This is a genomic window from Pseudacidovorax sp. DMC4, from assembly GCF_056314265.1.
Genome location: NZ_JBQUYR010000002.1, coordinates 149,825 through 263,099, shown reverse-complemented (window position 1 = coordinate 263,099; position 113,275 = coordinate 149,825). Strand labels below are relative to the sequence as shown.

The window sequence follows — 113,275 nt, the reverse complement described above, 5'->3', positions numbered from 1 at the left end:
GGCCTTCACCGGCATGGCGGCCAGCCGGCGGGCCAGTTGCTGCGCCTCCTCCGCCAAAGCGGCATCGTCGACCACGCGCCAGATCAGGCCGATACGCTCGGCTTCCTCGGCCGGCAGCTTGTCGCCCAGCAGGCCCAGGCCCAGCGCGCGCGCACGGCCCACCAGCCTCGGCAGCAGCCAGGTGCCACCCGCGTCGGGCACCAGGCCGATCTTGGCAAAGGCCTGGATGAAGCTGGCCGAGCGCCCCGCCAGGACAAGGTCCGCACACAGCGCGAGGTTGGCGCCGGCGCCCGCGGCCACGCCGTTGACGGCCGCCACCACCGGCACCGGCATGCTGCGCAGGCGCAGCACCAGCGGACGGTAGAAGCGGTCGATGACCTCGCCCAGGTCCTTGGGCGCGCCGCCAGGCTCGGGGGCCACGGCGGGATCGGCCAGATCCTGGCCGGCGCAGAAGCCGCGGCCGGCGCCGGTGAGCACCAGCGCGCGCACGCCGACATCCGCCGCAGCGCGCTCCAGCGCGTCCATGAGCGCGTGGTGCATGGCCTGGGTGAAGCTGTTGAGCGCAGAGGGGCGGTTGAGCGTCAGGGTGCGCACGGCATCGGCCGTGCTCTCGATCACCAGGGCGTCGGACATGGGGCGTCTCCGGGATTGTTCGGGGGTCGCTTCGCCGAATTACTTTCGACCGACCGGTCGGCTTATCTTAAGATTGCTACGCTGTTTGACGCAAGTCAGCACACCCCGAGAAAACCCGTGTCAGCGCCGTGCCGTTCGGTGCTGCGCCCGAAGGAGACCTTGCGCAATGCCCTGCTATGCCATCGAAGGCGTGGTGCCCGTCGTGGACCCGAGCGCCTATGTGCATCCCACCGCCGTGCTGATCGGCGACGTCCACGTCGGCCCGGGCTGCTATGTCGGGCCCGCGGCCTGCCTGCGTGGCGACTTCGGCCGTGTGGTGCTGGAGGCCGGCTCCAACGTGCAGGACACCTGCGTGATCCACGGCTTTCCCGAGCGCGACACGGTGGTGCGCGAGAACGGCCACATCGGCCACGGCGCCGTGCTGCACAGCTGCGTGGTCGGCCGCGATGCGCTGGTGGGCATGAATGCCGTGGTGATGGACGAGGCCGTGGTCGGCGAGCGCACCATCGTGGCCGCCTGCGCATTCGTGCCCGCGGGCATGCAGATCCCCGATGCCAGCCTGGTGGCCGGCGTGCCCGCACGCGTCAAGCGACCGCTGACCGAGCAGGAGATCGCGTGGAAGCGCGAAGGTACCCTCACCTACCAGGACCTCACCCGCCGCTGCCTGGCCACGATGGAAGAGGTCGCGCCGCTGGCCCGGGCCGAGGCCGACCGGCCCCGCCTGAAAGCACCCGACGTGCAGCCGCTCATCGCCACCCGCCGCGGCTGAAGCGCAGCATCCATCCACCCGTTCGCAACCACTCCAGGAGACCCCCCATGATCCGTGTCAGCGTCCTCTACCCCTTCACCGAAGGCGCCCGCTTCGACCACGACTACTACCGCGACAAGCACATGCCCATGATCCAGGCCCGCATGGGTGCGGCCTGCCTGGGCTACCGCATCGACCGCGGCCTGTCGGGGCCGGCGCCCGGCTCCAAGCCGGCCTTCGAGGCCATGTGCCACATCGACTGCGAATCGATCGAAGCCTTCCAGGCCGCCTTCGGCCCGCATGCCAAGGAGATCAACGGCGACGTGAAGAACTACACCGACATCCGGCCGACGATGCAGATCAGCCAGGCGGGCTGAACGCCATCGCCCCACCGGATTCAAGGCATTCCTGGGATTTCGGCTTTTCCTGAAATGCCAGCACGCACAATCGGCGAATGCCCCACAGCCGCCCTGCCGACCCGCGCCCTGCCCTGCCCGAACTCCACCGCCAGTTCGTCGACCACTTCGGCGAGATGGGCAGCCGCTGGGGCATCAACCGCACGGTGGGCCAGATCTATGCCCTGCTCTTCCTGTCGCAGCGGCCCCTCAATGCCGAGGAGATCAGCGAGACGCTGTCCTTCTCGCGCTCCAACGTGAGCATGGGGCTCAAGGAACTCCAGGCCTGGCGGCTGGTGCAGCTGCGGCATCTGGCAGGCGACCGGCGCGAGTATTTCGAGACGCCGGGCGAGGTGTGGGACATCTTCCGCGTGCTGGCCGAGGAACGCCGCCGCCGCGAGATCGAGCCCACGCTCTCGATGCTGCGCAACGCCCTGTTGCAGGAGCCGGCCACCGAGGAGGAGCGCCATGCCCAGCAGCGCATGCGCGAGATGCACGACCTGATCGACCGGCTGGTGCGCTGGTTCGACGACGTGCAGCGCCTGTCGCCCGACACGGCCATGCGGCTCATGGGCATGGGCGCCGCGGTGACGCGGGTGCTGGACCTCACCGGGCGGCTGACCAGCGGCGGCCGAGGGCGCAAGGACGCCGACGGCGAATAGGCGAGACCACCGGTCGCAAGCAGAAAGGGCTGCATCGCTGCAGCCCTTTTGCTCGGTTGGCCAGATGCCGCCGCGTGTCGCCGCGGGCGGCCCTTGTGGTTGGACTCAGTCCTTGCCCTTGAGCGCGTCCTTGGCCTTGTCGGCCGAGTTCTTGGAGCGGTTCTTGTGGTACTCCGACTTGACGTTGTTGACCGCCTTGCCCACCGGCCCGCTCTTCTTGGCGTCGCTCTCGGCGCGCTTCTGGTCGATCTTGTGCTCGGCGGCGTCCGACGCCTCCGATGCGGCCTTGCCGAGCTGGGCATGGCTGGCGCCGGCAAAGGCGATCAGGGACAGGGCGGTGGCTATACCGAAAAAGGTTTGACGCATGGTGTTCTCCGAATCTGTGAGCGATGCACCAAGCGTGCCTGCCGCGGGCCAGGCCGGGCTGTCGGCCATCGCGCCATCGTCGTGACCGAAGCGGCAGTGCGCGCTCGCAGGCCATCGGGCGATCACGGGGCGCGCCATCCGTCTATGTGAACGGACTCCATGCGCGAGCCAGCGCGTCCTGGCTGGCCGGGGGCAGCACACCCAGTCGCACCCAGCCCGGCATGCCGAAGCTGCCGCAGTCGCGCAGCTTCATGCCCTGCGCACGCAGGTCCCGCAACGCCTCGTCGAGGGACGGCGCGCCTGGCCTGGCACAGAAGAAGTTGGCGACGCCGGGCGCCACCTGCCAGCCCATCGCTTCGCAGTGCGCGATCTGGCGCTGCTTCCATTGCCGAAGGCGCGGCAGGCATTGCGTCGAAAGCCAGTCCTGGACGGCCGGCTCGGTCCAGGCCCGGAGCATGGCCTCGGCATGGGCGCCCAGAGGCCACGACGGTGCCAGGGCGTGCAGGTCCTGGACCAGCCGGTCGGGCGCCTCGGCCGGTGCGATGGCATAGGCGCCACGCACCCCCGTCAGCCCCAGGGCCTTGTTGGGCGTCCACAGCTGCCAGCACCGGTCGCGCTGCGCCGCGCTCAACGCCGAGGCGCCCTCCAGCCGCAGAGGGACGTAGGCGCAGTCCAGGACCAACGCCGTGCCCGGTGGCAGGGCATCGAGCCGGGCTGGCAGATCCGCCACGGCGTCGCCGCGCGGGGAGGACGGCTCGCAGGCCCAGGCCAGGACCGGCGGCCGATCGTCACCGAGCGCCAGCGACTCGCCGACAACCTGTACCGGCAGTCCATGGGCTTCGGCCGCCCGCCGGTAGTCGCCATAGGCGGCCGCTGGCACCTGCACCGGCCCTTCGCCCCGACGGCGCAGGGCCACGGCCGCCGTGATGCGCACGATGAACTCGCTCGCGCTGGCGGCCACCAGCACCCGTTCGGGAGCGACGCCGTGCCACGCGGCCAGCCGGGCGCGCAGTGCCGTGGCCGCCGGGTCCGGATAGCGCGTGGGATCGGCCTGCCGCAGCGCCTGCATCACCGCCGCGCAGGGTCCGCAGGCGTTGGCGTTGGTGGAGAAGTCGTGCACCGGCACGCCCTGCGCGTCCGGCCCCCCGTGGACCATGGGCCTCATCGCGCCTGCCCCAGCCAGACGAGCGCCAGCGTGGCCAGCGCGCCTGCCATCGGCACGGCACGCCCTGCCAGGAGGAGTGCCCGCTGCGTGTCCCGCGCCTGCGGCGCGCGGCCGCCCGCGTGGAGCACGTAGACCCCGGGCTTGCGCAGATGCACGCCCAGCAGCAGCGCCATTGCGCCCATGGGCCAGCCCCCATTGGGCGACGGCGTGCGCGCCGCTTCCCGCCGCAGCCCGGCGAGCCAGCGCCCGGCGGCCAGCATCAGCAGCAGGGCCGTGAGCCGGGCCGGCAGCCAGGACAGGGCGTCGTCCGCCCGCGCCGCCCATGTGCCGGCCCAGGTCCAGTCCCGGCCGCCGCGCTCGCCGCGGTAGCCCCACATGGCGTCCGCCGTGTTGGCGAAGCGGTAGAGCGCGGCGCCCGGCAGGCCGGCGATGGCGAACCAGAACAGCGGCGCCACCACCGAATCGTTGAGGTTCTCGGCCAGCGACTCGATGGCGCTCTCGCGCACCTCGCCGGCATCCAGCCGCTGCACATCGCGGCTCACCAGGCGGGCGAGGCGTTCACGGCCTTCGGGGAGCGAACGCCCCAGCGCCGCCTCCACCGCCGCCACCTCGTCACGCAGCATGCGCCAGGCCAGCAGCGGCTTGAGGCACAGCGCGAGCGCCACCGTGGCCAGCACCGCGGGCAAGGCGCCGGCGGCCCGTTGCAGGGCCCAGCCCAGCACCGTCGCCACGAAGGCGCCCACGAGCCACGCCAGCGCGCCGCGCACCAAGGGCCCGGCACGCCGCGCGTCGCCCGGCAGCGGCGCCACATGGCGTCCGGCCCAGCCCAGCCAGCGGCCCATGCCCACCACCGGATGCATGCGCGCCGGCGGCTCGCCCAGCCAGCGGTCGACGGCGAGCGCCAGCCAGAGCGCGGCGGCGAGCACGACCAGGCCGTCCGTCACGGGGGACTAATCCTCGATGCCGCGCTGCGCCGGGATGCCCGCATCGAAGGCATGCTTGACCTTGCGCATTTCGGTCACGGTGTCGGCGATGTCGATCAGCTCCTGCGGGCAGCGCCGGCCGGTGAGCACCACGCTCACCGACGAGGGCCGCTGCGTCAGTACCTCGATCACCGGCTCCAGCGGCAGCCAGCCGTAGATCAGCGGATAGGTGATCTCGTCCAGCACCACCAGGAAGTGCTCGCCCGAGCTGATGGCCGCCGCCGCCCGGCTCCAGCCATCGCGCGCCAGCTGGGCGGAGCGCTCCAGGTCCTGGCTCTTCCAGCTGAAGCCGTCGCCCAGGCCTTCGATGGGCAGGCCCAGTTGCTCGAACACGCGGTGCTCGCCGAAGCGCGCGCTGGGCACCTTCATGAACTGGAAGATGCGCACCGGCTTGCCGCGGCCGTGGGCCCGGATGGCCAGGCCGAAGGCGGCGGTGCTCTTGCCCTTCCCATCGCCGGTGTTGACGATCAGCAGCCCGCGGCGCTCGCCTTCGGGCTTCTCGTAGGGCTTGGACTGGGGCGGGGTTTCGGTCTGCATGATGGGTTCTCGGATGAAGGTTCAGCGGTGCAGCGCCACCCACTGGTCGTCGACGCGGCGGATGCGGATGCGGTGGTCGAACACGGCCTCGACCGCCGCATGGGTCGCGCTGTCGCCACAGGGGCCGTGGTGGATCAGCCGGCCACCGGCCATCACGGCCAGGTCGTCGGCGGCCAAGGCGGCATGCAACTCGTGCAGCACGGTGACCACGGTGCGGCCGGCATCGGCCAGGGTGCGGGCCAGCGCCAGGCAGTCGGCCTGGTGCGGCGGGTCGAGGTTGGCCAGCGGCTCGTCCATCAGCAGCACGCCCGCCTCGACGGCCAGCGCGCGGGCCAGCAGCACCCGCTGCCGCTCGCCGCCGGAAAGCTGCGACAGCGCGCGGGCTCGCCAGTCCCAGGCCTGCGTCCGGCGCAGGGCCTGCTCCACGGCGGCATGGTCGGCATCGGACGGCGCGGCCAGCCAGCGTTGATGCGGCAGCCGGCCGAGCATGGCGACGTCGTAGGCCGTGAGGTCGTCGGCGGCCGGATCGGCCGCGCCGCCCTGCGCCAGCCAGGCGAGGCGGCGGGCGCGCGCCCGGTGAGGCCAGGTCGAAAGCACCTCGCCATCGAGCAGAACCTCGCCGCCCGAGGGTGCAAGCAGTCCGGCCATGGCCTTGAGCAGCGTGGACTTGCCCGCGCCGTTGGGGCCGACGATGCTGGTCCAGCGGCCGGCGTTCAGGGCCAGCGTCACGCCGTGCAGCACGGGCGCACCGCCCAGGCGCGCATGGAGGCCATCGACCTGCAGTACCGGCGCCGCGTCGAATGCGGCGCGGCCGGCCTGCCCTGCGTCGGCTTCCTGGCCTGGGAGGGGTTCACCGCGGCCCTGTCTGCCGCGCGTCATGGTGCCGCTCATCGGCCGCTCCCGCGCGAGCGTCGGTGCATCAGGAAGAGCAGGTAGCCGCCGCCGAGCACGGCGGTGAGCACGCCCACCGGCAGCTCCTGCGGCGCGATCAGCCAGCGCGCCAGCAGGTCGGCCGCCATCAGCAGCGCGCCGCCCATGAAGGCCGACAGCATCAGCAGCCCCGCATGCGTGGTCTTGATGATCGAGCGCACCAGGTGCGGCGCCGCCAGGCCGACGAAGGCGATCAGCCCCGTCTGCGCCACGGCGGCGCCGGTGGCCAGCGACAGCACCGCCACCAGCGCGGCCCGCATGGCCGGCAGCGGCAGGCCCAGGCTGGCGGCCGTGGCCTCGCCCAGGGCCAGGCCATCGAGCACAGGCGCCAGCAGCCGCGCCGCGATCAGGCATCCCACCAGGGCGACCGCCATGATGGCGCAGGCATTCCAGCCCACCAGCGCGGTGTTGCCCAGCATGAAGACCACCAGCGCCTGCAGGATGTCGGCCGAGGACAGCGTGAACAGGTCCTTGATGGCGCCCAGCACCATGCCCACGATCACGCCGGCCAGCAGCAGGCGCAGCGTGTGCTGGGCGCCGCGGGCCAGGGTCAGCGTGAGCAGCACGGCCGCCACGGCGCCCGCGAAGGCCGCCCCGGTGAGACCCAGCCGCACGCCCCAGGCCGCCGCGGCGGGCGATCCGCCGATGGCGCCCAGCGCCAGCGCCACGCCCAGGCCGGCGCCCGAGGCGCTGCCCAGCAGCCAGGGATCGGCCAGCGGGTTGCGGAACAGGCCCTGTGCCACGGCACCCGCCAGGCCCAGCAGCGCGCCCGCCAGCCAGGCGCCGGTGGTGCGCGGCAGGCGGATGTCGCGCACGATCTGCCAGGCGATGGGATCTTCGGCCAGTTGCCACAGGCGCTCGACACCGGTGCTGCCCACGGCCGCGCCCAGCGCACCCAGCAGCAGGGCCGCCAGCAGCAAGGCCAGGGTCAGCACCCGGGCGCGGCGGCCCTGCTGCAGGTGGAGGGCCATCACTCGGCCAGGGGCCGACCGGCCAGGCAGTCGGCCATCAGGCGCGCGGCCTCGCCCATGCGTGGGCCGGGGCGCACCAGCACGTCGGCCTGCGCGGCACTGAAGCGGCAGATGCGTCCGTCGCGCACGGCGCGGATTCCGGCCCAGCCAGGGCGCTGCTCCATGCCAGTGGCACTGCGCACGCCGACCATGATCAGCTCCGGATCGGCCCGCACCACGAACTCGGGGTTGAGCTTGGGAAAAGGCCCCATCGCCGCCGGTACGATGTTGCGCGCGCCCAGGCGAGTCAGCGTCTCGCCCATGAAGGAGCTCTCGCCCGCCGCATAGGGGCCGTTGTTGACCTCGAAGTAGACACGCTGGGCGCGGCGCGCGGGCGGCACGGACTGCGCGGCGGCGTCCAACTCTCCCTGCAGGCGCTGCCACAGCGCGGGCGCGCCCGGCTGGCCCAGCAGCGTGCCGACCTTGGCCATCACGCGCTCGACGTCGGCCTGGGTCTTGGGCTCCAGCACCGCGACCTTCAGGCCCAGGGCCTCCAGCCGTTCGACCACGCGCGAGGACTTGGCCAGCAGCACGAGGTCGGGCTTCAGGGCCACGACCGCCTCGACATTGGGATCGATGCCGCCGCCGACCTGCGGCAGGTTGCGCACCGGCGCCGGCCAGTTGGAATAGCGGTCCACGCCCACCAGGCGCTCGCAGGCGCCAAGCACGCAGACGGTTTCGGTGAGCGAGGGCAGCAGCGTCACGATGCGCTGCGGCGGCTGGGCGAGGCGCACGGTGGCGCCGCGTTCGTCCACCACCTCCACCGGGGCGGCGAGCAGGGCGGGCGCGGCGGCGGCGAGCAGCAACGCGGCAAAGGCCGCGCGCAGGGCGCGGCCGGTGCGCAGGAGGGGCCAGGTCGTCATCCGTTGTCCTTCACGGTCAGGGGCAGGCCGGCCACCATCAGGGTGACGCGGCGGCAGGCGGCGGCCACATGCTGGTTGAGCTGGCCCAGCGCGTCGACGAAAGCCCGGGTTTCTTCGCCCAACGGGATCACGCCCAGGCCGATCTCGTTGCCGACCAGCACCACGGGCCCGGGCGCCCGCGACAGCGCCTCCACCAGCAGCAGGGCCTCGGTGCGCCAGTCGGGCAGCGCGGCGCGCTGCGGGTCCAGCTCAGGCGGCATCAGCAGGTTGGTCAGCCACAACGTGAGGCAGTCGACCACCAGCAGCGTGTCCGGGCGGCTCAGCGCGCCGATCAGCTCGGGCAGGCGCAGCGGCTCTTCCACGGTCTCGAGGCCGGGCACGCGCTCGGCCCGCTCCTGGCGATGGCGGGCGATGCGCTGCGTCATCTCGGCGTCCCAGGCCTGGGCGGTGGCGATGAGCACGGCCCGCCGCCCGGGCGCGCCGGCCAGCCAGTCGCCGGCCGCGGATTCGGCGCGGCGCGACTTGCCGCTCTTCTGGCCGCCGAGGATGAATTCGTGGGCGTTGTCGGTCATCGGGAGGCCGATGTTCGCAGCAGGGGCCGGCCGTCGAAGAGGCGGGCCGCAGCCACGGGGTCGGAGGGAAACCAGGCGTGGAAGTAGCTGGCCCGCACCGGCCCCTGCGCATACAGCGCCTCGCCAGCATAGGCCTTGGGCTCGGCACCGGGCCGCGCGCTGCGCGCCAGGGGCGCCAGCGCCGTCTCGCAGCGCGAGTAATGGAAGGTGTGGCCGCGCAGCAGCCCGCCGTCGATGGCGAGCCATTGCGAGCCCAGGCCCGCCAGACGCGGCTGCATCACGGTGCGGCCGGGCAGCAGGCCCCACAGGCGATGACTGCGGCCTTCCTTGTCCACCAGTTCGTCGAACAGGCTCATCATGCCGCCGCATTCGGCCCAGATCGCACGGCCCTGCGCCACATGCGCGTGCAGGGCTTCGCGCAGGTCGGTGCGCGCGGCCAGGCGCTGGGCATGCAACTCGGGATAGCCGCCCGGCAGCCACAGCGCATCGCAGTCGGGCAAGGCGTCGCCCGCCAGCGGCGAGAAGAAGGCCAGCCGCGCGCCGAGCTGCGCCAGCAGGTCGAGGTTGGCGGCGTACAGGAAGCAGAAGGCCGCATCGCGGGCGACGGCGATGGTGCGACCCGCCAGCAGCGCCGGCACGGGCGCGGCTGCAGGCGGCGCCGCGAAGTCGACCTGCGGCAAGGCCGCGAGGCCGCCCTGCCCCATCGGCGTGGCGGCCAGTGCGTCCGCTGCGGCATCAAGCCGGGCCAGGCCGTCGTCCAGCTCGGCGCTGGCCACCAGGCCCAGGTGCCGCTCGGGCAGGCCGAAGTCGGCGCTGCGCGGCAGCCCACCCAGCCAGTGCGCCGGATCGCGCAATGAGCCACGCAGCATCTCGCCGTGGCGCTCGCCGGCCACGCGGTTGGCCAGCACGCCGGCCCAGGGCAGGCCCGGGTGGTAGCTCTGCAGCCCATGCGCCAGCGCGCCGAAGGTGCCGGCCATGGCGCCAACATCGATCACGGCCAGCACCGGCAGGCCCAGGCGCTGGGCCAGGTCGGCCGCGCTGGGTTCGCCATCGAACAGACCCATCACGCCCTCGACCACGATCAGGTCGGCCTCGCACGCCGCGGCGTGCAGCCGGGCGCGGGCATCGGCCTCGCCCGTGATCCACAGGTCCAGCGAATGCACGGGCGCGCCGCTGGCCAGTGCCAGCCATTGCGGATCGAGGAAATCGGGCCCGCACTTGAAGGCCCGCACGCGCCGGCCCTGCCGCGCGTGGAGCCGCGCCAGGGCCGAGGCCACGGTGGTCTTGCCCTGGCCCGAGGCCGGGGCCGCCACCAGCACCGCGGCGCAGGTGGCGGGCCCACGGGCGCCGTCGGTCAGCGCGGCGTCCACTTCAGGCCCACGTAGGCCGTGCGGCCGGCCGTCGCGTAGTTGTTGGCCAGCACGTAGTTCTTGTCGGTGGCGTTGTCCAGCCGCGCGACCAGGCGCAGGTCGGGGCGCAGTTGCACGCTGCCGTACAGGTTGAGCAGGCCGTAGCCGGCCAGCACGATCTTGTTGGCCGTGTCGTCGAAGCGGCGCGAGGCCAGTTGCACCTCGGCCCCCACGGTCCAGATGCCCTGCGTCCAGTCGCCGCCGAAGGTGGCATAGCGCTTGGCACGGCGGGGCAGTTGGCGGCCGGTCTCGGAATCCTTCGGGTCCTGCACGTCGATGGAGCCGCGCAGGGTGAAGTGGTCGCCGAAGCGGTGGTCGGCGGCCAGCGTGGCGCCCTGGTACACCGCGCGTCCCACGCTGGCGTAGCAGCCGAAGAGCGAGGCGCAGCTCGTGCTGGTGCTGCTGAACACGATCAGGTTGCGCACCCGGTTCTCGTAGACCACCAGGCTGGCGTTGGTGCGGCCATCGCCGTAGCGCAGGCCCACCTCGGCATTGCGGCCGGTCTCGGGCTTGAGGCTGGCGTCGCCGTATTCGCTGAAGCGCTGGTACAGCGTGGGCGCACGGAAGGCCGTGCCGGCCGCCGCCGTGACGCGCCAGTTGCGCACGAACTCGTAGCCATAGGACGCGCTGCCGGTGGTCTTGCCGCCGAACTCGCTGTCGTCGTCGTGGCGCACGTTCAGTTGAACCGTGTGCGCACCCTGGTGGAAGCCGTAGCCCAGGGCCACGGCGTCCTGCGCGCGGTCGCGGTTCAGGGTCTTGCGCCAGTCGGTGAGCGAGGGATTGAGCAGTTCGTCCTCGCGGCGCTCCAGCGCGGCCGTGAAGCGGTGCGGGCCGTACTTGCCCTCGGCCTGCAGCAGGTAGCCGCGTAGCTGGGTGTCGGTGATGTAGGTGGTGCTCGGGTAGCCGGCATAGCCCGCCGCGATGCGGGCCGAGGTGGTCTCGTAGCGGCTGTTGCTGTCGGTCACCTGCAGCAGCGTCTTCCAGTGCTCGGTCCACTGGGCCGTCCAGCTGAGGCCCGCCGTGCGCAGGTGGTAGAGGTTGCGGTCGTCGGTGGCCGTGGCCAGGCGGTAGCCGGTGCCGGAGGTGGCGTCGTAGCCCGACGTGGTCTCGCTCTCCAATACAGTGGCCTCGATGCGGTGCTGCGCGTTGATCTGCCAGCCCAGCCGCACATTGCCCGAGGTCGCACGGTAGAGGTCGTCGTCGGGGTTGTGGTTGATGTTGGGCGTGCGCACGTCGAAGCCGCGCGTGGTCGTGTAGCCGGCGCCCAGCGAGTAATCGAAGGCGCCGGACTTGCCCGACAGGCCCACCTGCGCATCGCGCAGGCCGCGGCTGCCCGCACCCACGCTCACGCTGGGCGAGAAGCCGTCTTCGCCGCGGCGGGTGAACAGCTGCACCACACCGCCGATGGCGTCCGAGCCGTAGACGGCCGCGGCCGGGCCGCGCAGCACTTCGATGCGGTCGATCTGTCCGAGCGGCAGCGACTCCCAGGCGGCGCCGCCGGTGGATTGGGAGTCGATGCGCACGCCATCGAGGTAGACGGCGGTGAAGCGCGTCTCGGCGCCACGCAGGAACACGCTGGTGGTGTTGCCGATGCCGCCGTTGCGCGAGATCTGCACGCCGGGCAGGCGTGCCAGCAGGTCGGCCACGCCGGTGGCGCCGCTGTTCTCGATGGCCTGGCGATCGATCACCGACACATCGGAGACCAGCTCGGACAGCGGCTGCTCGACACGGGTGGCGGTGACCACGGTTTCCTGGAGGGTTGCCGTCTGGGCCAGCGCGCCCAGCGGCGCGAGAAGGGTCATGGCTGCAGCCACGGAAGACAGGGGACAGGTGCGCGACAAGGCGCGCGCGGAAGAACCAACGCGGACGATCATGGTGTGGAAGCCGAAGCTCCGTGAAGCATGTCCCTGGCCGGCCTCCCCGCCGGCGATGGGACGTCATGGCGGCCGCGCTCCTGTGGAGGGCGCGCGGCCGCCGCCTGTGTTGGCCGGTATCCGGGCTGGCAGCACGCGCCGGCCGCCTTCCCAGGGATCGCGTGTCGACGATCTCCAGTGGCTTGCTTGGACGACGTGGCGCATGGACGAGACATGCGCCGGCTGCTTCACCGTTGCGGGGGCAGCGCAGGCTTGCCGGTGGCCGGCGTCGGTCCGATCCTGCTTCCTGCCGAGGGGCGAAAGGGTTCGATCCCGGTGCCGGCCTTGCGCGCTGGCATGCGCGCGGGCTCCTGCTTCCCGTTGAACTGCGACGCGCGAACCGCGTCGCGAGCACCAACAACGGCGCGCATTGTAGGCAGACGCCGACAGGCCGGCCCCTACAATCGCCGACCATGTCTGCACCGAGCCCCATCGATCAGATCGCCGAGCGCGTGGAACGGCTGCTCGTCCGCCACGAGGAAATGCGGCGCACCAATGCGCTGCTTGTGCAGCAGGTCGATGCACTCACACGCGAGCGCGACGCGCTGCGGGCCCGGCTGACAACGGCCCGCACCCGCATCGACGCCATGCTGGAACGGCTGCCGGCCGAGCCGGCCTCCGACGCCGACGCATCCACATCCACCTCCGCCGCGCCATGAATCAGATCGAAGTCCGGATCATGGGCCAGAGCTACCTGCTGGCCAACCCCGACGATGGCGAGCACGCCCTGCGCGAGGCCGTGGCGCGGGTGGACGAGGCGATGTGCAGCATCCGCGACGCCGGCAAGGTGAAGGCGCGCGAGCGCATCGCCGTGCTGGTCGCCCTCAACCTGGCGTACGACCTGATCCAGCACGAATCGGCGCCTGCGCCTACACCCGCACCGGCTGCGATGGACGAAGGCGATCCCGAGCGCGCAGCGCAGCTCATCCGCCGCCTCGACCAGGCCCTGGCCGGCGACGGATTGCTGCTGTAGCGCGGCGGCGTTTACGCACGTCTCGGGCTGCCTTGCAAGCCCCGCGCAACAAGGCCAACACGGCGCATGGGACACTGCAGACCGGTCGCAACCGACGCATAGAATGGCCTCGTCTGCGGTGCCGCCGGGCTTTATATTTCCTTGAACCAATGCTCTATGGAGCCCGGGCTTGGTACATCGCCTGGCAAGCGTGATCATCTCGCGTCAGATGAACCCAATGCCTTGCTGCCCTCGCCCACCTGAACCCTGCGTTCAGGATGACGGTCCGGTCGCATTCGCAGACACCTATTCCTTCAACGGCCCCTCCACGGGGCCGTTGTCATGTGTGCCCTTCCCCGAAGCACACGCGGGCCCTGCACCGCACGCATCACGACACCCGGAGACTCCATGAGCATCGAACCCCTGCTGATCGTCGAACTCGGCCTGCTCGGGCTGGGCGCCGGCTTCCTGGCCGGCCTGCTGGGCATTGGCGGCGGCATGCTGATGGTGCCCTTCCTCACCTACATCATGAGCACGCGCGGCGCCTCGGCCGACCTGGCGGTCAAGATGGCCATCGCCACCTCGATGGCGACCATCATGTTCACCTCCATCAGCAGCGTGCGCGCGCACCACAAGCGCGGCGCGGTGCGCTGGGACATCGTGCGGCACTTGGCGCCCGGCATCGTCATCGGCAGCCTGGTGGGCAGCCTCGGTGTGTTCGCGCTGCTCAAGGGCTCGGTGCTGGCCATCTTCTTCGCGCTCTTCGTCGGCTTCTCGGCCACGCAGATGTTCCTGGACAAGAAGCCGGCCCCCAGCCGGCAGATGCCCGGCACTGGCGGCCAGCTGGCGGCGGGCGGGCTGATCGGCTTCATCTCGGGCCTGGTCGGCGCGGGCGGCGGCTTCATCAGCGTGCCTTTCATGACCTGGTGCAACGTGGCGATCCATGCGGCGGTGGCGACGAGCGCGGCGCTGGGCTTTCCCATCGCCGTGGCCAACGTGGTGGGCTACATCGCCAGCGGCTGGTCGGTGCAGGGACTGCCGCAGGGCGCCTTCGGCTACATCTGGCTGCCGGCGCTGGTGGTCATTGCCGTGTGCAGCGTGCTGATGGCACCCCTGGGCGCGCGCGCCGCCCATGCACTGCCCGTGAGGAAGCTCAAGCGCGTCTTCGCCAGCGTGCTGTATGTGCTGGCGGCCTACATGCTGTGGAAGGGGCTGAGCGCCTGAGGCCGCGCCTCAGGGAACGCTGGCGGTGAACCCGAGCTGTCCGCTGTAGGTGCCGGCGGCCGGCATGCCCGGCATGCCCAGACTGAAGGTCCAGTTGGCGCTGCGCTGCGTGACGAGGTTGCCGAATGCCGTGCCCGCCACCGTGACGGCCGCACCCGATCCCGACGCGGGGACAGGCGGTGCCGGCAATCCGGCATTGTCGGAAGCGATGGCGATCCCGTTCATGCTGATGCTGGCGCTGCCGCTGCTCAGCGCCGAGATGACGGAGGCCTGCAGGCTCACCGTGCCGGCATTGCTGGCCACCTCGACCGGCAGCACGTTGTTGCTGGCCGTCACGCCGTAGCCGGGCGCCGCCCCGCTCCACGACACGCTCTTGTTGTTGCCGTTGGTGGCGGCCGCGGAACCCGCCGGGATCGTCGCGCCGAGGCTGAAGGCCACCGTCGCCAATCCCGCGCCGGCCGGGCCGACGCGCAGGTAGACGAACTTGCCGACGTCGATGCGGAAATCCAGGCGCGCGGACGCGCTGTAGGGGCTCGTGGCATCGCTGACCTGCTCGGCGCGGGCGGCACCCGCGCCAGCCGCGCAGGCGGCCAGCAGCACAAGGCAGGCCGCGCCGCGTCGCGGACTCACCGGAACTCCGCCTCCACGCGGAAGCTCCCCTCCTCCCAATCGAGCAGGCCGGTGGTCCTGACCGGCAAGGGAAGCGACTTGGGCACGAGGCCTTCCTCCGGCCGCGGGCTCAGCAGCAACTGCCGCGTCTGGCCGGGCATCACCGGCGTGCCCTCGGCCAGCCATTCCTGCTGGCGCCCGTCCGCGCCGCGCGCGTCGAGCGAGCCGCTCAGGCGACCATGGGCATCGCCGTCGTTGCGCACCACCACCACCGGCTGACGCCGGCCCTGCTGCTCTCGCATGCCAGCGCTCTCCAGCACCAGCCGGGGCGCGGCCCCGCCCACTGCGACATAGACGGCCACGGCGATCCGCCCGCTCACGGGCAGGCGCAGGTTCAGGCCCTGTTCGCGCACGAGGGCCTGGTAGGCGGGCTCGACGCCCTCGATGGCGATCATGAAGCGGCACTCCTGGCGCGGCGCGTCCGGCGGCACGTCGATCTGGAAGCGGAACCTGCGCTTTTCCATCGGCCCGAGCTTCAGACTCCGGCGCTCCAGCGTGACCCAGGGCCGGCAACTGCCGGGCAGCAGTTCGTCGTGGTAGCCGATCTGGCCTTCGGCCGTGTAGGTCCAGTCGAGCGTGCGCAACGTGAGGTCGGTCGTCGCATTGCCCATGTTCTGCAGGTCGAGGACCTGGCCCACGCGGTCGCCGGGCTTGGACGCCAGCTCGTAGCGGGAGGGCGCCGCACCCAGCTCGAAGGGCGCGGCAAACACGGGCATGGCCACGGCGCCCGCGACCAGCAGCGCGGCACGAAGCAGGGTCCGCACGGCGGCCACCGGCGCCATCCGCGGCGCGGCGGGGCGTGCGCGCGCCCTGGAAAGACTTGTCATGGCATCACCTCGATGTCGAAATAACTCTCCACGTCGAAGGGCCGTCCCGCGACGGGCCGCCATTCGCGCAGGTCCAGCCTCAGCCGGAGGTCGAGCCGCTCGACCATCCATGGGCCCGGCACCACCCCCGCCCAGACCAGTCGCCGGTCGCCGGCCATTGCCGAGCCGCTGGCGAAGGCGCCACCACCCGACCATTCGACGAGCAGGCCGGCGGGCGAACGCAGTCCGCTGACGAACGCCGGGATCACGTGGTGGATCCGTGCGCGCCGGCCGACGTAGGCGGCAGTCGCCAGGCGGTACTCGACACCGCGGAACGTGACCCAGGTATAGGGTGCGCCGGGCTCGCGGGCGCCCAGGTCCAGCGTGGCCTGCACGCGCGCACGGGGCGAACTCGAATCGTCCAGACGCTCCGCCCGGACCGGCGAAGTCCCAGCCAGCAACAGGCACGTCAGCAGCAGAAGCCGGCCCGCTCGGCCGAAGGGTGCACGCCCCATGGTCAGTTCATCGTCGCCGTGAACGTGACGCGACCGCGGTAGCTGCCCGCCGGATACAGGGTGCCGTTGACATAGCTGAAGCTCAGCGTATTGGTCATCTGCGTGCGGCTGCTTCCCAGGAACAGGGTCTGCAACAGGCCCGGCAGCGCGAACTGCGCCAGTTGCTGGCTCGCGGAGCCGTCGAAGCTTCCGTTCTGGATGTCGTTGCCCGCATTGGTGCCGGTGTCGAGGTTGGCCGACACCCAGCTGATGGCGGAGAACGGGATCACCGTCGATCCGCAGCTTGCCGGCGTGATGCAGGGCAGCCCCGCCGACGAGGACGCGGTGAGCGTCGCCACGGTGGGGCCGAAAAGGCTGCCCTTGTCCGCCGACACCGTGATGGCGATGGCCCCCGCGCCTGCGCCGGCAATGACGCCGGGGCTGGGCGCCACGTTGGCATTGCTGACATCGAATCGGACCTCGTCGATCGTCCCGCCCGCCGAGCCCACCCTCAGCGTGATGCCCTCCGAGACCGAGAGGTAGGTCGTCAGCACCACGGCGCCCGCCGGCGACGGGCAAGCCACCAGCGCAAGCCATCCCAGCAGGACGGCGCCGATGCGCACGCGCACCGGCCCGCCTGCCCTGCTCTGCCGCACGAGCCGCACCGCGGGGCCCTCAGACGCCGGAGGCGGTATAGGTCACGGTCGCGCTGTAGCTGCCCGCATTCCAGCTGGCCGGCGTGCCGCCCAGCACATAGGCCCAGGTGCCGCTGGCCAGTGCATTGCTGCCGAAGGAGGTCGAGGCGCAGGCGCCCAGGTTGGCCCCCGGGTGCGACAGCGAGCCGGTCGCCGTGACCGTGAAGCTCGAATTGGGTGGCCCGCCCGTCGCCGGCACCCACGTGCTGACGGCGCAGTTGATGGTGCCGGCGCCAGCGTTGGTCCAGGCCGCCACGGTCAAGCTACCCGGTTGGTTGCCGGCCGCGACCGTCGGCGCGGCGCCATCCCAGGGCACGGCCGTGTTGTTGCCGGTGGCGGGCGTGGTCGGCGCCGCGGGAATGCTGATCGACGGCGTCCAGCCCAGGTTGGCCTGCACGGTACTGGCGGCGCCGACGCGCAGCAGGATGAGCTTGGGCACGGTCACCGAGAGGTTGACCCGGCCCGTGGCCGTGAGCGTGCCCGTGCCGGCGCTGTTGTAGCCATAGGTCGATTCGGCCGCCGCCGGGAAGGCGGTGGCGACCGTGGCAGCCAGGACGGCGCAGAGCCGGACGGCAGGAAGAAGGACGCCGTCGCGGGCCTTCTGCGTGCCCGATGAGCGGATCGGGAGGTCCTGTGGGCAACGCGCGTGGCGCGTGGTGCGGTGGTGCGTGGAGATTCGCATGCTGGTCACACCCCCGTGGCGGTGTACGTCACCGTGGTGGTGTACGCGCCAGCCGTCCAACTGGACGCCGTGCCGCCCAGCGCATAGGCCCAGGTGCCCGTGGCCAGCGTGTTGCTCGTGAAGCTGGTCGACGCGCAGGCGCCCAGCGTCGCGCCGGGATGCGGCAGGGTCCCCGTGGCCGTGACGGCGAAGTTGGCATTGGCCGGCCCGCCCGTGGCGGGGCTCCAGGCGGCGACGGAGCAGTTGATGGTGCCGGCCCCGGCATTGGTCCAGGCGCTGACCGTGAGCGCGCCGGGGTTGGTGCCTGCCGTGACCGTCGGCGCATTGGCGTCCCAGGCCACGGCCGTGTTGTTGCCTGCCACAGGGACCGTGGGCGTCGCCGGAATGCTGTAGGTCGACGTCCATGACAGGGTGTCGACCGTCGTGTTGGCGCTGCCGATGCGCAGCAGGATCAACTTGGGCACGGTCACCGACAGGTTGACGCGCGCCGTGGCCGTGACGGTGCCGCTGCCCGCCGCGTTGTAGCCATAGGTGGACTCGGCCAGCGCCGTGCCGCTCACCAGCGCCAGGCCGGCGAGCGCGCCGACCAGCAGGTGGCGCAAGGACAAATGCTTCGATGTCATGGGGATCCTCTCTGTTGTGGTGAAGGGGCTGCCGGGCCGGCGCTCATGGCGCCTCCCTGGCCAGGGGAATACGGAGATGGGCCGTGCCCCGCAAGGGCACGTCCACGGCCTGGGCGGCACCCGCGTCCGACCAGGGCAGCGGCACGCTCTCGGTCGCCACGCTGATCTGGTGCCGACCGACGGCGACCGTGGGAAAGGCGAAGCGGCCGTCGCCATCGGTGGTGGTCCGGTAGCGTCCATCGAGGACGACCTCCACGCCGCGGGCGCCCCGTTCGCCCGCGCCCGGCAGGCCGTCGCCATCGGCATCGAGGAACACGCGGCCCTCGATGTCGCCGCTGCCGGCGCCCCCGGGGCCGCGCTCGCCCAAAGGCGCATAGGCCTGTCCGGCCTGACCTTGCCAGCGGACATAGAGGTAGACCGACTTGTCGTTGCTGCGATAGACCTGCGGTGCATCGAATGCCGCGGGCACCAGCGCCGAACGCGCCTGGTTGAGGCTCAGCATCGCGCCGATGCGCCAGCCGGCGGCCAGGGCCTTGTCGAGCGACACGCTGCCCGACAGCCCGCGGCTGGCCGACAGGTTGCTGCTGCGGGAGGTGTAGCGCAGGCTTCCCTGCAGATCGAGTGTGCCGCCCAGGCTCTGCCGGAACTGGACACCGGCCGTGGGATAGCGCTGGGTGGCCGCCCGGCCCTCGTCGCGGGCGTAGCCCAGCGTCGTGGTCAGTTGCATCGCACGGCCGGCGTTGCGGGCGTCGAACCAGTCCTGCTCCCAGGACAGCTCCTGCCCAGTGGCGGCATCGCTCTGCGCCGCCACATAGCGGTTGCGCTGCACCGTCAGGGCGAGGCGACTGCGCGGCAGGTTGGCGAAGCGTGTCTGGGCGAAGACCGTGGCCGCCATGCTGCGCTGGGTGAGGGCCGGGTCGGAAGCGCCAGCCAGGCCTACGCCCGACGGGTCGGCCTCGCTCAGGCTGCGGACCCGGGTGGCCTGGATGTTGCCGCCGAGCAGCGTGTCCCGGGCCGCCACGTATTGCGCGTTGGCGGTGTAGGCCCATCGTGAGCGGTCTGCACCGGCGCGCGTTGGGTCGAGCGGCGAGCGGTCGGCATCGACGCCCGCGCCCCAGCTCAGCCTGGCGCTGCTGCTGTCGATCCGCCAGTGACCGCCGCGGGTGCCGGTCCACAGCAGCGCATCGCCGAAATGCAGGTTGGGCTGTGCCGCATAGGCGCTGAAGCTGTGCCGGACGCCGCCGAGCCGCACGGCACCCTCGCCGAAGAGGCCAGCCGCGCTGCCCTGTGCGACGCCGGCCGTGCGCGTGCCGACGCTGCTGGCGACCAGGGTGGCGCGCAATCGCAGGTCGCCCTCGCGCAGTGGCCACGGATTGCGCCCGACCGATGCGGCCATGCTGCGCACATCCTTGCTGCCCGTGCCCTGGCCGGTCAGCCTGTCGGTGTAGTAGGCAGGAACATCGCTGGCCTGCTCGACCTGCAGGGCGGCGAAGAGGTCGCCATCGAGCTTGCGGGTCGTCCCCAGCCAGCTGCGGCTGCCCTGGCTGCGCTCGAAGGCGGGGTAAGGTCCGCCCACCATCCAGCCGCGCTGGCCGCTGCCCATGCGCCACTCGCCCCCGTCGTCGATGAGCCGCACGGACGCGCCCCGCAACGGGGTGGTGCCGAAGGCCAGCCGATCGTGACGGAGCAGGCCGTCGGTGCGTTCGGCATGGAAGTCGCCCACCGTGACATCGGCGAAGCGCCGGGGCGTCAGCGGCAGTCCCAGCACCCGCAGGGTGAACCGGCCGCCGCTGGGCTCGCTCGACATGCCCAGCGTGCCGGCGCCGTACAGGCTCGCCTCGGGATCGCCGCGGTAGGCGCGGCCGTCGAACTGCAGGGACCAATCCCCCAGATTGAGGGTCTCGCGCCGGTATTCGGCGCGGATGCCAGCCTCGGCGCCCCGCGAGGTGCCCGACCCCGTGGCCGCCGACCGGCCCCAGCCCGCGCGGGATTCCAGCAACCAGGCGCGCACGCCCTCGGGTGCCTCGGCGGCCGACGAGTTCTCCGCGTCGCCGGCCCCCGGCGGGGTGTCGTCCATGACCCGGTCGATGTAGGTGGGTGGCCCCTGCTCCAGTTGGCTGCGCAGCCGCGCCTGTTCCGCCTCGAAGCGGCTCATCGGCTGCACCCGGAGCTCTCCGCCCGCGATCGTCTGGGCAGCGCTCGGCACGAGGCCCGCGACGTAGACGCATGCCACAGCGGCCAGATGGATGGGGAGAAGGCGCAGCTGCACATGGAAGGGCTTCAACCCAGAACGCCCGGGTTGTGCGGACCGGCGCGGCGGCCCACGTCACGCGCTCGCAGCCAGCCGTGTGCGAGCGGATCGGAGGAGATGGAAGGGGTTGTCGAAGGAGGCGTCGACATGGCGGGCGCGTGGACTCCTGAAGCCTGGATGGTGGGGTGGCAGGGCGGGTCCCGCGCTGCACCAGCACCGGCCACCCCTGACTTGAAAACTCCTTCCGAAGGTATTCCGAAGTGCTTTGGCGCCCAAGAAACTTCTTGACAGGCGGTCTCGTCAGCAGCCCATAGCCGACAAAAGGTGATGAACCGTGAAGATTTGACTCAGCGTCCGGACCACGGCGGCTGGCCGATGCCGGTTGGCCGGTTCAGGCGCACCAGCGCGCGATGTCGTGCTGGAGGTCTGTCCACAGCGCGTAGGCCGCGACGGCCATGAGCAGGACCCCGGCGATGCGGCTGGCCCAGGCGGGCTGGGCGCCATCCGGTCCGCGCCGCAGCAGATGCCAGAGCCAGGGCACGCCGCTGAGTGCCGCCGCGCCCCCCAGCGCGAACAGGCCCATCACGAGGGCGCCCTGCAGCGGCTGCGACGCCAAGGCGGCGAGCATGAGGGCCGAATAGAGCATGCCGCAGGGCATGAGGACCCAGGCCGCGCCGAGCAGCAATCGGCGCGCCGGGCTGGCCGCGAGCGGCCGCAGCCGGCGCAACGTGGCCGCCCCGACCCGCGATGCCCACAGCGGTTGCCGCCCGGCGATGGCCAGCACCATGCCCCAGGCCAGGATGCCCGCGTGCAGCAGCACCCAGACCGGCCGCAACAGAGAGATGCCATCCCGGAGCCATGCCAACGTGTCGAACGCCGCGGCCACGACCGCGCCGGCGGCGGCATAGCCGAGCAGCCGCCCCAGCTGAAACGCCACGGATGGCGCGGCCGGGCGATGCGCCGCAGCAAGGCCTGGCCCGGAGGCATCCACGCGCACCAGCGGCACAGCCTCGCGCTGCACGGGACGCGGCGGCACGAGCGCAGCGCAGGCCGGCCCGCACATGACGGCGCAGTGGGGCGCGCCCGTCAAGCCCAGCAACAGGGCCGACACCGCGAGCGCACCGGAGGCGTCCATCACCCGCGTCAGATGATGCGCGAGAAGCGCGTGCGTGCGCGGTCGGCCTGCAGGTAGCGGTCGAACACCATGGCGATGGCGCGCACCACGTACCAGCCGGCCGGCGTGACCTCGAGTTCGCGCGCATCCAGGCGCACCAGCCCCTGTTCCGCCAGGGGCTGCAACGCCTGCAGCTCGGCCGCGAAGTACTGGCGGAAGTCCACCAGATTGGCGGCGCCCATGGCCTCGAAGTCGATGCGGCCCTGGCACATGATGGCCATGATGACCGCGCGGCGCACCACGTCGTCGCGGCCCAGGGCCAGGCCGCGCACCACGGGCAGTTGGCCCTGCTGCAGGCGGTCGCGGTAGTCCTCCAGCGTCTTGGCGTTCTGGCTGTAGCTGGCACCGACGCGGCCGATGGCCGAGACGCCCAGGCCGATGATGTCGCAGTCGGGCTGGGTGCTGTAGCCCTGGAAGTTGCGGTGCAGCCGGCCCTGGCGCTTGGCGATGGCCAGGGCATCCTCGGGCACCGCGAAATGGTCCATGCCGATGTAGACATAGCCCGCCTCGCCGAACACGCCGATGGCACGCGACAGCATGTCGATCTTCGTGGCAGCGTCGGGCAGCTCCTGCGACAGGATCCGCCGCTGCGGCTTGAAGCGCTCGGGCAGATGGGCGTAGGCGTACAGGGCGATGCGGTCGGGCCGCAGCTCCACCACCTGCGCCAGCGTGCGCTCGAAGGACGTGCTGTTCTGCCGCGGCAGACCGTAGATCAGGTCGGCGTTGATCGAGGTGAAACCCAGCCGTCGTGCCGCTGCCATCAGCGCGAAGACCTCGGACGCGGGCTGGATGCGGTGCACCGCCTTCTGGACCTGCGCATCGAAGTCCTGGATACCGAAGCTCAGGCGGTTGAAGCCCAGCGCCGCCAGGTGCGCAAGCCGGGCCTCATCGACCGTGCGCGGGTCGACCTCGATGGAGCATTCGGCGCCGGGCAGGAAGTCGAAGGACTCGCGCAGCGCCGTCATCAGGGTGGACAGCTCCTCGTCGCTGAAGAAGGTGGGCGTGCCACCACCCAGGTGCAGCTGGCTCACCGGCTCGCCCCGGCCGAGTTCGGCCACCTGCAGCCGCAGCTCGCACAACAGGTCCTGCAGGTATTCCGCCGCGCGCTCGTGGTGGCGCGTGATGATCTTGTTGCAGGCGCAGTAGTAGCAGAGCGACTCGCAGAACGGGATGTGCACGTACAGCGACAGCGGCAGCGCACGGGCGCCGGCCGCTTCGCGGCGCTGGACCAGGGCCTGGGCATACTCAGCGGGGCCGAAGGCCTCCACGAAGCGGTCGGCGGTCGGGTAGGAGGTGTAGCGCGGGCCCGGCACGTCGAAACGGCGCAGCAGCGACGTCGACAGCACCGCGGGCTCGGCCGCGCAGGAGGACGGGATGGGCAGGGAACTCATCGCAGCAGGAGGGCACAGCAGCGCCAGGGTTGTTGCCTCTAATGTGCGTTCGAAGCCATGATCGGCGCTTGATCCACATCAAACAGAAAGTTGATCGCTGTCGGAGAATGACTGACACGGGAGCTTTCGGACGCCACAGACCCCACGAGCGAGGCGTCGGGCCGTCCCCCACCCTACAGAGTCGGACACACCATGACCCCAGAATCCATCAAAGTCGCTTGTTCCAACTGCAACCTGCGCGAGTTGTGCATGCCCGTGGGCCTGTCGCCGGAGGAACTGCAGCGACTGGATTCGCTGGTCGCCACGCGCCGCAAGGTGCGCCGCAAGGAACTGCTGTTCCACAACGGCGAGCAGTTCGTCTCGCTCTACGCCATCCGCACCGGCGTGTTCAAGACCCGCATCACCTCGGAGGACGGCCGCGACCAGGTCACCGGTTTCCAGATGGCCGGCGAGATCATCGGCCTGGACGGCATCGTCAACGACCGCCACACCTGCGACGCCGTGGCGCTGGAGGATTCCGAGGTCTGCGTGATGCCCTTCGACCGCATCGAGGAACTGTCGCGCGAGGTGTCGGCGCTGCAGCGCCATGTGCACCAGATCATGAGCCGCGAGATCGTGCGCGAGCATGGCGTGATGCTGCTGCTGGGCAGCATGCGGGCCGAGGAGCGCCTGGCCGCCTTCCTGCTGAACCTGGTGCAGCGCCTGCATGCGCGCGGCTTCTCGGCCTCCGAGCTGGTGCTGCGCATGACCCGCGAGGAAATCGGCAGCTACCTGGGCCTCAAGCTCGAGACGGTGAGCCGCACCCTGTCCAAGTTCGTCGACGACGGCATCGTGGAGGTGAACCAGCGGCATGTGCGCATCCTCGATGCGGAGGCGCTACGGCGGATGGTGAACCCCACGGTCTGCGCCTGAGGCGCGAACGGCGGCCGGCTCGCGCAAGTCGACCGCCGCATCGGCAGACGAGAGGGACGCCACGGCGTCCCTTTTTCATTGCTGGGATCTTCAGGCCGGCCCGCCCGGCCCCGGCTGCGCATTGACCTGGGCCGGCGTGCGCATCAGCAGTGCCGTGGTCGCGCTGCACACCATGGTCACGACCCAGAAGCCGAAAAAGCCCAGCGCGTAGATGGCCTGCCGCGGCATCTCCAGCACATGGCCGAACCAGCGCAATTCCGCCGGATCGACGAAGCCGAAGACCAGGAACTCCATCAGGCAGGCGGCCAGGAAGGCCGGCCAGGCGATGGCCATCAGGCAGTGAGGCTGGCGCAGCATGCGAGGAGTCTCCGTCTTCTGGTTTGCGGGGCGCCGACGTCCCCGCGGGCGGCCGCGCAACGGGGCCTGCCTGGGCGTGGAGGGCCGTGCCGGTGAGCGACGCGCCATGTCAAGGCTGCGCGGGAGGCAGGTTCCGCGTGGGGGTCGTCACGTGGTTGCGGGCCTGCTGCGCCGGCGTCAGCGCACGCTGGGCCTCCAGGGTGCGGTTGATCTCGATGCCCCGGCGGTAGTAGTCCGCCTCGATCACCGGATCGGGGCTGTGCACCGCCAGCCACAGCGTGGCAAAGCCGGCCACCACCACCACCGCCGGACCGCCCACCACCATCCACATCAGCGGATGGCGCCACCAGGGACCGCTGGAGGGCTCGACCAGGGAGGCGGAAGCAAGCGTCGTCGGGTTCGTCATGGGGTCCTCGTCGTGATGGATGCGAAGTCGATGCGTCGGGCAGTCAGCGCGGCACCAGGAAGGCGGCCTTCTCGGCCACATGGGCGCCGCCGCCCTCCTCGCCCACCTCGATGCGCACGCTGTGCGAACCGGGGGCGGCACTGCCGTAGGGAATGCTCAGCCGCACGGCCACCCAGCGGGCCTCGGCCGGGCCGACTTCCACCGGCGTGTCGGGCGAGACGGCGATGCCATCGAGCCCCTGCGCCGCCAGGCGGTACTTCTGTGGGCGCTCGGTGGCATTCATGATCTGCAGGCGGTAGACGTTCTCCAGCCGGCCGCCTTCGGCGATGCGGGCCAGCGACGCCCGGTCGCGCACCACGTCCACCTTCAGCGGCGTGCGGGCCACCAGGCTGACGAGCATGCCCACCACCAGCAGCATCAGCACCGAGGCATAGATGAGCACGCGCGGCCGCAGCACGCGGCGCCACAGCTGCGCGCGGCTCCAGTGGCCGGCCATGCCGTTGACCGTGTCGTAGCGGATGAGGCCCTTCGGGTAGTTCATTTTCTCCATCACGGTGTTGCAGGCGTCCACGCACTGGCCGCAGCCGATGCATTCGTACTGCAGGCCCTGGCGGATGTCGATGCCCGTGGGGCAGACCTGCACGCACAGGTCGCAGTCGATGCATTCGCCCAGGCCGCGGGCCTTGTAGTCCACGCTGCGGCCCCGCGGCGCCCGCGGCTCGCCGCGGCCAGGGTCGTAGGTGACGATCAGCGTGTCGCGGTCGAACATGGCGCTCTGGAAGCGCGCATAGGGGCACATGTACTTGCACACCTGCTCGCGCATGAAGCCGGCGTTGCCGTAGGTGGCGAAGGCATAGAAGAAGACCCAGAACACCTCCCAGGAGCCCATCTGCGTCTGCAGGAAGGCCAGGCCCAGCTCACGCACCGGCGTGAAGTAGCCCACGAAGGTGAAGCCGGTCCACATGGCGATGGCGATCCACACGATGTGCTTGTAGGCCTTCTTGACCAGCTTCTCCATCGAGAGCGATTCGCCGTCCAGCCGCATGCGCGCCGTGCGGCTGCCTTCGATCTTCTGCTCCACCCACATGAAGATCTCGGAGTACACCGTCTGCGGGCAGGCATAGCCGCACCACAGCCGCCCCGCCACTGCGGTGAAAAGGAAAAGCGACAGCGCCGAGATGACCAGCAGGCCCGACAGGTAGATCAGGTCCTGCGGATACAGCACCAGCCCGAACAGGTAGAAGCGCCGCGATGCCAGGTCGAACAGCACCGCCTGCCGCTCGCCCCAACTCAGCCACGGCAGGCCGTAGAACACCAGCTGCGTGGCGAACACCATGGCCCAGCGCCAGCGCGCGAACAGGCCCTGCACCGCGCGCGGGTAGATCTTCTTGCTCGCGGCGTACAGCGACACGGCCTCCTCGGCCGGCGGCTCGGCGGCAATGGGGATGACGCGCCGAGGGTTGGGCGTGGGCGCGTTGGAGGATGCGGACATGGCGTTGGGGCGCCCGCGGGCGCCTTCGTTCGTGGGGATCAGGCTCGGAGGGTCATGAAGCCACTCAAGGCTTGGCCGACGCCGTGGTGGCGTTGTGGGACAGGCCCCAGACGTAACTCGCGAGCACGCGGATTTGCGCCTCGGTCAGCCGCTCGTTCTGCGCCGGCATCACGTTCTGCTTGCCGTTGTTGACCATGGCCATGATGGCGGCCTCGCCGTAGCCGTGCAGCCAGATGTTGTCGTTGAGCCGCGGGGCGCCCAGCGCCTGGTTGCCGCCGCCGTCGGCGCCATGGCAGGCCGCACAGACCGCGAACTTGGCCTTGCCCAGGCCGGCGCGCACCGAGTCGTGCGGGCTGCCCGACAGGCTGAGCACGTAGTTGGCCACGTTCTTCACGTCGTCCGCGCTGCCCACGGCCGCGGCCATGGGCGGCATGACGCCGACGCGGCCCATCGTGATGGTCTCGATGATCTTGTCGGGCGTGCCGCCGTGCAGCCAGTCGTTGTCGGTCAGGTTGGGAAAGCCCTTGCTGCCCCGCGCGTCCGAGCCGTGGCACTGGGCGCAGTTGTTCATGAACAGCCGCTCGCCGATGGCGCGCGCTGCGGGGTCGGCGGCCACCTGCTCCACCGGCGCACTGGCGAAGCGCGCATAGACGGGGGCCAGCTCCGCATTGGCCTTCTCGACCTCGGCCTTGTACTCGCCGGCCGAGCTCCAGCCCAGCTTGCCCTGCACACTGCCCAGGCCGGGGAAGAAGGCCAGGTAGCCCACCGCGAAGACGATGGTGATGATGAACAGGCCCACCCACCACAGCGGCAGCGGGTTGTTGGCCTCGCGCAGGTCCTCGTCCCAGACGTGGCCGGTGGTGTTGTCCTTGTCGGCGACGACGCGCTTGCGCGCCGTCATCCACAGCAGGATCGCGCAGCCCAGGATGCTCAGCACCGTGGCGGCGATGACGTAGTTCGACCAGAAGTTGTTGATGAAGTCGCTCATCGTGATCTCTCTCGTTCGATGCGTTGGCGCGGTGCGCTCAGTCCTGCTCGAAGGGCAGGCGTGCTGCCTCCTCGAAGCCGGCACGGTTGCGCCGCGCATAGGCCCAGGCCACGATGCCCAGGAAGAGCACGAAGCACACGACAGTGGCGATGGAACGCAGGGTGGTCAGGTCCATGATGTGGGTACTCCTCGTTCGCTTACTTCAGGGCACGGCCCAGCGACTGCAGGTAGGCGATGGTGGCTTCCATTTCGGTCTTGCCTTCGACGGCAGCCTGCGCGCCGGCGATGTCCTCGTCGGTGTAGGGCACGCCCACCTTGCGCAGGGCCCGCATGTGGGACGGCAGGGCCGCGGCGTCCACGGTGTTCTTCTCCAGCCAGCTGTAGGCGGGCATGTTGGACTCGGGCACCACGTCACGCGGGTTGTTCAGGTGGATGCGGTGCCACTCGTCGCTGTACTTGCCGCCCACGCGCTGCAGGTCGGGGCCGGTGCGCTTGCTGCCCCACTGGAAGGGGTGGTCGTACACGAACTCGCCGGCCACCGAGTAGTGGCCATAGCGCAGCGTCTCGGCGCGGAAGGGGCGGATCATCTGCGAGTGGCAGTTGTAGCAACCCTCGCGCAGGTAGATGTCGCGGCCGGCCAGCTGCAGCGCCGTGTAGGGCTTGAGGCCGGCGATGGGCTCGGTGGTGGACTTCTGGAAGAACAGCGGCACGATCTCCACCAGGCCGCCGACGGCGACGACCAGCAGGATCAGCACGATCATCAGGAAGTTGTTCGTCTCGACCTTCTCATGCGAGAAGCCGGTGGACGTGGAGGGCGTCGTCTGGCTCATGTTCTTGTGCTCCGTTCGTTCAGGCATGCGCCGCTTGCGGGGCCGGGATGGTGGCGCGCACCGCACGGCCCGAGATCACGGTCATCCACACGTTCCAGGCCATGACCAGCATGCCGCCCAGGTACAGCAGGCCGCCCAGCAGGCGCACCACGTAGAAGGGGAAGGTGGCCTTCACGCCTTCGGCGAAGGTGTAGGTGAGCGTGCCGTCGGGGTTGATCGCGCGCCACATCAGGCCCTGCATCACGCCGGCGATCCACATGGCGGCGATGTAGAGCACGATGCCGATGGTGGCCATCCAGAAGTGCAGCTCGATGGCCTTGATGCTGTGCATCGTGGTGCGGCCCCACATGCGCGGGATCAGGTAGTAGAGCGAGCCCATCGAGATCAGGCCCACCCAGCCGAGGGCGCCGGAGTGCACGTGGCCGATGGTCCAGTCGGTGTAGTGGCTGAGGGCGTTGACCGTCTTGATGGACATCATCGGGCCCTCGAAGGTGGACATGCCGTAGAAGGACAGGGCCACGATCAGGAAGCGCAGGATCGGATCGGTGCGCAGCTTGTGCCAGGCACCCGACAGGGTCATGATGCCGTTGATCATCCCGCCCCAGCTGGGCGCCAGCAGGATCAGCGAGAACAGCATGCCCAGCGACTGCGTCCAGTCCGGCAGCGCGGTGTAGTGCAGGTGGTGCGGACCCGCCCACATGTAGGTGAAGATCAGCGCCCAGAAGTGCACGATCGACAGGCGGTAGCTGTAGACCGGGCGCTCGGCCTGCTTGGGGATGTAGTAGTACATCATCCCCAGGAAGCCGGCGGTGAGAAAGAAGCCCACCGCGTTATGGCCGTACCACCACTGCACCATGGCGTCCTGCACGCCGGCATAGGCCGAGTAGCTCTTCATCCAGCCCGCGGGCACCTCGGCGCTGTTGACCACATGCAGCAGGGCCACCGCGATGATGAAGGCACCGTAGAACCAGTTGGCCACATAGATGTGCTTGACCTTGCGCGTGCCCACCGTGCCGAAGAACACGATGGCATACGACACCCAGACCAGCGTGATCAGGATGTCGATGGGCCATTCGAGCTCGGCGTATTCCTTGCCGGTGGTGTAGCCCAGCGGCAGGCTGATGGCCGCAGCCACGATGACGGCCTGCCAGCCCCAGAAGGTGAAGGCCGCCAGGCCAGGCGCGAACAGCCGCGTCTGGCAGGTGCGCTGCACCACGTGGTAGCTGGTGGCAAAGAGCGCGCAACCGCCGAAGGCGAAGATGACCGCGTTGGTGTGCAGCGGCCGCAGGCGTCCGTAGCTCAGCCAGGGAATGCCGAGGTTGAGATCGGGCCAGGTCAGCTGGGCGGCGATGATCACGCCGACGAGCATGCCGACCACGCCCCAGGCCACGGCCATCAGCGAGAACTGGCGCACGACCGTGTCGTTGTAGAGCGCCGCAGGTGAGTGGGAGGACTGCATCTTGGGAACCAGGTTGAGGAACTTGTAGGCAGTGTCCGACTCGGTTCCCGCCGGTCGATTGACGGAGATCAATCGCTTTGCAGAATGCGCGCGCCTTCCTGTTCCACGTCATCGAACTGGCCGCGCTCCACGGCCCACCACAGGCCCGCGATGATCAGCAGCACCAGCAGCACCGACAGCGGCACGAGCACGAAGAGGATGTCCATGGCCCTTCCCCCTCAGCCTTGCGGCACCAGCGTGGCATCCGCAGGCATGCGCTCCGCCGAGGCCACTGTCGGTTGGATTCCGCCGGCATCCATGCGCGACAGGCGTGCACTGTTGAGCACCACCACCAGCGAGCTGAGCGCCATGCCCAGGCCAGCCAGCCAGGCCGGCAGCCAGCCTGCCAGCGCCAGGGGCACGCACAGCGCGTTGTAGGCCGCGGACCCGACCAGGTTCTGTCGCACGATGCGCAACGTGCGCCGCGCCTGTGCCACGGTGTCGGGCACCGCCTGCAGCGAATCGGCCAGCACCACGAAGTCGGCGCGCGCCTGCGTGAGCGGCACGGCATTGCCGAAGGCGAAGGAGGCGTCGGCCTGCGCGATCACCGGCCCGTCGTTGAGACCGTCGCCCACCATGGCGACCGCCCTGCCCTGCGCCTGCAGGCGGCGCACCTCGTGCAGCTTGTCCTCGGGGCTGCAGCCGCCGCGTGCCGTGTCGATGCCGGCGCTGGCCGCCAGCCGCTGCGCGGCGGCCTCGCGGTCGCCGGAAAGCAGGCGTGGCACCAAGCCCTGGGCCTTGAGCCGCGCGATCGCCTCCGGCGCTTCGGGCCGCAGGTCTTCGGCGAGCGCGAAGCTGGCCACCCACCCCTCGTCGTCGCGCAGGTGGACCTGCATGGCGTCGGTCTGCAGCGCACGGGCCTCGCAGAAGGCCGCACTGCCCAGCCGCACATGGCGCGCGGGCGCATCGCCCTGCTGCGGCCGCAGGAGGCCCTGCACGCCCTGCCCGTGCAGTTCCTGCATTGCCTCGGCACGCCACGCGGGCGGAACGCGACGCTGCGCGTCCCAGGCCTGGCGCAACGCCCGTGCGGCCGGGTGCAGCGAACCTTCGGCCAGTGCCACCGCGAGTTCGAGTGCGTCGCCGGGCAGCGTGCCGCGGCGGCTGTAGACCCGGTCCAGCCGCGGCGTGCCGCGCGTGAGTGTTCCGGTCTTGTCGAAGACCACCGTCTGCGCCGTGGCCAGCGATTCCAGCGCCTGCATGTGGGCCACCAGCACGCCACGCCGTGCCAGCGCGCCTGCGCTGGCCAGCATGGCCGCGGGCGTCGCCAGCGAGAGCGCGCAGGGACAGGTCACGATCAGCACCGAGACCGCGACCATCAGCGCATGACCCGGGTCCACCGGCCACCACCACAGCGCCGCACCGCCCGCCGCGAGCACCACCGCCAGCAGGAAGGGCCGCGCGATGCGGTCGGCCATCGCGGCCAGCCGCGGGCGCTGCATGGCTGCGCTTTCCATGAGCGCCACGATCTGCGCGAAGCGCGTGCCGCTGCCCACCTGCCGCACGAGCACCAGCACGGGCGCCGACAGGTTGTGGCTGCCGGCATGCACCGTCTCGCCATAGGGCTTGGCCACGGGGCGCGACTCGCCGGTCAGCAGCGCCTCGTCGGCCAGCGTGTCGCCGTCGACCACGATGCCGTCGACGGGAAAGGCCTCGCCCGGCCGCACGCGCAGCACGTCGCCCACCTGCACGCGGCGCAACGGCACGCGCTCGAAGCCGCCGTGGATCTGCCGCCGCTCGGCCGTCTCCGGCAGGCGGCCGGCCAGCGCATCGAGCGCACCCGCCGTGCGGTCGCGCAGCCGAGACTCCAGCCAGCGGCCGGTGAGCAGGAAGAACACGAACATGGTGAGCGAGTCGAAGTACACCTCGTGGCCCAGCGCACCGTCGGGGTCGAAGGTGCCCGCCGTGCTGACCACGAAGGCGATGGCCATGCCCAGCGCCACGGGCACGTCCATGCCGATGCGGCCGTGGCGCAGATCGCGCCAGGCGCTGCCGAAGAAGGGACCGCAGGCGAAGGCCATGACGGGCAGCGTGAGCACCCACGAGGCCCAGCGCAGCAGGCGCTCGATGTCGGGCGTCATCTCGCCCGGGCCGGCCACGTAGGCCGGCAGCGCATACATCATCACCTGCATCATGCACAGGCCGGCCACCAGCCAGCGGAAGAGCGCGCGCCTTGCTTCCTTCTGCCGTGCAATGCGCAGCGAGGCATCGGCGGCGGGCGCGAAGCGGTAGCCCGCCTCGGCCACCGCGGCGAACCAGCGCGAGGGCTGCACCTGCGAGGGTGACCACACCACGCGCGCACGGCGGCTCGCGGCATTGACCGTCACCTTGCGCACGCCGGGCAGGCGCAGCAGGGCGTCCTCGATGGTGAAGGCGCAGGCTGCGCAGTGGATGCCTTCCACGCAGACCTGCGACTCCCAGTCACCGCCCGCGCGCAGTTCGTGGCCGAAGGCCGGCCATTCGGCCGGGTCGTCGAGGGCCGTGCGGGCCTGAACGTCGGCTTCCGTCGGTGCGCTGGCGGAGCCTAGAGGAAGGGCAGGTTGCATGGTCCGATGCTGCGCGCACGCACCCTCGCAGGCCTTGACCCTGGTCAAGTTTCGGCAGTGCCGGGCTGCCTATGCTGGAGCCACATCAACACGGAGCCTCAGACCATGTACCAGCGCATCCTCGTCCCCACCGACAGCTCGAGCCTGTCGAAGAAAGCCGTCCAGCACGCCACCGCGCTCGCCCAGACCTGCGGCGCCGAGATCGTGGTGCTGAACGTGGTGCCGCGCTACCCGGTGAGCTATCTCGAAGGCGCCGTGGTGTTCGAGACGCAGGACGTCGCGCGCATCGAGAAGCAATGGTCCGAGCAGGCCCGCGAGCTGGTGGACAAGGTGGTGGCCCAGGTGCAGGCCAAGGGCGTGAAGGCGCGGGCCGCGGTGGTCAAGTCCGACCTGGTGGCCGAGTCGATCATCAGCGCCGCGCGCAAGCACAAGGCCGATCTGATCGTGATGGCCTCGCACGGCCGCAAGGGCATCAAGCGGCTGCTGCTGGGCAGCGAGACCCAGCACGTGCTCACCCATTCCACATTGCCCGTGCTGGTATTGCGCTGAGCGCGGTCCCCAACAGCCACACTGGGCTGCGCCCTCGTGGCGCATGTCCTCACCCCAGAAAAGGAGCAAGAGCAATGAAGATCGTCGTCGCCGTGGATGGCAGTGAGTTCACCCGCAAGGCACTGGACTACATCGCCGCCCAGCGAAGCATGTTCGTCGATGGCCATGAGCTGGTGCTGGTGCATGTGTGCCCGGCCATCCCGCCGCATGCCAGCCGCCACATCGCGAAGGACACCCTGGCCGAGTACTACAAGGAAGAAGGCGCCAAGGTGATCGATCCGGTGAAGCAGCAGCTGCAGGGCCTGGGCATCGCCAACGCCTCGGTGCAGACCCGCCATGGGCAGGCCGCCGAGGAGATCGTGCGTGCCGCAGAGGAATGCGGCGCGGGCCTGGTCGTCATGGGCACGCACGGCCATGGCACCCTGGGCCGCGCGCTGATGGGCTCGGTGGCCACCAAGGTGATCGCCGAGAGCGACCTGCCGGTGCTGCTCGTGCAGTGAACCTGCGCCACCCCCCATGCCGCTTCGCGGCTCCCCCCTCTCTGGCGCCTTCGGCTTGGAGGGGGGCGCACCCGGAGGCCTGGCAAAGCCAGTTCCTCGGGTGCTCTCGCATGGCCTGCTCCGCGGCCCTTCGATCAATCGGGCTGCGCCGGTTTCATGCTGGGCGGGCCGCTTGCCGAATCAGGTGAATAGTGTCTTGTGCTGGTCGCGAAGCAAGGCCTTCTGCACCTTGCCCATCTGGTTGCGCGGCAGTTCGTCGACGACGAAGCAGCGCTTGGGGATCTTGAAGTTGGCCAGCTTGGACTTGAGCTCGGCCACGATGGCGTCGGCGTCGGGCGAGGCGCCCGGCTTGCCCACCACCACCGCCACGCCCACCTCGCCGAAGTCGGGATGCGGCACCCCCACCACCGCGCTCTCGGCCACGCCGGGCATCTCGTTGATGTAGCCCTCGATCTCGGCCGGGTACACGTTGTAGCCGCCGCTGATGATCAGGTCCTTGCTGCGGCCCACGATGGTCACATAGCCCAGCGTGTCGACCTTGCCCACGTCGCCGGTCTTGAAGAAGCCGTCGGGCGTGAACTCTTCCTTGGTCTTCTCGGGCATGCGCCAGTAGCCGGCGAACACATTCGGGCCGGCCACCTCGATGTTGCCGATCTCGTCGCGATCGCAGTCGCGCGGCGGCTTGCCGTCTTCATAGGCCCGCACCCGCAGCTTGACGCCCGGCAGCGGAAAGCCCACCGTGCCGCCGCGCCGCGCGCCCTGCACCGAGGTGTAGGGATTGGAGGTCAGCATGATGGTTTCGCTCATGCCGTAGCGCTCCAGGATGGTGTGGCCGGTGCGGGTCTGCCAGTCATTGAAGGTCTCGATGAGCAGCGGCGCCGAGCCGCTGATGAACAGGCGCATGTTGTCGCAGGCCGCCAGGCTCAGCGTGGGCTCGGCCAGCATGCGCACATAGAGCGTGGGTACGCCCATGAAGACGGTCGCCTCGGGCAGCTTGGCGATGACGCGCTTGGGGTCGAACTTGCCGAACCAGAGCATCTTGCTGCCATTGAGCAGCGCGCCATGGATGGCCACGAACAGCCCGTGGACGTGGAAGATGGGCAGCGCGTGCAGCAACACGTCGCCGTGCGTCCAGCCCCAGTAGGTCTTGAGCACCTCGGCATTGCTGCGCAGGTTGCGGTGCGACAGCATCGCGCCCTTGCTGCGGCCGGTGGTGCCGCTGGTGTAGAGGATGGCCGCCAGATCGTCGTCGGCCTTGCGCACGATCTCGTGCTCGGCACTGCAGGTGGCGGCGTGGCCCAGCAGGGTGCCGGTGCGGTTGTCGTCCAGCGTGAACACCCAGCGCGTGCCGGCCGCCTTGGCGACGGGCTCCACCCAGCCGAGGTTGGCGCTGGTGCACACCACCACCTCGGGCTCGGCATTGCCGATGAAGTACTCCATCTCGGCGCGCTGATAGGCGGTGTTCAGCGGCAGGAAGACGTAGCCGGCCCGCAGCGTGGCCAGGTACAGCAGCATGGCCTCCACCGACTTCTCGACCTGCACCGCCACCCGCGCCCCCGGCTCCAGGCCCAGGCTGCCCAGCAGATTGGCGATCATGGCGCTGGCCCGCTCCAGGTCGCGCCAGGAATAGGCCAGGCCGTCGTCGGTCTCGACGGCGATCTCGTCCAGGTCGTGCGGGAAGGCGGCGCGCAGCGCGGCAAAGAGGTTGGCGTTGGGCGTGGAGCTCATGAAGGGCGGAAGACGAAGGGGCGGTTGGATGGGGAGGGGTTCTTGGACAGGGGCCGAGTATTCACGGATTCAGCCGAAGCGGGGCGGCCTTTTCGCGAGAAAGGCATCGATGCCCTCGCGGTGCTCGGCCGTGTCTGCGTAGTCGTAGGCGCCCGACAGCAGTTGCTGCATCTCGCCCGCGGCCAGGGCGCGGAAGGTGGCCTTGTGCAGCCGGGCGGCCTGCGGCGCCAGGCTGGCGATGCGCTGGGCATGGCGCCAGGCCGCATCGGCCACCTCCGCGTCGGGCAGCACGTCGAGCAGGAAGCCCGCCGCCAGCAGCCTCGGCGCCGGATGCAGGCCGGCGGCCAGCAGCATGTCGCGCGCCAGGGCGTCACCGATCTGGCTGCGCACCAGCGCGGCCTCGCGCGGCGCCATCGGGAAGCCCAGCTTGGCGATGGGCGCGCCGAAGCGGGCCGAGGCGCCGGCCAGGCGGATGTCGCAGCAGCTGGCAATCTCCAGCCCGGCCCCCATGCAGGCACCCTCGATCTGCGCCACCAGCGGCACCGGGCAGGCCAGCAGCGCCGCCAGGGCGCCCCAAACCTCCTCCTCGTGGAAGTGCCGCAGGCTCGCCACGTCGTAGCGGAAGGCCGGGTATTCGGAGATGTCGCCGCCGGCGCAGAAGGCACCGCCCTCCCCGCGCACGACCACACAGCGAAGGCTGGCATCGGCCGCCAACCCCTCGGCAGCGGCCCGCAGGCCGTGCCACATGCCGCGGGTCATGGCGTTGAGCCGGCCGGGGTTGCGCAGCGTCAGGGTGGCGATGGCGCCGTCGCGCGCCAGGTCGATCGCATCGTTCTTGTCGCTCATGGAAGCCAAATCTATTCGAGTTTGGCTCCCGAGGCCTTGACCACCGCCGCCCAGCGCTTGACCTCGGCCGAGACGAACTGGCCATAGGCCGCGCCGGTCAGGTTCGGGATCTCGGAGCCGTTGTTGGCCCAGATGGTCTTGAGCTCGTCGGCGGCCAGCGTCCGGCGCATGTCCTCGGTGATGCGCGCCGCCAGCTCGGGCGGCGTGCCCTTGGGCGCCCACAGGCCGTACCAGGTGGTGACGGTGTAGTCGGGCAGGCCCGACTCGCTGGCGCTGGGCACATCGGGAAAGGCGGCGTTGCGCTGCGCGCCCGAGACCATCAGCGCCTTGATGCGGCCGGCCTTGATGTGCTGCGCCGACGAGCCCAGCCCGTCGAAGCCACAGTCCACGTTGCCGGCGATCAGGTCCTGCAGCATGGGGCCGGCGCCGCGGTAGGGGATGTGCGTGATGAAGGTGCCGGTCTGCAGCTTGAAGAGTTCGCCCGCCAGGTGGTGCGAGGTTCCCGCCCCGGCCGAGGCGTAGTTGAGCTTGCCGGGGTTCTGCCTGGCAAAGGCGATGAATTCCTTGATGCCGGGCTGGGTGACGCGCCGCGGGTTGACCACCACCACCTGCGGCACGTTGGCCAGCAGCATCAACGGCACGAAGTCACGCTCGATGTCGTAGTCCAGCTTGGGGTAGATGGCCGGCGCGATGGCATGGTGCACGGCCCCCATGAACAGCGTGTGGCCGTCGGGCGCGCCTTTGGCCGCGATGCTGGCGCCCACGGTGCCGCCCGCGCCCCCGCGGTTGTCAATCACCAGCGTGTGGCCGGTCGCCTTGGTGAACTGCGCCGCCAGCGGCCGCGCGAAGGCGTCGGTGCCGCCGCCGGCGGGAAAGGGCACGACCAGCGTCACGGGCCGGCTGGGCCAGGTGCTCTGCGCGCGCACGCCGGCGCAGGCGGCAGCGGCGCCGGCCGCGGCCAGGCGCAGCAGGCTGCGCCGATGGATCGGTGGGGGGGTCATGGCTTGTCTCCGTCTCTCGTCTTGGATGCGCCGGGGCCGGCGGCGCTTGTGGGATGGAATCGGCCCGGGGATTCAGCAGGGGCTCAGAGCAGCAGCCCCTCGATGTCGCCCGACACCGGCACCTTGCCGTCGGCGAGCAGGGCGCGGTGCTTGTCCAGGCGCTTGAGGTCGTACAGGTAGTTGACCATCAGGCCCCAGGACTGCTTGATGCCCTTGGGCGACAGGTCGGCGGCCCAGTTGAGCCGCTCGACCCGCGCGCCGTTGCCGAGGTGGAAGCGTGCCACCGGGTCGGCGGGCTTGCCATCCTGGCCGACCCGACCCAGGTACTCGGCCGCCAGGTGCAGCAGCGTCTGACGCAGCGGCGAGCGCTCGCCCAGCGAAGGCGCATCGTCCAGCGCCGCCAGCAGCCGGTCGGCCGTGGGCGGCAGGCTGCCCAAGTGACGGCCCAGCGCCTGGGCCTGCTTGTCGGGCAGGCGTGGCAGCAGGGCCGCGGCCTGGCCGCCCAGCCACTGGCGCAGCCCGGGGATGGGCGAGAGCGTCGCGAAGTTCTTGAGCTTGGGGAATTCCTCGCGCAGCGTCTCCACCACCCGCTTGATCAGCGAATCGCCGAAGCTCACGCCCCGCAGGCCGGTCTGGGTGTTGCTGATGGAGTAGAAGATCGCGGTCGAAGCCTTGTGCGCCGGGGTGGCGGTGGCCGCCTCGTCCAGCAGCGGCGCGATGGCATCGCTGATGGCGTCGGTCAGCGCCACCTCCACGAAGATCAGCGGCACGCCGGGCAGGCGGGGATGGAAGAAGCCGTAGCAGCGGCGGTCGGTGTCGTCCAGCCGGTTCTTGACGTCGGACCAGCTCTTGATGTCGTGCACGGCCTCGTACTCGATCAGCTTCTCGATCAGCGAGGCGGGCGAATCCCAGCTGATGCGCTTGAGGTCGAGGAAGGCAACGTCGAACCAGGTCGAGAACAGCTGCTCCAGCTCGGCGTCCAGCGCGGCGAGGCGACGGTCCTTGCGCACCACCGGCAGCAGCTCGGCCCGCAGGCCGACCAGGAAGCGCAGCCCTTCCTCGGGGATGGCGAAACGTTGCAGCAGACGAGCCCGGGGCGAGGCCGAGGCGCGACGCAACTTGGCCTCGGCCTGGGCCTGCTCGGGCGAGCCGGGTTCGGCGGCTTCGTATTGCTCGCGCGCGGTCTTCAGCTTGGCGCCGTCGGGGGCGAAGCATTCGGCCATCAGGAGCCAGACGTCACGGCGCTCGTCGGCGGTCAGCGCCTGGTAGGCCGTCATCACGGCATGGGCGCGGCGGCCGGCCTCGACCTCGCTGGTGCGGCTGTCGGTCACGCCCTGCAGGTCTTCGAGCATGCGGCGCAGCGCGCGGGGCGGCAGGGCCTCGCCATGGCGGCGCAGCGTGGCGGCCATGCGTTCGGTCAGGGTGCGGGTCGGGCGCGCATCGCCGGTGGCGGCGGGGGCCGGCCTGGCGGCGCCCGCGGCGTCTGCCGGCGCGCCCGGGCGCAGCAGCGAGACGCCCTTGGACAACCAGTCGGGGGGAGTTTTGCTCATGGAATCAACAAAATTTCGGGACCGGGCCAACGCGGCGGCCGGGCCCTGCGTTGTGGCTTGAGGCCGTCGGCGCATGCCGGCAGGCCCCCTCTTTGTACACCGTGACCGAGCTTTCCCACCCTTCCCCCGACTCCGCCTCGACGGGGACGCGCCCTGTTCCTACAGAAGCCGTCGCCCTCGGCTGGCAGCGCCTCAAACCCTGGCTGATCGCCGCCGCAGCACTGCTGCTGTGCCTGCTGCTCGCCGCCGCCCTGCACGGCCTGGCCGGCGAGGTGCGCTACGACGACGTGATGCGGGCCATCGCCGGCACGCACGAGATGGACATCGTGCTGGCGCTGATGGCCACCGCCGCCAGCTACCTGATCCTCTCGGGCTACGACTTCTCCGCCCTCGCCTACGCCCACGCCCGGGTGAACCGGGGCACGGTGCTGCTGACCTCCTTCACGGCCTATGCGCTGTCCAACACCATCGGCCTCGGCCCGCTGACCGGCGGCGCGGTGCGCACCCGGCTGTACACGGCGGCCGGGCTCAAGGCGCACCAGGTGGCGCAGGTGGTGGTGTTCAATGCGGCGGCCTTCGGCCTGGGCATCACGGCCTTCGGCGCGGTGGCACTGTTGTGGGGCGCGCCCGACGTGGCGGGGCTGGTCGGCCTGCCGCCAGAACTGCTCCAGTTGGGCTCGGGCCTGCTGCTGATGGGCGTGGGCGTGTTCCTGGCGCTGTGCCGGCGCCAGCGCAACCTGCAGATCGCCGGCCGCTGGCGCCTGCGGCTGCCGCCGGCGGGCCTGGCGGTACGGCAGCTGGTCATCTCGGCCTTCGAGCTGACGGCCTCGGCCGCAGCCCTGTGGTTCCTGCTGCCGGGCGAGCGCATCGACCTGCCGGCCTTCACCGCCTTCTATGCCATCGCCATCGTGGCCGGCATCATCAGCCATGTGCCCGGCGGCGTGGGCGTGTTCGAGGCGGTGATGCTGATGGCCACCCGCAACGACGTGCCGGCCGACTCGATGCTGGCCGCGCTGGTGCTCTACCGCGGCATCTACTACATCGTGCCGCTGGTGGCGGCCACCGCCCTGGTGCTGGGCTGGGAGCTGAAGAGCGGCGTGGGCACGCCCATCGCCCGGGCCGCCACGCGCCTCAGCCCGCGGCTGCTGGCGGCGCTGACGCTGGTGGCGGGGCTGTGGCTCATCGCCTCGGGCGTCACGCCCTTCACCGAGGACGCCCGCGAGATGCTGGCCACGCTCAACGTGCCGCTGCCGCTGGTGGAGGCCTCGCACTTCCTGGGCAGCGTGGCCGGGCTGGGCCTGCTGCTGGTGGCGCGCGGGCTGTTCCACCGGCTCGATGCGGCCTGGTGGGCGGCGCTGGTGCTGGCCGTGGTCTCGGCCGTGCTGGCCCTGCCCAAGGGCATCGCGCTGCACGAGGCCGGCCTGCTGGCCACGCTGGCGGTGCTGCTGGTCGTCTCGCGCAAGCAGTTCGACCGCCGCTCCTCGCTGCTGTCGATGCGGCTGGAGCCCGGCTGGCTGATCGGCCTGGGCGCGGTGCTGGCGGGCTCGCTGTGGCTGCTGTTCTTCGCCTACCAGGAAGTGGCCTACACCCACCGGCTGTGGTGGCAGTTCGAGTTGGACGCGCAGGCACCGCGCTCGCTGCGCGCGCTGCTGGGCGTGGCGCTGGCCGGCATGGCCTACGGCCTGTGGCAGCTGCTGCGCCCGCCTGTGGGCCAGGCGGCGGCGCCCACCACCGAGGACCTGGACCGCGCCGCCGCCATCGTGGCCGCCAACCCGCGTGCCGACGCCTGCTTCGCGCTCACCGGCGACAAGCACCTGCTGTTCTCGCCCTCGGGCCGCAGCTTCCTCATGTACGGCAAGCAGAACCGCTCCTGGATCGCGCTGTACGGCCCCGCGGGCGACAAGGCCGAATGGGCCGAGCTGGCGTGGCGCTTCGTCGAGATGGCACGCACCCATGGCGGCCGGCCGGCCTTCTACCAGGTGCGCCCGGCCAGCCTGCCGCTGTACCTGGACTGCGGCCTGCAGGCCTTCAAGCTGGGCGAGCATGCGCACATCGAGCTGCCCGGGTTCGACCTCAAGGGCGCCAAGCGGGCCAACCTGCGCTCGGGCATGAACCGCGGCGAGCGCGAGGGCCTGGTGTTCGAGGTGATCGAGGGCGAGGCGCTGGAAGCCGCCCTGCCCGAGCTGCACGCCGTGTCGGACGCCTGGCTTTCGCGTCAGAAGACGCGCGAGAAAGGCTTCTCGGTCGGCCGCTTCGACGAGGACTACCTGCGCCGCCTGCCGGTGGCCGTGGCCCGGCGCGAGGGCCGCATCCTGGCCTTCGCCAACCTGCTGGTCACCGCGCCGGCCGAAGAGGCGGCCGTCGACCTGATGCGCCACCTGCCCGATGCGCCGCCCGGCACCATGGACTTCCTCTTTGCCAAGGTGCTGCTGCACCTGAAGGACCGCGGCTTCCAGCGCTTTGCGCTGGGCATGGCGCCCATGGCCGGCATGGCCGAGCGCCGCCATGCGCCGCGCTGGCAGCGGCTGGGCCGTCTGCTCTACGAGCATGGCGAACGCTTCTACAACTTCCGCGGGCTGCGCAGCTTCAAGGACAAGTTCGAGCCCGTCTGGGAGCCGCGCTATCTGGCCGCGCCCGGCGGCGTGGCACCGCTGTGGGTGCTGCTGGACCTGGCCGCGCTGATCGGCGGCGGCACCAAGGGCGTGATCGGCAAGTGACGCCGCGCTGCCCGCTTTCGATTTCCCTCGCATGACATTGCCGACTTCCTTCCTGCGCCGCACCCTGGCTGCCGGCGCCTCGGGCCTGCTGCTCGCCTGCGCCGCCCTTGCCCAGTCGCCGGCACCTGCGGGCGCCGGCCTGCCCCAACCCGCCAAGCGCATCACCCGCGAGATCTTCAAGGACGTGCCGCTGTACCGCCCTGCCGGCGCGGTGCAGCAGTTCGTGGTGCTGCTGACCGGCAGCGACGCGCCCACACCGCGCGACCTGCATCTGGTGCAGGCCATGACCGCCCAGGGCGCCATGGTGATCGCCGTGCCGGGCCTCGGCTTCTACCGCAGCCTGGCGGCGGTCAGCCAGCAATGCGTGCACGGCCCGGGCGCGCTGGAGAACTTCGCCCGCTTCGTGCAGGCGGGCGAGAAGCTGCCCACCTACATCGAGCCGATCCTGGTCGGCACAGGCCCAGCCGGTGCGCTGGCCTACGGACTGCTCGCCCAGTCGCCTGCCGACACCTACACCGGCGCCCTGTCGCTGGACTTCTGTCCGCGGCTCGCCCTGCCGCTGCCGATGTGCGGCGACGAGAACTTCCGCAGCAAACCCGTGGCCGGCGAGCCTGCGCGGCCCGGCCCGGCCGCGCAGACCTTGCGGCCGCTGGAGCCCGCCTTCGACCTGCAACCCGCCAAGCGCCTGGCCGGCGCCTGGACGGCCATGGGCGCCGATCCGCGCGCGGCCGCCTGCAGTGCAGGCCCGACCGCACCGGCCGCCTTCGCGACCCAGGTCCCGAACGCGCGCTGGGTGCCACCCGCCGCCGCCGAGGCGACCGACGCGCCACCGCCCGGCTTCGACGCCGCCTTCGCGCAGATGGCCGCGAAGCGTGCCGGACTGGCCCTGCCGCCCAGCCAGCTGTCGGACCTGCCCGTGACCGAGGTGCCCGTGCAGGGCGCCGGCAAGCGCTTCGCCGTGCTGGTGTCGGGCGACGGCGGCTGGGCCAGCATCGACAAGCGCCTGGCCGCGGCCCTGGCCAAGGACGGCATTCCCGTCGCCGGCCTGGATTCGCTGCGCTACTTCTGGACCCGCCGCACGCCCGAGGGCGTCGCCGCGGACCTGGACCGGCTGATCCGCTACTACGCCGCCCGCTGGGGCCGCAGCGAGGTGCTGCTGCTGGGCTACTCGCAGGGCGCCGACGTGCTGCCCTTCGCCTACAACCGCCTGCCCGAGCGCACCCGCGCCAGCGTCAAGCTGCTGGGCCTGCTGGGCCCCGGCGAAAAGGCGGCCTTCGAATTCCACGTCAGCAACTGGATCGGCAAGAGCGGCGACCAGCCGATCGCGCCCGAGGCCAAGCGCCTGCCAGCGGGCCTCACGCTGTGCGTGTACGGGACCGAGGAGAAGGCCGACTCGCTCTGCCCGCGCCTGGATGCGACACAGGCGAAGGTGCTGCCGATGCCGGGCGGCCACCATCTGGGCGAGAACTACGAGGACCTGGCGGCCAAGGTGCTGCAGGCGGCCCCGCCCTTGCGCTGACAGCGGCCAGTCCAGGCCCTGAGGGCCGCTGCCAGGCCGCATGCGCCTCGGCCGCGGCGACGGGGGGCGCTTCGGCCGTCTGGTCGTCGCGACGCCGGACCGGCCTGCATCACGACAATCGCCGCCCATGTCCGACCGCCCCGCCCGCAAATCCGGCAGCGCCCGCCGAGCCGCCCAGCCCCGCCCGCTGCCGGTGGACGGCGGCCTGGGCCCGAGCTGCGTGGCGCTGCCGCCCGGCGGCTGGGCCACGGTGCTGGACTTCCTGGCCGAGCGCTTTCCGATGGTGTCGTGCGGCGACTGGCAGGCCCGCATGGCCGCCGGCCGCGTGGTGGCGGGCGACGGCAGCCGGCTCGACGCGCACACGGCCTACCGCAAGGACCTGCGTGTCTGGTATTACCGCGAATGGGCCGACGAGGCGCCCGTGCCCTTCCAGGAGACGGTGCTCTTCCAGGACGAGCAGTTGGTGGTGGCCGACAAGCCGCACTTCCTGCCCGTGATGCCCAGCGGCCGCCATGTGCGCGAGACGCTGCTGGTGCGCCTGAAGCAGCGCCTGGGCCTGGAGACGCTGGTGCCCATCCACCGCATCGACCGCGAGACCGCCGGCCTGGTCGTCTTCAGCGTGCAGCCGGCCACGCGCGGTGCCTATCAGCGGCTGTTCGCCGAACGGGCCGTGCGCAAGCAGTATGAAGCCATGGTGCACTGGCCGCCGCCCCATCCGCTGCCGGCGGTGTACCGCAGCCGGCTGGCAGACGTGTTCATGCGCAGCGAGACGGTGCCCGGCGAACCCAATTCGGAGACGGCCATCGCCGTGCGCGAGGTGCGCGGCGATGTCGCGCTGCTCGACCTGGCACCGCACACCGGCCGCAAGCATCAGCTGCGCGCGCACTGCGAGGCGCTGGGCGTGCCGATCGTGGGAGACGGCATCTATCCCGTGCTGCGGCCGCAAGGGGCGGACGACTGGCAGGACCCGCTGAGGCTGCTGGCGCGCGGTATCGCCTTCGATGATCCGGTGACGGGGCAGCCAAGGCAGTTCCGAAGTACGCTGGCGCTGGCCTGGCCGACCGGCGCCGATTGAAGATCGCACGCGCCTGTTGCGCCAAGTGGCCAGATCCGTGGGCCAATTGTCCTTGTGGCCATTCGCGTCACGGCCCACACTCCCGCCATGCCCGCCGCCGCCCCGCCCCGCACCATCGCCTGCCTGCTCTACGCCGACTGCATGAGCCTGGACGTCACCGGGCCGATGCAGGTCTTCGCCACCGCCAACGACGTGGCGCAGCATGGCCATCGGAGGGCGGCGCCGTACCGGCTGCGGTTGCTCGCCGAGACGTTTGCGCCCGTCGCCACGTCCGCCGGAATGCGCCTTGTGCCCGATGACGCCTGGCCCGCTGTTGCGGCGGGCGCCATCGACACCCTGCTCGTGCCCGGCGGCGATGGCGTGATTGCCCAACGCGTCAGCGCGGCGCTGCTGGATTGGCTGCGCCGCGCCGAGCCCGAGGTGCGACGCCTGGGCTCGGTGTGCTCCGGCGCCCTGCTACTGGCCGAGGCCGGCCTGCTCGACGGCCGCCGCGCCACCTCGCACTGGTCGCGGCTGGACCAGCTGCGCGAGCGGCATCCGGCCGTGCAGGTGGAGCCCGACTGCCTGCACACCTTCGACCCCGGCAGCGCGCAGGACGGCCATGTCTTCACCTCGGCCGGTGTCACGGCGGGCATCGACCTTGCGCTGGCGCTGGTGGAGGCCGACCTGGGCCGGCCGATGGCGCTGGCCGTGGCGCGTCAACTGGTGATGTTCCTGCGCCGGCCGGGCGGGCAGGCGCAGTTCAGCGCCCTGCTCGCGCCCGAGCCGCGCCGCACGCCCCGGCTGGCCGCGCTGCTCGACTGGCTGCCGGGCCAGCTCGGCGGCGACCTGTCGCTGGAGCGGCTCGCGGCCCAGGCCTGCCTGCCGCCCCGCACGCTCACCCGCGCCTTCCAGAAGGAGCTGGGCACCTCGCCCGCCCGCTACATCGAGCGGCTGCGGGTGGAGACGGCCAGCGCCCTGATGGCCCAGGGCCAGGCCTCGGTCGCCACCGTGGCCCGGCTGTGTGGCTTCGGCCATCCGGAGAACCTGCGGCGCAGCTTCCACAAGCACTACGGCGTGGGGCCGCAGGCCTGGGCGGAGCGCTTCGGCGGCGGCGCCATCGATCCGGCGCAATCCAGCGCCTGACCCGCCTCTCGGCCTTGCCGGCTGTGTCCCCTCCCCCTCTGGGGGAGGCTGGGTGGGGGCCGCGCGCGCTCGCGACGGTCTGCAGCCAAGCAAGCGCCCAGGCCCTCACCCCAGCCCTCTCCCAGAGGAGGGGACCAGACACCCGCCACGCACCTTGCATCGCTCCCGCAGTCCACTACCCACCACCCACTGCCCACCATGCTCATCCTCCTCCGCACCCACGCCAGCCTGCGCCTGCTCTTCCTCGGTCAGGCGCTGTACTGGTCCTGCTCCATCATCGGCATCGCCCTGACCGCGCTGGTCGGCGCCAGGCTGGCGCCGCTGCCCTGGCTGGCGACGCTGCCGCTGGCGCTGCTGGTGGCCGGCAACCTGGTCGCTGTGCGACCGTTGGCGGCGGCCATGCAGCGCCACGGCCGGCGGCGGGTGCTGGTGGCCGGTGCGCTGGTCGGCGTGGCGGGCGGCCTCACGGCCTGCCTGGCCATCGTGGCGGACAGCTTCGCGCTCTTCGGCCTGGGCATTGCGGGCGTGGGCGTGTACCAGGCATCGTCGGCCTACTACCGCTATGTGGCGCTGGAGGCCGTCGAGGCCCAATGGCGCGGCCGTGCCGCCGCCTGCGTGCTGGCCGGCGGCGTGTGCGCGGCGCTGTTCGCGCCCTCGCTGGCGCTGGCCGCGCGGCAGTGGCTGATCACGCCCTTCGCCGGCGCCTACCTGGCCATCGCCGGCCTGGCCGCCGTCGCCGCCCTGCTGCTGACCCGGCTGCCCGAAGGCGCATCGGCCACCCCCGCGGCTGGCCATGCGCCCACCACCCGCTGGCGCACGCTGCTGTCACGACCCGCGCTGCGCGCCGCCATCGTCATGACCGGCGTCGGCCACGGGCTGATGATCCTGGTGATGAATGCCACGCCGCTGGCCATGGCGGACTGCGGCTTCGCCATCGAATCGTCGGCGCGGGTGATCCAGTGGCATGTGCTGGGCATGTTCCTGCCCGCCTTCTTTGCCGGCGGCCTGGTGGACCGGCATGGCAGCCGCCGGGTGGCGGCCGTGGGCATCGGCGTGCTGGTGGCCAGTGCGGCGCTGGCCCTGTCGGGCGTGGCCCTGGCGCAGTTCGCGGCCAGCTCGCTGCTGCTGGGCATCGGCTGGAGCCTGATGATCGTGGCCGGCACCACGCTGTTGACCGAGGCGCATGCGCCGGCAGAGCGGGCCGGCGCCCAGTCGCTGATGGAATTCGCCAACGGCGGCACGGCGGCGGCGATGTCCTTCGCCTCAGGTGCGCTGCAGGCGGGCATCGGCTGGACGGCGATCAACGCCGCGATGCTGCCGATGCTGGTGCTGGCGGCCTGGCTGCTGTGGACGACGCAGGCGCCGCGGATGCGCCCCGCCTGACCGTGCTCAGGCTGTCGCCACGCGCGGCTGCTTCGGTGCCGTGGCGTACAGCACGATGCCGGCCAGGATCATCGGCACGCACAGCCACTGGCCCATGCTCATGTTGAGCGCCAGCAGGCCCAGGAAGTCGTCCGGCTCGCGGAAGTACTCGGCCACGAAGCGCATCACGCCATAGCCCATGAGGAAGACGGCCGACACGCGCCGCTCCAGCCGCGGCTTGCGCGCATACAGCCACAGGATGACGAACAGCAGCAGCCCTTCGAGCAGGAACTGGTAGACCTGCGACGGGTGTCGCGGCAGCATCGAGCCGCTCTGCGGAAACACCATGCCCCAGGGCAGATCCGGCGACGCGAAGCGGCCCCACAGCTCGCCGTTGATGAAATTGCCCACACGGCCCGCCGCCAGGCCCGTCGGCACGCAGGGCGCCACGAAGTCCATCAGTTGCCAGAAGCGCCGTCCGCGCGCCCGCGCGAACCAGGCCATGGCCGCGATCACGCCGATCAGCCCGCCATGGAAGCTCATGCCGCCGCGCCAGACCATGAAGATCTCCAGCGGGTTCGACAGGTAGTAGCCCGGCTTGTAGAACAGGCAGTAGCCCAGCCGGCCGCCCACGATCACGCCCAGCACGCCGAAGAAGAGGATGTCCTCCACGTCCTTGCGCGTCCAGGCCGCGCTGCCCGTCATCGAGGCGAAGGGCTCATGCCGCAGCCGGCGCGTGCCCAGGAAGAAGAACAGGCCGAATGCCGCGAGGTAGGTCAGGCCGTACCAGTGCACGGCAAGCGGGCCGATCTGCAGGGCCACTGGGTCGATATGGGGGTACATCAGCATGGCGCGCATTGTGCCCGCCGCCCCATGGCGAGGCGGTGACGCGCCGTTGCGAATGCGTCTGATCGGCTGCCGCATCCGCATGCAGAACGCGGCGTGGGGGGCATTGCCCGCGGGCGTTTCGCCAAAGCGGGGGCCGGGCGGATACTCGCGGCGTTTTTGTCTTCGAAGAATCACACATCATGCAGGGCAACCCCCAAGTCATCGACTACCTGAAGGACCTGCTGCGCGGCGAGCTCGCCGCCCGCGACCAGTACTTCATCCACTCCCGCAACTACGAAGACCAGGGGTTCGGCCGCCTCTACGAGCGCATCGACCACGAGATGCAGGAAGAGACCGAGCATGCCGACGCGCTGATGCGCCGCATCCTGATGCTCGGCGGCAAGCCCGACATGAGCCCCAAGGCCTTCACCCCCGGTCTGACCGTCGAGGAAATGCTGCGCAAGGACCTCGACACCGAGTACGAGGTGCGCGACGCGCTGCGCAAGGGCGCGGCCCTGTGCGAGAGCGTGGGCGACTACGTGAGCCGCGACATCCTGGTCTCGCAGCTGCACGACACCGAGGAAGACCATGCGTACTGGCTCGAAAAGCAGCTGGGCCTGATCGCCAAGATCGGCCTGCCCAACTACCTGCAATCGCAGATGGGCGAAGGCGACTCCGCCACCTCGGCCGGCTGATCAGCCCGCCCCGCCGGCCTCGGCCCGCGTCCGCAGGAAGCGGACGAAGCGCGCCAGGGCCGGCGGCTGCCGCTCCGCCAGCCACACCAGGCTGGTTTCGCAGGACGGCAGCCTCACCTTCTTCCCACCCCGTTCCTTCAGTTCCTCCGCCCGCCGGTAGACCACGCCGGCGCGGCTGAAGGCCGTCACGCTGGCCGGCACCCAGGCCACGCCCAGGCCGCCGGAGACCAGGTTGACGATGGTCTGCATCTGGATCGCCTCCTGCGCCACGCGCGGGCGGCGGCCATGGGCGGCGTAGAGCTGCATCACCGCGTCGTGCACGCCGGGCAGGATGCGGCGTGGGTACAGCACCAGCGGCTCGTCCATCACCTCGGCCAGGGCCGGGCGCACCTGCTGCGCCAGCGCATGCACGGCTGGCAGCGCCAGCACCAGCGGCTCCTGCGCCACCGCCAGCCGCGCGAGGCCGGCCGGTGCCGCACCCGGCGGATGCAGCAGCAGGCCGGCATCGATGTCGCCACGAGCCAGCGCCTCCAGCTGCACGTCGCCGGTGGCCTCGACCAGTTCCAGCGCCACCTGCGGGCTGTGCTCGCGAAAGTCGCGCACCCAGCCGGGCAGCCGGTCGAAACCGATGGTGGAGACAAAGGCCAGGCGCACCCGTCCAGCCTCGCCCGAGTCCGCCGCACGCGCCCGTGCGGGCAACGACCGCGCCTGGGCCAGCAGGGCCCGCACCTCGGGCACCAGCGCCTCGCCCGCGGACGTGAGCGCCACGCGCCGACGCGTGCGGTCGAAGAGCTGCACGCCCAGCGTGCGCTCCAGCTGGGCGATGGCCTGGGTGACGGGGGGCTGGGTCATGTGCAGCCGCTGCGCCGCGCGGCCGAAGTGCAGTTCGTCGGCCACGGCCAGGAACTGCCGCCAGGCGCGCAACTCGATCGGAGCCTCTTCCTTCATTCGGCCAGCATATCAATCTGCTCGCCAAATAGGATTGGAAGCAATCAGACGCCCGGTCGAGAATCGCCGCCACCCACGAACCGCGGAGACACGCCCCATGGCCACCCAACCGATCAAGATCAACCGTCGCAGCGCCAACATCACCGAAGGCAAGAGCCGCGCGCCCAACCGCTCGATGTACTACGCCATCGGCTACGAGGCCGACGACTTCGCCAAGCCCATGGTCGGCGTGGCCAACGGCCACAGCACCATCACGCCCTGCAATGCCGGCCTGCAGAAGCTGGCCGACGCGGCGGTGGCCGGCATCGAGGAAGCCGGCGGCAACGCCCAGATCTTCGGCACGCCCACCATCTCCGACGGCATGGCCATGGGCACCGAGGGCATGAAGTACTCGCTGGTCAGCCGCGAGGTCATCAGCGACTGCATCGAGACCTGCGTGCAGGGCCAGTGGATGGACGGTGTGCTGGTGGTCGGCGGCTGCGACAAGAACATGCCCGGCGGCATGATGGGCATGCTGCGCGCCAACGTGCCGGCGATCTATGTGTATGGCGGCACCATCCTGCCCGGCCACTACAAGGGCCAGGACCTGAACATCGTCAGCGTGTTCGAGGCCGTCGGCCAGAACGCCGCCGGCAACCTGAGCGACGAAGACCTTCTGCAGATCGAGCGCCGCGCCATCCCCGGCACCGGCTCCTGCGGCGGCATGTACACGGCCAACACCATGAGCTCGTCCTTCGAGGCGCTGGGCATGAGCCTGCCCTATTCCTCGACCATGGCCAACCCGCACGACGAGACGCAGAACTCGGCCAAGGAATCGGCCAAGGTGCTGATCGAGGCCATCAAGCGCGACCTCAAGCCGCGCGACATCGTCACCCGCAAGGCCATCGAGAACGCCGTGTCGGTCATCATGGCCACGGGCGGCTCGACCAACGCGGTGCTGCACTTCCTGGCCATCGCGCATGCGGCCGGCGTGGAATGGACCATCGACGACTTCGAGCGCATCCGCCAGCGCGTGCCGGTCATCTGCGACCTCAAGCCCAGCGGCCGCTGGCTGGCCGTCGACCTGCACCGCGCGGGCGGCATTCCGCAGGTCATGAAGCTGCTGCTCAACGCCGGCCTGCTGCATGGCGACTGCATCACCATCACCGGCAAGACCATCGCCGAGACCCTCAAGGACGTGCCCGATGTGCCGCCCAACCCCGAGGTGATCCGGCCCATCGACCAGCCGCTGTATGCGCAGGGCCACCTGGCCATCCTGAAGGGCAACCTGAGCCCCGAGGGCGCTGTCGCCAAGATCACCGGCCTCAAGAACCCCGCCATCACCGGCCCGGCCCGCGTATTCGAGGACGAGCAGTCGGCGCTGCAGGCCATCCTGGCCGGCAAGATCCAGGCCGGCGACGTGATGGTGCTGCGCTACCTGGGCCCCAAGGGCGGCCCCGGCATGCCCGAGATGCTGGCGCCCACGGGCGCGCTGATCGGCGCCGGCCTGGGCGAGAGCGTGGGCCTGATCACCGACGGCCGCTTCTCCGGCGGCACCTGGGGCATGGTGGTGGGCCACGTGGCGCCCGAGGCGGCCGCGGGCGGCACCATCGCGCTGGTGCACGAGGGCGACTCGATCACCATCGACGCCACCACGCTGAGCCTGGAACTGAACGTGCCGGAAGAAGAGATCGCCCGCCGCCGCGCGGCCTGGAAAGCGCCCGCCCCGCGCTACACCCGCGGCGTGCAGGCCAAGTTCGCCTTCAACGCGTCTAGCGCGAGCCTGGGCGCGGTGCTCGACCGGTTCTGACCACGCCCCTGCGCCCGCGCCGGAGAGGCGCCGCGGGACGGGCATCCTCCATATGAGGGATGGCACCGCATGGGATGGCTGCAAAGCTTCGGGCACCTCGAAGCACCGCGCGGCCCACTCCCATGCCAGCCTCCGCCACCCATTGCCCCGACACCGGCACGGCCGATGCGCTGTCGCCTGCGGCCCAGATCGAACTGATCGCCCTGCTCTACGAGGGCGCCATCTCGGCCAGGGGCTGGACCGACGCGCTGCGGCGGCTCGCCCAGCTCACGGGCTCGGCCCAGTCGCACCTGCTGGTCTGGGACCACCGGGACAACCGCTTCCGCATCTGCGAGGGCTTCTGCGACGACCCCGATGCCCGGCTGCGGTTCCTGACGGAATACAACGCCGAGTTCCAGACCATCGACCCGTCCAAGCTGGTGGCGGACCGCGTCGCGCAAGGCACGGTCTACCAGGACCACCGCAACCTCGGCCGCTTCGTCATCGACAAATCACCCTTCTACGGCGACTTCTTCCACCGCTATGGCCTGCACGCAAACATGGCGTCGCGGCTGGCCAAGCATGACGACATCGAATACGTGCTCTCGTTCCAGCGGGAACGCCTGCACGGCCACTACCGGCCGCGCGACGAGGCCGTGCTGCTCGAGGTGATGCCGCACCTGATCCGCGCGGCCCGGCTGCGGCTGGAGTTCAGCCGCCTGGACGACCAGGCCCGCCTGAGCGCCGCCGCGCTGGACCGGCTGAGCTTTCCGGTACTGGTGGTGGACGCGGCCGGCGCACCGGCGCTGTGCAACAGCCTGGGCCGAACCTGGCTGGAGACGCCGGAGTGCGCACTGCGAAAGAGCACCCAGTCACCCGACCGACAGCGCCTGGTCAAGGTGCTGCGCAGCGCCTGCGGGGTGGAGGGGCGGCGGCGCCCATCGGGCGTCGTGCTGGGCCGGCGCGGACCCGATGGCACCGGACCCGACCATGCGCTGGCCATTCCGCTGCAGGAGCGCGATGGCGCGGGCACCACGCCGCTGTGCCTGCTGGTCATCCAGGGACCGCGCTGGGCGACGGTCCACCTCGACGGCGTGCTGCGCGACCTCTTCGGCCTCTCGCCGGCGGAAAGCCGGCTGGCGCGACTGCTGTTCGAGGAGCATTCGATGCAGGACGCCGCGGAGCGCGTGTGCATCTCCATCGCCACGGCCCGCACCCAGCTCAAGTCGATCTTCGCCAAGACCCAGTTGCGGCGGCAGACCGAACTGATCCGGCTGCTCTCCCGCCTGTCGGTGGTGGGCCAGGGCGACCCCGCGGGACGGTGATGGCGCCGCGGCGCGCGTGCACCCCGCGGCAGGCCTGTGCCCCATCCTTTCACGGCGTGTGGACAAACCCGACGTAGCCCGGCAGCCAGGATCGGGCCATCAAGGCCTCCTCAGGGCTTGCGGCGCGCGGCGCTCCGGGCGCGCGTCGTGAGACCCAGCACATCGCGCTGGCGGTCGATCCGCGCCTGCTTGCGCGCGTCGTCACGTTCCATCGCCCGGCGTGCGGTGTAGCCCGACCAATCCGCGAAAGCCCACCACAGCATCGCGGCCGGAAAGGGCAACAGTACGATCCACCACGCGAGCCCGGCGAAGAAGCCGACCGCGAAGTACTTCAACCCGATTGCCACCAATCCCACGACCAACAGCCACATGTTCCGCTCCTCGTTCCAACAGCCCGCCGCGCGACGCACGAGCCACATTGCAAACGACTGTAACGCCGTCACTGGGCGAATGGCAGCTTCCGCGTCCGCGCTGCGCGCCGGGCTGATCGCCACCGCGGCGCTGGCCGGCCTGCTGCCTGCGGCCCATGCCGACCTGGCCCTGGCCACCAGCAAGGCCTGCATGGCCTGCCACACGGTGGACCGCAAGGTGATCGGCCCCGCCTTCAAGGACGTGGCCGCCCGCTACAAGGACCAGAAGGGCGCCGCGGACATGCTGGCCGCCAAGATCCTCAAGGGCGGCTCGGGCGCCTGGGGGCCGGTGCCCATGCCGGCCAACACGCAGGTCAGCGAGGCCGATGCGAAGAAGCTGGCCGCCTGGGTGCTGACGCTGAAGTAAGCCGCTCCCAGCCACACCGGCCGAGCGTGCTCAGCCCAGCGGCCGCGTGAGGTAGACCGCCTCGCGCCCCACGATGGCGTCGCGCGTGGGCATGAAGACGGTGCAGCCGTCGCAGGGCGAGACGATGCGCCGCTCGCCGTCGGTGGCGATCAGCTCGTCCTTGGCGAAGGTCTCGAAGCCGACCAGGGGCCGCTCGAAGCGGAATTCCGGCGTGTGCACCATGTGCGTCTGCAGCAACTCGAAGCGGCGCTGCGGCGCAGGCGGCTGGCGCCCCTCGCGGGGCGCGATCAGGCCGAAATGGGCGATGAAGTCGTGCGCCACCTTCGTGGCCAGGTCCGCCGCGGACTGCGCGAAGTGCTGGCCGCACTCCACCACCAGCGCCGTCTGCGGCCCGTCACCGTCCACGCCATGGCGGCCGTACTGGATCAGCGGCGTGCCCGACCCCAGGCCCTGCGGCATGACCAGGTGCACCGGCGGCAGGCCCAGCGCCACGGCCACGGCCGCATTGCGCGCATAGGCCGGGTAGACCCAGAAGGGCTGCACGTCCTGGCTGGTGGAGTGGATGTCCAGCACATGGTCTGCCGCGTCGACCACGGCGCGCAGTTCGCGGGCGCGGCGCAGCTCGGGGCTGTCCTCGCTGCCGTCGAGCATCTCCGCGGACCAGATGCGGTTCATGTTGTGCACCAGCTGGCGACTGTCGAAGGGCCGCTCGATGTCGAAGCTCTCGTAGGCCGCGACGTTGGAGAAGCTGATGGTCAGCGTGCCCTTGACGGGCCGCACGCCGCTGTCGAGCAGATGGGTGGCGGCCACCATGCCGCAGATCTCGTTGCCGTGGGTCAGGGCATTGACCAGCACATGCGGCCCGGGCTGGCCCGAGTCGAAGCGGTGCACATAGTCGATGCCGGTGTTGCCCTGCCGATAGGCGGAGAGGTCGCGCGGCAGGACCTCGAAGGTGGGATGTGGGGCGGTCATCGGGGCATTGTGGGCGAGCCGGCCGAAGCCTGCTCGGCGCCGCGGGGCCCGTGGCCGCTCACTCGATGGCCAGATCCATCCGCGAGACCAGGGCGCGGGTCTGCGCGTTCATGCCCACCACCTCCACCGCGCTGCCATGCTTGCGCAGGCGCTGGCAGACCTTGTCCAGGGCGTTGACGGCGGTGATGTCCCAGAAATGCGCGCCAGTCAGGTCGACGCGCACCGGCCGGCCCTCGATGTCGCGGATGTCGAAGGCCTCCACCAGCATGTCGGCCGAGGCGAAGAAGACCTGGCCCGAGACGCGGTAAACCAGCGCCCCGCCCTCCTCCGCCGGCTCGACCGCGATCAGCCGCGCCACCTTGAAGGTGAAGAACACGCCGCTCAGCAGCACGCCCACCGCCACGCCCGCGGCCAGGTTGTCGGTGAGCACCGTGACCACCACCGTCGCCAGCATCACGACACTGGAGAGCTTGGGATGCCGCCACAGCGCCCGGGCCGAGCCCCAGTCGAAGGTAGAGGCCGACACCATCACCATCACGGCCACCAGCGCCGCCACCGGCACCTTGGACACCCAGGGCTTGAGCAACACCATCAGCACCAGCAGGAAGGCGCCCGCGAACAGCGTCGACAGCCGGCCGCGCCCGCCGTAACGCACGTTGCTGACGGTCTGGCCGATCATCCCGCAGCCGGCGATGCCGCCGAAGAAACTGGCCGCGACGTTGGCCAGGCCCAGGCCGGTGGCCTCGCGGTTCTTGGCGCTGGGCGTGTCGGTCAGCTCGTCCACCACGCTGGCGGTCATGAGCGACTCCAGCAGGCCCACCATGGCGATGGCCAGCGCCGGCAGCGCGATCAGCTGCAGCGTCTGCCACGACAGCGGCACCTGCGGCACGCCGAAGCTCGGCAGGCCGTCGGGCAGCAGGCCCAGGTCGGCCACGGTCTTGAGCGGCAGGTTCAGCCACTGGGCCGCCAGCGTGAGCACCACGATGCTCACCAGCGGCGAGGGCACCACCGTCGTGAGCCGCGGCAGGCCGTAGATGATGACCAGGCCTGCGCCCACCGCGGCCCAGGTCGGCAGGTTGGCGCCCACCAGGTGCGGCATCTGTGCCGAGAAGATCAGGATGGCCAGTGCATTGACGAAGCCGGTGCGCACCGAGCCCGACACGTAGCGCATCAGCGTGCCCAGCCGCAGCCAGCCGAAGAGCATCTGAACCAGCCCCGCCAGCACGCCAGCCGCGAACAGGTACTGCACGCCGTGCGAATGCACCAGCGGCGCGGCCACCAGCGCCACCGAGCCGGCAGCCGCCGACACCATGGCCGGCCGCCCGCCGGCGAAGGCGATCACGATGCTGATGACGAAGGAGGCGAACAGGCCCACGGCCGGATCGACGCCCGCCACGAAGGAGAAGGCGATGACCTCCGGGATCAGCGCGAAGGTGGCCACGGCACCGGCCATGAGCTCGCGCGGAATGCTGGGCGCCCATTCGGCGCGGAAGGGATGGGGGTGTCGGGACATGGGGTATCTGGCGAGGAAAGGCGGGGCGCCGCTGGCATCGAACGGCGAGGGCCGCGGCGGAGGGACAGGCGTTCAGCCCTCTTCTTCGGAAGGACCGCCCCAGTTCTCGTCCTGCTCGATGGCATCCGCATCGCGCCCGCGGCCCCGTGCGCGCAGGGCCGCGGCGCGCTGGCGCTTGAGTTCGGCCTCGGCCTTGCGGCCCGCCGCCAGCCAGCCCAGGAACTGGTTGACCGTCTCCAGCGTGATGCGGCCGATCACGCCGCCTCGCAGGTCGGTGAGCACCGCCTCGGCGGCCTTCTGCATGTCGATGCGACCGCCTCCCAGGAGCGCGCCGCGCTTGCGGCCGATGGCGCCCAGGATGTCCTCGTCGGGCTGGGTGCACAGCGCCAGCTGGGCGTTGTCGGCCGGCAGCTTGTAGCGGGCCCGCAGCAGCTCGGTGTACTGGGCCTTGAGGTAGGCCAGCACGTCCAGCGCCACCGATTCATCGTCGTAGGCATTGCGGCCCACGGCGCCGGTGGCGGCCAGGCGCACGCCGCTCTCGGGCACGATGATCTTGGGCCACAGCATGCCGGGCGTGTCGTACAGGTAGAAGTCGTCGGCCAGCAGGATGCGCTGCTCCTGCTTGGTCACGCCGGCCTCGTCGGCGGCCTTGGCCTGCCGCTTGAGGCTCAGGGTGTTGATCAGCGTGGACTTGCCGACGTTGGGCACGCCGCAGATCAGCACCCGCATCGGCTTGGCCAGCCCGCCTCGGTTGGGCGACAGGCGGTGGCAGGCCTCGATGATGGCCGCGCGCTGGGCCGGCGGCGTCTGGCTGGCGTCCAGCGCGATGGCGCCGGTGGCCTCCTGCGCCTGGTAGTGGGCCAGCCATTCGGCGGTGCGGGCCGGGTCGGCCAGGTCCTGCTTGTTGAGGATCTTCAGGCGCGGCTTCTTGGCCGTGATGGCGGCGATGGCCGGGTTGGCGCTGGAGCCGGGCAGGCGCGCATCCAGCAGCTCGATCACGACGTCGGTGGTCTTCATCCGCTCGGTGATGGCCTTGCGGGTGGCATGCATGTGGCCGGGAAACCATTGGATCGTCATGGCAGCAGTCGGGGCGAGGAGACAGGGGAAGGAAAGCGCGCGGCAAGGGCGCGTCGGCCCGCCGCGGGGGCGGGGCCGTGGGGCATGGCGCGGCAGCGCACCACGGCAGCGAAGGGGCCGGATTGTCGCCGCTCACCGCCGGCCTCGCCTGCAACCACGCATTGGCCTTGGCCTACGCCGGCCCGCCCTGGGCTGGGGCACAGTGCAAGCTCGTCCCCATGGCCGGCACGGCAGCCCTGCCGACCGGCCCTCACCGACAAAGGAGCCCATTTCATGCAGATCCAGGTCAACACCGGCAACGGCATCGAGAACAAGGAGTCGCTGGAGCGCTGGGCCGACGCCGAACTGCGTCAGCAACTGCACCGTTTCGCCGAGGAAGTCACCCGCGTCGAGGTGCACCTGAGCGACGAGAACGCCGCCCGCGGCGGCCAGGCCGACAAGCGCTGCACCATGGAAGCCCGGCTCGCAGGCCATGCGCCGATCGCCACCTCGCAGGACGCGCCCACCCAGGACGAGGCCTTTCGCGGCGCCCTGGACAAGCTCAAGCGCGCGCTGGACACCGCCATCGGCAAGCGCACCGACCACCGCGACCGCACCACCATCCGCACGGCCGGCATCGACACCGGCCTGGGCGATTGAGCGCTGATGCGCCGGACGTGGCCGCCCCCGGGCGCCATGTCTGGGAATTCGCCCGCACCGGCGGCGTCGACCAGGTCCTGATCCGCCGGGGCGAGGACATCGCCCACATCGGCCAGCTGGACCGCAAGCTGTGGGTCGCCCTGGCCTGCCCGGTCCAGGGCCTCGAATTCGACAGCCGCACCCTCGCCCTCATCGACACCAACAACGACGGGCGCATCCGTCCGCCCGAGCTGATCGCCGCCTGCGAATGGGCCTGCGGCGAACTGCGCGACGCGCAGCGGCTCATCACGGGCGGCGACACCCTCTCCCCCGACGACATTGCCGACCACAGCACGCTGCAGGCCGAGGCCCGGCGCATCCTGCGCATCGTCGGGAAGGACGAAGCCGCGGCGCTCACGCTGGAAGACGTGACAGGGCGCAGCGAATTGCTGGCGTCCCTGCGGTTCAACGGCGACGGCGTCATCACCCCTGCGACGGCGGAGGACGACAGCGTCCGCACCGTCATCGAGCGGATCATCCAGACCCAGGGCGGCGTCGCGGACCGCAGCGGCGCCATGGGCATCCAGCGGGCCCAGGCCGAGGCCTTCTTCCAGCAGGCGCACGCGCTGGCGGACTGGCAGGCCAGGGCCGTGAGCGACGACGCCACCATGCCGCTGGGCGAGGCCACGCTGGCGGCCGCGGCGGCGCTCGATGCCGTCGAAGCCAAGGTGGACGACTTCTTCGCCCGCTGCAGCGTGGCGGCCTTCGATCCGCAGGCCGTCCCGGCCCTCAACCCGGCCGCCGCAGCCTACGACGCGCTGGCGGGCAGCGCCATCGACACGCATTCGCCGGCACTGGCCGCCCTGCCGCTGGCACCGGTGGCGCCCGGCCGTACGTTGCCGATGGCCGGCCGGGTCAATCCAGCCTGGGCCGGGGCGCTGACCCAGCTGCGTGAGCGCGCCGTCGCGCCGCTGCTGGGCGAGGCACTCGAAGCCATCGACGAGGGGCAGTGGGCGTTGCTGCGCGAGCGGCTGGCGCCCTGCCGCCGCTGGCTGGCCAGCCGCCCCCCGACCCGGCTGGGCAGCGCGGCCGACACACCGCCCGACAAACTCGAAACCTGGCTCGCGGCCGAAGCCGCCGTGCTGGCCCTGCTCACCCAGGACGAAGCGGAAGAGGCCCACAACCAACGCCTGGTGGACCTGGAGCGGCTGCTGCGCTTCAAGCGCGACCTGTACCGGCTGCTGCGCAACTTCGTCTCGTTCGAGGACTTCTACGCGCGGCGGGGCGCGATCTTCCAGGCCGGGCGCCTGTACCTGGACGGCCGCAGCTGCGACCTGGTGGTGCGGGTCGCCGATGCCAAGAAGCACGCCATGCTGGCCGGCCTGGCCAAGACCTGCCTGGCCTACTGCGAATGCACCCGCGGCAAGGACAAGCAGACCATCGTGGCCGCCTTCACGGCGGGCGATACAGACTTCCTCTTCGTCGGACGCAACGGCGTGTTCTACGACCGCGAGGGCAAGGACTGGGACGCCACCATCACCCAGCTGATCGACAACCCGACCAGCGTGGCGCAGGCCTTCGTGGCGCCCTACAAGAAGTTCATCCGACTGGTCGAGGAGCAGGTGGCCAAGCGGGCCGCCGCCAGCGAGGCCACGGCCCAGGCCAGCCTGAGCAGCGTGGCGACCACCGTGGCCACGGCCGACAAGGCCGTGCCGCCGGTCACCGCCGGCCAGCCGGCCGCGCTGCCCAAGCTGCCCGGCCGCATCGACGTGGGCACCGTGGCCGCGCTGGGCGTGGCCATGGGCAGCATCAGCGCGGTGCTCGTGGCCATGTTCACCAAATTCGTCGACCTGGGGCCGTGGATTCCCATCGCGCTGGTCGGCGTGGTGGTGGCCATCTCGGGGCCGAGCATGCTGATCGCGTGGATCAAGCTGCGCCAGCGCAGCCTGGGCCCGATCCTGGATGCGAGCGGCTGGGCCATCAACGGCCGGATGAAGGTGAGCGTGCGGCTTGGCGGATCGTTGTCGCGGATGGCCAAGCTGCCGCCGGGCGCCAAGCGTGTGCTGCAGGACCCATATGCCGACCGCAGCAGCGGCTGGCTGGTCGGGCTGGGCGTGCTGGTGGTCGCCGGCGCGCTGACGGTCTGGGCCTGGCGCACGGGCTGGCTCGAGCGGCATCTGCCGCAGGCCGTGCAGCCGCCGGCGACAGTACCCTCGGGCGCGGCGCCCGCCGCAGTGCAGACGCCAGGGGGGTGATGCGCCGCGGCGCGCGCGGCTCGTCAAGAGGCTGGGGAGGCGCTGCGACAAGCTCAGCGCAAACGGTGCGGAGCGCCCGCGGGCCTCAGCGCTGTGCCGCCATCGCCTGGCTGACCTCGTTGGTGCCCTGGGCCGAGCCGCTCTGGGGCACCTGCTCGCCGTTGCGGTCGGTCACCTCGGCCAGGCGCGCGGCGAGTTGCTCGGGCACCGTCTCGCCCAGGCCCAGGTGCACGCCTTGCGTCAGCGTGATGTGGGCGGCGTCGAAGGTGCCTGCACCGGCGCACAGCACCGTGCGCGTGGGCGCCGATTCGTGCGCCAGCACCAGCATGGCCGGCACCACGGCCTCGGGCTTGAGGGCGTCCAGCACCTCCTGCGGCATCAGGCCCTCGGTCATGCGCGTGGCGGCCGTGGGCGCCAGGCAGTTGACGTGGATGTTGTTCTTGGCGCCTTCCAGGCTCAGCGTCTGCATCAGGCCGACCAGCGCCATCTTGGCGGCGCCGTAGTTGCTCTGGCCGAAGTTGCCGTACAGGCCCGAAGAGGAACTGGTCATGACGATGCGGCCGTACTTCTGCGCATTCATGATCGGCCACACGGCCTTGGTGCAGTGCACGGCGCCCATCAGGTGCACGTCCACCACCAGGCGGAAGTCGTCGAGCTCCATCTTGCTGAAGCTCTTGTCGCGCAGGATGCCGGCGTTGTTGACCAGCACGTCGACGCGGCCCCAGGCGTCCACCGCCTGCTGCACCATCGCCTCCACGGCGGCGAAGTCGGTCACCGAAGCGCCATTGGCCAGCGCCTCGCCGCCCATGTCGCGGATCTCCTGCGCCACGCGCTCCGCGGCCGTGGCCGAGCCGCCCTGCCCGTCCACCGCGCCGCCCAGGTCGTTGATCAGCACCTTGGCGCCACGACGCGCCAGGGCCAGCGCATGCTGGCGGCCCAGGCCGCCGCCGGCGCCGGTCACGATGGCCACGCGGCCGTTGAAGTCGAGGGAGGGGGTGGTCATTGCGGGCGTCCTTTCGGGGCTGTCTCGTCGGAAATGCGAAACGAGCACTGTACCGGCCCCTCTGGTCCGCCCCTGTCTCCGAGGCGGTCGCCGCGGCCCGCCTGCACGCCCTCAGGGACGCGGGTCGAAGGCCACCGGCGCCGGCGCGGCGCTGAGCGGCGTCACGGCCACGGGCGTCGATGCGGTGGCGGCAGCGGCCCGCCGATCCAGCCTGTCTTCGAGCTGGCCGATGTGCGCGGCCAGCGTGTTGTCCGCCTGCTCCGCGCGCTGGCGCAGGGCGGCTTCGAGCTGTTCGATGCGGGCCAGCAGGGCCGCGTGGCGCTCGCCGTTGCGGGCCATGTGGGCGTTTTCCTGCGATTCGAGGAAGGTGCGCAGCTCGGTGAAGCGGCTGGCCTCGGCCTTGTCGGCCAGCTCGCGCTGGGCCTGCAGTTCCTTGGTGTGCCGGCGGGCGTCCAGCAGCACTGTGCCCTGCAGCCACAGCACATAGGCCAGGAAGAAGGCGGCCAGCAGCACGGTCAGGCCGAGCATGACCAGACCCAGCGGCGCCGTGACCGTCGTGACACCCAGCGACATGGCGGTGGGCGCCGACAGCGTGCCCCAGTTCAGCGCGGCAAGGGCCGCGATGACGATGGCAATGACGAACAGGACGATGGAGCGCACACCCATGGGGCTTCCTCTCTTTTTCGATGTGGAAAGCCCCGGGTTGTACATCGGCCGGGCCGCGCGGCCGTGTCGGCCACGGGCGCCGCCCGGTGTGGGCCGGCCGCGCAACAGGCGGCCGCAGTCGGCGAAGGCGGCCCCGCTCAGCCCACGCGGCCGTAGCGGTCGGAGAAGCGGACGATGTCGTCCTCGCCCAGGTAGGCGCCGGACTGCACCTCGATCAGCTCCAGCGGGATCTTGCCGGGGTTCTCCAGCGCGTGGATCACGCCCAGCGGGATGTAGGTGGACTGGTTTTCGGAGAGCAGGATCTCCTTGTCGCCGATCTGCACCTTGGCCGTGCCCGACACCACGATCCAGTGCTCGGCGCGGTGGTGGTGCATCTGCACCGACAGCTTCTCGCCGGGCTTCACCGTGATGCACTTGACCTGGTAGCGGTCGCCATGGTCGATGGAGTCGTAGGCGCCCCAGGGCCGGTAGACCTTGCGGTGGGCCGAGGCCTCGGAGCGGCCGTCGGCCTTGAGCTTCTCGACGATCTTCTTGACGTCCTGCACTCTGGACTTGCTGGCCACCAGCACGGCGTCGGCGGTCTCGACGACCACCACGTCCTGGATGCCCAGCACCGACACCAGGCGGTGCTCGGCATGCACATGGCTGTTGCGCACCTCGTGGGCCACCACGTCGCCGCGGAAGGCGTTGCCCTGGGCGTCCTTGGCGCTGACTTCCCACACGGCGTTCCAGGCGCCCACGTCGCTCCAGCCGGCGCGCAGCGGCACGACCACGGCCTTGTCGGTCTTTTCCATCACGGCGTAGTCGATGGAGTCCTCGGGCGAGGTGGCGAAGGCCTCGGCGTCCAGGCGCACGAAGTCCAGGTCCTTCTTGCCCTTCTCGACGGCCTCGCGTGCGGCCTTGGCGATGGCGGGCGCAAAGCGCTCCAGCTCCTGCAGGTAGGCCGAGGCCTTGAACAGGAACATGCCGCTGTTCCACAGGTGCCGACCACCCTCCAGGTAGCCCTGGGCGGTCTGCAGGTCGGGCTTCTCGACAAAGGCTTGCACGGCCATGGGCGCCACCGGCGCCGCGGCGTCGATGCGGTTGGCGACGCTGATGTAGCCGTAACCGGTCTCGGGCGCCGTCGGCACGATGCCGAAGGTGACCAGCTTGCCCGCCTCGGCCGCGGACAGGCCGGCGCGCACGGTCTCGTGGAAGGCGGCGGTGTCGGGAATGGCATGGTCGGCGGCCAGCACCAGCAGCACCGGGTCCTGGCCATCGGCCATCGCGGTCACGGCGGCGGCAGCAATGGCCGGCGCCGTATTGCGCGCCACGGGCTCCAGCACGATGGCATGGGCGCTCAGGCCCTTCTCGCGCAGCTGCTCGGCCACGATGAAGCGGTGGCCTTCATTGCACACCACCAGCGGCCGCACCGGCGCGTTGCCGTTCAGGCCCGCCAGGCGCGCCGCGGTGAGCTGGAACAGCGTCTGCTCTTCAGTGAGACCCAGGAACTGCTTGGGGTAGCCCGCGCGCGACAGAGGCCAGAGTCGCGTGCCGGAGCCGCCGGAGAGGATGACTGGAATCATGGTGGCAGAGGAGTCGGTAATGAAAAAGGATCAGGCGGCAGCCGCGCGGCCGCTTTGCCAGCGCCAGACATCGGCACACATGGTGTCGAGGTCGCGGCGGGTCTGCCAGCCCAGCAATTGGCTTGCCAGCGCCGGGTCGGCCCAGTATTCCGCCACGTCGCCCGCGCGGCGCGGCGCCACCCTGTAGGGGATGGGCTTGCCGCAGGCCCGCTCGAAGGCCTTGACCAGGTCCAGCACCGAGGCCGGACGGCCGGTGCCCAGGTTCACCGTCAGCAAGCCGGCCTGGCGGTCCAGGTGGTCGAGCGCGGCGACATGGCCTTCGGCCAGGTCCATGACATGGATGTAGTCGCGCACGCCGGTGCCGTCGGGCGTGGGGTAGTCGTTGCCGAACACGCTCAGCTCGGTGCGCTGGCCCACGGCCACCTGGGCCACATAGGGCATCAGGTTGTTGGGAATGCCCTGCGGGTCTTCGCCGATCAGGCCGCTCTCGTGCGCGCCCACCGGGTTGAAGTAGCGCAGGCGCGCCACCCGCCAGTCGGGCTCGGCCGTGCACAGGTCGGCCAGCACCTGCTCCATCATGGCCTTGGTGTGGCCATAGACGTTGGCGGGACGGAAGGGAAAGTCCTCGCGCACGGGCACGGTGTCGGGGTCGCCGTACACGGTGGCCGAGGACGAGAACACCATCTGCCGCACGCCCGAGGCCTGCATGGCCCGCAGCAGCGTCACGGTGCCGGCGACGTTGTTGTCGTAGTAGCGCAGCGGCTGCGCCATCGACTCGCCCACCGCCTTCAATGCCGCGAAGTGGATGACGGCTTTGATGCCGTGCTCCGCCAGCACCCGCCGCACCAGCGCCTCGTCGCGCACGTCGCCCTCCACGAAGGGCACCTCGCGGCCGATGATCTGGCCCACGCGGGTGAGCACGTCGGGCCGGCTGTTGTCGAAGTTGTCGAGGACGACGAAGGGACGGTTCGCCGCCGCCAGCGCGACGCAGGTGTGGGAGCCGATGAAGCCGGCGCCTCCGGTGACGAGGATCATGAGTCGGGCTTTGTGAAAAATCGCTACCGAAAGGCAACGCGATGGCGCCCGATCTTAAACAGCTCCTGACCAGCGGACGCGCAATACGCATCTACCCGCACTTTGGTTGTAAGCACGGTGACAAATCTTTGCAGTCGCCGTGTTGCAGCGGTGGGGGCGCGGCGCCCGCCCCCGCCGGCCGCGCTCAGTTGGTCTGCGCCAGCTGCTCCAGGATCGCCGGGTTCTCCAGCGTCGAGGTGTCCTGCGTGATCGCCTCGCCCTTGGCAATGCTGCGCAGCAGGCGGCGCATGATCTTGCCGCTGCGCGTCTTGGGCAGGTTGTCGCCGAAGCGGATGTCCTTGGGCTTGGCGATGGGCCCGATCTCCTTGGCCACCCAGTTGCGCAGCTCGTTGGCGATCTGCTTCGCCTCTTCGCCCGTCGGCCGGCCGCGCTTGAGCACGACGAAGGCGCACACCGCCTCGCCCGTCACGTCGTCCGGGCGGCCCACCACGGCGGCCTCGGCCACCAGGTCGGTCTTGGCGACCAGCGCGGATTCGATCTCCATGGTGCCCAGGCGGTGGCCCGACACGTTCAGCACGTCGTCGATGCGGCCGGTGATTCGGAAGTAGCCGCGGTCCTCGCTGCGCACGGCGCCGTCGCCGGCCAGGTAGATGGTGCCGCCCATCTCCTCGGGGAAGTAGCTCTTCTTGAAGCGCTCGGGGTCGTTCCAGATGGTGCGGATCATCGAGGGCCAGGGCCGCTTGATGACCAGCATGCCGCCGGCGCCGTTGGGCAGGTCCTTGCCCGTCTCGTCCACGATGGCGGCCATGATGCCCGGCAGCGGCAGCGTGCAGGAACCCGGCACCAGCGGTGTCGCGCCCGGTAGCGGCGTGATCACATGGCCACCCGTCTCGGTCTGCCAGAAGGTGTCGACGATGGGGCAGCGCTCGTGGCCGATGTTCCGGTGGTACCACATCCAGGCCTCCGGATTGATGGGCTCGCCCACCGAACCCAGGATGCGCAGCGACGACAGGTCCCAGTTCTTCGGGTGCACCTTTTCGTCCGACTCGGCCGCCTTGATCAGCGAGCGGATGGCCGTGGGCGCCGTGTAGAAGATGCTGACCTTGTGCTTCTCGATCATCTGCCAGAAGCGCCCGGCGTTCGGGTACGTGGGAATGCCCTCGAACACCACCTGCGTGGCGCCCGCCGCCAGCGGGCCGTAGGCCACGTAGGTATGGCCCGTGATCCAGCCGATGTCGGCCGTGCACCAGAAGACGTCTTCGGGGCGGATGTCGAAGGTCCACTCCATCGTCATCTTGGCCCACAGCAGGTAGCCGCCGGTGGCGTGCTGCACGCCCTTGGGCTTGCCCGTGGAACCCGAGGTGTAGAGGATGAAGAGCGGATGCTCCGCGCCCACCGCCACCGGTGGGCAGTCGTCGCCCTGCCCCTGCAGCACCTCGGCGAAGGTCTTGTCGCGGCCTTCGACCTTGTTCCAGGCCGAGGGCGTGCGCTCGTACACCAGCACCGTCTTGAGCGTGGTGCAGCCGCCCAGGGCGATGCCGTCGTCGACGATGGCCTTGAGCGGCAGCTCCTTGCCGCCGCGCAGCTGGTAGTTGGCCGTGATCACCGCCACGGCACCCGCGTCGATGATCCGCTCGTTCAGTGCCTTGGCCGAGAAGCCACCGAACACCACGCTGTGCGTCGCGCCGATGCGCGCGCACGCCTGCATGGCGACCACGCCTTCCACGCCCATCGGCATGTAGACGATCACGCGGTCACCCTTGCCGATGCCCTGCGCCTTGAGCGCGTTGGCGAAGCGGCTCACGCGCGAGAGCAGCTCTTTGTAGGTGACGTGGGTGACCGTGCCGTCGTCGGCCTCGAAGACGATGGCCGTCTTGTTCTCGACCGGGGTGCCGATGTGGCGGTCCAGGCAGTTGGCGCTGGCGTTGAGCTCGCCGTCGTCGAACCACTTGTAGAAGGGTGCATTGGACTCGTCGAGCGTGCGGCTGAAGGGCTTGCTCCAGTTCAGGTGCTCGCGGGCCTGGCGGGCCCAGAAACCGTCGAAGTCGCGATTGGCCTCGTCGCACAGCGCCTGGTAGGCCGCCATGCCCGCCACGCGGGCGCCCTGCTGCGCCTGGGCGCTGGGCTCGAAGACGCGGTTTTCGACGAGCACGGACTGGATGGTGGAAGCCGAGCTGCTGCTCATGGTGATGTCTCCTGAGGGCCGGATGGCCCGGTCTTGAATGGCGGAAGGGGAACGCGGTGTACTGTCCCGCGGGCGTCTTACGAGGCTCTGACGATACAAAACAGAATGGCTAATGATCAAGTGACGATACAATCGCCGCCATGGATTGGGCAGATTCCGAGATCATCGAAGCCGTGCGCGCGGGCGGCCCTGTCGCGCAACGCGCCGTCGAGCGTACCGGACTGACGCGCGTCACCATCTCGCGCCGCCTTGCCCGCCTGGTCGAGCAGGGCTTCGTCAGCCGCAAAGGCGCCGGCACACGTCCGACCTACAGCGCTGGCGACAAGCTCTGGTGGCAAAAGCGATGGGAGCGCCAAGCGCTTGCGGCCGACGGCGAAGGCGAAATCTGGCTGGCCCACGTGGCCCCGATCGTCACGGCACTGCCACCCAACGTGCGCAACATCGTGCACATCGGGTTCACCGAAATGCTCAACAACGCCATCGACCACGCACAGTCCTCGCATATCAGTTGCAGCCTGCTTGCCGATGCCGAAGTGGTGCAGATCGCCGTGGTCGACGATGGCGTGGGCATCTTCCGGCGCATCGCCGATCATCTGACGCTGCCGGACAAGCGCCTGGCCATCCTCGAGCTGGCGAAAGGCAAGTTCACCACGGCGGCCGAAGGGCACTCGGGCATGGGCGTCTTCGTCTGTTCGCGCATGTTCGACCGCTTCACCATCCACAGCGACGGCCTGGTCTTCACCCATGACCACGACTTCACCTTCGACTGGCTCGACGCTGACCATCAAGAGACCGGGACCACCGTCCTGATGGAGATCGCACGACGTTCGGCCCGGACCTCCACCAGCGTGTACGACCGTTATTTCGATCCCGACCAGAGCGGACCGGACGCCTTCCTCATCACCGAAGTGCCTTTGCGGCTTGCAGCGCTCGGCAGCGACCTCGTCTCGCGGTCGCAGGGCAAGTGGGTCACCGCGCGCATCGACCAGTTCCGCCGGGCCATCCTCGACTTCGAGGGTGTCACCGGCGTCGGCCAGGGCTTCGTCGACGAAGTGTTCCGCGTGTTCGCGCTGGCCCATCCGCAGGTGGACCTCGTCGCCATGAACATGAGCGACGAGGTGGCACGGGTGGTGAAAATGTTCGCCCCGCGCAATACCGCCCTCTGACTCTCCGACTTTTCTTCCGCTTTTTCCATGGCCGACCTCAACGACCCGACTCCGCCCGCGCCCGTCAAGCGCACCTCTCCCCTGCGCCCCCTGCCCAACCTGATCTTCGCCAGCCGCTGGCTGCAGCTGCCGCTGTACCTGGGCCTGATCGTGGCGCAGGCGGTGTACGTGGTGCACTTCCTGGTCGAGCTGCTGCACCTGGTGGAGGCCGCCTTCGGCAACCAGAACGCGCTGCAGGCCCTGATCAACAGCATCGGCTACAAGACCACGGCGCCCATCACCACCTTGAACGAGACGGTGATCATGCTGGTGGTGCTGGCGCTGATCGACGTGGTGATGATCAGCAACCTGCTGATCATGGTGATCGTGGGCGGCTACGAGACCTTCGTCAGCCGCATGAACCTCGAAGGCCACCGCGACCAGCCCGAGTGGCTCAGCCACGTCAACGCCTCGGTGCTCAAGGTCAAGCTGGCGATGTCGATCATCGGCATCAGCTCGATCCACCTGCTCAAGACCTTCATCAATGCCGACAACTACACCGAGAAGGTGCTGATCGCCCAGACGGTGATCCACGTCGCCTTCCTGTTCTCGGCCATGGCGATTGCCTATACCGACAAGCTGATGAGCAGCACGGCGTCGCATGGGAAGAAGAACGGCGGGCATTGAGCGTCGCCCCACCCGCACAGCCCGCTCGGCGCACACCGCAGCGGGCTTTTTCATTCGGGCAAGAATTCTCGACAACCTTTCATCATCCTCGGCCACCGCCGTGTCGTGCAAACCCCAGATGGAGGATGTGCTCCTCCGGGCCCCCACCAAGAATGCCTCGCCAATGAACGAGGTCGGACCTCAGGTCCGAAGGAGGGGTCGAGATGAAAGTCGAAGAGCCATCGCCCGGGCAGGGCGAACTGCAGCAGGCCGTGGCGCTGCGTCGCGCCGCGCTGGGCGCCACCGCGGCCCGTGGCGCCGACCTGGGCGTGCCACCACCGGCGCCAGAGGCCCCGCTTTGGGGACTGGCCCTCTCGGGCGGCGGGATCCGCAGCGCCACCTTCTGCCTGGGGCTGCTGCGCTCGCTGGCGGCCAACCGGCTGCTGCTGCGCTTCGATCTGCTCTCCACGGTCTCCGGCGGCGGCTACATCGGCGGCATGCTCGGCCGGCTGTTCGACCGCGCGCGCACGGGACCGGGCGCGGATGAGGTCGACCGGGCGCTGGCACAGGCGGAGAAGACCCACTTTGGCTGGTGGCTGCGCACCAACGGCCGCTACCTGACACCGGCCGGCGCCCGCGACACGCTGTTCGCCCTTGCGCTTTACCTGCGCAACCTCATCGGCATCCATGTGGAATTCGGCGTCCTGGCCGTGCTGCTGGCGCTGGGCCTGTGCGCCGTCGACCTGACTGCGTGGCAAGCGCTGGCCACCGTCGGCAGCCACGAGCCACGGATGTTCGCTTGGACGGACTGGATCCAGCCCTGGATGCCCACGCTGTGGCCGCTGGCGGCGATCGCACTGCTGCCCGCCCTGAACTTCCTGCTTGCCTACTGGCAACTCCAGTGGGTCCGCGCCAGGAGCTTCGGCGCCATCGTGCTTGGCGCCGGGGCGATCCTCGTGGCCGCAGGCTTGCCGGCATTCGCGCTGTACCGGCTGGGGCAACTGGGCGACATCCAGCCGCAGCGCTGGCATGCCGTGGCCATGACGGCCGCCGCGCTGTTCCTGTTGCTCAATCTCGGCGCGGCATTCACCGCCCGCTGGATCGCTGGTGGCCCGGGCGGCACGGTCGGCGCCGCCCGCAACGCGCTGACGCATGCGCTTTCCCGGTGGCTGTCGATGTTCGGCGCCTGCCTGGGATTGGGCTTGGTCGAGCGCCTGGCGTGGGTGCTGGCGTTCGACAGCATCTCCACGCTCAACCTCGGCCTGGCGCTGGGCGTCGCTGCCGTCGGCCTGCGGGGCGCCGCGCCCCTGTTCGCCGCCGAAGGCCATCTGGCGCCGCGCTGGGTGCGGGGCATCGGGATGTGGCTGCTGCAAGGCATGGGCTACCTGCTGAGCCTGTGCATGGTCGTGTGGTGGGTCGCGCTCGTGATGAAGGTGGTGATGCGGCCGGTGTTCATCGACTCCGATGCCGGCGTGCAGGCCGGTACGCGCCTCGTCACCCAGATGGCGTTCACGCAAGGGTGGATTCACCTCGCCCTGCTGGCCGTTCCGGTGCTCGGCTATGCCCTTCTCACCGGAAGGAATGTGCAGTTCCTCAACCTGTCGTCGCTGCACGCGTTCTATGCGGCCCGCCTGACACGGGCCTACCTGGGTGCCGCCAACGGCACGCGTTTCGGCCCCGACGTGAGCGCGCTTAGCCCCATTGCCAGTGCCGTGCGTACCGGCAAACCCGCCGTCAGCGTGGGCGAGGTCGCCTTCGACGACGACGTGCCCCTTGGGGCCTACGCGCCCCATCGCGCAGGCGGGCCGGTCCACCTCATCAACAGCTGCGTCAACCAGAGCGCGGACGACAAGGGCCGCCTGTTCAACCGCGACCGCAAGGGCCTGCTGCTGAGCGTGATGGCCGGCGGAGCGTCGCAACTCGGCCAGGAAGGCTGGCGCCGCATCCCAGGGATCGGCCAGCTCAGCCTGGGTGCCTGGCTGGCCATCTCCGGCGCCGCCGTCTCGCCGGGCCTTGGCGCACGCACCCAGCGCGGCCTGTCGGCCCTGCTCACCTTCGCGGGCGTGCGGCTGGGCTACTGGCTGACCGGTGCGGCCCGGCATCCAGGGACCCGCGCGCAGGGCGGGTGGTGGCGCCGAAACCTGGCCAAGTCGATCGGGCTGCTCCACGAGACCACCGGGACGTTCGCCGCCGCCGGGAAGAACGACTGGTTCATCTCGGACGGAGGGCATTTCGAGAACACCGGTGGCTACGCACTGCTGGCTGCGCGGGCGCAATTCATCCTGCTCGCCGACTGCGGCGCCGATCCCAACTACCGCTTCGGCGACCTGGAGGAGCTGGTGCGCAAGGCCCGCGTCGACCTGGACACGCACATCACCTTCCAGAAGCCCGCCGCGACGCCCGCCGCCTGGTGGGAGACGCTGAAGTACTTCGGCTCGCTCAATGCACTCGCATCCAGCGACAGCAACGCCTGCCTCGCCCTCGCCACGATCCGCTATCCGCAGCCTGCCGACGGCACGGCCCCGCCCGTCGGCATCCTCATCGTCGTCAAGCCGAACATGTGCGCCGGGCTTCCGATGGACATCGAGAACTACCGGCTCAAGGCGCCGAGCTTTCCACAGCAGCCGACCAGCGACCAGTTCTTCAGCGAGGCCCAGTGGGAAAGCTATTTCTACCTGGGCCGCTTTCTGGCGGACAAGCTCTCCACCGGCTTCGTCGACAGCGTCCTGCAGAACCCTGGCCAGTACTTCGAACCCGACGAACACGCCAAAGGCGCGACGTCCAGTCAGACCGACAAGAGCGCGACAGCAAGCCCGGCGTCGACCGGCATCCGCCTTCCGCCGAGGATCGGCGTGGCCGCCGTCGGCGCCACCCTGAGTGCCGGTGCGCTCGCCACCATCGGCATCTCGGCGTGGCAGGCGGCCGAGGGTCTGCGCAATGCGATCAACAGCCGGATCGTGGGCGAACGTGCGGCCATGAAGGAACTGGCCCAGCTCTGGGCACAGTTGCCGCGGTCGCCCGGCCCGGTACGGGAGGAGCGACAAGTACAGGCCGCGCCTGCGGACAGCGGCCGCGGGAGCGAAGCCATCTCGGCCCTGGCCATGGCCGTCGTGCGCTCTGCCGATGCCTATTGCCAGCGCGACGAGGCCCGCTGGCTGCAAACGTCCGCACTCGGGGTGCGCATCGTGCGCGACGCCTCGGTGGCCTGCCAGCGACTCGGCAGCCAGATGGGCAACGCCTGCAATGTGCTGTTGAGCGCCAGCCACGGCCCCATGCCGTCGGCCTTTCCCACCTGCATGACGCAGCCCGACGCGCTGCCGGCCGTGCGCTACTGGGGCCACGACTACAGCCAGGGTGCGAGTTGGGAGGCCTTGCATCCCTGCTCTCCGCGCCGGGAAGCCATGGTGCTGGCCGAAGAGGCGTTCCAGGCGTCGAACGACCACACCCGGACCAATCCTTCCATCTCCCGGAGCGCGCTCGACGAACTCTGGGACAGCAAGTGCCCGCCCCGCCCGGCGCCGGCCGCCTCCCGTCACAGGTTGCCATTGCCCGCGACGACCTCTGCCATCGTTGCCGCGCCTTCTCCCGACGCCCCGCCCGCCCCCGCCGCGGCGGAGACGCCTGCGCCCATGACAGCCAGTACCCCTGCGGCATGGAAGCGCGCCGAGACCATCTGCAAGCGGATCACGATCTATGTGCAGATCTACGGCGGGGCTCAACGCGACAGCGTGCGGGGTCTGCGCGACTGGTGGCGCAACTGGGGCGCCAGCGTTCCGCCCATCGAGGATGTCTACGACGCCGCCCGCAGGACCGGCCGGGCCAACCCCGCCCCCGTCACCACCACCGTGCTGCGCTACCACGACACCAGCGGCAGGGCCTGTGCCTATGCCATCGCCGCGGGGATGAGCTCGGCATTCGGCGATGGCGGAGAGGGCCGATGGATCGCAGAACCTCTCGCCCCCGCCCTCAGGGCCACGCCGGGCGTCGTCGAGCTGTGGGTCAGACCGAACGACCCGTTGCTGGCAAAGATGAATGCCCTGCCGCCTGCCGCGCCCCCCGCGCCGTCCGGCGCGCCGGCATCGCCCCGCTGAACCCGCCGCGCCGCTGCGCGGCGGCCACGCCGTCCCTGCCCGCCCAACCACCTTCATGGAGCACTCGATGTCCCTTCCCAACCCTGCCTGCGTCGTCAGTTTCAACGGCTACGACTCCGATGCCTACAACGGCAAGCCGGCCACCGGCCCGGACGATCCGGCCTTTGGCAAGCGGATCATCTGCGAGGGGGAATCGTGGTTCTCCATTGGCGGAGCGCCCTCTTCCAACATCCTGGAGCCCCTGCACTTTCGTCAGAGGACCCTGCTGATCAACCTGGCCCGGCCGGGCGACACGCTGCTCAACATGACCGACCCACATGCCAACCGGCCGCTGGTGCAGACCCTGAACGAAACGCGCTGGGACGCCATCTTCATCAGCGGTGGCGGCAACGACCTGATCGACAACCTGATGAACATCATCTGCACGCCCTCCGTGGGTGCGGGGCAGCACTTTCTGGACTACATCGACCGCATCGAACTCACGCGACTGCGTGTGAACGTCCACCAATACCATCGGCGGCTGGCCCGGTTGCGCGACACCAGCAAAAAGAACGCCGGCATCCCCATCGTGACGCACGTGTACGACTACCCCACGCCGCGCGACGCGCCGGCGAACCTGGCCGGCATCCTGAGTCTGGCCGGCCCCTGGCTGTATCCGGCACTGATGACGCGGCAGGTGCCCCAGGACTTCTGGATCCCGATCACCGACTACATCTTCGAATCGCTGGGCTCCTTTCTTGTGGAGTTGTGCGCCGAGATCGACAACTTCCATGTGATCAGCAAGACGAAGGGCGTGCTGCAGCGCGCCCGGCTGGGAACCAGCGGGGCGGATGGCGACTGGCTCAACGAGATCCACCCCATCGCGCGGGGCTACGGCAAGCTGGCCGAGGTCATCTCGCCCGAGTTGGATCGCATTCTGTTTTCGGCGTGAGGGGGTGGGGATGGGGCAGCCACGTCTCCCCAGCCCTCTCCCGCGAGGGGGAGCGGGAGCCCATCCGCCCGCGCGGGGCACTGCGCCTCAGCTCGCCCGCGCCGTCAGCCACTGGCTCGGCGGCAGGGGCGCGCCGACGATGCGGATCTCGCCCAGGCTGCCCAGGAAGCCGGTGGACATGCCGTCGGCCCACTGGCCGCAGCCGATGGCCATCTGCTGCTGGGCGGCCACGTACTGGATGCCGTGCATGTTGCTGTTGTTGCGCAGCACCGGCGCACCCTCCACGTACATCGTGGTCGCGTAGCCGTCCGCCGGGTCGTTGACGATGGCCACGTGCAGCCACTGGCCCGCCGAGATGCTGCCCGACCAGCAGGTCAGGTTGGTCGCCTGGTCGGTGGGCACGATCTCCCACTGGAACTCCATCAGGTTCGACAGCGCGAACATCATGGGGGTGTCGCCCTCGCCGCTGCCGAAGCCCTGCAGGTGCGAGCGCGCGCCCAGCCGGTACAGGATGCCCATCCAGCCGTTGACGTTGGCGTCGAAGGCCGGGTCGATGTAGACGAAGGCCTCGACCGTGTAGCCGTTCAGGAACTGCTCGGTGTTCAGCTTCGAGGTCTTGTCGGTGGTGAAGTACGAGGCCCGGCTGCCGGTGGCATTCAGAAAGCGCAGGCTGCCCGGCGCGGCCGACAGCGGGTGGTGGCTCCTGGACCAGACCAGGTCGCCGTCCTTGCCCATCCAGGTGTTGACCGAGATGGGATTGGCGCCCGCGGGGGACACGTCGGCGATCTGCTGGCCGTTCTGGTACGGAAACTTGTCGCCCTCGGCCGCCGTGCTGCTGTAGAAGCGCCAGTGCGCCAGCGTGTTGGCCACCTTGGGATAGTCGTCCGGACCCGACGCCGGCCGGCTCGAGGCCACGGTGGGGCTCTTGAAGTTGGTGAGGATCGTCTCCTTGGCCTGCTGCGTGATGGCCTTGGTGCGCGTGCCGGCCGGCACCGCAAAGCCGGGGTTGAAGCCGCCGAAGCGCGCCGCAAAGTCGATGTCGAGCGTGAAGCCCTGGTTGGCATCGGTGAGCCAGGCCGAGTCGAAGTTGTTCAGCTCGGCCTGCGGCTTGACCGGCACCCACGGCGAGAAGGAGCTGGCCACGATCTTCTTGTGGGTCAGGTCGAACTCGTACATGCGCATCAGGCCGTTGCCGCCCATGTAGGCCATCTGGTAGTCCACCACCATCAGGAACACGTCGTGGCCGAAGGCGTTCTTCTTCGTCACGGTGCACGAGCCGTGGTAATGGCCGTTCACGGCCATGAAGATCTGGTCGTTGTTCTTGATGAGCCTGTCCCACATGTAGTTGGAATAGGCCGTGTCGGCGGCGGTCACGCCGTCCTGGCCGATGCCCATCAGCTGGTGGTTGATCAGGATGACCGGCAGCGTCGGGTTCTTCTGGATCACCTGGTTGGCCCAGGCGATGGCGTCGTCGGAGGCGCGCCACGACATGGAGAGCACCAGAAAGCGGTTTCCCTCGGCCTGGAACACGTGGTACTCGTGGAAGCCGGAGGAATGCCGCCCGCCGAAGGTGGACTGCTGCTGGGCCCGCGCGGTAGGAAACACCTGCAGGTAGGGCTCGAACAGGTTCACGCGGTGGCTGCCGCCGTCCTGGTAGCCGTCGGTGTTGTCGAAGCCGGTCACGCCCACGCCCCAGTCGGGTCCCCATTGCATGTCGGAGCCGATGGCGCCCACGTCATGGTTGCCGGCGCAGATGGAATACGGGCATTTGGCCTGCTCCAGCACCTGCATGGCCTGGCTGGCCAATTCCCATTCCTTTTGCACCGTATTGGCGGCGATCTGGCCATTGCCCACCAGGTCGGTGGAAGCGCTCCAAGGCGCGGATTTTTCCGACGAGTAATACCAGGATTGGTCGACCACGTCGCCCAGATGCATGGTGAATGCGGTCTTCAATTGCTGCGCGTTATTGGCGATCCATTGCGTCTGCGCCTTGAAGGGATTGTTGTAGCGCGGATCGATATCGGCATAGAGCTTCTGGTAGAGCATGCCCATTTTTTGCGACGCATAGCGCGAATAGAACTGCGTGTCGGGCAGCACCATTACCGAAAACGACGACGTCGGCACCACCGGCGTGGGTTGCGTCTGCGGCGCGGCAGCGGGCGCCGGCGCAGGCGCAGGCGCCGCACCGGTGCCGCTGCCCGAGGAGGAAGAGGACGCCGGCAGCAGCGTGCTGCCATCGCCGCCGCAGCCGGCCAGCACGCCCGACACGCCCACGGCAGAGCCTGCCAGCATCAGCTGGAGCAGGCGCCGGCGCTGGATCTCGTTGACGCGCGCGAGCTCGTCGATATTCAACGCCGCGGGAATGCGCGTATTTTGGTATTCACTCATTTCGAACCCTCGAATGGAACGGCGCAATGCAGTGCGCCTGAAAAAGGCGAAATGATCGGGACGCGTCTTTACATTCAAATGACAAATTCACCTGAATATTTCCCAGACCTGGTCAGCTTGGTTTAAGCAAAAACAAGGAATCGCGCGCGGCCACGAAATGCCGCCGCTGCACGCGCAAGAAGTCAGCATCGTTTCAGCTTTCCTTCACGGGCGTGACACCGCCATTGACCAACATTCAGCGGTTTTGCATTTCCAGCCCACGATCAAGAGGTCATCTTGAAACCCACCGCCCCTTCGACTTCACGTCTTCTTCTCCCGGCCCTCACCGTGCTGGCCGCTGCGGCCCTGACCGCCTGCGGCGGCGGTGGCAACGACGGCATCGCCTTCCTGCCAGCATCGACCAGCAGCGGCAGTAACAGCAACGGCGGCCAGACCGGCAGCACGGCCAACACCGTGGCCGTCAACGGCGTGGTCGCGGCCACGGCCTTCAAGTCCGGCAGCGCCACCGACCCGGTCTTCTCGGCCGGCTACTTCGCCGGCGCCAAGGTCTGCGTCGACAGCAACAACAACGGCCGCTGCGACGACGGCGAGACCGCCACCACCACCGACGCCAGCGGCAAGTTCAGCCTGTCGGTGCCCACCGGCGCCGCCCTGCTGGCCGACATCGGCACGAGCGCCAGGAACACCGCCACCGGCCAGGCGGTGGCCAGCCGCGAGGCGCTGCGCATCAGCGCCGGCCAGGTCAGCGATCAGCAGGCCGCGCAGGTCGTCATCAGCCCGCTGTCGGCCGAGGTGGCCCGGCTGATCGACGCCAACGGCAGCAGCTATGCCACCGAGCGCAAGAACGTCGCCAGCCGCCTGGGCGTGGCCGAGACCGCCGTGCTGGGCGACTTCAACCAGGCCAGCGGCAAGGCCCAGGCCGCCCTGCTGGCCGAGGCCAATGCGCTGAACAACCGCTACGTCTACGCCACCGCCAAGCTCGACCGCGGCGACCTGTACCCCGACGCGCTGGCCGTGCCCGGCGGCGACCCGCGCCTGACGGGCAAGAACGGCGTCACCGCCCTGACCGCCAACACGGCCGACACGCGCAAGCCCATCACCTTTGCGCAGGCCCAGCAGGCCGCCTTCAACGTCGAAGGCATCCCGCGCTACGACAACATCTTCATCGTGATGCTGGAGAACAAGGCGACCTCGTCGATCGTGAACTCGCCCTACGCGCCCAAGATCAACGCCTACCTGCAGGCCGGCAACCAGCTGGTGAGCTACTACGCCACCGGCAACCCCAGCGAGCCCAACTACACCGCCCTGGGCGGCGCCGACGACTTCGGCATCACCGACGACAGCCAGTGGAACTGCGACGCTACCGGCCCCACCGCCGTGCAGGACCTGCCCGTGCCCGACAACACCCAGCCCGGCCTGGCCAGCTCGCCCTTCAAGACCACCTGTACCCAGGCCGCCGCGGTCAGCCACAACATCGTGGGCCGGCCCAACCTGTTCAACGCCATCACCGCCGCGGGCATGACCTGGCGCACCTACAGCGAGTCGATGAACCCGGGCCAGGACTTCCGCACCGACAGCGTGGCCGACGCCGCCGTCACCGCGCAGGACCATGTGTACCCGCCCGGCACCCTGGGCCCCAACACCAGCGCCATCGGCGACGCCACGCTCACGCTGCCCATGCCCGCCGGCCTGTACAAGACCAAGCACCACCCCGGCATGGCCTACCAGAACGTGCGCAGCGCGCCCGAGTGGAAGTACAGCAACCGCACGATGGGCGGCGGCCAGTGGGATGCGGCCCTCAGCAAGGCCAGCGCCTACACCGTGCCCACCGGCTACGACATCGACCAGCTGGGCACCGACCTGGCCAGCGGCAACGTGGGCAACCTCAACTTCCTGATGCCCGACCAGTGCGACGACATGCACGGCATCACGGTCAAGGGCACCAACGGCGGCGGCACCACCGCGTCGGCCAGCGACTGCAGCAGCGTGGCCAACAACGTGGCCACCAGCGCCGTGTCGCCCATCATCACGCGCGGCGACAACTACGTGGACTACGTCGTCAAGAAGATCCAGGCCTCGCCGCTCTGGCAGAACCCCAACAAGCGCGTCGCCATCGTGCTGATGTTCGACGAGGGCAATGCCACCGCCGGCTTCAACTCCTGCTGCGGCTGGAACCCGCTCAAGGTCAAGCAGACCACCAACATGCCCAACCCGCTGCAGCAGAACGCGGACGGCAGCTGGTCGCAGGACACCACCATCAACAACTACCAGATGGGCAACCGCGGCCACGGCGAGAGCATCTTCGGCATCCTGACCAACCAGCCGAACGCGCCGAAGGGCGTGGTCGACAGCGACGCCTACAGCCACTTCGCCTTCGTGCGCACGCTGCAGGACATGTTCGGCCTGGCCGACCCGGCCAACGATGCCTCGTACATGAACCGCTCCAAGTACACCGAGGCCTTCATCGCCGCGAACATCCTGAACCTGCCCGAGTACGCCGGCAGCGCCGACACGCACTTCGACAGCGTGCGGCCCATCAACCACGCCTTCGTGGCGCCCGCCGGCTACACGCAGAAGCAGTCCGCCGACGTGACCGTGGCCGCGCAGACCGGCCCCGACGCCAACCAGACCAACGTCTGGGCCGTCAAGCCATGAGGCGGACCATCGCTCCGGCGGCCGGCGCCACGCTCATCGCGGTGGTGGCGGCGGCAGCCGTGGCGGTGGGCCTGGCCAGCTGCGGCGGCGGCAGCGGCGGGGGCGGCAGCGCCCTGCCGCTGGGGCTGGGCGCCAGCGGCAGCGCGGCAGCGCCGGCCCCTGCGGCGGCGGCACCTGCGGCTGCCCCCGCGCCAGCCTCCGGTCCGCTCAGCCTGGCCGCCCAGGTGGGCCAGAAGATGTTCTTCGACAAGGCGCTGTCGGGCTCGGGCCAGATGAGCTGCGCCTCGTGCCACGACCCGGCGCATGCCTACGCCCCCGCCAACGACCTGGCCGTGCAACTGGGCGGCCCCAAGCTCGATCAGCCCGGCACCCGCGCCGTGCCCTCGCTGCGCTACAAGGAATTCACCCCGGCCTACGCCGACCTGCTGGACAACCCCGACGGCATCAGCGCCCCCGGCCCCGGTGGCGGCTTCACCTGGGACGGCCGCGCCGACACCCTGGCCGACCAGGCCCGCGTGCCGCTGCTCAACGCCGCCGAAATGGCCAATGCCAGCCCGGCCGACGTGGTGCGCAAGCTGCAGGCCGCCAGCTACGCGCCGCTCATCACGCAGGCCTTCGGCGCGCATGTGTTCGACAACCCCGACACCGCCTTCGCCAGCGCCGTGCAGGCCCTGCAGGCCTACCAGCTGGAAGACACCAGCTTTCACCCCTACACCAGCAAGTTCGACCGCTATGCCAGCAACAAGCTGGGCGGCAACCTGTCGCCCGCGGAGGTGCGGGGCCTGAAGGTGTTCACCGATCCCAACACCGGCAACTGCGCCTCGTGCCACTACCAGGGCGCGGGGCTCAACGGTAGCTCGGCCCTGTTCACCGACTTCTCGTACGAGGCCATCGGGGTGCCGCGCAATGCCGCCATCGCCGCCAATGCCGACCCCACTTACTACGACATGGGCGTGTGCGGTCCCCTGCGCACCGACCACCTGCCCGCCAGCCCCGGCGCGGCCGACAGCTTCTGCGGCATGTTCAAGGCCCCCACCTTGCGCAACGTGGCCACGCGCAGCGCCTTCTTCCACAACGGGGTGATGCACACGCTGGAGCAGGTCATCCGCTTCTACAACACGCGCGATACCAACCCCGAGCTGTGGTACCCCACCGTGGGTGGCCAGCCCAAGGCCAAGAACGACCCGGCCTTTCCGACCTACGGGCTCATCACCACCCAGTACACCGGCGGCATCGTCAGGAAGTTCGACGACCTGCCCAGCGCCTACCTGCCCAACATCGACCCGCAGATGCCCATGGACGGCCGCAAGCCCGGCTCCACGCCGCCCATGTCCGAGCAGGACATCCATGACCTGATCTGCTTCCTCCACACCCTGGACGACGCCGACACCACGGCCGCCCAACCGCTCAAGCCCGAAGACTGCGCCCAATGACGCGCCCCATGACCCCGACCACCCTGCCCCTTCCCGCCCCTGGCCCCGTCGCCCCGCGTAGCCGCCGGGTCGTGCCCGCTGCCGCCGCGCTGCTCTGCGCCGCCGCCCTGCTGGCCGGCTGCCAGCACGAAGCCACCGTGGACCCCGGCGCCCTGCATGCCGCCACCGAGCTGTACCTGGCCCGCCATGGCGACCTGTGCCTGGGCAAGCCCCGCTGGCCCATCGACGTGACCCCGGCCGAAGCCCGGGCCCATGCGCGCGACGCCGTGCAGATGCCCGTGCTGCAGCACCTGGGCCTGGTGCAGGCCGAAGACATCACGCTGCCCGCCACGGCCGAGGCGCCCGCCACCGCCGCCACGCGCTACACGCTCACCCCCGAAGGCCAGAAGTACTTCATCGCCCGCAAGACCGCCACCGGCGCCGCAGCGCCGGCCGACTTCTGCGCCGCCCACCTCACGCTCGACCGCATCGTCGGCTGGGCGCCCGAGCCCGGGCACCCCGCGGCCGACGGCGGCCCGGTGGTCGTCACCTACACCTACCACGTGCAGCCCGCACCCTGGGCCGCCGACGCCGATGCGCAGCGCGTGTTTCCGATGGTGGCGCGCGTGGTGCAGGGCGCGGGCAGCCTGCAGCTGCGCCAGGCCTTCACGCATGGGCCCGAGGGGTGGGTGCCCGCCAGCGGCACCTGACCTCATCCCGGCCGCCGCGGCCGCCCTTGGCAAGCCATCCAACGGCCGGCCCCACCCCGCAAAGCACAACGCCCATGGCCCCTTCACAGGGCCATGGGCGTTCTTGCTTGGGGCTGGCGGAGCCCCTTTACAACCAAACCGCTAATCGTTGCTGAATTCAGTAGAAATCTTGCGGAGGTAGAGATTTTTTCTCATTTCCTTCACTTTTATTAAGCCTAAAGTGTCAGCAAGTCTTCAATTCCGATGATTTCGTGCGCACAAGCCCACATCTCAGCTTCTAGCATGCGTTACTACTTTCAGCCTCCTTGCAACGCATGCAGCGAATCGTCACATTGGGCGCTACTCATTATTTCGGCTGCGGCCGGCTTGTACGCGCATGTTGATTCATCCTTTGCTTTCCGAGGTGCCCCAAGGGGTGCGCCAGCAACTGATGCGGTTCGTGGAACTGCGCCACTTCCGCAAAAATGACGTAGTTCTACTTACGGGCCAGCCTGCGTTTTCGATGTATTGCGTTGCCTCGGGACTGCTGCGGTTGGGCCTGCCGACCGACGCCACAGCCCGCGCGGAACTCATCACCACCAACTTCCTGCGCGTCAACGACATCTACCTGAGCGGCCCCCTTGCCCAGGCCGACCGCCCCAACATCTCCGAACTCACCCTGGTGGCCGCCCTGCCCTCGGCGGTGTACGTGCTGCCGATGGACATCGTACGCGGACTCTGTACACAGTACCCCTCGATCTCGATGGCTTTGGTGGACATCAGCCTGGAACGCGCCAACATGCTCCGGCGCCAGCTGCGCCGCCGAAGCACCCTGTCGGCCGAGAAGATGGTGGCACGCGTCTTGCACGAATTGACGCAACTCGCACCGCAGGGCACCCGGGCCTTCAGCAAGCGCATCTCCCAGGCGCTCATCGCCTCCTACACCGGCCTGTCGCGCGGCGTCGTCAACAAGGTCATCAACGACCTGGAGCAGCGCGGCCAATTGCGCAGAAGCGGCGATTCGATTCAATTGGAAGAATCCGACGAATACGACACCCTTTTTGGAGAAACGCAGGAATCGCTGAGAAAACTGTACCAGCAGCAACAGCAGCAGGCGGGCAAGGACCCTGGCGCCGCGGCCAATTACAAGAAGCCCAAATGGGCGTGATCTGCCATTGCTTTGCCGGTCCGGTGCGCAAGACGAATGCTTAAATTCATTTTCAGTCCCGAATATGCGGCCCGCCGGCTGGGGAAATGGCGTGGGCTGGTTCTTTTGCTTTATTCCATCCTTCTTTTCCTGGTTGTATTTCTCGCGATCTTTGTAGCGGCCCCGGCCGGCGCGGGCAGTAGCGCTTACATCGTCGTCACCGTGTCGGCTGCGCTTCTCTGCGTGGTGTTCCTGCTGCGCGGCCTGCACATGCTGTACCGCGACCTGCTGTTCAAGGATTACGCCACGCTGGCCTGGCGCGCCCGCCGCAGGCACCGTTAGCCGCACCGCGACGGGGCTCCGCGCACCGCCCCGTCCTCACTCCTGCCCCGCATAGCCCACCAGTTGGGCAGGCGCCAGGCTGGATTCGGAGAGCCGCTCTTCCACCTCGCATGCCGCCTGGAGCGGCGTCAGCTTGTGCACCCGCGCATAGCCCTCGATGGCATTGCCCAGCGTCACGCGGGATACGAAAAAAGAAGTCAAACGCAGGAATGCGTGAATCGCATCCAGCCGTGCGGCCAGATCGGGTTGGGGAACGGGGACCTGTTCTGATGCGTGACTCATGCCGACTCCTGTGCGCGATCCGGCATGCGATGCAAGGAGCGTGCACATCGCCCGGATGCCTCGGGCAGCGCCGCGTTTTTTCCAAATGGACAACTTTTTTCTGCCGGCCATGTGAGGACCGACCATCCGCAGATGCGGAGGTTTGAGCCGGGGAACTATTCCACGGATCGCGGCAAAAGTTGGGGTGGTCCGCGCCGAGTGCCGCGGACCGCCAAGACCCGCATTTACCCTCCCCCGCGCCGCCTTCGCACCCATAACAAAGCAAGCGAAAGCGCGGCGCAAAGGGAGAGGTTTCCATGTCCACGCTGTCACACACGCTGCGGGTGCATTCGCCCGCACTGCCGGTCTTTGCCGGCATGCCCCTGCTGCAGCCCGTGCGGCTGTCGGGCCACGAGGGCGTCAATGCCCTCTTCACCTATGAGCTGCTCCTGCAGACCCCCGATGCGCTGGACCCCGGCGCCCTGGCCGACGCCTGTGCCGACATCGACCTGGACGCGCTGATCGGCCGCGAGATCCATTGCGAGATCGACCTCGATGGTGCCGGCACCTTCGTGCCCGGCGGTGTCGGCGATGCCGTGGATCACCTCGGCGCCGGCATCCGCCAGATCAACGCCCTCATCACCGAAGCAGAGTTGCTGGGCGAGCATGGCCGACACCTGCGCTACCGCCTCCTCCTTCGCCCCTGGCTGCACCTGGCCACCCTCAACGCCGATTGCCGCATCTTCCAGAACGCCACCGTCGTCGACATCCTGGACGCCCTCCTGGCGAACTACCCCTTCCCGGTCGACAAGCGTCTGGCCGAATCCTTCCCCATCCGCGACTACCAGACCCAGTTCAACGAAAGCGACTTCGCCTTCTTCGAGCGCCTGTGCCAGGAGTGGGGCATCAGCTACCACTTCGAGCACGACGCGGGCGCCCACCGGCTGGTGCTCTCGGACCATCTGGGCGCCTTCAGGCCCAACCCGAGCGAGGCCTATCGGCAAGTGGCCTATCACCCGCCCGGCTGGAAGCTCGACGCCGAGTATCTGCATGCCTTCATGCCCGCCAGCCGCATCACCAGCGGGCGCTACAGCAGCCGCGACTACGACTACACCCGGCCGCGCGCCGACCTGACGGTCAGCCGCAGCGATCCACGGCCCACGGGCTTTGCGGAGGCGGAGGTCTACGCCTGGCATGCCAGCCTCGGTGGCAGCCACTACGCCCAGCCACGCGCAGGCACCGCGCGCCCGAATGACCCGCTGGCCGAGGGCGACCTGATCGCGCGGCTTCGCATGCAGCAGCTGCGCACCTCGGGGGCGCGTGCGCGGGCCAGCGGCAACCTGCGCGGCATGGTGCCGGGCTTCAGCTTCACGCTGCAGGGGCATCCGAGGGAAGCGGCCAATGCGGAATACCTGATCCTGGAGACCGAGCTCCTCATCGAGGACGTGGGGCAGGACAGCCAGGCGGCGCTGGCCGCGGGGGCGACGGTAGCGCGGCCCCAGGCGCAGCAACGCTGGCGGGTGCAGGTGGACCTGCTGGCCCATCCCATCACCGAGCCCCTGCGGCCGACGCTCACCCGCACCAAGCCCCACACCCACGGCCCGCAGACCGCCCGCGTGGTCGGCCCCGAGGGCCAGGAGCTGTGGACCGACGAACTCGGACGCATCAAGGTGCAGTTCCCCTGGGACAGGCAAGGCCAGGAGAACCCGCACAGCAGTTGCTGGGTGCGCGTCTCCAGCCCGTGGGCGGGCAACCAGCTGGGCGGCGTGCACCTCCCGCGCATCGGGCAGGAGGTGGTCGTCGACTTCCTCGGCGGCGATCCGGACCTCCCCATCTGCACAGGCCGGGTGCACAACCAGCTGAACCTGCCGCTGTGGAAGCTGCCCAGCCAGAGCGCCCTCAGCGGCTTCCGCAGCCGCGAGCTGACCGACGGCGGCGGCAACAGCGCGGCCGGGCGCAGCAACCACTTGGTGATGGACGACACGGCCGGGCAGATCCAGGCCCAGCTCCACAGCGACCACCAGCATTCCAGCCTCAGCCTGGGCGCGATCACGCGCATCGAGGACCACCAGGGCCGCAAGGACGCACGCGGCGAGGGCTTCGAACTGCGTACCGATGGGCACGGCGTGCTGCGCGCCAAGGACGGGATGCTCATCACCACTGAGGGACGACCCGAAGCGCTGGGCGCGATGCGCGACATGGACGAGACGGTGCAGCGCCTGCGCGGCGCGCATGAGCAGCACGATGCGCTGGCCGAGGCCGCACAGGTGCACGGCGCCCAGCAGGCCGGCGAGGACCAGGACGAGGTGCAGAAAGCCCTGCGCACGCAGAACGACCAGATCGCCGGCGACACCGGCGAGCGCCCAAACCCCGATCCGCTCCAGGCACCGCACATGGTGCTGGCCAGCCCCACCGGCATCGTGGCCAGCGTGCCCGAGAGCGCTCACCTGCACAGCGGCACGCACACCGCTGTCACTACCGGCCAGCACCTGTCGATCAGCACCGCGCAACGCTGGCTGGCCAGCGCAGCCCAGGGCGTGCGCGCCTTCGTGCGCAAGGGCGGCCTGCGCTGGATCGCCAGCCGCGGGCCCATCCAAGTGCAGGCCCACCAGGGCGAGCTGGTGCTGCTGGCGCACAAGGACGTGCGCATCACCAGCGTCGAAGGACGCATCCGCATCCAGGCGCGCAAGAAGGTCGTGATCATCGGCGGCGGCAGCTACACCGAGTGGAGCGCCCAGGGCATCCGCCACGGCACCGCCGGGACGTGGCAGGAGCATGCGGCGCTGCATGCGCAGGTGGGGCCGATGAGCCGGCCCGTGCAGAGCCAGGACTTTGCGCAGGGCGACTACCCACCCGAGCGGCGACAGGGGCGCCGCTTCGGCCCCTCCAGCTAACGCGGCGGCGGATCGCCGCAGCGCCGCGCTCCACGCGCCTTCTTTTCGCCCTTTCGTCGCGCCCTTCCGTTCCCGCTTAGCCGCCATTCCAGGCTCCGCCCACCATGCTCATCAGCCCGCCCTTTTTGCCGCCGCCGCAAGCCAACGAAGCCGCCTTCCTCGATGCAGCCATGCCCGAATGCACAGATGCCTCCCACGGCACCCGGGGCGCACCCCAAGGCTCCTTTCCGCTGGTGAGCAAGCTCACCTGGCACAACGGCATGCACCTGGACGCGCCGTGCGACGCCCAGAAGCAACGGCTGCCCGTGCGGGCGATTGCCGACGGCACCGTGATCTACCGGCGCGACAGCGCGCCCCACAGCGACGATCCGAAGCACCCACTCAACTACAACCCCTACGGCGAACGCGCGGCCTGGACCGACATCGGCCTCGTGATCGTGCGCCACACCACCGACATCGGCGCCACAGGCGACACCCCGACGCAGATCACCTTCTACAGCGTGTACATGCACCTGGCCCGCATCGAGGCCGCCGTGCAGCCGGGCAAACCCATCTGGCGCAAGGACGCCATCGGCACCGCCGGGCGCCTGTTCGGCCAGGAAGGACGGCTGCACTTCGAGATCTGCCTGGACGCCCGCAACCTGCAGCAACTGCTGGGCCCCGCCCGACCGATGCGCTGGACGGACCCCGGCGCCCCACCCAAGGACAACGGCAGAACCGATGCCGTGTTCGGCAGCATCTACGTCTACCTGCCCGCCGGCACACCCGTGCGCACCAGCGCACCGAAGTCGCATCTGTATGAAAAGCCGACGGCCGGCGCCAGTGCCGCGACAGACCACTTCGTGCCCGACACGCTGCACGAGGCGCAGTGGGTCGAAATCCGCTACGGCGCCTCAGGCTCAGCGGCCCAGGGCGGCGATGCCACGCTCACCAGCTACCGCGCCACCGCAGGGGCCGGCGGCCTGCTGGTGGGCCAGCGCATCGGGCAGCCGCATGTGGAAAAGGACTTCGAGTACGACATGTACAAGGAGGCCAACCGCCGACACAACGACCTGAGCGACGCCGACCAAGCACGCAGCAGCCCGAGCGGCTGGTACGAGCTGCTGCGCTTTGGCCGCAACCTGGGGCCCGACCCCCTGCCCGCCAACGCCGCCCACTGGCGGCCCATTCCCACCGACAGCGGCCATGTGTGGGCCGACCTCAATGCGCCGGGCACCTACAAGTTCAGCGATGCGGACTTTCCGGCATTCCGCGGCTGGCAGTGCTTTGACGACGACACCAACCCGTTGGACCAGCGCTGCGATTCCATCGAACTCAAACGCCTGATCCGCGACCCCGCGCAACCCGAAACCCTCAAGGACCGGGACGCGCTGGCCAAACGGCTGAATGTGCCGGAAGTCCGCGCCAAGCTTGAACACGCGATCTGCCGGTTTCCGACGGAATGGGACAAGGCGACGATCACCCAGCGCTATGAATGGCTGAAGAGGGATGAGGAATTCCGGATGTCTGAAGGCCAGGGCTGGGAAGAGTTTGCGGCGCACTGCGAGGCGATCAGCCTGGAAAATTTACCGCAAGAATACAGAGAGGCAAGTTGGCATCTTCATCCCGCGATATTTATTGGCAACATGCGCAAATGTAGTTGGCTAAGCAAACAGGAACTAAAGAGAATTTATAAAGACGTCAGGGAAGCCAATCTAGAAAAATACAATGCACCTCTTAACGTGACAACGAGAAAATACGGCATAAACTCTCCATTACGTATAACTCTTTTTTTTGGTCAGGGCGCCGTCGAAGCAAGTCAATTAAATTTGATCATTGAGAGAGGGAAAACTCGTGGTAGCACTAGAGAAGAAACTACACAGTGGTTCGACGATCCCGCCGAGAGTTACTTTGATCGATATCGAGGAATAAATGGAAACATAGACGCTCGCGATCATATCAAATTCAGAGGAAGAGGCCTGAAGCAGTTAACGGGAAGATTTAATTACGCCTACTATTGGGTTTTCAGAGGATGGTTAACCATGTCGGCGTTTGACGATCCGTGGTGGACCCGAACCGGCGCACGGGCACCGCAGATAGCGGACCCACAATTTATTGCAAATGATCGATACAGTGCAATGGACGCAGGAGGCTGGTATTGGGAAGTTACACCCATTCGAGGTTTAGGCGCAGGTCGACTGGGACGACCCCATAGCACCATCAACTCTGCAGAAAATACTCAGTACTCACACGCGCTTGTCGAAAAGGTGACGCGCCTGATAAACGGAGGCGTCAACGGCCTAAAAGAGCGCCAAATTCATTCCGATTTGATCTACAAAATAATGAGTGATCTTCCATGAAATACTTAGCGCTCGCATTTTATTCTTTTTTGCTAATCTCCATTTCTTTTGCAGCTCAGCCTCAAACGCACCATAACCGAATTCGGCTTCAAATTACAAGAAAACCTGATTTGATCGTGGGCCGAATCATCACCGAAGAAGGTCGGGAAGTTTTCAAATTAACTCAATCTATGGAAGAAGCCCCATTTGCTGATATAAAACTCCTCCAAATTGATAACGATGGATTACCAGAAATCGAGACGACCGCACAATGCGGACAGTCGTGTATGCACGACATCTACAAAATGATGAATAACCGATATGTCAAGGTCTTCTCCGGATCATACACATCAGTTCTATTTATAAAAAACCTATATGTTTTCAGGGGATCAAGTGGTTGCTGCTCAGAAGATGTGCGCGTCTATGAGCGCCTTACAAGCTCGAAAAAGAAGCCAGATTATTCTTTTTCTATCCAAAGAAACGATGAGGAAGATTGTCAATCGCACCCGAAGGTTCTTCCTTCCAAAATCAACTTCTTGCCGGATTATCTTTGCAAAAACTAGTGTGTCTCATTAATTTCTAGATTCACTCCGTATCAGAAAATTCATAATTCTCTGCACATTATTCTTCTCGCTCAGTGGAGATAATTGATTACCGCTCATAGGTGAGCACGGTTTTTCAGGCCACTCGATCCAAAATTTCAAGCTCAAAAATAGCGGTGTGACTAATAAGGCAAAGACGCTCCTCTTCTTTCTCCTATATTGCTTGTCCTTCTTCTGTTTTTCGGATGAAAAAACAGTGGCCTGCAGAATCGAAATAACGGCCCCAGAGCACGCACTTTACAAGGGAGATTGCGAAATTCACCGTGAGGGCGGTGGAACCTTCATCTTATGGGCGCCATATCCTGAGAACCATCTACCAATATTTGAGGACATGTCAACCATCACCGTCTTCGTCGTAACCGGGGATAGAGCCAAGGTGAGTGGCATGACCACTGACGGAATACAGAATATATGGGGAGATGCAATGCGTTCCAAATCCGACGCAGGCTGCTGGAACGAACCGACTTTCAAGTATGTGCTTGGCGTAGATAAACGATTCGAATAATTAAGGTGGCTCCAGCGAATATCGGCATGACTAGAATATTGCTGCTTCTGTGCTTGGTTGTCGTTGCCCTCGATTCGCACGCAGATGCGAGAAAGCCGGGAGCGCAGCACCCAATATCTTTTTCGCAATTATTACGGCAGATCCGCACCATCAAATACATGCACACGATCGATGGCTACCAGATCAAGTGCGACAAAACCAAAGCGCTGGTTTGGGGAAAGCCGAATAAATTCAATGCCAATCATCCTCAGGACGGCGAGGCGACATTGGTGGATCTTGAGAAAAATAGGATTGTCAGAACCTTTGGCCTAAGCAGTGGTATTTTCGGCGCTGGCTTTTTGAAGGATGGACAACGACTCAATATCGAGTCCGGAACCGGTGTCATGATTGATCTTCGAACGGCCGCTGAAATCAACTATGACTACTATTTCGATACTGAAGGAAAATACGAAGAATGCCCTGAGTTCAAGGGCCAGTCATTTCCCAAATATTCAAGGTAGTCGCAGACTTTTCATTCCGCGCCAGATCAAGCTCTATTGACCCAGTGAGTACACGGCGCGCGCCAGTGTTTTTTTAAGATGATCCGGATATGGCTTCAAATCCGCGCGGGCTGCTGGATCGTAACCGATTTTTAAGTATGTGCTTGGCATAGATAAACGAATCGGATAATTAAGGTGGCTTCAGCGAATGACCTGCTCCCTGCGATCCGTAAAACGGAAACTTGATCGTCACCTATCCTGATGGCCACACGCAAAGAATAAATAATGGAAAATAAAATCGCGATACTTTTATCTGCGGCAATAACTACCAATTTAGCGCTCGCAGCACAAAATAAAGTAGTCGACAGATACCAAGTAAAAATCAGGCGTGAAATCTTAAATATGGGTCCCGGGTGCAATATTTCCATTGACCTTCCAGCGAATATAAAGATAGCCGTTGGGAATGGTGGCGACCCTAAATACCACATTGGAGGCATGACAATCAATCCTCTCCCTAAAAAATGGAACTCCCGCTTAGGTCAACTCAATTTAAATCTCACCTGCGAGGAAAAGGATCATAACCTTAATCCAGTACCGTCCGGAGCTTATGACGAAAAATTTAAAAAATGGAAAGAAGACAAGGCAGGGTTAAGAGAATATCTTGCGCAGTCACAAGATTACAAAGATCCTGCTTTTTTAGAAGAGAAATTATCCACCATCCGTGTCAATGATGTAAAAACCTCTAATGCGCATGGGTGGGCAGACACAAGCGACGACATCACGGGAGACGAGAATATCAGGCGTAGATATATGAGCTTTTGCATCTATCACGGATCAAAAGCCCTTTGCGGGCTCGGTCAAGTTGCTCGGCTACTTGACGGCCGTCAGGGCGACGTCACCCCTCATATTTTGAAGATTCTTCGCACCATTGAATTCTTGGATTGAGGAGCCGTACCCCGAAGGATAAGTGCCACGAAGAACTAATGACTAATACATCATTTTTGCCTCTGATAATTGCCCTTTGTATTTTCTCGTGCTACGCGAATGACATAGAAAGTCAGCCGCAACAAAACAAGGAATTAAATCATGAAGTATTAGATATGGGAGAAAACTGCAAGATAAGCTTTAATATTTCCTCTGCCCTGAAATATAAATTCGGTAATGGCGGCGACCCAAAATATAATGAGGGCGGCATATCCATATATCCAATTCCAAAAAAATGGAACTCAAACACCGACAACCTGAGTCTATCCCTATCATGCAAGGATAAAAAATTTTTGGAAAATCCTCAACCCTCTGGCATCTACGATGAAAAAACCAAAAGTTGGAGGAAAAACTCAGAGGAGATACGCAAGTATCTTGCTCAATCTGAGGACTACCGTGATCCCGAATTTTTAAGTGCGACCGTGGACGCAATGCGCGTCTATGACGTCAAGACACCCAACGCGCACGGGTGGGCCGACACAAGCGATCAACTCACTGGCGACGAAGCTGGACGTACAAGGTACATGAGCTTCTGCCTCTACCACGGATCTAAAGCACTGTGCGGAGTTGGCAAAGTCGGTCTCCTGCGCGATGGCCCCAAAGGCAACCTGATGCCCCAAACGCTACAAATCCTTCGCAGCATCGAATTTTTAGATTAGTCAAAAGCCTAGTTTCAAGTCCGGCGCGGGCTGCTGGACCAGAAAATTGAGAGCAGGAAAAAATACTTTATTCATGCTTACGCAGAAATATCGGATTTCTTATCAATATCAGCAATCTAAAAACAACATAGATGATTAATAGAGTAAATAGCTCAGTGCTTATTTTTTTGACAACTTTTCCGCTCATTTGTTTATCACAAGCAAAAGAGGTTAAATGCAAAATAGAAATTAATACATATGAACATGCGATATTTAAAGGTGATTGCCTTATCCATATAGTGCAAGATGGAACTTTCACTCTTTGGAAAAAAGAGTCCAGTAAACCAAATCCGATTTTAGGCGAGATGTCGACCCTCACCGTTTTTGTCACGGAAAAAAATCAGGCACTGGTAAGCGGCATGACGAATGAAGGCATACAGAATAGTTGGGGAAGCGCAACCCGCTCTAATTCCGAGCCGGGATGCTGGATTGGGCAGAATTTTGAAATCTGCGCCTGGCGCAAATGATCACCTATGTTTATTTAATTCCAATATCTCAAAAAACATTAAGTATATTTAGACAACTGGATCTTATGAAAAGGCTCTTTTTTACTTTATTGTTCTTTTATCTAGCTAGCACGGCTTTCTCCGCCGACGCTAGGGATGATTCCAAATGTAATGAACTCTGCCTCATGGAGAGGGAGAAGAAGCAACGCGCCGCCGAAAGTGAAGCGCAAGCACAGTTGAGCCAAGCGCACCGCATGACAAGGGGAATCAACTTTACGGAGAGCATTTGTGCTCAGGCCATACCCCATCTAATTTCCGCACGCATTCAAGGGGCAAGTTCTTATGACTACGCCAGTTTTCAGTATGGGAAATGTTTATTGGCGCAAAAGAAATATGCCGATGCCGCGGCAGCATTTAAGTCCGTACTCGATTTGCCGATTGCGAATCGTGGCACCATTACCGATCTGACACGCATCGAATTAGCAGCTTTGTATCAACGGGGGCTAGGCGTGCCAAAAGATCCGGGGCAAGCTCTGGGCCTCTACCATGCATGCGATTTAGAACAATTGCCGCCTGGAACGGTTGACCATTGGCAAGTGGACCCCCGACGTGCGGCGGCAGAGCTAATCATTTCCGTAAATCCATGGCCTACGAAGCGTGCCTACCAATTGCTTACGCAACACGGCGTCCCCATCAGCAGCTTTTGGAGAGCATTGAACCTGATGATACGCCGCAACGAAATTGTTCAGGAGAATTTTTATGCCTCTGCTTTATCGGAGGCGTTACAAGATAATACGGAACCCGGCAATGAAATTTATTTGCCGGATACCCCGGAAACCGCCGAAATTGTAGAAAAATTCCGAGTCAAGGCGGCAAAGCAAGTTCTCGATAAAGCCGGCGATATAAAAGCGGCACTGAGCTACCTGCGTCATGCACGCTCACCAGAAGCACAGCTGCTCTCCAAGGATTTGCAAAGACGTCTAGGCTATGTTTTAGCCGAAGCCGAGGGCCTGCCAGATTTTCGTACTATAGCCAAGATCAAGCACAGCAAGCTGGATCAAGAAATCATAGAGCAAAAAATTAAATCCGAGGCGCTGGCCAGCCAATTGGAAGGAAAAAATGCGACGGGACTCTTAATTCCAATCAGAACCGATTCGAATAAAATAGAATTGAATGCAAAACAAGATAACAAAGTTCCATATCTATCCAACTGGGCTTTAGTGACAAATCTAGATGTGTACCGCCCCGAGACGTCAGGGCATTTGTTCCTGCTGCATATATCAGCTCCGAACAAGAATAGCATCGACGACGAAACACCGCTGACGATTTATATCTTGGAGAAGTTCTCACTCGATTCGCTGTGGAAGAGTCAAGAATTTGCGCCGAGTGACTCCAACTCGCACCTCGAGACTCCGGCTTGTTTTAGTCCGGTGAAAGAGGGGGATATCGGGGCGAGTGAAGGCGATGTGATGGTTCCGAACTTATCCGGATGGAAGTGGCAGCAGATCAATAAAAAATGGGTTTTGATTGCCGGTTTTGAAAAAATGGAAGGGTATGCCGGCGGTGGCGGCTCTTTTTCTTACGAACGCTGGCTTTACTACAGCAAATCAGGAGAACTACGACCTGTTTCCTGTTATCAGACCGCATATTCCCTACTGCTTGCCGGAGACTGGCGGCCAAACGGAGTTCGCGAACATCATGAATTTAACGGCCAATGGCGAGTGCAGTTGCAAACCGATCCCCGCCAGCAATGGCCGCATATCCAACTCATCCCCAAAGTCCAATTTCCTGCGCAGCCCCGCTTATCGAAACTGCGCTTGCAGTGGAGTCCTGAGCAAAAGGCATATCAAGCCCACCGCGGCAAAATTCAATAAAACCTATATTGCACTGTCTAGCGCGAGTGCTGCGTCCAGTGTTCAGAGCCACCGGTTTCAGTTCCACCGCTTCTGAGGTCCTGTGATCGTCGGCCACCTTGCCACCGGCTGGCGCCAGTTATCCAACTGCCTCCAGTCGGATGGATGGGACATGGCTTTGCCATGACACGGCGGTATCAAATGATCACCTGCTGTGTGCTCACCTTCTGGCCCATGCCGCTCAGTCGCTGCGCGCTGATGCTGGCGGCAAAAATAGCCTCAGCTTTTTTTCCAAGCCCCAAGGGTCAGGCTGGGATGGAGCGGCCCGCGCTCGGCCCGCAGATGGCTCTTGCCGCATGAGCCGTCAGCTTGCATTTTGGTCAGCGAGAGGTGGCCGCACAGGCACATGCCGCGTTCAGGCCCAGCACACCTGAGCACCATCCGCGAGCTCGGCGGTCGCACCCCTCTGGACGGACAAGCACCACCACAATCCGTCTCCTGCCGACGCCATAGCCCAAACTGTTACGAAGGCTTCAGACACCGTGCAAGCGCCGCAAGAATGTGTCAAGAACCCGGCAGAATCGGAGCCGACGCCGAAGGCCGGGCCTCCGGCAGGCACGAACCTTTCTAGGCTGGCTCGCACCCCTATGCGCCTGGCCCTCCTCCCCCACCCTCCTCCGCCGCATCCGCAAGCACCATGACCTCTTCCTCCAAGCGCATCTACGTCGCCGGCCACCGCGGCATGGTCGGTAGCGCCATCGTTCGCCACCTTCAGGCGGCCGGTGAGACCGACATCGTCACCCGCACCCACGCCGAGCTGGACCTGACCAACCAGGCGACCGTGCGCGAGTTCTTCCAGACCCAGGGCATCACCGACGTGTACCTGGCGGCGGCCAAGGTGGGCGGCATCCATGCCAACAACACCTACCCCGCCGAGTTCATCTACGACAACCTGATGATGGAGGCCAACGTCATCCATCAGGCCTTCAGCGCCGGCGTGAAGAAGCTCGTCTTTCTGGGCAGCAGCTGCATCTACCCCCGCATGGCGCCCCAGCCCATGACGGAAGACGCGCTGCTCACCGGCACGCTGGAGCCCACCAACGAGCCCTACGCCATCGCCAAGATCGCCGGCATCAAGCTGACCGAGAGCTACAACCGCCAGTACGGCGCAAGCCACGGCATCGACTACCGCAGCGTGATGCCCACCAACCTGTACGGCCCGGGCGACAACTACCACCCGGAGAACAGCCATGTGCTGCCCGCGCTGATCCGCCGCTTTCACGAGGCCAAGCTGGCCGGCACGCCCACGGTCACCATCTGGGGCACGGGCACGCCCAAGCGCGAGTTTCTGTATGTGGACGACATGGCCGCCGCCACCGTGCACGTGATGGACCTGGCGCCCGAGATCTACCGCGAACACACGCAGCCCATGCAGAGCCACATCAACGTGGGCTGCGGCGACGACATCTCGATCCTGGACGTGGCCAAGCTGGTGGCCGAGACGGTGGGCTACACGGGCGAGATCGTGACCGACCCGACCAAGCCCGACGGCACGCCGCGCAAGCTGATGGATGTGTCACGCCTGGGCAAGCTGGGCTGGCGTGCGCAGGTGTCGCTGCGCGATGGCCTCAAGCTGGCGTACCAGGACTTTTTGACCAACCACGCCAACCTGCGGACCGCCTGAACGGCGGCCTCAAGCCACCCAAAAAGCAAGAAAGGGCGCATAGCGCCCTTTTCTCATTCCGATCGTAGGGGCGGCCGCCAAGCGGACGCCCCGGACAAGATCAGTTCTCGACCGAGGTCGACACCTTGTAGCCCTCGCGCTTGAGCATGGCGTCGCGCTTGGCGCTTGCCAGATCGGACGCCACCATCTCGGCGCACATCTCCTGGACGGTGATCTCGGGCGTCCAGCCGAGCTTGGTCTTGGCCTTGGCCGGATCGCCCAGCAGCGTCTCGACCTCCGCGGGGCGGAAGTAGCGCGGGTCGACGGCGACGATGGTCTGTCCGACCTTGAGCGCCGGAGCATGGTCCCCCTCGATCTTGTCGACGATGCCCTTCTCTTCCACGCCCGTGCCTTCAAAGCGCAGCGTGATGCCCAACTCGGCCGCCGACCACTGGATGAACTGGCGCACCGAAAACTGGACGCCCGTAGCAATGACGAAGTCTTCCGGCTGCTCCTGCTGCAGCATCATCCACTGCATGCGGACGTAGTCCTTGGCGTGGCCCCAGTCGCGCAGCGCGTCCATGTTGCCCATGTACAGGCACTGCTCCAGACCCTGCGCGATGTTGGCCAAACCGCGCGTGATCTTGCGGGTGACGAACGTCTCACCCCGACGCGGCGACTCATGATTGAACAGGATGCCGTTGCAGGCATACATGCCGTAAGCCTCACGGTAGTTCACCGTGATCCAGTAGGCGTAGAGCTTGGCAACCGCGTAGGGGCTGCGCGGATAGAAAGGCGTCGTTTCCTTCTGCGGGATCTCTTGCACCAGCCCATACAGCTCAGAGGTGCTGGCTTGGTAGAAGCGCGTCTTCTTCTCCAGTCCGAGGAAACGGATCGCCTCCAGCAAGCGCAGCGTACCCATGGCGTCGACATCAGCGGTGTACTCCGGGGATTCGAAGCTCACAGCCACGTGCGACTGAGCCCCGAGGTTGTAGACCTCGTCGGGCTGAATCTGCTGAATGATGCGCGTGAGGTTGGAGCTGTCGCTCAAATCGCCATAGTGGAGCTTCAGGCGCTGACGCTCCACATGCGGATCCTCGTAAATATGGTCGATCCGCTGAGTATTGAACTGCGAAGCACGTCGCTTAATGCCATGCACCTCATAGCCACGAGCTAGAAGAAACTCTGCCAAGTAAGACCCATCTTGCCCTGTTATGCCAGTTATAAGCGCTTTTTTCATAAAATCCTCAAAAAAATTGATAAAAGACTACTTGCTGCTCAAAAAGCTTTCCAGCCCGACTCGATCGAATACTTCAAGATATCCGCCTTCCGTGCAATTGACAATCTTCCGATTGTAAGCCTCATATACGCGTTTCGCGCGACCATATGAAATCTCACTCTCAAAAATGTCAGGCAGCTGCCACTTAACCCCGCCGGAGAAATATGTCGGATCAAAATGACTCAAATCCTCCTTCCCTGACTCAACAGTCTTATTCGCAGGCCCCTTGGTCGCAAAACTGTGATCACACCCAACAAGCGCTACATCTCGAAATCCCAGATGAAAAGCGAGCTGCATCGCAACATACGTAACAGTAAAACCTTGGTTGATACTAATGGAGCAATCCCTAGCAAATTTCTGAAAAGAAGTACTATGAAGAAAGCATTTATTATCGCCCGCCTTAACCCACTTCTTTACAAAGGCGACGGAATCCAAAAATAACGGCAAATCAGTTGAGTTGTAAAATTCGGCATTTTGCTCGAGAACTAAAGAGTTGACCGCAACCACACAACTCGGCCGAAAGCTCGTACGAGAGAAAAGTAAATTTACTTTATTCAATCCAAATGTATAGCACTTGCCATTAAGCAAATCGAAATCAACCTTATTGAGCGACGGACCATTACATAATATAACAGCTTTTTCACCTTTAAATTTATCCTTTAACCGTTTAAGCCTCTCACGAGACCGCCATGACTCAATATTTAAATCCCAACGAAGCCTGTCACGCACTAAACCAGCGGCGCTAAAGTAGGGGTTAACCGACGGCCGCTGCAGGAGCAGCGGATCACCATTATCCATTTTTAAACTCCAATCAACCTAAAAGCGTAAACAAAGTCAATGCTTGAAATGCTATAAAAGGAACGACAGCACTTACGAATTCCTGGAAACCAAACTTAATCTGCAAAAGCTTACGCACCCACAGCAGGGAAAACGGGAAATAAAAGAATCCTAACCCCAAGCTTAGAGAAATTGGTAGCCCGATTACGCCCCAAGCGTGATATGCAAAAGGAATCGAAACCAAAGACAACAAACCAGAAAAACCGTCTGCAATATGGAATAAAACCTTATTACATACCGCCGCAAGCTGCAGTCGCATAGCTCCGTTACGATGAATCAGATTTGCCGCGCACAATGACCACCAAACCTCGTCTGAAACAAAACTGGTACGGCTACCAATAACTGAAAGCAAAACGTTTGAAAAGAGGCCGACAGCAAGTGCTCCGAGCACAAAACAAAAGTTCGCTTTGAACATTCCACTTCTCGCCAATCCCCGAGTCTGTTCCGCGAGTCCCGACGAAAGCAGGCGCGAGAGGGTAGGCAACTTTGTATAAAACGGCACGTTTGCCAAATTCACAAGAGTCTGCATCAATCGCAGCGCAAGCAAATACGAAGCGACATCCGCAGCAGACGCGACTTGGGCGTAGACAATTCCGCTGCCCTGAACCGCGGCAAAGGTCATGAGAACACCAAGCCCGCTTTTCCAGGCAGCCGGCCAAAGAACTTTCCAAACATCACTATTAATTTCAGGCTTTACCCGCCATGAATTCCCATTGTCACCCTTAATTACGGCCAGTCTTAGATTGACTAGAGAAGCGATCAGCGCGCCAACTTGAGCACAAATTACGAGCCCAAGAAGCCCCCCCCCCAAAAGCAATACACTTACCGACGATCCCAACGTCGCTACGCCAACGAATATCTCCCAACGTCTAAACTCAGCGATTCTCTCCGTGCCCTGTAAATAGGCGGCATACATACCGGACCTAAGATTAAAAGCTGAACTCAACAACACTATTACCCAGCACAGCCACCCAATTCTCGGATCCCCTATTTTTATCACCGAGTGGTTCAGCGCGACAGTTCCAAAGGTTGCCCCGAAGACAAGCGCAAACCAAAAAACAAACGAATAGATTCGCTTCATTGCAGCAACCACATCTGCTTCACCAACAGATGGCGTTGCGCTCGGCAGATCACTAATTTCCTTCTGCGGCTTTTTCGTTGAACGCGCATAAGCAAGAAGTCGGACAAAGTTTGGAGCAAATCCGAAATCTGCGAGAGTCAATAATCCAATAATCGAGGAAAACATCAGCCAAAGCGCTGCCTCTTCTGTAGAGAGTTTGGCAAGCGCTAACGGCAAGAGAGCACTTAGTCCAACCAAACGCACGGCTAGACTGCCCCAAGTCGTAAATGAAGGCGAACGCCAAAGACGTCCTACCAGCCTAAGCAACATTACGACCTCCGCCCTTAAGTGGGATCATGCAATCTCCCTGCAATCCCACCCGCAATACTCACACACGCTCCGTTCAAGAACGCCATCAAGGGACTGCACAACGCGACTGCCAGCCTGGCCACTTCGACGGCATCTCCTACTCTACCCTGCGGATGACACCTTTCCAATTCCTGGAGTAAATGCTGACTTTGCGAAAATCCAGCTTTTAACATTTCAGTTCCAATCGCCGCCGGCTCAATCGCATTTATGCGAATTCTATGTCCAACATCGACTGCTAATGCGCGCGTGAGGCCGCTTAGAGCAGCTTTGCTAGTAGAATAAGCGACAAACTGAGGCTTTGTAAGCTGCGCATGAATACTGCTGATATTAACCACTGCTCCTTGAGCGCTCTCCAGCGCCTTTAGTAGATTCTGGATAAGAAAAAAAGGCGCAATAAGATTGACATTAAGGGTGCGAGTCCAGTCGTCGGGACTAAGCGTCTCTAATCCTCCAAGTATTTGAACCGCAGCGTTATTTACAAGCGCACTGAGCCCAACATCGCCGACGGTATTCTGCACGGCTCTTATAAATTCGCCGGCCGCATCAGAACCCGTACAAAGATCCTCTAAGTCAAAACGTAAATATTTCGCCGCCCCGAAGCCTTCAGGTCGAGGCACACAATCCACAGCGATCACACGATAGCCAGCCTGTTCAAACTCAGAAACCAGCGCTCGACCTATACCGCCGCACGCGCCCGTGACAAGGGCCCAGGGGCCCCCATCGCAATGCAATTGCCGAATCATCACCTACGCGCCGAACCCAAAAAGCTCATCAGGCGGTCTATTGCAAGTTCACTTGTACGTACAACGGCATCAGCGGTATTACTCGCGTTGTGAGAACCAAAAATGCAGCGCGCGTGAGAGCGCAATGGGCTTTCCATTGGCAAAGGCTCGACCTCGAAAACGTCAAGTGCCGCCGAAAACACCTTCCCCGACGCCAAACCCTTGATCAACGCGCCCTCGTCCACCACAGGCCCCCGCCCCACGTTGACTACCCTAACTCCACTTTTAGCCTTCTCGAGAACAGCATCATTGATTAAATGAAAACTAGAGGGCGTCAACGCGCAACTTACTACTATGAAATCAGCATCCTCGATTCCCTCCGGCCACACCTTTCTCTCGACAGCAATGGAATGGTCATCAGCGGCGAAGGGATCATAAGCCATGACGTTCATGTCAGCAGCAAGCAATCGCTTGGCGATATTCTTACCAATATCTCCGTAACCAACCAGCGCCACTCGCTTGCCCGCTAAAGAAATACCGCTTGGCTTCGGCCAACCGCCCGCACGAACGCCTCTATCGATTTCGAAGGTTTGTCGGGCCAAACCAATCACGTAGCCCACAGCTATATCCGCCACCTCACCCCCAAACATATTAGGAGTATTAACGATAGGTATACCTAGTTCTTGACAAGCCTTAAAGTCGACATTATCTACTCCAATTCCCCACTTAACTGCCGCACGGAGCTTACCCGACTTGCCAGACTCAAAAACCTCGCGCGTTGCAGGATCATCGCCAATAATCCAACCGTCGTGCTTTGGAACAATTTCGAGCAGTTCTTCAACTGACAATGTCTGAACGACATTCGGAGTCGTTATTTCCTTCACACCATATTGCTCGAATGTTGATCTAAAGCTATCAATCATCCGGAGCATTGGGGGGCAAGTCACAAGTATTTTCATTTCTGTTCCTTCGAGCTTTTCACAAACTGAGCAGCGATTACTGCGAAATCCCAATCGTCGGGAGTATCGATATCCACGGATTCAATAAACGGCCCTTCGTACATCATAGGCGCCTTGCCGATACGAGCTTTAGTGGAAGCAAAACTTTGCGGCGTGAAGATGTACAGATTTGAGTTCTCTTCGTACCATGGCTCTAGCTCCTGTGTGGGAATTAAGTTGTCTGGGTCATGATTAATTGGCGTGCAATCGCCTCGATAAAATCGGGCTTGGATTTTATCGACCGTAAATAGCGAGTCATGGACGCCCGAGGCAATGCCAGCTTCGAATTTTTCCAAAGCATTTCTGATCGTCTGCGACGAAAGAAGTGGATTTGTCGTATGCGTCATCAAATAGATGTCGCCCGTCGTGTTCTCAACATCATCAGCAAGCACAAGATTCATAGATACATGATCACCACAAATCTCCTGCTTTCTAGCGCGAACTAATATTTTCCCCCCCGAAACCAAACCATTAGCTTCAAGAATATCACGGGCATCAGTATTAATAACGATTTGATCAATCTCGCCGACCTCGCAAAGCGTGTCTAAAATCCACCTAAACAACGGCTTTCCACAAAATTCCCTGAAATTTTTCCCCTTCACTCGAACGCTGTTTGCCTTCATCGGTAGCAAAGCAACCACTTTTCTGCCCTTAATCATAAATTCTCCTAAACATTGGGGTAAAAAAACTTCTCTTTCTCTAGCCGAGAAAGTTTCCTGTGCTCATGGTTTCCATTCCAGCCACCAAGGTATTGGTTGCATCGATAAAATATTATCTCCTTAATTTTTTGAAAGGTCATGCCTCGTCCATACGCCGACATGTCTTTATAAACGCTCGTGAAAATGTATCGAACAACGTCGCCCAAACTCATATGGAGCTGAGGCATAATCTTTTGTAGTGCAATGGCCTCGCGCTCAAAACGCCGGCGCACCTGACGCCAATTTTCATGGTGTAAATGGAATACGGCCGCCTCAGCCACATAGCCAACGCGCCCGCCCTCAGCACATAGACGCTGCGCAAGATCCATATCTTCCAGCCCAGTGATTTCCTCATCAAAGCCGTATTTTTCCCAGCACTCTTTCTGCAATGCAGAATTAGCATTGTTACAGAAATAACCGTCCTGGGGGATTTGCGACCTTTCTGGAAAATACTTATCAAAGATCCTGCCTTCGCTGAAATAGCTACCGTCGCCGGGAAGTTGCCGACCGTACGTATATTGAGCTTGTCCACGTATAATAGGATCGCACAAATCTCGAATCCAGTGCCTATTCGCAGGAATGCAATGACCGCTAACCAATACCAATACCGATCCCGTCGCAGCGCGGCAGCCAATATTTAATGATCGCCCGAATGAAAACTCCTCCTTGGAAATTTTCTCTATATGGCAGTTATGTCGTCGAGCAATTTCAAGCGTGTTATCGGTAGAACCTGAATCAACAAGGACCACCTCGGTTGATAACCCACCGGTGTCTTGGTCGGCAATCGCCGAAAGCAATTCATCTAAATACCGTTCCTCATTAAGAGTCCGTATTACTATGCTTACGTCTACATCGTTGAGGTTGATGAACTTCGGATCGATGGAAAGCGCAAAGGGAGGATTAATTAATTTATGAAGTAGTTCAATTTCCTCCTGGTAAACCGAATTAACTTTGAACATGTCCCAGTGCACCGCGACCACTCGCTTTACTTCTAGATCGGTTCCGAACTGGAACGCCTCTCTAACAGACATGTTTCCCACAATCCCCCGGCGGGCGCGATAAAAATTGTGCTCGTTTACCGGCAATATTGCAGTGTGAATCGGCTTATATGATTCTACTGCTCTGATAACCGCATCATCCGCACAAGTATCACCCGCTATATATATTCTCCTGCCAAGCCATTCAATTATAAATCCCACATACTTAAGACGCCCATTGGTGTCGCGCTCGACAGAAAGATGTGCGGCCGGGACAGCGGCAATTCTAAGATCCGAATTTTCGGTGCCCAATGTGGTCCAGTATTCCGCAGCAAGTTGCAAACGCGTCGGTGATATACCCCACTCGCTGAGTTTTTCTAACACCGGCTGGGGACCAATGAAGATAGCTTGAGGAGAACGCCTGGCAATTTCGGGCAGCGTATGAGGATCGCAGTGATCAAGATGATCATGGGTTATCAACACATAATCTGCGTCCGCGACTGACTCCGCCGGGAACGCAATCGGCCGTAACCGTTTAAGTTCAGGTCCATCCAACTCTTCCACAGAGTTTGATAGGTAGGGATCTACATATACAATCAACGAGCGAAACGACAGCTTCCACCCAGATTGGCCAAGGTATTGAACAGGTACACGCATCTCAGTATTCCAGAGAATCGCTAATCGTAATTTTCTTTATTTCCAGGCAGAACTTATTCAGGGCAGATCTACCTGCATCAACAAGGTCTTCAAATGCTGCGAGTGCAATATCTCTCTGAACATGAGCCTCCACGTTCAGTCGCCCGCAGAACTCCACCGTTTTCTCCACTAGCAGGGCTTGTTCTTCGCATACAAAGTCAGTACCCCGAAGCAATTCCTGAACATAGCCCATGTTCGCCGCAGCAACGGGCACGCCGCTCTTTAACGCCTCAAGCACCACAAGTGGTTGGGCTTCGTTCTTGTACTTGGAAGGAAAGAAAAACAAGTCGATTTCGGAAAAAAACTGCTGCTTTTTATCTTTATCAATCGGTCCGATATAGTTAAAGCTTCCGGGATACTTTTTTCCAACTTGATCTATGATTGCTCTCGTAGTGCCGTCCGTAATTGGGCCGGCTACCGTAAGTTTCCACACAATACCCTTTGCCGCCAGTTCATCAATCAGCTCTGGAATACTTTCACTACCTTTATCTACGCAAAGGTTGCTAAGCATTCCAATGTGAACGCCGAGTTGAAGTGTCGATACCCTCGAGGCACGTGGCGCGTCCATGTCCAACAATGCGAAATTCGGTAGCACAAAGATGCTCGAATGATCTACCAAGTACAGGCTGCTGAGGTCTTTCTTCATCCCCTCGCTCAGTACAACATGGAGCGTAGATTGTGGCGCCACTCGTAGGAGCTTATCGAACTTCGAAGACCTACTCTTCAACTGCGCGGCCGTGTGATGGTGAAGAATAAGCTCTCCACCCAATAGTCGAACCCAAGCTGCGAGCAGATATGTGTATAAAAACCCATTTCCAGCCTCGTAGACCGTATAAACTAAGAGGCTATTTTTATAGCTGCCTTTCAAAATTCTCCCAAGGGCGGCCACATAGCCCATTAAGCGTCGAAAATGATAAGAAGGCTGGCGTCTATTAAGGGATCTTGGAGAAACATCACAAATACCGATTTTTATCTTTTGCGACTGCAAGCTTTGAAGTAGAGCCGCTGTCGCCGCCGACTGACCATGGACTGGGGGCGGAAGCGCAGTGACCGCAAAAAAAATGGTCGATTTTCTCTCGTTCATTGAACATGCAGGGAGCTTCTAAGCTCCGCCCCAAATCGATCCCAAGAATAGCTTTCAGCTCTTGCGCTGGTGCTAGACGACATTCGGCCAAGAAGCACACGATCTGCTGCAAGAGTATTCAAGCTCTCCGCCATCCCGTCTATGTCGCTTGGGTCGCGTACGAAGCCATCCACTCCATCCCTAATTACGTCTGTCGCACATGACATTGAAGTGGTAACGGGCACCACGCCCGCCAGCATCGCTTCCAAAATTACAAGGCCAAAGCCTTCTAACAGAGTCGGAAAAAGGAACACATCAGATCGGCTGTATATCGAGACGAGGTCCTTAAAGGGTACGTCCCAAAATACTTCTAAGCTATGGCCAGAACCTATAGCGCGGGGCTCCACTTCGTACTCGCGCATTCCACGCCCGACCAAGATCATATTTACTGGCTGTCTGACTTTTTGTAGTATCTTTTCTAAAAGGTTTATACCTTTGCGAAAGGAAAATTGCCCAACAAATAATATGTTGAGCGGGCGGGAAAACGAACCCTCTTCTCGCATTGGCCCGTGATCAAAATACTTAAACTTCCTATCGACACCATAGGGAATTACTTTAATCGGCACCGCATTGCCAGAGTATTGCTCAAGACTAACCTTAGTTAGCGTAGAAGCACAAATAATCTCAGATGCTAAAGTAGGCTCCGCTATTTGACGAGCTAAATAACTCGGAGCGTAGGAGAACTCTTTTTCACCACTCAAGCTTGGAATCACTCCCGCCTGCATGTATTTTTCTAGTACTGCGCGACAAAATACAGGATGGGGATGGCACATAAAAAGTACCTTTCTAACACCCGCAAGCCGCTTGTCGGAAAAAATTCTGAACCCGTTATAGTTATAAGCCAAGACATAGGCGCAGTCCTCAGGCTGGAAACCGGCGAAGAAGCTGCGCGCAATTCCCTTGTCCATCTTATCTAAGTACCACCCCTCTCCAAAAAGCTTGCCCAATGCGCGGAGAATAATCTCCAAGATTAAATTGGACCGTATATTTACAGTTCGGAGATCACTCTTCTCACGGGCGAGCAGCTTTCTAAATAGGCGAAACCGATTGAAGACGGAAAGCCGAGAAAGCCACTTGGGCGGATATCCTGTCGTTATTAAATGAACATCAAAACGAACGTCCTTTGACAGCTCGGCGGCAACTTTATATTCATCTCGGGCGCCGTGGTGAACAATATAAATTTTTCTCTTCACGAGACTGCTCCTTCTTGGCGGGAGAAATATGCAGTATTAGCGTCCAACTCCTTGACCCTCTTGGCCGGAACCCCGGAATAGAGTCCATAAGGGGATTCGTCCTTTCTGCCGCTGTAGACAGACCCTGCCCCAAGAACGCAGTAGGCAGGCAGACTGGCGCCCGACAATAGAATGCACCCGCTTCCAACAAAGCAGTAGTCGCCAATGGTTATTGGAGCTGCCTGCTGCCTATTATTGGACAGTTTGATCGAGTGCGTCAGGAATTGGGAGCGAACCCCGGCGACCGTGGAAAATTTTCCGACGAGCACTGGCGCGTTGCAGTCGATATAATGTCTATTAGTAATCGCAGAATTAGTTCCGAGCGTGAGCGCACTCGCGCCGTGAAATTGGGACATCGAACCCGTAATCCAATTCAGATTACCGATTAACGCATTCTCATAAAGCTGTAACGAAGTGAGTCCTCTCACATAATTGAGTGACCCGATCCTTGAGCCTTTTTCCAGTAGGACCGCTTCCGCGAGGATTAAGCTGAAGCCGATCCGCGCCGTTTTTTTTATTTCCCATCCCAACATAGCATTGAGTGCACGACGCCGTGCTCCCCAAGGGAGCACAAATAGCGCACATTGGATGAATATTCTGAGTGTATTTTTCATGCATAGATCCGCTGCCAAGCAAAGCGGAAGGCTCGGTAACATGGATCCCATGCGCTCGACAGCGCTATTTCCAGGCTCGTAAAATATTTACTCCGCACACTCTTAAATTCTTCATCGTGGATATCTTGCATATTCGACGTCTTTGTTGACGAGTGGAATCGCTGAGCCCCTAGGATTCGTTTAAATATCTTAATTTTTGGATCCTGCTTTAATATGCGTAAGAACCATTCATAATCAAGGCAGAATTTGAGATTTGGATCCAGGCCCCCGATTTTTTCGAATAAAGATCGGGATATGAACATTGATTGATTATGAATATAGTTTCGCCGAGCCATGGCTAATCGTGAAATGGGCTTTTGGTAGTGTATAGACTGAACTTCTCCTTGCTCGTCTACAAATACGGTTCCCCCGAGAATCAAATCGATTCCTTCAGCATTAGCCGAATTAATAAAATCGCTTACTAGCGATATCGCCCCTGGCATGTAAAAATCGTCGCTATTCTGAAATGCGAGCCAATCTCCGGATGATCTAGATAGACCTTCGTTAATTGCTGCGGCTTGACCAGAATCTTTATGACTCCGAAGAAAGGCCGGCGCCTTACGGGCGCTTTCTATCTGCTCGAGCGTATTATCAGTGGAGCCTCCGTCAAGGACCAACACCTCCACGCCCATATCTATTTCCGTCGCGCAGGAGTTTATACATTCCGCGATAAATTGGCCTTGATTGAAGCTCGGCACCGTTATTGAAATTTTTCGCATTTTTGATCTGTTGTGATGTTTTGGGAGCTGGAGCCACTAGCCCAGTCAATGTAATCTGTCTCTGAGATTAGATTGTCCGCTGTCGCCGCATTGACTCTGTAGCAGAAAACTAACCGGGCAGAGATTTTAATTTTATAAATTCCTGGCTCCAGGTAGCCGCTCCACAACCCCCTGGTCAGCGGCAGCGATACAACGCCTTGTGGAGAGGCGAGTTTCACTGCGTCGGTTTTCCGATCCAAAGAAAAAATTGAGATGCGTCGGCATTCTCGTTTCTGACAGAACTCGCTTCCCGAAGGACTCTCTTGCGAGAGAAACGTTGTGTTCTTGCCAATTGATGATTTCGAGAACGCTTCCCTTACAGCCTGCGCGTATCCCGCATGAGATTTAAAGAAGAGTTCGCCGTAGCGAGACAAAAAACGATTGTTTGAAACAACGCTCTGCGACGAAACGGGAGCGATATAAGATGCCTCCGTAAAGTCATTCCAAGTAAATATCTGGATGAATGAAGGTTTGATTTCATTCTTCAGGAATACTAAGGTATCGTAGAACTCTGGAATTCCGCCGTCCCGGAAAATCCTATTGCTGCTCTTTTGCGTCATACCCCAATATTCGGGGATTACTCCGATACTGATGGGTAGTCCATTTTCAATAAGGTGCGAGTAATTCTGGATAGTTTCCGTACGTTGCTTCAAGCTAAAGTTATCGGGGCCTAAGATCAGAGAGAGTCCTTGCGCAGGCGTGCCTATCCAAGCCCTCGTTAAAGATAAAAGCTGCTGAAGATTGGGATGCTCGACCAAAGAATTTCCGTCTTTCAGAAAGACTGTAGCTAAATGTATGGGATCCCAACCGCTATCCTTGAGCTTCCCAATCACTCTTGTCCAAAATTCGGGCCTGCTATCATAGCCTCGCGAAGCATTCCAAGAAAAAAAGACGGGTCGTCCTTCGCATTTCCAGTATGCGCGACGTCCAAAATACGAATTAAGAAGATTAATGCTCTCGTCAACACCTGGAGCGTCCGTAGACACGTCAATCGAGATAATTATCTTAAATAGACCTTCTTCTTCAGCTGCATCGAATAGACGCGCCAGCTGAACCGCTGTACGGCCTGCTGCCACCTGGCCTCCGACGTTTACGACGAAGCCCTCTATATTTAAACGCTTAGCTACTCGAATCTCTTCTCTGATTTTGGAATAATCATCGCCGAAAGCTGAAAACGGCATATGATAATGTGCAACGACATTATTAATGCCACACTGATTTTCTGCGTACGCAAATTGCGCCGACCAGACTGCAAAAATAACTGCAATCCACCGTATTATGCTGCGCTGACTAGGGCGAATTCCGAAAATCATGAGATCGCTATCGGATGTAGATAGGGCGCTCGCAGATTTTAAGCAGTCCGAAATATGGAATTATAACAAATATAAATTCCTTTACTGCTTGTGGTAAGTATCCACGAGAGAAGAAGTAGTAGCCGAAGAAGGCGCTGATCAGCCCGATACTTCCAGCCCAAATATCCGAATTGGATGCCCGGATACTTAGCCGCAGTCCGACATCTAGAAAGAAGCAAACAACTAACGTGACGAACAGGACTGCTACAGATATGCCAGCCCAGCCAAACATAACCATAAATTCGCCGATGTATGGATGTGCTGTGCCGCTTGAGAACGCATCGGGAGATCCAAGCCCAGCCATAGCCATAGTCAAATGCGCGCCCGTCGTGCGATCCGGAACGATAAAGCGAGGAAGGAGCTCTTTGAATACATCGATAACTGGACCGAATTGAATTCCTTGGTCCATCTCAATAAAAGATCGAATTATCCCGATTAGTCCGAATATGATATTGCTTTCAGCCATTGCGGCATAGGCAAAGTCAAAATCAGATGCTGCGGTTAAGTCGACGCCACCGAATTTGCTTCTAAGAGTAGTTAGGGCCACGAATACGCCAAGCATAGCAACCGATAAAAGGGCTGCATTAACGATCCTTTTAGCGCTGATTCTTCCTCCATTTTGGTTTAGATAAATGAGCAGGAGGGGAATGGCCAGCAAGACTATTCTGTACCGCAGTCCAAGATATAGCGTATACGCGACGAATAGCCCTATAAGGATAATATTATTTTTGTTAAAGCCTTTGATCGCTACCAACGCGACAAGTGCAGGAATAAATGCATCGGACATCTGGTAAAAGATGAGAAAGGCGCCGCCACGCTCAACTTCGCCATAGGTATAGGCATCTCTTGCAAGCACGAGCACTAGCAATGCCAGAACTCCGGCAAAGCCCAGTATGATTTTTGCGTACCGACCCCCCTTATTTGTAAGGCGGCTACTGATCGCCTCGCTGGGTGACGAGTATTTATAGCTTTTCTTTCTTATTGACCAATATAATTTAATAGCGATTATTTGAAAGAAGACGGCTGAAACGACGGCCAAGGCAGCCACGTCAATATAGTCGCCCCAGTAAACGCCTAAAAAGTAGCCGCCTTCAATGTTCTGCCAGTAGAAGGCAGATAAAACGCCGTAATAGAGCGAACAAACAGTTAACACTAGAAAAAGCGGCCGAAGTCTATGCTTTTTCACAGCCATCACTGTTGAGGCGATAAATAATATAATTATGAATGCTTGCACGCTAATCTCTAGTTGCTTATTCAGTGAGCAGCTTTTCGAAATTTGCTAGGATCGCATCAGCACTAAGATGCTGCTCTGCGAATTGCCTTGACTTACGGCCTAGCTCCTTTCGGAGTTCTGGTTGGCGCGCTAATCTGAGAAGATTGTCCGCCATGGCAGCAGCATCATTGGGCGCACTCAATATTCCGACCTGCTCTATAACCTCTGCCAATTCTGACCCCGGACGTGCGGTGCTGAGCACTGGTCGTCCGCTAGCAAGCATCGCCGAGAGCTTAGAGGGCATGACGAGGTCAGCGACGTTTGGATCTTGCGGCAGCAGATGGACGTCAGCAAGCGCGAGTAAATCTTGGAGTTGCTCTTTCGGCTGTAGCGGCAATAGAAGGAGGCAGTCTAGGCTCTTTGAGGCTTCTTCTAATTTATTCCACAGTACACCGTTCCCGCAAATCACCAACGTGATCGAGCTTGTGTCGCTCTCGACTATCTTTGCGACCTCGACCAATAGCTCTAGACCTTGCTTGGCTCCGAGGGTCCCCGAAAACAGCGCAACAATATTCCCGGCTGGGATGTTAAGAAGGCCGCGATAATAACTAACGTCCTCGGCAGGGTGGATTTCACTTATGTCCACCCAGTTTCTGAACATATAAAGTTTATCGTGTGCAATTCCCTTCGCGGAAATCTTTTCAACCATCTTTTTGGAGATTGTCGAGACCACGTCAGCGCGCGAAAGAAGAAACTTTTCTACTTTAAAAGCTATTTTTTTCAGTAGTGAGCCTTTAAGTAGGCCCATTTCATAGGCTACATCTACCTCAAGATCCTGAATGTGGATCCATTTTTTTGCTCCAGTAACCATTGCGACGAATAGCGCTGCGGGAACCGTCGAGAGTGCGGGCGCACATACCCACACCACGTCCGGTTTCCAGGCAATTTGCTTGAGCATTACGGGAGCAGAGAGCAAGGTAAAGGACAAGAGGTGCAATAGCCGTTTGGCAGCACTAGGCTGTTTCGGCAGCCATAGCGGGCACCGATAAACAGTCAGATTTTCTGCTTCTTCCTTGCTGTAGGAGTTGCTGAATCCGCTTTTAACTTTCCATTCGGGATAGTATGGAGGGGCGGTGACGACGCGAACTTCGTGTTTATGACCTCGAAGACTTTCCACCATTTCGCCGGTGTATTTTCCAATCCCCGTAAGTTCGGGCGCATAATTGATTCCGTAAACTAGTATTCTCATTTATTTTAATAGGCATTTGCGCCAGACCAGCCTTTAAAAGCGGTGCGCCAAATTATCTGGATGTCTAACAAGAAGCTCCAGTTAGTAATATAATAAATATCGCACTCAACACGGCGTACCATTTTTTCTATGGTGTCAGTTTCGCCGCGCCAGCCATTTATTTGAGCCCAGCCCGTGATCCCAGGTTTAACCATATGTCGAAGCATATAGCCGTCGATCTTCTCACTGTAGAATTTATTATGCTCCACGGCATGCGGCCTAGGCCCAACAACCGACATGTCGCCGACTAGCACGTTAATGAATTGAGGGAGCTCATCTAGGCTGGTCTTCCTGAGGAATGAACCAATTGTCGTAATTCGGTCATCTCCCTTTTTCGCCTGGGTCACTCCTGAGTTCTCTTGATGCATTTTCATTGTTCTAAATTTATATATCAGAAATTCTTTTCCCCCTTGGCCCTGGCGGGGTTGACGGAAAAAAATTGGACCCGGGGAGCTTACTTTGACGGCGATTGCGACCGCGGCGAACACGGGAAATAAACAAATAAGAGCCGCGGCAGCGAAGGCGCGGTCGAATATCTGCTTTATTATTCCGTGTATGCCCGGTGATGGCGAGGCATTCAGGTGAACAGCGGTCACTCCCATAAAGTCCTCAAATTTATGACTTAACATCTGCAATGCAGCCAGATCTGGAAGCCATCGAATTTTTAATAGGTCATTTCGCAATAGTTTAATAATTTCTCTCATACGGGATTGCTCTGCGAGCGGTAGCGCGAGCCATACCTCTTCCACTTTACGCGCACGGACGATGCTTTCTACATCTGAAAGGCCTGAAATTAGCTCGACATCATCCTTTTTTTGGGCGCGATATTCAGTGTCAAATATATATTGAATTTGAAACCCGACATCCGGGTAGAGCCTTGTGCGGCGATGAACTAACCGGCCAAGTGGCCCATACCCAATTAGCAGAACTCTTTTGAGATTGTATCCCTGTCGACGCGCAGTTTTAAGAAATTGGCTGATAGCCCAACGGAATAATGCGAGCGCAAACCAGGCGTAGAATATCCAGCCAATTAGCCATTTTCTGGAAATTGAACCTCCGCCCAATAAAAAGAACAAGGCAGCCACAACTATCAGGCACACAACGAACCAAGCGATCGTTGTCCTAATGATTAGTGAACTAAAGGGCGTCCCCCGCCATGAGCGGTAGACGTCCATCATGGGAAAGGCGATGTAAGTCAGCAATCCTGCCGCCACGCTGGCTATCGTAAATAGTGCATGATTTTGCGAGACCGGAGAAAAGTCATAGATCGACCATTTAATGGCGATCCAACCTGTCAGCGTGATGATCACGCTATCCGCCACCCGAGTGGCAGCGCTGCGCATGTGCGGATTCTGCATAGGACCCTCTTCTTTTTCTTCTTAAAAACCAGGAATCGAAAAGGCGGTTGAGCAGGTCTTCATTTCCGTTCCAATGACTTTCTCGGGATGTCGAACGATTCGTTCGATGCCCTAAGGTTTTTTGCTGGGCGCCCACCTTTCGGTTCGGCGTGCATTCAGTGTTGGTTCGGTTTGCTCAAGAACCCGCTATGGTTCCGTGGCAAGGCTGCCGGCATTCGGCCGATAATCTGCAGTTCCCCACGGTACTTTCCCTTTCTGTCATGACAACGATCCGACAAAACGACCTGATCGATTCGATCTCTGCCGCGCTTCAGTACATCAGCTACTACCACCCCGCCGACTACATCGCCCATCTGGCCAAGGCCTATGAGCGCGAACAGAGCCCGGCGGCCAAGGACGCGATGGCCCAGATACTCACCAATAGCAAGATGAGCGCCACCGGCCACCGTCCCATTTGCCAGGACACGGGCATCGTGAACGTTTTTCTTAAGGTCGGGATGGACGTGCGTTGGGAAGGCTTTACGGGCAGCCTCGACGACGCCATCAACGAAGGCGTGCGCCGCGGCTACAACCACCCCGACAACATGCTGCGCGCCTCGGTGGTGGCCGATCCGCAATTCGCCCGCAAGAACACCAAAGACAACACGCCGGCCGTGATCTTCACGGAGATCGTTCCGGGCAACACCGTCGACGTGACGGTGGCGGCCAAGGGCGGCGGCAGCGAGAACAAGAGCAAGATGGTCATGCTCAACCCGGGCGACAGCGTGGTCGACTGGGTGCTCAAGACCGTCCCCACCATGGGCGCCGGCTGGTGCCCGCCCGGCATGCTGGGCATCGGCATCGGCGGCACGGCCGAGAAGGCGGTGCTGATGGCCAAGGAGAGCCTGATGGACAGCCTCGACATGCACGAGCTGCAGGCCAAGTCGGCCCGCGGCGAGGCGCTCACGCAGGTCGAAGAGCTGCGCCTGGAGCTGTACGAGAAGGTCAACGCCCTGGGCATCGGCGCGCAGGGCCTGGGCGGCCTGGCGACGGTGCTGGACGTCAAGATCAAGATGTACCCCACGCACGCGGCCAGCAAGCCGGTGGCGATGATTCCCAACTGTGCGGCCACGCGGCATGCGCACTTCGTGCTCGACGGCTCGGGCCCGGCGTACATCGATCCGCCCTCGCTCGACCTGTGGCCCAAGATCGACTGGGCACCCGACTACAACAAGAGCAAGCGGGTCGACCTGAACACCCTCACGCCCGAAGTCGTCGCCAGCTGGAAGCCGGGCGACACGCTGCTGCTCAACGGCAAGATGCTGACGGGCCGCGATGCCGCGCACAAGCGCATCCAGGGCATGCTGGCCAAGGGCGAGAAGCTGCCGGTGGACTTCACCAACCGCGTCATCTACTACGTGGGCCCGGTCGATCCGGTGGGCGACGAGGCCGTGGGCCCCGCCGGCCCGACGACCGCCACGCGCATGGACGGCTTCACCGAGATGATGTTGGCGCAGACGGGCCTGATCGCCATGATCGGCAAGGCCGAGCGCGGCCCGGTGGCCATCGAAGCCATCCAGAAGCACAAGAGCGCGTACCTGATGGCCGTGGGCGGCGCCGCCTACCTGGTGAGCAAGGCGATCAAGCAGGCCAAGGTGGTGGGCTTCGAAGACCTGGGCATGGAAGCCATCTACGAGTTCGACGTGGTCGACATGCCCGTGACCGTGGCCGTGGACGCCGGCGGCACCAGCGCGCACATCACCGGCCCGGCCGAGTGGAGCAAGCGCATCGCCACGGGCGAGTTCAAGGGCATCGAGGTGGCCTCGGCCTGAGCGATGGACCGCTGCGCGCCGGTGGGCGTTTTCGACAGCGGCGTGGGCGGCCTGAGCGTGCTGGCGGCCCTGCAGGCACGGCTGCCGCACGAGCGCTTTGTCTACTACGCCGACACGGCGTACGCGCCCTACGGCGAGCGGGGCGACGCCTTCGTGGCCGAGCGCACGCTGCAGGTGGCCGGCCAGTTGGTGCGCGAGCACGGCGTCAAGGCGCTGGTGGTGGCCTGCAACACGGCCACCGCGGCGGCCATCCATCTGCTGCGCGCGGCTTGGCCCGGTATGCCGATCGTGGGGGTGGAGCCGGCCCTCAAGCCGGCGCTGGCTGTCTCGCGCACGGGCCGGGTGGCGGTGCTGGCCACGCGCGGCACGCTGGCCAGCGCCAAGTTCGGCACGTTGGTGGAGCGCGTGGCCGGCCCGGGCCATGAGGTGCGCCCGGTGCCCTGCGACGGGCTGGCCGACGCCATCGAGCAGGACGACCAGGCCGCCATCCGCGCCCTCTGCACCCGCTACATCGCCGAGGCTGGACCGCTCGGAATTGATGAAGGTCAAGCCGACGTCGTCGTCCTCGGTTGCACGCACTACCCCTTCGCCCAGGGCCTGATGGCCGGGCTGGCAGGGAGTGATGTTCGTTTTGTGGAAACCGGGGAACCTGTCGCTCGTCACACTGTTCGTCTGCTGGATGCGGCCGGACTGGCCCGCGCGGACGGGCCCGGCGGCTTGGCGCTGCTCAGCAGTGGAGACTGTGAAAATTTGCATCGGGCGGTTCGACGTTGGCTGATGGGCTCGACCGCAGTCAGCAGCTGAAGCCGGCTTGGTGCGCCGATGCGCCACTCTGGCGCGGCGATGATACGAGATGGTGCAAAGGTTTTTGACGTTGTTTCTGGTGGTGACATTCCTGTGCGCGCCTGCTATAGCTGCAGCAGCGTGCGACACGGGTTTGGCTGAACGGATGCAAGCGAAACTGCATCCCCTACGTGTAATCGATCATTCATTAACGGCCTGCAAGAGTTTCTCCACATTTGTCAGCAAGACGATAGTTGCGTTGCCACTTCAAAACGGTGTCAGCGACAAGGGGGCGCGCACGCTTGACGTCGAGCTGCTGTTGGTGCAGAGGCCGGACAACGGAAATACCGAGCGCGACACGGTGGCGGCGCGGCTTTTTCTGCCGGAGCTGCTGGTGGAAGACGCACGCCTTCGCATTCAGGAACTGCGGCTGGACATGGGCCGCTATGTGCTGGCGAGCGGCGAGCGCGCCTTTGGCCTGCGCGTGCTGTACCGGGGCGACGATCCGGCCCGGCCGTACAGCG

The 113,275-nt window shown here is 65.3% G+C and carries 102 protein-coding genes and 1 riboswitch (2 of these 103 cut by a window edge); of the genes, 41 read left to right on the top strand and 61 right to left on the bottom strand.

Going from position 1 to position 113,275, the window contains the following annotated elements; genetic code table 11:
• Positions 1-633: the 5' portion of an enoyl-CoA hydratase-related protein gene (locus tag ACT54X_RS04865; RefSeq protein WP_476345350.1), read on the bottom strand. Its footprint begins 165 nt before the window's first position; only the first 633 of its 798 coding nucleotides appear in the window; it begins with the start codon at positions 631-633; its stop codon lies off the left edge, out of view.
• A 166-nt stretch (positions 634-799) separates the two neighbouring features.
• On the opposite strand from ACT54X_RS04865, the gene paaY reads away from it, so the two are divergent.
• From paaY to ACT54X_RS04850, 3 genes are all read left to right on the top strand, one after another.
• The gene (gene paaY, locus ACT54X_RS04860) at positions 800-1,402 is read left to right on the top strand and encodes a phenylacetic acid degradation protein PaaY (protein ID WP_234194019.1); all 603 of its coding nucleotides are present in this window, start codon (positions 800-802) and stop codon (positions 1,400-1,402) included.
• Positions 1,403-1,449: 47 nt separating this feature from the next.
• On the top strand, positions 1,450-1,758 hold the full coding sequence (locus ACT54X_RS04855) for an EthD family reductase (protein ID WP_476345347.1): 309 nt from the start codon (positions 1,450-1,452) through the stop codon (positions 1,756-1,758).
• 77 nt (positions 1,759-1,835) lie between these two features.
• Complete coding sequence (locus tag ACT54X_RS04850; protein WP_017757888.1) at positions 1,836-2,438, top strand: GbsR/MarR family transcriptional regulator; 603 nt, start codon at positions 1,836-1,838, stop codon at positions 2,436-2,438.
• Between the two features lie 105 nt (positions 2,439-2,543).
• On the opposite strand, the gene ACT54X_RS04845 is transcribed toward ACT54X_RS04850, so the two are convergent.
• The 10 genes from ACT54X_RS04845 to ACT54X_RS04800 all read right to left on the bottom strand — a co-directional run bounded on the left by ACT54X_RS04845 (position 2,544) and on the right by ACT54X_RS04800 (position 12,075).
• The gene (locus ACT54X_RS04845) at positions 2,544-2,804 is read right to left on the bottom strand and encodes a hypothetical protein (protein WP_043112290.1); all 261 of its coding nucleotides are present in this window, start codon (positions 2,802-2,804) and stop codon (positions 2,544-2,546) included.
• Positions 2,805-2,946: 142 nt separating this feature from the next.
• On the bottom strand, positions 2,947-3,969 hold the full coding sequence (locus tag ACT54X_RS04840; protein ID WP_476345345.1) for an aminotransferase class I/II-fold pyridoxal phosphate-dependent enzyme: 1,023 nt from the start codon (positions 3,967-3,969) through the stop codon (positions 2,947-2,949).
• On the bottom strand, positions 3,966-4,913 hold the full coding sequence (cbiB, locus tag ACT54X_RS04835; protein ID WP_476345343.1) for an adenosylcobinamide-phosphate synthase CbiB: 948 nt from the start codon (positions 4,911-4,913) through the stop codon (positions 3,966-3,968). Before cbiB ends, ACT54X_RS04840 begins: the two co-directional genes overlap by 4 nt.
• 6 nt (positions 4,914-4,919) lie before the next feature.
• Entirely contained in the window at positions 4,920-5,489 is a 570-nt protein-coding gene (gene cobO, locus ACT54X_RS04830) for a cob(I)yrinic acid a,c-diamide adenosyltransferase (protein ID WP_294374684.1), read from the bottom strand.
• 21 nt (positions 5,490-5,510) lie between these two features.
• The gene (locus tag ACT54X_RS04825; RefSeq protein ID WP_476345340.1) at positions 5,511-6,368 is read right to left on the bottom strand and encodes an ABC transporter ATP-binding protein; all 858 of its coding nucleotides are present in this window, start codon (positions 6,366-6,368) and stop codon (positions 5,511-5,513) included.
• An 8-nt stretch (positions 6,369-6,376) separates the two neighbouring features.
• On the bottom strand, positions 6,377-7,390 hold the full coding sequence (locus tag ACT54X_RS04820) for a FecCD family ABC transporter permease (protein WP_476345338.1): 1,014 nt from the start codon (positions 7,388-7,390) through the stop codon (positions 6,377-6,379).
• Positions 7,390-8,292 carry an ABC transporter substrate-binding protein gene (locus tag ACT54X_RS04815; RefSeq protein WP_476345336.1) on the bottom strand — a complete coding sequence of 301 codons (903 nt, stop codon included), beginning with the start codon at positions 8,290-8,292 and terminating at the stop codon, positions 7,390-7,392. The genes ACT54X_RS04820 and ACT54X_RS04815 overlap by 1 nt, the downstream gene beginning before the upstream one ends.
• Positions 8,289-8,864 (bottom strand): bifunctional adenosylcobinamide kinase/adenosylcobinamide-phosphate guanylyltransferase, encoded by a 576-nt coding sequence (locus tag ACT54X_RS04810; RefSeq protein WP_294374674.1) that lies wholly within the window; start codon positions 8,862-8,864, stop codon positions 8,289-8,291. The genes ACT54X_RS04815 and ACT54X_RS04810 overlap by 4 nt, the downstream gene beginning before the upstream one ends.
• Positions 8,861-10,234, bottom strand: a complete 1,374-nt coding sequence (locus ACT54X_RS04805) for a cobyrinate a,c-diamide synthase (protein ID WP_476345334.1) — start codon at positions 10,232-10,234, stop codon at positions 8,861-8,863. The genes ACT54X_RS04810 and ACT54X_RS04805 overlap by 4 nt, the downstream gene beginning before the upstream one ends.
• The gene (locus ACT54X_RS04800) at positions 10,219-12,075 is read right to left on the bottom strand and encodes a TonB-dependent receptor domain-containing protein (RefSeq protein ID WP_354318898.1); all 1,857 of its coding nucleotides are present in this window, start codon (positions 12,073-12,075) and stop codon (positions 10,219-10,221) included. The genes ACT54X_RS04805 and ACT54X_RS04800 overlap by 16 nt, the downstream gene beginning before the upstream one ends.
• A gap of 166 nt (positions 12,076-12,241) precedes the next feature.
• A riboswitch (cobalamin riboswitch) is annotated at positions 12,242-12,560 on the bottom strand.
• A 39-nt stretch (positions 12,561-12,599) separates the two neighbouring features.
• Between ACT54X_RS04800 and ACT54X_RS04795 the strand changes: the two genes are divergently transcribed.
• The 3 genes from ACT54X_RS04795 to ACT54X_RS04785 all read left to right on the top strand — a co-directional run bounded on the left by ACT54X_RS04795 (position 12,600) and on the right by ACT54X_RS04785 (position 14,362).
• Positions 12,600-12,845: a hypothetical protein gene (locus ACT54X_RS04795; protein WP_017758338.1), complete on the top strand. Its 246-nt coding sequence runs from the start codon at positions 12,600-12,602 to the stop codon at positions 12,843-12,845.
• Positions 12,842-13,159 carry a cell division protein ZapA gene (locus ACT54X_RS04790; RefSeq protein WP_476345332.1) on the top strand — a complete coding sequence of 106 codons (318 nt, stop codon included), beginning with the start codon at positions 12,842-12,844 and terminating at the stop codon, positions 13,157-13,159. The genes ACT54X_RS04795 and ACT54X_RS04790 overlap by 4 nt, the downstream gene beginning before the upstream one ends.
• A gap of 387 nt (positions 13,160-13,546) precedes the next feature.
• A complete protein-coding gene (locus ACT54X_RS04785; protein WP_354318895.1) occupies positions 13,547-14,362 on the top strand; it encodes a sulfite exporter TauE/SafE family protein in 816 nt (271 codons plus the stop codon).
• A gap of 9 nt (positions 14,363-14,371) precedes the next feature.
• Here the strand turns inward: ACT54X_RS04785 and ACT54X_RS04780 are convergent, their stop codons facing one another.
• The 9 genes from ACT54X_RS04780 to hemN form a co-directional block, all read right to left on the bottom strand.
• Positions 14,372-14,992, bottom strand: a complete 621-nt coding sequence (locus ACT54X_RS04780; protein ID WP_476345330.1) for a hypothetical protein — start codon at positions 14,990-14,992, stop codon at positions 14,372-14,374.
• Positions 14,989-15,858, bottom strand: coding sequence for a COG1470 family protein (locus ACT54X_RS04775; RefSeq protein WP_294374652.1), 870 nt, complete (start codon positions 15,856-15,858; stop codon positions 14,989-14,991). The genes ACT54X_RS04780 and ACT54X_RS04775 overlap by 4 nt, the downstream gene beginning before the upstream one ends.
• Positions 15,855-16,352, bottom strand: coding sequence for a hypothetical protein (locus ACT54X_RS04770; RefSeq protein ID WP_476345328.1), 498 nt, complete (start codon positions 16,350-16,352; stop codon positions 15,855-15,857). The genes ACT54X_RS04775 and ACT54X_RS04770 overlap by 4 nt, the downstream gene beginning before the upstream one ends.
• A gap of 2 nt (positions 16,353-16,354) precedes the next feature.
• Complete coding sequence (locus ACT54X_RS04765; RefSeq protein WP_476345326.1) at positions 16,355-16,960, bottom strand: hypothetical protein; 606 nt, start codon at positions 16,958-16,960, stop codon at positions 16,355-16,357.
• Positions 16,961-17,006: 46 nt separating this feature from the next.
• Positions 17,007-17,708 carry a hypothetical protein gene (locus ACT54X_RS04760; protein WP_476345324.1) on the bottom strand — a complete coding sequence of 234 codons (702 nt, stop codon included), beginning with the start codon at positions 17,706-17,708 and terminating at the stop codon, positions 17,007-17,009.
• A gap of 5 nt (positions 17,709-17,713) precedes the next feature.
• Positions 17,714-18,331, bottom strand: a complete 618-nt coding sequence (locus tag ACT54X_RS04755) for a hypothetical protein (protein WP_294374643.1) — start codon at positions 18,329-18,331, stop codon at positions 17,714-17,716.
• Positions 18,332-18,374: 43 nt separating this feature from the next.
• The gene (locus ACT54X_RS04750) at positions 18,375-20,486 is read right to left on the bottom strand and encodes an SdrD B-like domain-containing protein (protein ID WP_476345322.1); all 2,112 of its coding nucleotides are present in this window, start codon (positions 20,484-20,486) and stop codon (positions 18,375-18,377) included.
• A 487-nt stretch (positions 20,487-20,973) separates the two neighbouring features.
• The gene (locus tag ACT54X_RS04745; RefSeq protein ID WP_476345320.1) at positions 20,974-21,717 is read right to left on the bottom strand and encodes a sulfite exporter TauE/SafE family protein; all 744 of its coding nucleotides are present in this window, start codon (positions 21,715-21,717) and stop codon (positions 20,974-20,976) included.
• A gap of 8 nt (positions 21,718-21,725) precedes the next feature.
• Complete coding sequence (gene hemN / locus ACT54X_RS04740) at positions 21,726-23,147, bottom strand: oxygen-independent coproporphyrinogen III oxidase (RefSeq protein ID WP_476345318.1); 1,422 nt, start codon at positions 23,145-23,147, stop codon at positions 21,726-21,728.
• Between the two features lie 192 nt (positions 23,148-23,339).
• Here hemN and fnr point away from each other — a divergent pair, with 192 nt between their 5' ends.
• A complete protein-coding gene (gene fnr, locus ACT54X_RS04735) occupies positions 23,340-24,059 on the top strand; it encodes a fumarate/nitrate reduction transcriptional regulator Fnr (protein ID WP_234193990.1) in 720 nt (239 codons plus the stop codon).
• A gap of 90 nt (positions 24,060-24,149) precedes the next feature.
• On the opposite strand, the gene ACT54X_RS04730 is transcribed toward fnr, so the two are convergent.
• From ACT54X_RS04730 to ACT54X_RS04690, 9 genes are all read right to left on the bottom strand, one after another.
• Positions 24,150-24,416 carry a hypothetical protein gene (locus ACT54X_RS04730; RefSeq protein ID WP_234193989.1) on the bottom strand — a complete coding sequence of 89 codons (267 nt, stop codon included), beginning with the start codon at positions 24,414-24,416 and terminating at the stop codon, positions 24,150-24,152.
• Between the two features lie 109 nt (positions 24,417-24,525).
• On the bottom strand, positions 24,526-24,822 hold the full coding sequence (locus ACT54X_RS04725) for a FixH family protein (protein WP_476345316.1): 297 nt from the start codon (positions 24,820-24,822) through the stop codon (positions 24,526-24,528).
• A 43-nt stretch (positions 24,823-24,865) separates the two neighbouring features.
• Positions 24,866-26,314 (bottom strand): cytochrome c oxidase accessory protein CcoG, encoded by a 1,449-nt coding sequence (gene ccoG, locus ACT54X_RS04720; protein WP_476345314.1) that lies wholly within the window; start codon positions 26,312-26,314, stop codon positions 24,866-24,868.
• A gap of 64 nt (positions 26,315-26,378) precedes the next feature.
• Positions 26,379-27,302 (bottom strand): cytochrome-c oxidase, cbb3-type subunit III, encoded by a 924-nt coding sequence (gene ccoP / locus ACT54X_RS04715; RefSeq protein WP_476345312.1) that lies wholly within the window; start codon positions 27,300-27,302, stop codon positions 26,379-26,381.
• A 37-nt stretch (positions 27,303-27,339) separates the two neighbouring features.
• Positions 27,340-27,480, bottom strand: a complete 141-nt coding sequence (locus ACT54X_RS04710) for a cbb3-type cytochrome oxidase subunit 3 (RefSeq protein ID WP_081682489.1) — start codon at positions 27,478-27,480, stop codon at positions 27,340-27,342.
• A gap of 19 nt (positions 27,481-27,499) precedes the next feature.
• Positions 27,500-28,132: a cytochrome-c oxidase, cbb3-type subunit II gene (ccoO, locus tag ACT54X_RS04705; protein ID WP_295524774.1), complete on the bottom strand. Its 633-nt coding sequence runs from the start codon at positions 28,130-28,132 to the stop codon at positions 27,500-27,502.
• Positions 28,133-28,151: 19 nt separating this feature from the next.
• Entirely contained in the window at positions 28,152-29,591 is a 1,440-nt protein-coding gene (ccoN, locus tag ACT54X_RS04700; protein ID WP_476345310.1) for a cytochrome-c oxidase, cbb3-type subunit I, read from the bottom strand.
• 68 nt (positions 29,592-29,659) lie between these two features.
• Complete coding sequence (ccoS, locus tag ACT54X_RS04695) at positions 29,660-29,797, bottom strand: cbb3-type cytochrome oxidase assembly protein CcoS (protein WP_017761492.1); 138 nt, start codon at positions 29,795-29,797, stop codon at positions 29,660-29,662.
• Between the two features lie 12 nt (positions 29,798-29,809).
• Positions 29,810-32,173: a heavy metal translocating P-type ATPase gene (locus ACT54X_RS04690; RefSeq protein WP_476345308.1), complete on the bottom strand. Its 2,364-nt coding sequence runs from the start codon at positions 32,171-32,173 to the stop codon at positions 29,810-29,812.
• 105 nt (positions 32,174-32,278) lie between these two features.
• Here ACT54X_RS04690 and ACT54X_RS04685 point away from each other — a divergent pair, with 105 nt between their 5' ends.
• Both ACT54X_RS04685 and ACT54X_RS04680 read left to right on the top strand, forming a co-directional pair.
• Positions 32,279-32,722, top strand: coding sequence for a universal stress protein (locus ACT54X_RS04685; protein WP_017760202.1), 444 nt, complete (start codon positions 32,279-32,281; stop codon positions 32,720-32,722).
• 74 nt (positions 32,723-32,796) lie between these two features.
• Entirely contained in the window at positions 32,797-33,222 is a 426-nt protein-coding gene (locus ACT54X_RS04680) for a universal stress protein (protein ID WP_354318883.1), read from the top strand.
• A 180-nt stretch (positions 33,223-33,402) separates the two neighbouring features.
• On the opposite strand, the gene ACT54X_RS04675 is transcribed toward ACT54X_RS04680, so the two are convergent.
• From ACT54X_RS04675 to ACT54X_RS04660, 4 genes are all read right to left on the bottom strand, one after another.
• Positions 33,403-34,950: a malonate--CoA ligase gene (locus ACT54X_RS04675; protein WP_476345306.1), complete on the bottom strand. Its 1,548-nt coding sequence runs from the start codon at positions 34,948-34,950 to the stop codon at positions 33,403-33,405.
• A 69-nt stretch (positions 34,951-35,019) separates the two neighbouring features.
• On the bottom strand, positions 35,020-35,796 hold the full coding sequence (locus ACT54X_RS04670) for an enoyl-CoA hydratase/isomerase family protein (RefSeq protein WP_294374602.1): 777 nt from the start codon (positions 35,794-35,796) through the stop codon (positions 35,020-35,022).
• Between the two features lie 11 nt (positions 35,797-35,807).
• A complete protein-coding gene (locus tag ACT54X_RS04665; RefSeq protein WP_476345304.1) occupies positions 35,808-36,797 on the bottom strand; it encodes a Bug family tripartite tricarboxylate transporter substrate binding protein in 990 nt (329 codons plus the stop codon).
• Positions 36,798-36,880: 83 nt separating this feature from the next.
• A complete protein-coding gene (locus tag ACT54X_RS04660) occupies positions 36,881-38,347 on the bottom strand; it encodes a malonyl-CoA decarboxylase (protein ID WP_476345302.1) in 1,467 nt (488 codons plus the stop codon).
• A gap of 101 nt (positions 38,348-38,448) precedes the next feature.
• Between ACT54X_RS04660 and mprF the strand changes: the two genes are divergently transcribed.
• The 5 genes from mprF to ACT54X_RS04635 all read left to right on the top strand — a co-directional run bounded on the left by mprF (position 38,449) and on the right by ACT54X_RS04635 (position 46,166).
• Positions 38,449-41,064, top strand: coding sequence for a bifunctional lysylphosphatidylglycerol flippase/synthetase MprF (gene mprF / locus ACT54X_RS04655; RefSeq protein WP_476345300.1), 2,616 nt, complete (start codon positions 38,449-38,451; stop codon positions 41,062-41,064).
• A 31-nt stretch (positions 41,065-41,095) separates the two neighbouring features.
• Positions 41,096-42,583, top strand: a complete 1,488-nt coding sequence (locus ACT54X_RS04650; RefSeq protein ID WP_476345298.1) for a virulence factor family protein — start codon at positions 41,096-41,098, stop codon at positions 42,581-42,583.
• Positions 42,584-42,710: 127 nt separating this feature from the next.
• Complete coding sequence (locus ACT54X_RS04645; protein WP_476345297.1) at positions 42,711-43,658, top strand: pseudouridine synthase; 948 nt, start codon at positions 42,711-42,713, stop codon at positions 43,656-43,658.
• An 87-nt stretch (positions 43,659-43,745) separates the two neighbouring features.
• Positions 43,746-44,783 carry a GlxA family transcriptional regulator gene (locus ACT54X_RS04640; protein WP_476345295.1) on the top strand — a complete coding sequence of 346 codons (1,038 nt, stop codon included), beginning with the start codon at positions 43,746-43,748 and terminating at the stop codon, positions 44,781-44,783.
• A 198-nt stretch (positions 44,784-44,981) separates the two neighbouring features.
• Positions 44,982-46,166, top strand: coding sequence for an MFS transporter (locus ACT54X_RS04635; protein WP_476345293.1), 1,185 nt, complete (start codon positions 44,982-44,984; stop codon positions 46,164-46,166).
• 6 nt (positions 46,167-46,172) lie between these two features.
• Here ACT54X_RS04635 and lgt read toward each other — a convergent pair whose 3' ends face one another.
• Entirely contained in the window at positions 46,173-46,994 is an 822-nt protein-coding gene (gene lgt / locus ACT54X_RS04630) for a prolipoprotein diacylglyceryl transferase (protein WP_476345291.1), read from the bottom strand.
• Positions 46,995-47,173: 179 nt separating this feature from the next.
• On the opposite strand from lgt, the gene bfr reads away from it, so the two are divergent.
• Complete coding sequence (bfr, locus tag ACT54X_RS04625) at positions 47,174-47,668, top strand: bacterioferritin (protein ID WP_354318872.1); 495 nt, start codon at positions 47,174-47,176, stop codon at positions 47,666-47,668.
• Here bfr and ACT54X_RS04620 read toward each other — a convergent pair whose 3' ends face one another.
• Positions 47,669-48,616 (bottom strand): LysR family transcriptional regulator, encoded by a 948-nt coding sequence (locus ACT54X_RS04620; protein WP_476345289.1) that lies wholly within the window; start codon positions 48,614-48,616, stop codon positions 47,669-47,671.
• Between the two features lie 97 nt (positions 48,617-48,713).
• Between ACT54X_RS04620 and ilvD the strand changes: the two genes are divergently transcribed.
• Together ilvD and ACT54X_RS04610 are read left to right on the top strand one after the other, a co-directional pair.
• Positions 48,714-50,405: a dihydroxy-acid dehydratase gene (gene ilvD, locus ACT54X_RS04615; RefSeq protein ID WP_354318870.1), complete on the top strand. Its 1,692-nt coding sequence runs from the start codon at positions 48,714-48,716 to the stop codon at positions 50,403-50,405.
• A gap of 122 nt (positions 50,406-50,527) precedes the next feature.
• Positions 50,528-51,709 (top strand): helix-turn-helix transcriptional regulator, encoded by a 1,182-nt coding sequence (locus ACT54X_RS04610; protein WP_294378503.1) that lies wholly within the window; start codon positions 50,528-50,530, stop codon positions 51,707-51,709.
• Positions 51,710-51,819: 110 nt separating this feature from the next.
• On the opposite strand, the gene ACT54X_RS04605 is transcribed toward ACT54X_RS04610, so the two are convergent.
• Positions 51,820-52,080: a TIGR04438 family Trp-rich protein gene (locus tag ACT54X_RS04605; protein WP_294378505.1), complete on the bottom strand. Its 261-nt coding sequence runs from the start codon at positions 52,078-52,080 to the stop codon at positions 51,820-51,822.
• 79 nt (positions 52,081-52,159) lie between these two features.
• Here ACT54X_RS04605 and ACT54X_RS04600 point away from each other — a divergent pair, with 79 nt between their 5' ends.
• Entirely contained in the window at positions 52,160-52,486 is a 327-nt protein-coding gene (locus ACT54X_RS04600; protein ID WP_294378508.1) for a c-type cytochrome, read from the top strand.
• Positions 52,487-52,516: 30 nt separating this feature from the next.
• Here ACT54X_RS04600 and ACT54X_RS04595 read toward each other — a convergent pair whose 3' ends face one another.
• From ACT54X_RS04595 to ylqF, 3 genes are all read right to left on the bottom strand, one after another.
• Positions 52,517-53,458 (bottom strand): M14 family metallopeptidase, encoded by a 942-nt coding sequence (locus ACT54X_RS04595; protein ID WP_294378511.1) that lies wholly within the window; start codon positions 53,456-53,458, stop codon positions 52,517-52,519.
• 58 nt (positions 53,459-53,516) lie between these two features.
• Positions 53,517-54,971 carry a SulP family inorganic anion transporter gene (locus ACT54X_RS04590; RefSeq protein WP_294378513.1) on the bottom strand — a complete coding sequence of 485 codons (1,455 nt, stop codon included), beginning with the start codon at positions 54,969-54,971 and terminating at the stop codon, positions 53,517-53,519.
• A 72-nt stretch (positions 54,972-55,043) separates the two neighbouring features.
• The gene (gene ylqF / locus ACT54X_RS04585; protein ID WP_294378516.1) at positions 55,044-56,048 is read right to left on the bottom strand and encodes a ribosome biogenesis GTPase YlqF; all 1,005 of its coding nucleotides are present in this window, start codon (positions 56,046-56,048) and stop codon (positions 55,044-55,046) included.
• Positions 56,049-56,321: 273 nt separating this feature from the next.
• On the opposite strand from ylqF, the gene ACT54X_RS04580 reads away from it, so the two are divergent.
• A complete protein-coding gene (locus tag ACT54X_RS04580; RefSeq protein WP_294378518.1) occupies positions 56,322-56,687 on the top strand; it encodes an HPF/RaiA family ribosome-associated protein in 366 nt (121 codons plus the stop codon).
• Positions 56,684-58,921, top strand: a complete 2,238-nt coding sequence (locus ACT54X_RS04575; RefSeq protein ID WP_294378521.1) for a hypothetical protein — start codon at positions 56,684-56,686, stop codon at positions 58,919-58,921. The genes ACT54X_RS04580 and ACT54X_RS04575 overlap by 4 nt, the downstream gene beginning before the upstream one ends.
• A gap of 85 nt (positions 58,922-59,006) precedes the next feature.
• Here the strand turns inward: ACT54X_RS04575 and ACT54X_RS04570 are convergent, their stop codons facing one another.
• The 5 genes from ACT54X_RS04570 to acs form a co-directional block, all read right to left on the bottom strand.
• The gene (locus ACT54X_RS04570) at positions 59,007-59,924 is read right to left on the bottom strand and encodes an SDR family oxidoreductase (RefSeq protein WP_294378524.1); all 918 of its coding nucleotides are present in this window, start codon (positions 59,922-59,924) and stop codon (positions 59,007-59,009) included.
• Between the two features lie 111 nt (positions 59,925-60,035).
• Positions 60,036-60,590, bottom strand: coding sequence for a LapA family protein (locus tag ACT54X_RS04565; RefSeq protein WP_294378526.1), 555 nt, complete (start codon positions 60,588-60,590; stop codon positions 60,036-60,038).
• Positions 60,591-60,727: 137 nt separating this feature from the next.
• Complete coding sequence (locus tag ACT54X_RS04560; protein ID WP_294378529.1) at positions 60,728-62,155, bottom strand: mannose-1-phosphate guanylyltransferase/mannose-6-phosphate isomerase; 1,428 nt, start codon at positions 62,153-62,155, stop codon at positions 60,728-60,730.
• Positions 62,156-62,185: 30 nt separating this feature from the next.
• Positions 62,186-63,190, bottom strand: coding sequence for a UDP-glucose 4-epimerase GalE (galE, locus tag ACT54X_RS04555; RefSeq protein ID WP_294378532.1), 1,005 nt, complete (start codon positions 63,188-63,190; stop codon positions 62,186-62,188).
• Between the two features lie 184 nt (positions 63,191-63,374).
• Entirely contained in the window at positions 63,375-65,375 is a 2,001-nt protein-coding gene (gene acs / locus ACT54X_RS04550) for an acetate--CoA ligase (protein WP_294378535.1), read from the bottom strand.
• Positions 65,376-65,548: 173 nt separating this feature from the next.
• Between acs and ACT54X_RS04545 the strand changes: the two genes are divergently transcribed.
• From ACT54X_RS04545 to ACT54X_RS04530, 4 genes are all read left to right on the top strand, one after another.
• Positions 65,549-66,541, top strand: coding sequence for an ATP-binding protein (locus ACT54X_RS04545; RefSeq protein WP_294378538.1), 993 nt, complete (start codon positions 65,549-65,551; stop codon positions 66,539-66,541).
• 27 nt (positions 66,542-66,568) lie between these two features.
• Positions 66,569-67,207: a TIGR00645 family protein gene (locus tag ACT54X_RS04540; protein WP_017758740.1), complete on the top strand. Its 639-nt coding sequence runs from the start codon at positions 66,569-66,571 to the stop codon at positions 67,205-67,207.
• 203 nt (positions 67,208-67,410) lie between these two features.
• A complete protein-coding gene (locus ACT54X_RS04535; protein WP_294378544.1) occupies positions 67,411-71,277 on the top strand; it encodes a hypothetical protein in 3,867 nt (1,288 codons plus the stop codon).
• A gap of 67 nt (positions 71,278-71,344) precedes the next feature.
• Entirely contained in the window at positions 71,345-72,208 is an 864-nt protein-coding gene (locus tag ACT54X_RS04530; RefSeq protein ID WP_476345282.1) for a hypothetical protein, read from the top strand.
• 87 nt (positions 72,209-72,295) lie between these two features.
• On the opposite strand, the gene ACT54X_RS04525 is transcribed toward ACT54X_RS04530, so the two are convergent.
• Positions 72,296-74,596, bottom strand: coding sequence for a LamG-like jellyroll fold domain-containing protein (locus tag ACT54X_RS04525; protein WP_476345280.1), 2,301 nt, complete (start codon positions 74,594-74,596; stop codon positions 72,296-72,298).
• A 276-nt stretch (positions 74,597-74,872) separates the two neighbouring features.
• On the opposite strand from ACT54X_RS04525, the gene ACT54X_RS04520 reads away from it, so the two are divergent.
• From ACT54X_RS04520 to ACT54X_RS04500, 5 genes are all read left to right on the top strand, one after another.
• Positions 74,873-77,251 carry a phosphoesterase gene (locus ACT54X_RS04520; RefSeq protein WP_476345279.1) on the top strand — a complete coding sequence of 793 codons (2,379 nt, stop codon included), beginning with the start codon at positions 74,873-74,875 and terminating at the stop codon, positions 77,249-77,251.
• Positions 77,248-78,684, top strand: a complete 1,437-nt coding sequence (locus ACT54X_RS04515) for a cytochrome-c peroxidase (protein WP_476345277.1) — start codon at positions 77,248-77,250, stop codon at positions 78,682-78,684. The genes ACT54X_RS04520 and ACT54X_RS04515 overlap by 4 nt, the downstream gene beginning before the upstream one ends.
• Positions 78,685-78,692: 8 nt before the next feature.
• Entirely contained in the window at positions 78,693-79,373 is a 681-nt protein-coding gene (locus ACT54X_RS04510; RefSeq protein WP_476345276.1) for a hypothetical protein, read from the top strand.
• Positions 79,374-79,749: 376 nt separating this feature from the next.
• The gene (locus tag ACT54X_RS04505) at positions 79,750-80,520 is read left to right on the top strand and encodes a Crp/Fnr family transcriptional regulator (RefSeq protein ID WP_476345274.1); all 771 of its coding nucleotides are present in this window, start codon (positions 79,750-79,752) and stop codon (positions 80,518-80,520) included.
• A gap of 36 nt (positions 80,521-80,556) precedes the next feature.
• Complete coding sequence (locus ACT54X_RS04500; RefSeq protein WP_295380431.1) at positions 80,557-80,841, top strand: hypothetical protein; 285 nt, start codon at positions 80,557-80,559, stop codon at positions 80,839-80,841.
• Between the two features lie 36 nt (positions 80,842-80,877).
• On the opposite strand, the gene ACT54X_RS04495 is transcribed toward ACT54X_RS04500, so the two are convergent.
• Entirely contained in the window at positions 80,878-81,042 is a 165-nt protein-coding gene (locus ACT54X_RS04495) for a hypothetical protein (RefSeq protein ID WP_476345272.1), read from the bottom strand.
• Between the two features lie 377 nt (positions 81,043-81,419).
• On the opposite strand from ACT54X_RS04495, the gene ACT54X_RS04490 reads away from it, so the two are divergent.
• From ACT54X_RS04490 to fcl, 9 genes are all read left to right on the top strand, one after another.
• A complete protein-coding gene (locus ACT54X_RS04490) occupies positions 81,420-83,996 on the top strand; it encodes a type VI secretion system Vgr family protein (RefSeq protein ID WP_476345270.1) in 2,577 nt (858 codons plus the stop codon).
• Positions 83,997-84,100: 104 nt separating this feature from the next.
• Entirely contained in the window at positions 84,101-86,335 is a 2,235-nt protein-coding gene (locus ACT54X_RS04485; RefSeq protein ID WP_476345268.1) for a hypothetical protein, read from the top strand.
• Positions 86,332-86,877: a hypothetical protein gene (locus ACT54X_RS04480; protein ID WP_476345266.1), complete on the top strand. Its 546-nt coding sequence runs from the start codon at positions 86,332-86,334 to the stop codon at positions 86,875-86,877. Before ACT54X_RS04485 ends, ACT54X_RS04480 begins: the two co-directional genes overlap by 4 nt.
• Before the next feature lie 549 nt (positions 86,878-87,426).
• Positions 87,427-87,921, top strand: a complete 495-nt coding sequence (locus ACT54X_RS04475) for a hypothetical protein (RefSeq protein ID WP_476345264.1) — start codon at positions 87,427-87,429, stop codon at positions 87,919-87,921.
• 264 nt (positions 87,922-88,185) lie between these two features.
• On the top strand, positions 88,186-88,845 hold the full coding sequence (locus tag ACT54X_RS04470; protein WP_476345262.1) for a hypothetical protein: 660 nt from the start codon (positions 88,186-88,188) through the stop codon (positions 88,843-88,845).
• A gap of 38 nt (positions 88,846-88,883) precedes the next feature.
• A complete protein-coding gene (locus ACT54X_RS04465; RefSeq protein WP_476345260.1) occupies positions 88,884-89,543 on the top strand; it encodes a hypothetical protein in 660 nt (219 codons plus the stop codon).
• A 131-nt stretch (positions 89,544-89,674) separates the two neighbouring features.
• Positions 89,675-90,049 (top strand): hypothetical protein, encoded by a 375-nt coding sequence (locus ACT54X_RS04460; RefSeq protein ID WP_476345258.1) that lies wholly within the window; start codon positions 89,675-89,677, stop codon positions 90,047-90,049.
• Positions 90,046-91,902, top strand: coding sequence for a hypothetical protein (locus ACT54X_RS04455; RefSeq protein ID WP_476345256.1), 1,857 nt, complete (start codon positions 90,046-90,048; stop codon positions 91,900-91,902). The genes ACT54X_RS04460 and ACT54X_RS04455 overlap by 4 nt, the downstream gene beginning before the upstream one ends.
• A 676-nt stretch (positions 91,903-92,578) precedes the next feature.
• Positions 92,579-93,565 (top strand): GDP-L-fucose synthase, encoded by a 987-nt coding sequence (gene fcl, locus ACT54X_RS04450; protein WP_476345254.1) that lies wholly within the window; start codon positions 92,579-92,581, stop codon positions 93,563-93,565.
• 100 nt (positions 93,566-93,665) lie between these two features.
• Here the strand turns inward: fcl and gmd are convergent, their stop codons facing one another.
• Genes gmd through ACT54X_RS04375 form a run of 15 tightly spaced genes read right to left on the bottom strand, consistent with a single transcriptional unit; the run spans position 93,666 to position 110,157 of the window.
• Complete coding sequence (gmd, locus tag ACT54X_RS04445; RefSeq protein WP_476345252.1) at positions 93,666-94,784, bottom strand: GDP-mannose 4,6-dehydratase; 1,119 nt, start codon at positions 94,782-94,784, stop codon at positions 93,666-93,668.
• A 27-nt stretch (positions 94,785-94,811) separates the two neighbouring features.
• A complete protein-coding gene (locus ACT54X_RS04440) occupies positions 94,812-95,621 on the bottom strand; it encodes a 6-hydroxymethylpterin diphosphokinase MptE-like protein (protein WP_476345250.1) in 810 nt (269 codons plus the stop codon).
• Between the two features lie 13 nt (positions 95,622-95,634).
• Positions 95,635-97,050, bottom strand: coding sequence for a hypothetical protein (locus ACT54X_RS04435; RefSeq protein WP_476345248.1), 1,416 nt, complete (start codon positions 97,048-97,050; stop codon positions 95,635-95,637).
• A 14-nt stretch (positions 97,051-97,064) separates the two neighbouring features.
• Positions 97,065-97,832, bottom strand: coding sequence for an SDR family NAD(P)-dependent oxidoreductase (locus ACT54X_RS04430; protein WP_476345246.1), 768 nt, complete (start codon positions 97,830-97,832; stop codon positions 97,065-97,067).
• Positions 97,832-98,770 carry a phosphoglycerate dehydrogenase gene (locus tag ACT54X_RS04425; protein WP_476345244.1) on the bottom strand — a complete coding sequence of 313 codons (939 nt, stop codon included), beginning with the start codon at positions 98,768-98,770 and terminating at the stop codon, positions 97,832-97,834. The genes ACT54X_RS04430 and ACT54X_RS04425 overlap by 1 nt, the downstream gene beginning before the upstream one ends.
• Complete coding sequence (locus ACT54X_RS04420; RefSeq protein ID WP_476345242.1) at positions 98,767-99,468, bottom strand: acylneuraminate cytidylyltransferase family protein; 702 nt, start codon at positions 99,466-99,468, stop codon at positions 98,767-98,769. Before ACT54X_RS04420 ends, ACT54X_RS04425 begins: the two co-directional genes overlap by 4 nt.
• A gap of 8 nt (positions 99,469-99,476) precedes the next feature.
• Positions 99,477-101,141, bottom strand: coding sequence for an MBL fold metallo-hydrolase (locus tag ACT54X_RS04415; RefSeq protein WP_476345240.1), 1,665 nt, complete (start codon positions 101,139-101,141; stop codon positions 99,477-99,479).
• Between the two features lies 1 nt (position 101,142).
• Positions 101,143-102,264: a glycosyltransferase family 4 protein gene (locus ACT54X_RS04410; RefSeq protein WP_476345238.1), complete on the bottom strand. Its 1,122-nt coding sequence runs from the start codon at positions 102,262-102,264 to the stop codon at positions 101,143-101,145.
• Entirely contained in the window at positions 102,261-103,496 is a 1,236-nt protein-coding gene (locus ACT54X_RS04405) for a glycosyltransferase family 4 protein (protein WP_476345236.1), read from the bottom strand. The genes ACT54X_RS04410 and ACT54X_RS04405 overlap by 4 nt, the downstream gene beginning before the upstream one ends.
• Positions 103,493-104,149, bottom strand: coding sequence for an acyltransferase (locus ACT54X_RS04400; protein ID WP_476345234.1), 657 nt, complete (start codon positions 104,147-104,149; stop codon positions 103,493-103,495). The genes ACT54X_RS04405 and ACT54X_RS04400 overlap by 4 nt, the downstream gene beginning before the upstream one ends.
• Positions 104,146-104,907, bottom strand: coding sequence for a glycosyltransferase family 2 protein (locus ACT54X_RS04395; protein ID WP_476345233.1), 762 nt, complete (start codon positions 104,905-104,907; stop codon positions 104,146-104,148). The genes ACT54X_RS04400 and ACT54X_RS04395 overlap by 4 nt, the downstream gene beginning before the upstream one ends.
• Complete coding sequence (locus ACT54X_RS04390; protein WP_476345232.1) at positions 104,889-106,259, bottom strand: endo-1,3-alpha-glucanase family glycosylhydrolase; 1,371 nt, start codon at positions 106,257-106,259, stop codon at positions 104,889-104,891. The genes ACT54X_RS04395 and ACT54X_RS04390 overlap by 19 nt, the downstream gene beginning before the upstream one ends.
• Before the next feature lie 7 nt (positions 106,260-106,266).
• Positions 106,267-107,532 carry a hypothetical protein gene (locus tag ACT54X_RS04385; protein ID WP_476345230.1) on the bottom strand — a complete coding sequence of 422 codons (1,266 nt, stop codon included), beginning with the start codon at positions 107,530-107,532 and terminating at the stop codon, positions 106,267-106,269.
• 16 nt (positions 107,533-107,548) lie between these two features.
• Complete coding sequence (locus ACT54X_RS04380) at positions 107,549-108,760, bottom strand: WcaI family glycosyltransferase (RefSeq protein ID WP_476345228.1); 1,212 nt, start codon at positions 108,758-108,760, stop codon at positions 107,549-107,551.
• Positions 108,761-108,765: 5 nt separating this feature from the next.
• On the bottom strand, positions 108,766-110,157 hold the full coding sequence (locus tag ACT54X_RS04375; RefSeq protein WP_476345226.1) for an undecaprenyl-phosphate glucose phosphotransferase: 1,392 nt from the start codon (positions 110,155-110,157) through the stop codon (positions 108,766-108,768).
• Positions 110,158-110,417: 260 nt separating this feature from the next.
• Between ACT54X_RS04375 and ACT54X_RS04370 the strand changes: the two genes are divergently transcribed.
• The 3 genes in view from ACT54X_RS04370 to ACT54X_RS04360 are tightly spaced (at most 49 nt apart) and all read left to right on the top strand, a layout consistent with a single transcriptional unit that may run on beyond the window.
• Complete coding sequence (locus tag ACT54X_RS04370) at positions 110,418-111,968, top strand: fumarate hydratase (RefSeq protein ID WP_476345224.1); 1,551 nt, start codon at positions 110,418-110,420, stop codon at positions 111,966-111,968.
• A 3-nt stretch (positions 111,969-111,971) separates the two neighbouring features.
• Complete coding sequence (gene murI / locus ACT54X_RS04365) at positions 111,972-112,772, top strand: glutamate racemase (RefSeq protein ID WP_476345222.1); 801 nt, start codon at positions 111,972-111,974, stop codon at positions 112,770-112,772.
• Between the two features lie 49 nt (positions 112,773-112,821).
• Positions 112,822-113,275, top strand: partial view of a PA3715 family protein gene (locus ACT54X_RS04360; protein ID WP_476345220.1) — the 5' portion only. It continues 332 nt past the right edge of the window; the window shows 454 of its 786 coding nt (coding positions 1-454); its start codon is at positions 112,822-112,824; its stop codon lies beyond the right edge, outside the window.

Bases quoted from the DNA above. Each gene is read 5' to 3' on its own strand.
- ACT54X_RS04610 (WP_294378503.1), top strand. From the start codon at position 50,528: ATGCCAGCCTCCGCCACCCATTGCCCCGACACCGGCACGGCCGATGCG.
- bfr (WP_354318872.1), top strand. From the start codon at position 47,174: ATGCAGGGCAACCCCCAAGTCATCGACTACCTGAAGGACCTGCTGCGC.
- ACT54X_RS04395 (WP_476345233.1), bottom strand. From the start codon at position 104,907: ATGCGAAAAATTTCAATAACGGTGCCGAGCTTCAATCAAGGCCAATTT.
- ACT54X_RS04425 (WP_476345244.1), bottom strand. From the start codon at position 98,770: ATGAAAATACTTGTGACTTGCCCCCCAATGCTCCGGATGATTGATAGC.
- ACT54X_RS04505 (WP_476345274.1), top strand. From the start codon at position 79,750: ATGTTGATTCATCCTTTGCTTTCCGAGGTGCCCCAAGGGGTGCGCCAG.
- ACT54X_RS04440 (WP_476345250.1), bottom strand. From the start codon at position 95,621: ATGGATAATGGTGATCCGCTGCTCCTGCAGCGGCCGTCGGTTAACCCC.
- hemN (WP_476345318.1), bottom strand. From the start codon at position 23,147: ATGAGTTCCCTGCCCATCCCGTCCTCCTGCGCGGCCGAGCCCGCGGTG.
- cobO (WP_294374684.1), bottom strand. From the start codon at position 5,489: ATGCAGACCGAAACCCCGCCCCAGTCCAAGCCCTACGAGAAGCCCGAA.
- ACT54X_RS04645 (WP_476345297.1), top strand. From the start codon at position 42,711: ATGTCCGACCGCCCCGCCCGCAAATCCGGCAGCGCCCGCCGAGCCGCC.
- ACT54X_RS04415 (WP_476345240.1), bottom strand. From the start codon at position 101,141: ATGCGTGTACCTGTTCAATACCTTGGCCAATCTGGGTGGAAGCTGTCG.
- ACT54X_RS04800 (WP_354318898.1), bottom strand. From the start codon at position 12,075: ATGACCCTTCTCGCGCCGCTGGGCGCGCTGGCCCAGACGGCAACCCTC.
- ACT54X_RS04855 (WP_476345347.1), top strand. From the start codon at position 1,450: ATGATCCGTGTCAGCGTCCTCTACCCCTTCACCGAAGGCGCCCGCTTC.
- ACT54X_RS04410 (WP_476345238.1), bottom strand. From the start codon at position 102,264: ATGAACGAGAGAAAATCGACCATTTTTTTTGCGGTCACTGCGCTTCCG.
- ccoG (WP_476345314.1), bottom strand. From the start codon at position 26,314: ATGTCCGCATCCTCCAACGCGCCCACGCCCAACCCTCGGCGCGTCATC.
- ACT54X_RS04455 (WP_476345256.1), top strand. From the start codon at position 90,046: ATGATCACCTATGTTTATTTAATTCCAATATCTCAAAAAACATTAAGT.
- ACT54X_RS04845 (WP_043112290.1), bottom strand. From the start codon at position 2,804: ATGCGTCAAACCTTTTTCGGTATAGCCACCGCCCTGTCCCTGATCGCC.
- ACT54X_RS04430 (WP_476345246.1), bottom strand. From the start codon at position 97,832: ATGATTCGGCAATTGCATTGCGATGGGGGCCCCTGGGCCCTTGTCACG.
- ACT54X_RS04600 (WP_294378508.1), top strand. From the start codon at position 52,160: ATGGCAGCTTCCGCGTCCGCGCTGCGCGCCGGGCTGATCGCCACCGCG.
- ACT54X_RS04795 (WP_017758338.1), top strand. From the start codon at position 12,600: ATGTCTGCACCGAGCCCCATCGATCAGATCGCCGAGCGCGTGGAACGG.
- lgt (WP_476345291.1), bottom strand. From the start codon at position 46,994: ATGCTGATGTACCCCCATATCGACCCAGTGGCCCTGCAGATCGGCCCG.
- ACT54X_RS04435 (WP_476345248.1), bottom strand. From the start codon at position 97,050: ATGTTGCTTAGGCTGGTAGGACGTCTTTGGCGTTCGCCTTCATTTACG.
- ACT54X_RS04785 (WP_354318895.1), top strand. From the start codon at position 13,547: ATGAGCATCGAACCCCTGCTGATCGTCGAACTCGGCCTGCTCGGGCTG.
- ACT54X_RS04640 (WP_476345295.1), top strand. From the start codon at position 43,746: ATGCCCGCCGCCGCCCCGCCCCGCACCATCGCCTGCCTGCTCTACGCC.
- ACT54X_RS04570 (WP_294378524.1), bottom strand. From the start codon at position 59,924: ATGACCACCCCCTCCCTCGACTTCAACGGCCGCGTGGCCATCGTGACC.
- ACT54X_RS04755 (WP_294374643.1), bottom strand. From the start codon at position 18,331: ATGACATCGAAGCATTTGTCCTTGCGCCACCTGCTGGTCGGCGCGCTC.
- galE (WP_294378532.1), bottom strand. From the start codon at position 63,190: ATGATCCTCGTCACCGGAGGCGCCGGCTTCATCGGCTCCCACACCTGC.
- ACT54X_RS04675 (WP_476345306.1), bottom strand. From the start codon at position 34,950: ATGAGCTCCACGCCCAACGCCAACCTCTTTGCCGCGCTGCGCGCCGCC.
- ACT54X_RS04420 (WP_476345242.1), bottom strand. From the start codon at position 99,468: ATGATTAAGGGCAGAAAAGTGGTTGCTTTGCTACCGATGAAGGCAAAC.
- ACT54X_RS04390 (WP_476345232.1), bottom strand. From the start codon at position 106,259: ATGATTTTCGGAATTCGCCCTAGTCAGCGCAGCATAATACGGTGGATT.
- ilvD (WP_354318870.1), top strand. From the start codon at position 48,714: ATGGCCACCCAACCGATCAAGATCAACCGTCGCAGCGCCAACATCACC.
- ACT54X_RS04485 (WP_476345268.1), top strand. From the start codon at position 84,101: ATGCTCATCAGCCCGCCCTTTTTGCCGCCGCCGCAAGCCAACGAAGCC.
- ACT54X_RS04400 (WP_476345234.1), bottom strand. From the start codon at position 104,149: ATGAAAAATACACTCAGAATATTCATCCAATGTGCGCTATTTGTGCTC.
- ACT54X_RS04510 (WP_476345276.1), top strand. From the start codon at position 78,693: ATGACCCCGACCACCCTGCCCCTTCCCGCCCCTGGCCCCGTCGCCCCG.
- ACT54X_RS04750 (WP_476345322.1), bottom strand. From the start codon at position 20,486: ATGAGCCGCTTCGAGGCGGAACAGGCGCGGCTGCGCAGCCAACTGGAG.
- fcl (WP_476345254.1), top strand. From the start codon at position 92,579: ATGACCTCTTCCTCCAAGCGCATCTACGTCGCCGGCCACCGCGGCATG.
- ACT54X_RS04380 (WP_476345228.1), bottom strand. From the start codon at position 108,760: ATGAGAATACTAGTTTACGGAATCAATTATGCGCCCGAACTTACGGGG.
- ccoN (WP_476345310.1), bottom strand. From the start codon at position 29,591: ATGCAGTCCTCCCACTCACCTGCGGCGCTCTACAACGACACGGTCGTG.
- ccoP (WP_476345312.1), bottom strand. From the start codon at position 27,302: ATGAGCGACTTCATCAACAACTTCTGGTCGAACTACGTCATCGCCGCC.
- ACT54X_RS04540 (WP_017758740.1), top strand. From the start codon at position 66,569: ATGGCCGACCTCAACGACCCGACTCCGCCCGCGCCCGTCAAGCGCACC.
- ACT54X_RS04565 (WP_294378526.1), bottom strand. From the start codon at position 60,590: ATGGGTGTGCGCTCCATCGTCCTGTTCGTCATTGCCATCGTCATCGCG.
- ACT54X_RS04560 (WP_294378529.1), bottom strand. From the start codon at position 62,155: ATGATTCCAGTCATCCTCTCCGGCGGCTCCGGCACGCGACTCTGGCCT.
- ACT54X_RS04515 (WP_476345277.1), top strand. From the start codon at position 77,248: ATGAGGCGGACCATCGCTCCGGCGGCCGGCGCCACGCTCATCGCGGTG.
- gmd (WP_476345252.1), bottom strand. From the start codon at position 94,784: ATGAAAAAAGCGCTTATAACTGGCATAACAGGGCAAGATGGGTCTTAC.
- ACT54X_RS04730 (WP_234193989.1), bottom strand. From the start codon at position 24,416: ATGCTGCGCCAGCCTCACTGCCTGATGGCCATCGCCTGGCCGGCCTTC.
- ACT54X_RS04825 (WP_476345340.1), bottom strand. From the start codon at position 6,368: ATGACGCGCGGCAGACAGGGCCGCGGTGAACCCCTCCCAGGCCAGGAA.
- ACT54X_RS04490 (WP_476345270.1), top strand. From the start codon at position 81,420: ATGTCCACGCTGTCACACACGCTGCGGGTGCATTCGCCCGCACTGCCG.
- ACT54X_RS04670 (WP_294374602.1), bottom strand. From the start codon at position 35,796: ATGAGCGACAAGAACGATGCGATCGACCTGGCGCGCGACGGCGCCATC.
- paaY (WP_234194019.1), top strand. From the start codon at position 800: ATGCCCTGCTATGCCATCGAAGGCGTGGTGCCCGTCGTGGACCCGAGC.
- ACT54X_RS04815 (WP_476345336.1), bottom strand. From the start codon at position 8,292: ATGACGACCTGGCCCCTCCTGCGCACCGGCCGCGCCCTGCGCGCGGCC.
- acs (WP_294378535.1), bottom strand. From the start codon at position 65,375: ATGAGCAGCAGCTCGGCTTCCACCATCCAGTCCGTGCTCGTCGAAAAC.
- ACT54X_RS04660 (WP_476345302.1), bottom strand. From the start codon at position 38,347: ATGAGCAAAACTCCCCCCGACTGGTTGTCCAAGGGCGTCTCGCTGCTG.
- fnr (WP_234193990.1), top strand. From the start codon at position 23,340: ATGACCCCAGAATCCATCAAAGTCGCTTGTTCCAACTGCAACCTGCGC.
- ACT54X_RS04650 (WP_476345298.1), top strand. From the start codon at position 41,096: ATGACATTGCCGACTTCCTTCCTGCGCCGCACCCTGGCTGCCGGCGCC.
- ccoS (WP_017761492.1), bottom strand. From the start codon at position 29,797: ATGGACATCCTCTTCGTGCTCGTGCCGCTGTCGGTGCTGCTGGTGCTG.
- ACT54X_RS04850 (WP_017757888.1), top strand. From the start codon at position 1,836: ATGCCCCACAGCCGCCCTGCCGACCCGCGCCCTGCCCTGCCCGAACTC.
- ACT54X_RS04810 (WP_294374674.1), bottom strand. From the start codon at position 8,864: ATGACCGACAACGCCCACGAATTCATCCTCGGCGGCCAGAAGAGCGGC.
- ACT54X_RS04770 (WP_476345328.1), bottom strand. From the start codon at position 16,352: ATGGGGCGTGCACCCTTCGGCCGAGCGGGCCGGCTTCTGCTGCTGACG.
- ACT54X_RS04665 (WP_476345304.1), bottom strand. From the start codon at position 36,797: ATGACCCCCCCACCGATCCATCGGCGCAGCCTGCTGCGCCTGGCCGCG.
- ACT54X_RS04775 (WP_294374652.1), bottom strand. From the start codon at position 15,858: ATGACAAGTCTTTCCAGGGCGCGCGCACGCCCCGCCGCGCCGCGGATG.
- ACT54X_RS04470 (WP_476345262.1), top strand. From the start codon at position 88,186: ATGGAAAATAAAATCGCGATACTTTTATCTGCGGCAATAACTACCAAT.
- ACT54X_RS04760 (WP_476345324.1), bottom strand. From the start codon at position 17,708: ATGCGAATCTCCACGCACCACCGCACCACGCGCCACGCGCGTTGCCCA.
- ACT54X_RS04460 (WP_476345258.1), top strand. From the start codon at position 89,675: ATGATTAATAGAGTAAATAGCTCAGTGCTTATTTTTTTGACAACTTTT.
- ACT54X_RS04375 (WP_476345226.1), bottom strand. From the start codon at position 110,157: ATGCAGAATCCGCACATGCGCAGCGCTGCCACTCGGGTGGCGGATAGC.
- ACT54X_RS04530 (WP_476345282.1), top strand. From the start codon at position 71,345: ATGTCCCTTCCCAACCCTGCCTGCGTCGTCAGTTTCAACGGCTACGAC.
- ACT54X_RS04465 (WP_476345260.1), top strand. From the start codon at position 88,884: ATGACTAATACATCATTTTTGCCTCTGATAATTGCCCTTTGTATTTTC.
- ACT54X_RS04840 (WP_476345345.1), bottom strand. From the start codon at position 3,969: ATGAGGCCCATGGTCCACGGGGGGCCGGACGCGCAGGGCGTGCCGGTG.
- ACT54X_RS04820 (WP_476345338.1), bottom strand. From the start codon at position 7,390: ATGGCCCTCCACCTGCAGCAGGGCCGCCGCGCCCGGGTGCTGACCCTG.
- ACT54X_RS04680 (WP_354318883.1), top strand. From the start codon at position 32,797: ATGAAGATCGTCGTCGCCGTGGATGGCAGTGAGTTCACCCGCAAGGCA.
- ACT54X_RS04790 (WP_476345332.1), top strand. From the start codon at position 12,842: ATGAATCAGATCGAAGTCCGGATCATGGGCCAGAGCTACCTGCTGGCC.
- ACT54X_RS04595 (WP_294378511.1), bottom strand. From the start codon at position 53,458: ATGACCGCCCCACATCCCACCTTCGAGGTCCTGCCGCGCGACCTCTCC.
- ACT54X_RS04620 (WP_476345289.1), bottom strand. From the start codon at position 48,616: ATGAAGGAAGAGGCTCCGATCGAGTTGCGCGCCTGGCGGCAGTTCCTG.
- ACT54X_RS04525 (WP_476345280.1), bottom strand. From the start codon at position 74,596: ATGAGTGAATACCAAAATACGCGCATTCCCGCGGCGTTGAATATCGAC.
- ylqF (WP_294378516.1), bottom strand. From the start codon at position 56,048: ATGACGATCCAATGGTTTCCCGGCCACATGCATGCCACCCGCAAGGCC.
- ccoO (WP_295524774.1), bottom strand. From the start codon at position 28,132: ATGAGCCAGACGACGCCCTCCACGTCCACCGGCTTCTCGCATGAGAAG.
- ACT54X_RS04535 (WP_294378544.1), top strand. From the start codon at position 67,411: ATGAAAGTCGAAGAGCCATCGCCCGGGCAGGGCGAACTGCAGCAGGCC.
- ACT54X_RS04605 (WP_294378505.1), bottom strand. From the start codon at position 52,080: ATGTGGCTGTTGGTCGTGGGATTGGTGGCAATCGGGTTGAAGTACTTC.
- murI (WP_476345222.1), top strand. From the start codon at position 111,972: ATGGACCGCTGCGCGCCGGTGGGCGTTTTCGACAGCGGCGTGGGCGGC.
- ACT54X_RS04685 (WP_017760202.1), top strand. From the start codon at position 32,279: ATGTACCAGCGCATCCTCGTCCCCACCGACAGCTCGAGCCTGTCGAAG.
- ACT54X_RS04725 (WP_476345316.1), bottom strand. From the start codon at position 24,822: ATGACGAACCCGACGACGCTTGCTTCCGCCTCCCTGGTCGAGCCCTCC.
- ACT54X_RS04480 (WP_476345266.1), top strand. From the start codon at position 86,332: ATGAAATACTTAGCGCTCGCATTTTATTCTTTTTTGCTAATCTCCATT.
- ACT54X_RS04500 (WP_295380431.1), top strand. From the start codon at position 80,557: ATGCTTAAATTCATTTTCAGTCCCGAATATGCGGCCCGCCGGCTGGGG.
- ACT54X_RS04370 (WP_476345224.1), top strand. From the start codon at position 110,418: ATGACAACGATCCGACAAAACGACCTGATCGATTCGATCTCTGCCGCG.
- ACT54X_RS04690 (WP_476345308.1), bottom strand. From the start codon at position 32,173: ATGCAACCTGCCCTTCCTCTAGGCTCCGCCAGCGCACCGACGGAAGCC.
- ACT54X_RS04635 (WP_476345293.1), top strand. From the start codon at position 44,982: ATGCTCATCCTCCTCCGCACCCACGCCAGCCTGCGCCTGCTCTTCCTC.
- ACT54X_RS04580 (WP_294378518.1), top strand. From the start codon at position 56,322: ATGCAGATCCAGGTCAACACCGGCAACGGCATCGAGAACAAGGAGTCG.
- ACT54X_RS04745 (WP_476345320.1), bottom strand. From the start codon at position 21,717: ATGGACGCCTCCGGTGCGCTCGCGGTGTCGGCCCTGTTGCTGGGCTTG.
- ACT54X_RS04590 (WP_294378513.1), bottom strand. From the start codon at position 54,971: ATGTCCCGACACCCCCATCCCTTCCGCGCCGAATGGGCGCCCAGCATT.